Annotated in this window: 98 protein-coding genes and 2 pseudogenes (2 of these 100 running past the window's edge); 26 read left to right on the forward strand and 74 right to left on the reverse strand. The window is 55.6% G+C overall.

Annotated elements, in window-relative coordinates; genetic code table 11:
• Nucleotides 1-205 carry the final stretch of a carboxymuconolactone decarboxylase family protein gene (locus IB237_RS16405; protein WP_192489753.1) on the forward strand. It extends 344 nt beyond the left edge of the window, so 205 of the gene's 549 nt are visible here — the last part of the coding sequence; its start codon lies off the left edge, out of view; it ends in the stop codon at nucleotides 203-205.
• A gap of 60 nt (nucleotides 206-265) precedes the next feature.
• Nucleotides 266-829 (forward strand): redoxin family protein, encoded by a 564-nt coding sequence (locus IB237_RS16410; RefSeq protein WP_192489754.1) that lies wholly within the window; start codon nucleotides 266-268, stop codon nucleotides 827-829.
• A gap of 64 nt (nucleotides 830-893) precedes the next feature.
• Here the strand turns inward: IB237_RS16410 and IB237_RS16415 are convergent, their stop codons facing one another.
• From IB237_RS16415 to IB237_RS26565, 12 genes and pseudogenes are all read right to left on the reverse strand, one after another.
• Entirely contained in the window at nucleotides 894-1,676 is a 783-nt protein-coding gene (locus tag IB237_RS16415) for an SDR family NAD(P)-dependent oxidoreductase (RefSeq protein ID WP_192489755.1), read from the reverse strand.
• 46 nt (nucleotides 1,677-1,722) lie between these two features.
• Nucleotides 1,723-2,316: a 2-hydroxychromene-2-carboxylate isomerase gene (locus IB237_RS16420; RefSeq protein WP_192489756.1), complete on the reverse strand. Its 594-nt coding sequence runs from the start codon at nucleotides 2,314-2,316 to the stop codon at nucleotides 1,723-1,725.
• 24 nt (nucleotides 2,317-2,340) lie between these two features.
• A complete protein-coding gene (locus IB237_RS16425) occupies nucleotides 2,341-3,810 on the reverse strand; it encodes an NAD(P)-binding domain-containing protein (RefSeq protein ID WP_192489757.1) in 1,470 nt (489 codons plus the stop codon).
• A gap of 56 nt (nucleotides 3,811-3,866) precedes the next feature.
• Nucleotides 3,867-5,513 carry an ABC transporter ATP-binding protein gene (locus IB237_RS16430; protein ID WP_192489758.1) on the reverse strand — a complete coding sequence of 549 codons (1,647 nt, stop codon included), beginning with the start codon at nucleotides 5,511-5,513 and terminating at the stop codon, nucleotides 3,867-3,869.
• Nucleotides 5,510-6,373 carry an ABC transporter permease gene (locus IB237_RS16435; RefSeq protein WP_192489759.1) on the reverse strand — a complete coding sequence of 288 codons (864 nt, stop codon included), beginning with the start codon at nucleotides 6,371-6,373 and terminating at the stop codon, nucleotides 5,510-5,512. The genes IB237_RS16430 and IB237_RS16435 overlap by 4 nt, the downstream gene beginning before the upstream one ends.
• 1 nt (nucleotide 6,374) lies before the next feature.
• Nucleotides 6,375-7,322 carry an ABC transporter permease gene (locus IB237_RS16440; RefSeq protein ID WP_246787993.1) on the reverse strand — a complete coding sequence of 316 codons (948 nt, stop codon included), beginning with the start codon at nucleotides 7,320-7,322 and terminating at the stop codon, nucleotides 6,375-6,377.
• A 39-nt stretch (nucleotides 7,323-7,361) separates the two neighbouring features.
• Nucleotides 7,362-8,999 carry a TIGR04028 family ABC transporter substrate-binding protein gene (locus IB237_RS16445; RefSeq protein WP_192489924.1) on the reverse strand — a complete coding sequence of 546 codons (1,638 nt, stop codon included), beginning with the start codon at nucleotides 8,997-8,999 and terminating at the stop codon, nucleotides 7,362-7,364.
• A 342-nt stretch (nucleotides 9,000-9,341) separates the two neighbouring features.
• Complete coding sequence (locus IB237_RS16450) at nucleotides 9,342-10,280, reverse strand: LysR family transcriptional regulator (protein WP_192489760.1); 939 nt, start codon at nucleotides 10,278-10,280, stop codon at nucleotides 9,342-9,344.
• Between the two features lie 201 nt (nucleotides 10,281-10,481).
• The gene (locus IB237_RS16455; RefSeq protein WP_192489761.1) at nucleotides 10,482-12,161 is read right to left on the reverse strand and encodes an iron ABC transporter permease; all 1,680 of its coding nucleotides are present in this window, start codon (nucleotides 12,159-12,161) and stop codon (nucleotides 10,482-10,484) included.
• A 10-nt stretch (nucleotides 12,162-12,171) separates the two neighbouring features.
• Entirely contained in the window at nucleotides 12,172-13,131 is a 960-nt protein-coding gene (locus tag IB237_RS16460) for an ABC transporter substrate-binding protein (RefSeq protein WP_192489762.1), read from the reverse strand.
• A complete protein-coding gene (locus tag IB237_RS26560; protein WP_371815345.1) occupies nucleotides 13,125-13,682 on the reverse strand; it encodes a TOBE domain-containing protein in 558 nt (185 codons plus the stop codon). The genes IB237_RS16460 and IB237_RS26560 overlap by 7 nt, the downstream gene beginning before the upstream one ends.
• A 90-nt stretch (nucleotides 13,683-13,772) precedes the next feature.
• A pseudogene (locus tag IB237_RS26565) lies at nucleotides 13,773-14,129 on the reverse strand (ABC transporter ATP-binding protein); the annotation flags it as partial.
• A 423-nt stretch (nucleotides 14,130-14,552) separates the two neighbouring features.
• Here IB237_RS26565 and IB237_RS16470 point away from each other — a divergent pair.
• From IB237_RS16470 to IB237_RS16480, 3 genes are read left to right on the forward strand one after another with little or no spacing between them, the layout of a single operon-like run.
• Nucleotides 14,553-15,662, forward strand: coding sequence for a PspA/IM30 family protein (locus IB237_RS16470; RefSeq protein ID WP_192489764.1), 1,110 nt, complete (start codon nucleotides 14,553-14,555; stop codon nucleotides 15,660-15,662).
• On the forward strand, nucleotides 15,662-16,321 hold the full coding sequence (locus tag IB237_RS16475; RefSeq protein WP_192489765.1) for an OB-fold-containig protein: 660 nt from the start codon (nucleotides 15,662-15,664) through the stop codon (nucleotides 16,319-16,321). Before IB237_RS16470 ends, IB237_RS16475 begins: the two co-directional genes overlap by 1 nt.
• Before the next feature lie 6 nt (nucleotides 16,322-16,327).
• Nucleotides 16,328-18,019, forward strand: coding sequence for a flotillin family protein (locus tag IB237_RS16480; RefSeq protein ID WP_192489766.1), 1,692 nt, complete (start codon nucleotides 16,328-16,330; stop codon nucleotides 18,017-18,019).
• Between the two features lie 74 nt (nucleotides 18,020-18,093).
• On the opposite strand, the gene IB237_RS16485 is transcribed toward IB237_RS16480, so the two are convergent.
• The 12 genes from IB237_RS16485 to IB237_RS16540 form a co-directional block, all read right to left on the reverse strand.
• Nucleotides 18,094-19,371 (reverse strand): type III PLP-dependent enzyme, encoded by a 1,278-nt coding sequence (locus IB237_RS16485; RefSeq protein ID WP_192489767.1) that lies wholly within the window; start codon nucleotides 19,369-19,371, stop codon nucleotides 18,094-18,096.
• The gene (locus IB237_RS16490) at nucleotides 19,368-20,885 is read right to left on the reverse strand and encodes an AMP-binding protein (protein WP_192489925.1); all 1,518 of its coding nucleotides are present in this window, start codon (nucleotides 20,883-20,885) and stop codon (nucleotides 19,368-19,370) included. Before IB237_RS16490 ends, IB237_RS16485 begins: the two co-directional genes overlap by 4 nt.
• The gene (locus IB237_RS16495) at nucleotides 20,885-21,142 is read right to left on the reverse strand and encodes an acyl carrier protein (protein WP_192489768.1); all 258 of its coding nucleotides are present in this window, start codon (nucleotides 21,140-21,142) and stop codon (nucleotides 20,885-20,887) included. The genes IB237_RS16490 and IB237_RS16495 overlap by 1 nt, the downstream gene beginning before the upstream one ends.
• A gap of 29 nt (nucleotides 21,143-21,171) precedes the next feature.
• Nucleotides 21,172-22,017 (reverse strand): hypothetical protein, encoded by an 846-nt coding sequence (locus IB237_RS16500; protein WP_192489769.1) that lies wholly within the window; start codon nucleotides 22,015-22,017, stop codon nucleotides 21,172-21,174.
• A gap of 346 nt (nucleotides 22,018-22,363) precedes the next feature.
• Nucleotides 22,364-22,561: a hypothetical protein gene (locus IB237_RS16505; RefSeq protein ID WP_192489770.1), complete on the reverse strand. Its 198-nt coding sequence runs from the start codon at nucleotides 22,559-22,561 to the stop codon at nucleotides 22,364-22,366.
• Nucleotides 22,562-22,623: 62 nt separating this feature from the next.
• Complete coding sequence (locus tag IB237_RS16510; protein ID WP_192489771.1) at nucleotides 22,624-23,019, reverse strand: DUF1622 domain-containing protein; 396 nt, start codon at nucleotides 23,017-23,019, stop codon at nucleotides 22,624-22,626.
• A gap of 106 nt (nucleotides 23,020-23,125) precedes the next feature.
• The gene (locus IB237_RS16515) at nucleotides 23,126-24,724 is read right to left on the reverse strand and encodes an MFS transporter (RefSeq protein ID WP_192489772.1); all 1,599 of its coding nucleotides are present in this window, start codon (nucleotides 24,722-24,724) and stop codon (nucleotides 23,126-23,128) included.
• Nucleotides 24,721-25,164: a DoxX family protein gene (locus tag IB237_RS16520; RefSeq protein ID WP_192489773.1), complete on the reverse strand. Its 444-nt coding sequence runs from the start codon at nucleotides 25,162-25,164 to the stop codon at nucleotides 24,721-24,723. Before IB237_RS16520 ends, IB237_RS16515 begins: the two co-directional genes overlap by 4 nt.
• 169 nt (nucleotides 25,165-25,333) lie before the next feature.
• The gene (locus IB237_RS16525; RefSeq protein ID WP_192489774.1) at nucleotides 25,334-27,211 is read right to left on the reverse strand and encodes an amidohydrolase; all 1,878 of its coding nucleotides are present in this window, start codon (nucleotides 27,209-27,211) and stop codon (nucleotides 25,334-25,336) included.
• A 94-nt stretch (nucleotides 27,212-27,305) separates the two neighbouring features.
• Entirely contained in the window at nucleotides 27,306-27,593 is a 288-nt protein-coding gene (locus IB237_RS16530) for a XapX domain-containing protein (RefSeq protein ID WP_192489775.1), read from the reverse strand.
• 68 nt (nucleotides 27,594-27,661) lie between these two features.
• The gene (locus tag IB237_RS16535; RefSeq protein WP_192489776.1) at nucleotides 27,662-28,351 is read right to left on the reverse strand and encodes a hydrolase; all 690 of its coding nucleotides are present in this window, start codon (nucleotides 28,349-28,351) and stop codon (nucleotides 27,662-27,664) included.
• A gap of 141 nt (nucleotides 28,352-28,492) precedes the next feature.
• Nucleotides 28,493-29,425: a ring-cleaving dioxygenase gene (locus IB237_RS16540; protein WP_192489777.1), complete on the reverse strand. Its 933-nt coding sequence runs from the start codon at nucleotides 29,423-29,425 to the stop codon at nucleotides 28,493-28,495.
• Between the two features lie 120 nt (nucleotides 29,426-29,545).
• On the opposite strand from IB237_RS16540, the gene IB237_RS16545 reads away from it, so the two are divergent.
• The gene (locus IB237_RS16545; RefSeq protein ID WP_192489778.1) at nucleotides 29,546-30,445 is read left to right on the forward strand and encodes a LysR family transcriptional regulator; all 900 of its coding nucleotides are present in this window, start codon (nucleotides 29,546-29,548) and stop codon (nucleotides 30,443-30,445) included.
• Between the two features lie 38 nt (nucleotides 30,446-30,483).
• On the opposite strand, the gene IB237_RS16550 is transcribed toward IB237_RS16545, so the two are convergent.
• The 10 genes from IB237_RS16550 to IB237_RS16595 form a co-directional block, all read right to left on the reverse strand.
• On the reverse strand, nucleotides 30,484-31,212 hold the full coding sequence (locus tag IB237_RS16550) for a gamma-glutamylcyclotransferase (protein ID WP_192489779.1): 729 nt from the start codon (nucleotides 31,210-31,212) through the stop codon (nucleotides 30,484-30,486).
• Between the two features lie 68 nt (nucleotides 31,213-31,280).
• Nucleotides 31,281-31,739 carry a Rid family hydrolase gene (locus IB237_RS16555; protein WP_192489780.1) on the reverse strand — a complete coding sequence of 153 codons (459 nt, stop codon included), beginning with the start codon at nucleotides 31,737-31,739 and terminating at the stop codon, nucleotides 31,281-31,283.
• A gap of 102 nt (nucleotides 31,740-31,841) precedes the next feature.
• Nucleotides 31,842-32,678 (reverse strand): alpha/beta fold hydrolase, encoded by an 837-nt coding sequence (locus IB237_RS16560; RefSeq protein WP_305852556.1) that lies wholly within the window; start codon nucleotides 32,676-32,678, stop codon nucleotides 31,842-31,844.
• A 735-nt stretch (nucleotides 32,679-33,413) separates the two neighbouring features.
• Nucleotides 33,414-34,901 (reverse strand): NAD-dependent succinate-semialdehyde dehydrogenase, encoded by a 1,488-nt coding sequence (locus tag IB237_RS16565; RefSeq protein WP_192489782.1) that lies wholly within the window; start codon nucleotides 34,899-34,901, stop codon nucleotides 33,414-33,416.
• Between the two features lie 355 nt (nucleotides 34,902-35,256).
• A complete protein-coding gene (locus IB237_RS16570) occupies nucleotides 35,257-36,318 on the reverse strand; it encodes an ornithine cyclodeaminase (RefSeq protein ID WP_192489783.1) in 1,062 nt (353 codons plus the stop codon).
• 60 nt (nucleotides 36,319-36,378) lie between these two features.
• A complete protein-coding gene (locus IB237_RS16575) occupies nucleotides 36,379-38,070 on the reverse strand; it encodes a M20/M25/M40 family metallo-hydrolase (protein ID WP_192489784.1) in 1,692 nt (563 codons plus the stop codon).
• Between the two features lie 12 nt (nucleotides 38,071-38,082).
• The gene (locus IB237_RS16580; protein WP_305852557.1) at nucleotides 38,083-38,847 is read right to left on the reverse strand and encodes an amino acid ABC transporter ATP-binding protein; all 765 of its coding nucleotides are present in this window, start codon (nucleotides 38,845-38,847) and stop codon (nucleotides 38,083-38,085) included.
• A complete protein-coding gene (locus IB237_RS16585) occupies nucleotides 38,844-39,500 on the reverse strand; it encodes an amino acid ABC transporter permease (protein ID WP_192489785.1) in 657 nt (218 codons plus the stop codon). The genes IB237_RS16580 and IB237_RS16585 overlap by 4 nt, the downstream gene beginning before the upstream one ends.
• Nucleotides 39,497-40,159 (reverse strand): amino acid ABC transporter permease, encoded by a 663-nt coding sequence (locus IB237_RS16590; RefSeq protein WP_192489786.1) that lies wholly within the window; start codon nucleotides 40,157-40,159, stop codon nucleotides 39,497-39,499. The genes IB237_RS16585 and IB237_RS16590 overlap by 4 nt, the downstream gene beginning before the upstream one ends.
• 147 nt (nucleotides 40,160-40,306) lie before the next feature.
• Nucleotides 40,307-41,062, reverse strand: a complete 756-nt coding sequence (locus IB237_RS16595; protein WP_192489927.1) for a transporter substrate-binding domain-containing protein — start codon at nucleotides 41,060-41,062, stop codon at nucleotides 40,307-40,309.
• Nucleotides 41,063-41,323: 261 nt separating this feature from the next.
• Here IB237_RS16595 and IB237_RS16600 point away from each other — a divergent pair, with 261 nt between their 5' ends.
• On the forward strand, nucleotides 41,324-41,737 hold the full coding sequence (locus IB237_RS16600; protein ID WP_192489787.1) for an Lrp/AsnC family transcriptional regulator: 414 nt from the start codon (nucleotides 41,324-41,326) through the stop codon (nucleotides 41,735-41,737).
• 58 nt (nucleotides 41,738-41,795) lie between these two features.
• Here the strand turns inward: IB237_RS16600 and IB237_RS16605 are convergent, their stop codons facing one another.
• A complete protein-coding gene (locus IB237_RS16605) occupies nucleotides 41,796-43,214 on the reverse strand; it encodes an RtcB family protein (RefSeq protein ID WP_192489788.1) in 1,419 nt (472 codons plus the stop codon).
• Nucleotides 43,215-43,813: 599 nt separating this feature from the next.
• A complete protein-coding gene (locus IB237_RS16610; RefSeq protein WP_192489789.1) occupies nucleotides 43,814-45,367 on the reverse strand; it encodes an RNA-binding protein in 1,554 nt (517 codons plus the stop codon).
• Nucleotides 45,368-45,578: 211 nt separating this feature from the next.
• Between IB237_RS16610 and rtcR the strand changes: the two genes are divergently transcribed.
• The gene (gene rtcR, locus IB237_RS16615; protein ID WP_192489790.1) at nucleotides 45,579-47,195 is read left to right on the forward strand and encodes an RNA repair transcriptional activator RtcR; all 1,617 of its coding nucleotides are present in this window, start codon (nucleotides 45,579-45,581) and stop codon (nucleotides 47,193-47,195) included.
• Between the two features lie 47 nt (nucleotides 47,196-47,242).
• On the opposite strand, the gene IB237_RS16620 is transcribed toward rtcR, so the two are convergent.
• From IB237_RS16620 to IB237_RS16640, 6 genes are all read right to left on the reverse strand, one after another.
• Nucleotides 47,243-48,259 (reverse strand): substrate-binding domain-containing protein, encoded by a 1,017-nt coding sequence (locus tag IB237_RS16620; protein WP_192489791.1) that lies wholly within the window; start codon nucleotides 48,257-48,259, stop codon nucleotides 47,243-47,245.
• Nucleotides 48,256-48,870, reverse strand: coding sequence for a dual specificity protein phosphatase (locus tag IB237_RS26205; protein ID WP_210323983.1), 615 nt, complete (start codon nucleotides 48,868-48,870; stop codon nucleotides 48,256-48,258). Before IB237_RS26205 ends, IB237_RS16620 begins: the two co-directional genes overlap by 4 nt.
• On the reverse strand, nucleotides 48,867-49,688 hold the full coding sequence (locus IB237_RS26210; RefSeq protein ID WP_210323984.1) for an inositol monophosphatase family protein: 822 nt from the start codon (nucleotides 49,686-49,688) through the stop codon (nucleotides 48,867-48,869). Before IB237_RS26210 ends, IB237_RS26205 begins: the two co-directional genes overlap by 4 nt.
• 74 nt (nucleotides 49,689-49,762) lie before the next feature.
• Complete coding sequence (locus tag IB237_RS16630; RefSeq protein ID WP_192489792.1) at nucleotides 49,763-50,881, reverse strand: ABC transporter substrate-binding protein; 1,119 nt, start codon at nucleotides 50,879-50,881, stop codon at nucleotides 49,763-49,765.
• Between the two features lie 43 nt (nucleotides 50,882-50,924).
• Complete coding sequence (locus tag IB237_RS16635; protein WP_192489793.1) at nucleotides 50,925-52,067, reverse strand: ABC transporter ATP-binding protein; 1,143 nt, start codon at nucleotides 52,065-52,067, stop codon at nucleotides 50,925-50,927.
• A 1-nt stretch (nucleotide 52,068) separates the two neighbouring features.
• A complete protein-coding gene (locus IB237_RS16640) occupies nucleotides 52,069-53,910 on the reverse strand; it encodes an iron ABC transporter permease (RefSeq protein WP_192489794.1) in 1,842 nt (613 codons plus the stop codon).
• Nucleotides 53,911-54,290: 380 nt separating this feature from the next.
• On the opposite strand from IB237_RS16640, the gene IB237_RS16645 reads away from it, so the two are divergent.
• Entirely contained in the window at nucleotides 54,291-54,491 is a 201-nt protein-coding gene (locus tag IB237_RS16645) for a hypothetical protein (RefSeq protein ID WP_192489795.1), read from the forward strand.
• 255 nt (nucleotides 54,492-54,746) lie between these two features.
• Here the strand turns inward: IB237_RS16645 and IB237_RS16650 are convergent, their stop codons facing one another.
• Together IB237_RS16650 and IB237_RS16655 are read right to left on the reverse strand one after the other, a co-directional pair.
• Nucleotides 54,747-55,157: a hypothetical protein gene (locus IB237_RS16650; RefSeq protein WP_192489796.1), complete on the reverse strand. Its 411-nt coding sequence runs from the start codon at nucleotides 55,155-55,157 to the stop codon at nucleotides 54,747-54,749.
• Nucleotides 55,158-55,359: 202 nt separating this feature from the next.
• Complete coding sequence (locus tag IB237_RS16655) at nucleotides 55,360-56,394, reverse strand: helix-turn-helix domain-containing protein (protein WP_192489797.1); 1,035 nt, start codon at nucleotides 56,392-56,394, stop codon at nucleotides 55,360-55,362.
• 330 nt (nucleotides 56,395-56,724) lie between these two features.
• On the opposite strand from IB237_RS16655, the gene IB237_RS16660 reads away from it, so the two are divergent.
• The 5 genes from IB237_RS16660 to IB237_RS16680 all read left to right on the forward strand — a co-directional run bounded on the left by IB237_RS16660 (nucleotide 56,725) and on the right by IB237_RS16680 (nucleotide 61,911).
• On the forward strand, nucleotides 56,725-56,985 hold the full coding sequence (locus tag IB237_RS16660) for a hypothetical protein (protein WP_192489798.1): 261 nt from the start codon (nucleotides 56,725-56,727) through the stop codon (nucleotides 56,983-56,985).
• Between the two features lie 147 nt (nucleotides 56,986-57,132).
• Nucleotides 57,133-59,010, forward strand: a complete 1,878-nt coding sequence (locus IB237_RS16665; RefSeq protein ID WP_192489799.1) for an ABC transporter ATP-binding protein/permease — start codon at nucleotides 57,133-57,135, stop codon at nucleotides 59,008-59,010.
• 126 nt (nucleotides 59,011-59,136) lie between these two features.
• Complete coding sequence (locus tag IB237_RS16670) at nucleotides 59,137-60,093, forward strand: DUF808 domain-containing protein (RefSeq protein WP_192489800.1); 957 nt, start codon at nucleotides 59,137-59,139, stop codon at nucleotides 60,091-60,093.
• Between the two features lie 99 nt (nucleotides 60,094-60,192).
• Entirely contained in the window at nucleotides 60,193-61,098 is a 906-nt protein-coding gene (locus tag IB237_RS16675; RefSeq protein WP_192489801.1) for a Ku protein, read from the forward strand.
• Nucleotides 61,099-61,110: 12 nt separating this feature from the next.
• Nucleotides 61,111-61,911: a Ku protein gene (locus IB237_RS16680; protein WP_192489802.1), complete on the forward strand. Its 801-nt coding sequence runs from the start codon at nucleotides 61,111-61,113 to the stop codon at nucleotides 61,909-61,911.
• A 29-nt stretch (nucleotides 61,912-61,940) separates the two neighbouring features.
• On the opposite strand, the gene ligD is transcribed toward IB237_RS16680, so the two are convergent.
• Complete coding sequence (gene ligD / locus IB237_RS16685; RefSeq protein ID WP_192489803.1) at nucleotides 61,941-64,610, reverse strand: DNA ligase D; 2,670 nt, start codon at nucleotides 64,608-64,610, stop codon at nucleotides 61,941-61,943.
• 165 nt (nucleotides 64,611-64,775) lie between these two features.
• Between ligD and IB237_RS16690 the strand changes: the two are divergent.
• A pseudogene (locus IB237_RS16690) lies at nucleotides 64,776-64,985 on the forward strand (molybdopterin-binding protein).
• A 16-nt stretch (nucleotides 64,986-65,001) separates the two neighbouring features.
• On the opposite strand, the gene IB237_RS16695 reads toward IB237_RS16690, so the two are convergent.
• The 7 genes from IB237_RS16695 to IB237_RS16725 all read right to left on the reverse strand — a co-directional run bounded on the left by IB237_RS16695 (nucleotide 65,002) and on the right by IB237_RS16725 (nucleotide 73,622).
• The gene (locus IB237_RS16695; protein ID WP_192489804.1) at nucleotides 65,002-65,493 is read right to left on the reverse strand and encodes a GAF domain-containing protein; all 492 of its coding nucleotides are present in this window, start codon (nucleotides 65,491-65,493) and stop codon (nucleotides 65,002-65,004) included.
• Nucleotides 65,494-65,766: 273 nt separating this feature from the next.
• On the reverse strand, nucleotides 65,767-66,855 hold the full coding sequence (locus tag IB237_RS16700) for an ABC transporter ATP-binding protein (protein WP_192489805.1): 1,089 nt from the start codon (nucleotides 66,853-66,855) through the stop codon (nucleotides 65,767-65,769).
• 4 nt (nucleotides 66,856-66,859) lie between these two features.
• Entirely contained in the window at nucleotides 66,860-67,687 is an 828-nt protein-coding gene (locus IB237_RS16705; RefSeq protein ID WP_192489806.1) for a carbohydrate ABC transporter permease, read from the reverse strand.
• Nucleotides 67,684-68,571, reverse strand: a complete 888-nt coding sequence (locus IB237_RS16710) for a carbohydrate ABC transporter permease (protein ID WP_192489807.1) — start codon at nucleotides 68,569-68,571, stop codon at nucleotides 67,684-67,686. Before IB237_RS16710 ends, IB237_RS16705 begins: the two co-directional genes overlap by 4 nt.
• 65 nt (nucleotides 68,572-68,636) lie before the next feature.
• Nucleotides 68,637-69,920, reverse strand: coding sequence for an ABC transporter substrate-binding protein (locus tag IB237_RS16715; RefSeq protein WP_192489808.1), 1,284 nt, complete (start codon nucleotides 69,918-69,920; stop codon nucleotides 68,637-68,639).
• A gap of 40 nt (nucleotides 69,921-69,960) precedes the next feature.
• A complete protein-coding gene (locus IB237_RS16720; RefSeq protein ID WP_371815338.1) occupies nucleotides 69,961-71,253 on the reverse strand; it encodes an ABC transporter substrate-binding protein in 1,293 nt (430 codons plus the stop codon).
• 59 nt (nucleotides 71,254-71,312) lie between these two features.
• Nucleotides 71,313-73,622, reverse strand: a complete 2,310-nt coding sequence (locus tag IB237_RS16725) for a family 78 glycoside hydrolase catalytic domain (RefSeq protein ID WP_371815339.1) — start codon at nucleotides 73,620-73,622, stop codon at nucleotides 71,313-71,315.
• Nucleotides 73,623-73,836: 214 nt separating this feature from the next.
• Between IB237_RS16725 and IB237_RS16730 the strand changes: the two genes are divergently transcribed.
• The 4 genes from IB237_RS16730 (at nucleotide 73,837) to IB237_RS16745 (ending at nucleotide 81,229) form a co-directional block, all read left to right on the forward strand.
• Nucleotides 73,837-74,907, forward strand: coding sequence for a LacI family DNA-binding transcriptional regulator (locus IB237_RS16730; RefSeq protein WP_192489810.1), 1,071 nt, complete (start codon nucleotides 73,837-73,839; stop codon nucleotides 74,905-74,907).
• A gap of 373 nt (nucleotides 74,908-75,280) precedes the next feature.
• Complete coding sequence (locus IB237_RS16735; protein ID WP_192489811.1) at nucleotides 75,281-78,094, forward strand: autotransporter domain-containing protein; 2,814 nt, start codon at nucleotides 75,281-75,283, stop codon at nucleotides 78,092-78,094.
• A 213-nt stretch (nucleotides 78,095-78,307) separates the two neighbouring features.
• A complete protein-coding gene (locus IB237_RS16740) occupies nucleotides 78,308-80,368 on the forward strand; it encodes an ATP-binding protein (RefSeq protein ID WP_192489812.1) in 2,061 nt (686 codons plus the stop codon).
• Nucleotides 80,369-80,554: 186 nt separating this feature from the next.
• Nucleotides 80,555-81,229 carry a response regulator transcription factor gene (locus IB237_RS16745; protein WP_192489813.1) on the forward strand — a complete coding sequence of 225 codons (675 nt, stop codon included), beginning with the start codon at nucleotides 80,555-80,557 and terminating at the stop codon, nucleotides 81,227-81,229.
• 293 nt (nucleotides 81,230-81,522) lie between these two features.
• On the opposite strand, the gene IB237_RS16750 is transcribed toward IB237_RS16745, so the two are convergent.
• The 21 genes from IB237_RS16750 to IB237_RS16850 form a co-directional block, all read right to left on the reverse strand.
• Entirely contained in the window at nucleotides 81,523-82,692 is a 1,170-nt protein-coding gene (locus tag IB237_RS16750; RefSeq protein WP_192489814.1) for a Gfo/Idh/MocA family protein, read from the reverse strand.
• Between the two features lie 11 nt (nucleotides 82,693-82,703).
• Nucleotides 82,704-83,753: a sugar phosphate isomerase/epimerase gene (locus IB237_RS16755; protein ID WP_192489815.1), complete on the reverse strand. Its 1,050-nt coding sequence runs from the start codon at nucleotides 83,751-83,753 to the stop codon at nucleotides 82,704-82,706.
• 40 nt (nucleotides 83,754-83,793) lie between these two features.
• Nucleotides 83,794-84,816 (reverse strand): LacI family DNA-binding transcriptional regulator, encoded by a 1,023-nt coding sequence (locus tag IB237_RS16760; RefSeq protein ID WP_192489816.1) that lies wholly within the window; start codon nucleotides 84,814-84,816, stop codon nucleotides 83,794-83,796.
• Nucleotides 84,817-84,819: 3 nt separating this feature from the next.
• The gene (locus IB237_RS16765; RefSeq protein ID WP_192489817.1) at nucleotides 84,820-85,788 is read right to left on the reverse strand and encodes an ABC transporter permease; all 969 of its coding nucleotides are present in this window, start codon (nucleotides 85,786-85,788) and stop codon (nucleotides 84,820-84,822) included.
• Between the two features lies 1 nt (nucleotide 85,789).
• Entirely contained in the window at nucleotides 85,790-86,734 is a 945-nt protein-coding gene (locus IB237_RS16770) for an ABC transporter permease (protein ID WP_192489818.1), read from the reverse strand.
• Nucleotides 86,731-88,224, reverse strand: coding sequence for a sugar ABC transporter ATP-binding protein (locus IB237_RS16775; protein ID WP_192489819.1), 1,494 nt, complete (start codon nucleotides 88,222-88,224; stop codon nucleotides 86,731-86,733). Before IB237_RS16775 ends, IB237_RS16770 begins: the two co-directional genes overlap by 4 nt.
• Nucleotides 88,225-88,333: 109 nt before the next feature.
• Nucleotides 88,334-89,356: a substrate-binding domain-containing protein gene (locus IB237_RS16780; RefSeq protein ID WP_192489820.1), complete on the reverse strand. Its 1,023-nt coding sequence runs from the start codon at nucleotides 89,354-89,356 to the stop codon at nucleotides 88,334-88,336.
• Nucleotides 89,357-89,733: 377 nt separating this feature from the next.
• Complete coding sequence (locus IB237_RS16785) at nucleotides 89,734-90,423, reverse strand: GntR family transcriptional regulator (protein WP_192489821.1); 690 nt, start codon at nucleotides 90,421-90,423, stop codon at nucleotides 89,734-89,736.
• A gap of 123 nt (nucleotides 90,424-90,546) precedes the next feature.
• Nucleotides 90,547-90,936, reverse strand: a complete 390-nt coding sequence (locus tag IB237_RS16790) for a cupin domain-containing protein (RefSeq protein WP_192489822.1) — start codon at nucleotides 90,934-90,936, stop codon at nucleotides 90,547-90,549.
• A gap of 4 nt (nucleotides 90,937-90,940) precedes the next feature.
• Nucleotides 90,941-91,840: an NAD(P)-dependent oxidoreductase gene (locus IB237_RS16795; RefSeq protein ID WP_192489823.1), complete on the reverse strand. Its 900-nt coding sequence runs from the start codon at nucleotides 91,838-91,840 to the stop codon at nucleotides 90,941-90,943.
• 111 nt (nucleotides 91,841-91,951) lie between these two features.
• Complete coding sequence (locus IB237_RS16800) at nucleotides 91,952-92,377, reverse strand: carboxymuconolactone decarboxylase family protein (RefSeq protein ID WP_192489824.1); 426 nt, start codon at nucleotides 92,375-92,377, stop codon at nucleotides 91,952-91,954.
• Between the two features lie 60 nt (nucleotides 92,378-92,437).
• Complete coding sequence (locus IB237_RS16805; protein ID WP_192489825.1) at nucleotides 92,438-93,874, reverse strand: aldehyde dehydrogenase family protein; 1,437 nt, start codon at nucleotides 93,872-93,874, stop codon at nucleotides 92,438-92,440.
• Between the two features lie 9 nt (nucleotides 93,875-93,883).
• Nucleotides 93,884-94,759 (reverse strand): NAD(P)-dependent oxidoreductase, encoded by an 876-nt coding sequence (locus tag IB237_RS16810; RefSeq protein ID WP_192489826.1) that lies wholly within the window; start codon nucleotides 94,757-94,759, stop codon nucleotides 93,884-93,886.
• Between the two features lie 70 nt (nucleotides 94,760-94,829).
• On the reverse strand, nucleotides 94,830-95,156 hold the full coding sequence (locus IB237_RS16815) for an NIPSNAP family protein (RefSeq protein ID WP_192489827.1): 327 nt from the start codon (nucleotides 95,154-95,156) through the stop codon (nucleotides 94,830-94,832).
• 79 nt (nucleotides 95,157-95,235) lie between these two features.
• Nucleotides 95,236-96,036, reverse strand: a complete 801-nt coding sequence (locus tag IB237_RS16820) for an N-acyl homoserine lactonase family protein (RefSeq protein WP_192489828.1) — start codon at nucleotides 96,034-96,036, stop codon at nucleotides 95,236-95,238.
• A 110-nt stretch (nucleotides 96,037-96,146) separates the two neighbouring features.
• Entirely contained in the window at nucleotides 96,147-97,358 is a 1,212-nt protein-coding gene (locus IB237_RS16825; protein WP_192489829.1) for an ABC transporter substrate-binding protein, read from the reverse strand.
• 30 nt (nucleotides 97,359-97,388) lie between these two features.
• The gene (locus IB237_RS16830) at nucleotides 97,389-98,099 is read right to left on the reverse strand and encodes an ABC transporter ATP-binding protein (protein WP_192489830.1); all 711 of its coding nucleotides are present in this window, start codon (nucleotides 98,097-98,099) and stop codon (nucleotides 97,389-97,391) included.
• Nucleotides 98,092-99,858, reverse strand: coding sequence for an ATP-binding cassette domain-containing protein (locus IB237_RS16835; RefSeq protein WP_246787997.1), 1,767 nt, complete (start codon nucleotides 99,856-99,858; stop codon nucleotides 98,092-98,094). The genes IB237_RS16830 and IB237_RS16835 overlap by 8 nt, the downstream gene beginning before the upstream one ends.
• Complete coding sequence (locus tag IB237_RS16840; protein WP_192489831.1) at nucleotides 99,858-100,823, reverse strand: branched-chain amino acid ABC transporter permease; 966 nt, start codon at nucleotides 100,821-100,823, stop codon at nucleotides 99,858-99,860. Before IB237_RS16840 ends, IB237_RS16835 begins: the two co-directional genes overlap by 1 nt.
• A complete protein-coding gene (locus IB237_RS16845; protein ID WP_192489832.1) occupies nucleotides 100,820-102,190 on the reverse strand; it encodes an MmgE/PrpD family protein in 1,371 nt (456 codons plus the stop codon). Before IB237_RS16845 ends, IB237_RS16840 begins: the two co-directional genes overlap by 4 nt.
• 126 nt (nucleotides 102,191-102,316) lie before the next feature.
• Entirely contained in the window at nucleotides 102,317-103,063 is a 747-nt protein-coding gene (locus IB237_RS16850; protein WP_192489833.1) for an SDR family NAD(P)-dependent oxidoreductase, read from the reverse strand.
• 365 nt (nucleotides 103,064-103,428) lie between these two features.
• Between IB237_RS16850 and IB237_RS16855 the strand changes: the two genes are divergently transcribed.
• The 3 genes from IB237_RS16855 (at nucleotide 103,429) to IB237_RS16865 (ending at nucleotide 110,560) form a co-directional block, all read left to right on the forward strand.
• Nucleotides 103,429-105,636, forward strand: coding sequence for a methyl-accepting chemotaxis protein (locus IB237_RS16855; protein WP_192489834.1), 2,208 nt, complete (start codon nucleotides 103,429-103,431; stop codon nucleotides 105,634-105,636).
• A 158-nt stretch (nucleotides 105,637-105,794) separates the two neighbouring features.
• Nucleotides 105,795-107,066, forward strand: a complete 1,272-nt coding sequence (locus IB237_RS16860) for a DNA repair exonuclease (RefSeq protein ID WP_192489835.1) — start codon at nucleotides 105,795-105,797, stop codon at nucleotides 107,064-107,066.
• A complete protein-coding gene (locus IB237_RS16865) occupies nucleotides 107,066-110,560 on the forward strand; it encodes an AAA family ATPase (RefSeq protein WP_192489836.1) in 3,495 nt (1,164 codons plus the stop codon). Before IB237_RS16860 ends, IB237_RS16865 begins: the two co-directional genes overlap by 1 nt.
• 109 nt (nucleotides 110,561-110,669) lie before the next feature.
• Here the strand turns inward: IB237_RS16865 and IB237_RS16870 are convergent, their stop codons facing one another.
• Nucleotides 110,670-111,491: a bifunctional allantoicase/(S)-ureidoglycine aminohydrolase gene (locus IB237_RS16870; protein WP_192489837.1), complete on the reverse strand. Its 822-nt coding sequence runs from the start codon at nucleotides 111,489-111,491 to the stop codon at nucleotides 110,670-110,672.
• A 281-nt stretch (nucleotides 111,492-111,772) separates the two neighbouring features.
• Here IB237_RS16870 and IB237_RS16875 point away from each other — a divergent pair, with 281 nt between their 5' ends.
• From IB237_RS16875 to IB237_RS16890, 4 genes are all read left to right on the forward strand, one after another.
• Complete coding sequence (locus IB237_RS16875; protein ID WP_192489930.1) at nucleotides 111,773-113,365, forward strand: ABC transporter substrate-binding protein; 1,593 nt, start codon at nucleotides 111,773-111,775, stop codon at nucleotides 113,363-113,365.
• A gap of 79 nt (nucleotides 113,366-113,444) precedes the next feature.
• Nucleotides 113,445-114,398, forward strand: a complete 954-nt coding sequence (locus IB237_RS16880; protein WP_192489838.1) for an ABC transporter permease — start codon at nucleotides 113,445-113,447, stop codon at nucleotides 114,396-114,398.
• A gap of 3 nt (nucleotides 114,399-114,401) precedes the next feature.
• A complete protein-coding gene (locus IB237_RS16885; protein WP_192489839.1) occupies nucleotides 114,402-115,292 on the forward strand; it encodes an ABC transporter permease in 891 nt (296 codons plus the stop codon).
• Nucleotides 115,289-115,343, forward strand: partial view of an ABC transporter ATP-binding protein gene (locus IB237_RS16890; RefSeq protein ID WP_192489840.1) — the beginning only. Its footprint extends 998 nt past the window's final position; only the first 55 of its 1,053 coding nucleotides appear in the window; the start codon lies at nucleotides 115,289-115,291; the stop codon falls past the right edge of the window. Before IB237_RS16885 ends, IB237_RS16890 begins: the two co-directional genes overlap by 4 nt.

The following is a 115,343-nucleotide window of genomic DNA, read 5'->3' on the forward strand; positions in this document are numbered from 1 at the left end:
CGATTTCTCGATCAAGGTTGTTGAGAACCGGGCGGACATCACCGGGGACGATGTCGCAAGCCTTCGCAATGCTGGTTTCGATGATGAAGAAATTGTCGAAATCCTTGCACACATCGCACTCAATCTCTTCACCAACTACCTCAATGTGGCGCTGGATGTTCCGGTCGATTTCCCGGGTGTGAAGCTTACGCGAGCCGCCGCGTAATACCCATCCGGCGGGCGGGTCGTTCCCTCACGGCCCGCCTTCCCTGAAAGGATCAAACTTATGGCTACTTCCAATCTGATTTACGCCCCGGAACTGGCAATCAGCGAATGGTTCAACGTTTCCCATCCTCTGACATTGTCCGAATTGCGTGGGCGCCCGGTGCTGTTGCACAGCTTTCAGCTTCTTTGCCCTGGCTGCGTCAGCCAATCGATACCGCAGGTTCAGAAGATCGAACGTATCTTTGCCGATACCGATCTCCAGGTCATTGGTATCCACACCGTGTTCGAACACCATGCCGCGATGTCCCCGGTTACCCTGAAGGCATTTCTTCACGAATACCGCATCAAACACCCGGTCGGGGTAGACTTGCCCGACGAACGAACCGGTACGCCCATTACCATGCAGCGCTTTGGCCTGCGTGGCACGCCCTCCTCAATTCTGATCGGAAGAGATGGCGCCATCAAGCATCATATCTTTGGGGTTGAGGACGATATGGCTGTAGGCGCCCGAATTGCCATGGCGCTCGCGGAAAAAGTGCCTGCCCTGTCGCCAGTCTTCAAAGCAGATGACACTGTTGGCTGCGCCGAGGGGCGCTGTGAAACTCCTACGCAAATCGCATCCTGAGAGAGAGCCCTCTCAGGCTTTGTAAAGCTTTCGGCGGTAACGCCGAAAGCCGCTGCTTCAGCCGTCAGAAGACGCCCGGATAACCGGCACCATCGCTCAAGATGTGTTGGCCGGTCAGGAAGCCCGAATGCGCCGAACACAGGAACACGCAAAGGGACGCAAATTCCTCAGGCGTAGCAAACCGATTGGCTGAATTGGTTGAAGAACGCTCCGCCCATATCTGATCAAAACTCTTGCCCGCCGCTTCCGCCAGATCACGGCCGTGCTGAAACTGCGTTTCCGTGGCAATGATGCCCGGCAGGGCAGTGTTGAGGGTTACGTTATGAGCCGCATACTTCCGTGCAACTCCGGTGATAAACCCCGACAAGCCAAGCCGCGGGCTGGTCGATAGAGCCAACTCCGCACTGGGTTCTTTCACGAAGCGTGAGGTCACAGCAACAATCCGCCCAAACTTGCGCTCTGCCATGCCATCAATCACGCCGGTGATAAGTTCAATCGGCGACAGCATCATCAGGTCGAGTGCGCGCAGCCAGTCGTCATTGCTCCACTTGCGGAAATCGCGCTCGGTGCGCGGCCAGCCGCCATTGTGGATGAGAATATCAGGATCGCTGCAATAGGAGAGCACTTTGGCGCGCTCTTCCTTATGCCCGAGATCTGCCGCCACATAATCAACATTGACGGCATGAAGGTCTTTCAATGCCGCCGCTGCCCCTTCCAGCTTTTCTTCATTGCGCGCTACGAGAACCAAATTAACGCCTTCCGACGCGAGGAGTTTTGCAGCGGCATAGCCGATACCTTCACTTGCCCCACACACCAAAGCCTTCCGGCCGTTCAAACCAAGATCCATAGTCGCAATTCCCAAATGCTGTTTCGCTGTTGTCAGGCGGACTGTCTCAGTCTGCCGAGAGTGCCTCGTCGAGGAAGCTCAGGCGGTCCTGCCCCCAGTAAGGCACATCCTTGTAGAACCAGGTCGGCGTGCCGAATACACCACGCTCCTTGGCTTCGTTTTCACTTTCTTCCCACGCGGCAATGATCTCCGGGCTTTCTTCCATTGACTGTAGCAGCTTGCCATCAAGGCCGAGACTATTGGCCTTGGCGATACGCACTTCTGGATCCTTGACGTCGAGCTCTTCCGCCCAGACTGCGCTTAAAAGCGCGTGGCTAAGGTCAAGCGCCGGCAGGCCAAGGCTGTCAGCGGCCAGAACCATACGTGCGGAAAAATGCGGAATGGTCGGGTAATGTTTGGGTTTCAGCACCAGCGGCATGTTGAGACGTTTGCGCCAGCGGTCCAGCTCAATGGCGTGATAATCCTGACGGGCGACAGGGCGCGTACGAAGTGGAACGCCACCATTTTCCGGCACAACAGTCGTGGTGCGAACAACAACGTTCAGATCGTGTTTTTCGATCAATGCCTTGAACTGCGGCCAACCAAGATAGGCCCATGGGGAACTTAGCGAATGAAAATAATAAACGGTCTTCTTTGTCATGATAACTCCTGATGAATCTATTGATTATTTGATGGCGCGGCGGTGTTCGCTTGCGGGTTCATCCGCATCTGTCCATTCATCGCCAGTCAGTTCGCTTTTGTCGTAGCTGTGGAATTGCGCCAGCAGCTGCTCGCGATCCTCGACAAACAGCGACCGCGCAATACCGTTGGACAATGTGGTTGCACCCTCGTTGATCGACGGTATGCCGCTGTTGATCTTGCCGTGCGACAACAGAGACGGGAACGAGAAACAATAGGCGTGGCTGATCCAGCGGTCCTGCTCAGCATCGGATTTCGGCATGAACTGAAAAGCAGCGCCGAGATAAGGTGACGCAGCAAGGCCAGCATTTCCAAGTGCTTCCGGTGGCGTGTAAGCCTCTCCCCACAAAAGGGCATTGCTGGTAATGGCCTCAAATTCTGGCCGCTTGGCGTAATCGATACCAAAGCCGGTGGCAAAGATGATGAAATCCACACCATAACGGCCTTTCGGCGTGGTGATCTCAACGCCGGCAGCCGTTTCGACAATGTTGTCTATCGGGCTGGAAAGATGGAAATGCGCATTTGGCCATTTTGACACGCGCAAAACGCTGTGTTTGGGCGGCGGCGTTCCCACCTTGCTGGCCTCGTGCATGATCAGCCACTTGTCCGCATCAGGCAGGTCGAAATAGCCGTAGCGCGTACCCATGCCGGAAATTCCGGCGAAACGATCGACCTTGGCGAGACTGCTCTGGCGGGCAAACACATCAACCCGCGCCGCCCCTGCTTCGAGAGCGGCAGCTGCGTTGTCCATTGCGGAGGAACCGGACCCGATGACGGCAACAGTCTTGCCTTTCAGCATCGACATATTGATTATCGCGGCACCATGAGCCCGATATTTTTCCGGAACACGGTGCGCAACGGCGGGCAGGAAAGGTTCTCCCAAACCATCCAACCCGGTCGCGATGATCACCCGGCGGGCATATTCCACATGGTCGCCTTGTGGGTCGGCGTAGGCAATTTCGAACAGTCCGTCCGCACGCGGCGTGATGCCCTGCACACTCGCTTCATTGACGACATCCAGTTCAAGAACCCGGCGATACCAGATGAGATAATCCATCCACTGCGCCGTCGGGATCAATGACATTGCCTCGAATGCTTCGCGGCCAAATTGCGCCTCGTACCAAGCCCGGAAAGTCAACGCAGGCAGCCCCAGCGCCAGACCCGGAAGGACCTTTGACGTGCGCAACGTTTCCATGCGTGCATAGGTGATCCAGGGACCTTCCTGTCCGGCCGGTGCGCGGTCGAAGGCGCGCACATTCTCGACGCTATGGCCTTTCAGCGCCGCCATTGCGATGAGGCCACACAGACCGGCGCCAATCACCGCTACATCCAGAACTTTTTGACCCTGATGCTCGCGCGGCTTGACCCACGAAGACGCGGGACGGTTCAGCCAGAGAAGGTCTTCGGCAAGCCTCTCTTCAAGTTCTTCCAAGGTTTGGGGGCTAAGGCGGGTCATGAACATCCCTTGGAAAGGCGAGGACTGCTGCGAAAATGCACTTGTATCAACATTGCTCAGGCCGACTGGCGAAGCGTTGGGATACTTGCCACCAGTTCCTGCGTGTAAGCGTGCTGGGGATTGCCGAATACGGTCTCGACTGGCCCGTGTTCGACGTCCTGCCCGTTGCGCATCACCGACACCGTGTCGGCAATCTGGCGGACAACCGCGAGATCATGCGAGACGAAAATATACGTCAGGCCAAACTCTCGCTGAAGTTCAGATAACAGTGCAAGAATTCTGGCCTGTACGGTCACATCCAATGCCGAAACGGCTTCATCCAGCACCACGACCTCGGGCTGCAGGATCAGTGCGCGGGCAATGGCCACACGTTGCCGCTGGCCACCGGACAAGGTTGCGGGATGACGATCAAGTACATCCGCCGGCAAGCCAACGCGCGAGATCATATTCTGCACCCGTTTGGCACGCTCGTCGGGAGAAAGCGGTTCGAAATTTCGAAGCGGTTCATCCACGATCTGGGAAATCGTCTGGCGTGGATCCAGCGAACTGAACGGGTTTTGATAGACCAACTGGATCTTGCGTCGAAACTGGCGAAGTCTCTCGCCAGAGAGCTCAGCGAGGCTCTCACCACCAATCACGATACGGCCAGTCGTCGGCTTCTCAAAGCCGGTGACCATGCGGATCGTCGTGGTTTTCCCACTGCCGGATTCACCAACAATCGCATGCGTGGTACCACGGGCAACCCGAAATGACAGATCGTCCACGGCAAGCAATCCGTCCGACTTGCCCGGCAAAGAAAAGCGCTTGCTGAGACTTTCAACCACCACTACATCATCCGCCTGGGTGCTGGTACTATCCAGGTTGCGGACGCGGTTATTGTCCGCAAAGGACGGCGCATCGGAAAGCAGCCTTTGCGTGTAGGCCTCTTTGGGAGATAAAATGATCTCGGCAGTGGGTCCTTTCTCAACAATACGCCCTTGATGCATGACCACGATGGCATCGGCACGAGCCGCAACGCCCAGATCGTGAGTAATCAGCAGGATAGAGGCATTGGTTTCCCGCTTGAGCGTCTCGATCAGATCAAGGATACGTTTCTGGACGGTGACATCCAGCGCGCTTGTCGGCTCATCGGCGATGATCAGCTCCGGCTCAAGCATGATCGCCATGGCGATCAGCACGCGCTGCCGCATACCGCCGGACAGCTGATGGGGGTATTGGTCATAACGCAGCTCAGGGGACGACAAACCGACCTTGGCCAACAACTCCAAGACCTTGGCCTTGCCTGCAGCCTTGCTTAGCCGATGTCCATGGATCTGGAACATCTCAACCAATTGTGAGCCAATGGTGCGGATCGGGTTCAGAGAGCTGCCGGGGTCTTGCGGAATAAGACCAATGCGCGAACCGCGCAGGCTATCCAATCGCCGGTCAGACCATCCGGCAATGTCAGTGCCATTCAGCAGAACCTGACCGCCATCAATACGTCCCCCGGACAACAGGCCAATAATCGATTGCGCGGTGGTGGTTTTGCCGGAACCGGACTCACCGACAATTGCCAGGGTTTCACCACGATTGATCTTGAACGATATGCCGTGCACAGCCCTGTTTGCGCTGCGTCCAGCCCCGTAAGAGACACACAAATCGCGCACTTCCAGGATTGGCAGCGAAGCATCCACGCCATCAGGCGGCGTCGTTAGAACCGTCATCGTTGGCTCCTCATCGATTTGCTGATCTGGTTGGCGGCAAGCACCACGATAACCACGACAAGGCCGGGCGCGGCAGTCAGCCACCAAGCCGTTGCGACATAGTTGCGGCCTTCCGCGACCAGCAATCCCCACTCCGGCGTTGGCGGTGGTGCGCCATATCCCAGGAAGCTCAGCGTCGATAATTGCAGGATGGCCGAACCAAACTGCAGCGCGGAAAAAGCAACAACGGATGTCAATGCGTTGGGCAAAACATGCCGCCACAGAACCTTGGCCAGAGTGCCGCCACTGCCGATGGCCGCCTCGACATAATCGCTGGCACGAACTCGGATCACTTCGGAGCGCATCAAGCGCGCGAAGGCTGCGATAGCCGAAACACCAACTGCGATCGATGCATTCAGCGTGCCAAAACCAAGCAGGATGATAATGGTCAGCGCCAGAAGCAGCGCCGGGATGGACAGCAGAACATCGACAACGCGCATGATGATTTCATCGACAATACCACCCGCCGAACCGGACAGTAGACCGAGAGCGGTACCGACAACAAACCCGACAGCGGTTGCGATGAACGCACCGCTTAACGAATGCACGGAACCATGCACAACACGCGAAAACACATCACGGCCCAAGGCATCCGTGCCGAAGAAATGGATCAAGTTTGGTGCACGAAGCTGCTGGCCGGGCACGCTGGCAATAGGATCATAGCTGCTGAACAGTCCGGGGACGACTGCCCACAGCACAGCCAGGAGCAGAACCAGGTAGGCAAGAGCCGTTGCAATACTAATCGAGCCGAGCTTTTCTCGCAGTCCGGTAAATCTTTCCCGACTGTGCAGACCCGTGACCGGTTCTTCTACAGGAGACATCTCAGGCAGCCCTCATGCTCTTGCGCAGCCGTGGATCGAACACTGGATAGAACAGGTCCACGACAAGATTGATCGTAACGAAACATGCTGCTGACAGCAGGACGACGGCCTGCAGAACAGCCACATCGAGAGTGGCGACAGCGGCTTCGGTCAGTCGACCGATACCGTTCAGTCCAAAGACCGTTTCTGTGACAACCGCGCCGGCAAGCAGCTCACCGAACAACATGCCGCATATGGTCAATACCGGCAGCAGTGCATTGCCCAACACATGGCGCCAGAACGCAAAGCGCAACGAAGCGCCCTTGGCTCGGGCAACGGCAACGAACGGCCGTGTCATCACGTCATCGATATTGCGGATCAAAATCTGGGCAATCGGCGCACTGATCGGTACCGCAAGCGTTGCCACTGGCAAGATAAGCCCAACCCAGGGACCGGGATTGATGACGGGAACAAGCCCAAGCCTGAACGAAAAGATCTGGATCAGCATCATGCCCAGCCAGAAGGCGGGAATGGCGACAAACAGTGACGGCAGCGCGGTGATGAAGCGCCGCAACCACCAGAAAGGCGAGAAATAAGAGAGGAAGGCCAAGACGAAACTCAGCAGAACCGCACTAACAAAACCGAGGCCAGCCAGTCTGAAGGTTGGCAATACATTATCGGCAAGCAAAGCGCTGACAGGAACACCGGCATCAATCGAATACCCGAAGTCGCCGGACAGCGTGTTGACCAACGAACTGAAATAACGTTCGAGCGGTGGGTTGTCGGCGCCATAACTTTCACGAATATGCGCAAGCTGCTCCGGTGTCAGCACGAAGTCTGCCCCCATGAACTTGATGAAAACCGCATCACCCGGCATCATCTGCAACAGCAGGAATGACAGGGTAAATGCGGCCCACAGCACGATCACAGCTTGGCCAATGCGCGAGACGAGGTATCGGGAAAGAGACAATGCTTCAGACCACACTTGTTTCGATGTTGATGGCCTGATCTATCGATCAAGCCACACGCTATAAAAGACAGGCCGACCGACAGCCTCAAAAGCGACGTCCTTGACATAAGGCGCGCCCGCAAAGGACTGGGGTTCTTCAAACAGCGGAATGACGTAAGCCTGTTCGATCAAACGCTTCTGCGCAGCACCGGTATATTCAAGACGCGTGCTGGTATCCGGCTCCGACGCGATCTTGTCGAGAATGTCGTTCAAGTCGGTGTCGACAAACGTCGTGCCCTCGCCCTTGCCACCCTTCTGGCGCAATTGGTCGCGCGTTGTCGGGTAATATTGGCTCTTGAGAACTTCCGGATCAGCACGTTCGACTTTTGTCGGCACCAGCGGTGTCTTCAACGGATCGAGATCATCCTTGGTGCGGGTACCGGCTTCACCAGCCAGCAGTTTCAGTTCGACGCCAACGGCTTTCCATTGCTGGGCGAGCAGCTGTAACGTTTCCTTGCTACGGGCATAATTGAGCGATTCATAAACACCCAACGACAACCGCTGACCATCCTTTTCACGAATCCCGTCAGCACCCGGCTTCCAGCCCGCTTCATCCAGTAACGCGTTGGCGCGTGCAGCATCAAAGGTCAGGTCACTGCTGAGATCAACAAAACCGGCAGAAACCGACGACAACGGTGAGCGAGCCTTGGGATAGTTGTCGGAGAACAGCGTATCGATGATTTCCTGGCTGTTCGTGGCATGCAGAAGGGCCTGACGGACCTTCAGATCTGCAACCAACGGATTGCTTGGACGGAAGGCAACAGCGTGGGTCGTGCCACGGGTTTGTGCACCATAAACGGTATATCCAGCTGCTTTCACCTGCGCCTCATCATAGGCGTGAACCTGGCGGATGAAATCGCCCTGACCGGAGATCAGTGCACCGATGCGCACGCCATCTTCCGGCACCGTCAAAATGGTGATGCCATCAAGATTGGCACGACCCTGATGCTTCAGTTTCGCCGGACCCCAGGCGTAGTCGGTACGCGCTGTCAGCTGAATTTCAGTGCCTAGCTTTTCGCTCGCGACGACAAACGGGCCGGAACCGATGATGTTTGGCGCCTGACCGAGTTCATCCGACGACAATTTCAGCGTGGACAGTGCAACGAGGCCAGATGTCGGGGTTGCCGTTGCCTGAAGGAAACCGGGGGCTGGCGCCTTGAAGTGGAACTTGACGGTTTGAGCATCAACCACTTCCGAGCGCTCATAGTTGCTGATTGCTTCCGAAACTGTCTGCTTCAGAGCCTTGTTGCCAAGACCAAATGCGTCATAGTTGGCAGCAACAGCAGCGGCATCAAGCGGTGTGCCATCAGAGAAGGTTACGCCGTCACGCAGGCGGAATGTGTATTCCGTTGCATCAGCATTGACGTCCCAGCTTTCGGCAATCCACGGCTCGATCTCAAGCGTCTGCGGGTTCTGATAGGTCAGCTTGTCGGTGATCTGGTTGAGGAGGCCACCGTTCGGATAAAAACCAGCAGCTGGCGGATAAAGGCTCGTATGCGCCTGTTTTTCGAGATAAATCAGCGTGCCACCCGGCTTGCCCTCAGCCCATGAAGGCACTGCGAATGTTGTCGCAGCGACCAGCGCACCAACTGCGCACATGCTCTTTAAAATCCGGCGACGCGCAACAGAATAAAGCATCATAATTCCCTTCGTATAACCCTAGAATATACCGCTGCACGCGATGTCTGCGTGATCCGACCGATGTGCCCCAACTACGCCAGCGCAGATGCAAGCCTGCGCTTTAGAAAGTCGGTTAATCTATCTAAATGGTAGATATTCTATGCGTCCGACGTAAGGTCGATTTGTTTCAATTAAATTCTGAATATAGAAATATAAGCTATCAATTATGCGAAATTAGCAAGATGATACTCGCAAAACTTCGCGTACTCAAGAGCGTTCCAAGGAGACGCCGAATTCCAGAAAATAGTTTCGAATAAGGGGTGCACGTTGGAATCAGCCACAGCTGATCGCTCACACGCTTTATTGCAGAAGTAATTTGTCCGAGTGTTTGACAAACCCCGGAAGCGCCTTGGAACTCACCTCTATCGCTTCAATCAACGCGGTGATCGTCTGCCCCATCGGTCGGCCAGAGGCGGTAATGACACCCCAGTGGAACGGGATGCTGAAGGACAAGGGAATGGCTGTAACGTCAGTGACGGGAAGCCCGAAAATCGTTGCCGATTCCACCACGGCAATCCCGAGGCCGGAGCGTGCCATGGCAAGCGAAACATAGGTCGCGTTGCTGTCAATGATGCCGCCCGGTTGCACGCCATGCTTTTCAAGGGTCTGGTTGATACGCATGCGTAACCGGTACGGGTTGGCTGATACGATCAACCGCCGTCCCTGCAGGTCCTCAGGCGTTACGACGCTGTGTTTTGCCAATTCATCATCATTACTGACGACCGCCACGCAGGGGGACTCGCCAATCCAGTGCACATCAAGCCCCGAATTATCGAGCGGCAGGCTGGCGATACCAATATCTGACGTACGCGCCAACACAGCTTGCACGACATTTTCAGACGCCGTGCTTTTGACATGGATATGCGAGGGCAATGATGCACTCTCCAGCAACGCCAAAGCCGAAGGCAGAATGCTGGCGGCGAGAGCCGGGACGGAAGCGACCTCAATGGGCCGAGCGGCATCAACGGCAATCTTGCGCGCACCTTCGCTGATGGTACGCAAACCACTGAGAAACAGTTCCGCCTGAGCAAAAAAAGCCAGTCCCTGTTCGGTTGGTATAATACGCGGGCCATTGCGGTGAAGAACCGGAAACCCCAGTTCTTTTTCAAGGTCCTGGATCAGCCGTGTCATGACCGATTGGGATTTTCCGAGCGCTTTTGCAGCACCGGTCATGCTGCCAATAGATACCACTGCGACAAACGCTTCCAGCTGCCTGGTGTCGAGATAATCGGGTATCATACTGTGTTCAAAGCCAGTTTTGCCTTTTAAAATAAGCAGTTGCTACGCATTTGGTAATTTGCCGGTCAGCCCGACCACCGTTGCATAATCAGAATTCAGCAATTGGCGTCAAGAGGTAGCGAAAACAATGGCCCGGCCCTTACCGGTAAATCGCCTGCCGTTCGCGATGAACGGCAGGCGATTTGACGCGCAAGCTAAGTGTCAATCGACAACAAATCCTTTTTTCTTCAGGAGTTGCAAGAACAGCAACGGCAACAGTGTCGTCAGAATGATCGTAACAAAGGCCATGGCCATACCGATCCCGACTGAACCTTGTTCGAACTGACGCCAGATAAAGGTGGCAATCGTCTGCATGCCAACTGGGGCCACCACAACTGAGGCAACCAGTTCGCGAGAAGCAAGAGCAAAGACCAGCAGCATTGCCGAGGCAACACTGGGGAACACCAGCGGCAGCAGAATACGGCGAAAGGCAACAGGTCCGCTTGCGCCAAAGACCCGTGCTGCAGCCTCAAGATTGTCACCGAGCTGCACAAATGCAGCGGTTGCGTAACGCGCCGTCTGTGGCAGTAAAATACAGCAATAGGCCAGAAGAAGGATCAAGGCGGTATTATAGGGCGTGAATGGCAGGCCAGGCATGTTCCAGGCCATGATCAAACCAACGGCAACCACAATACCCGGAAGGGCATTGGGAATGACGGTCATGATATCGATCAGGACACGTCCGCGCATTCTGGTCTTTACAACTGTATAGGCCGAGACAACGCCGATGATACCGGTAATGATGGCAGTACCGACGCCAAGCGTCAGGCTGTTCACCAAGGCACCGAGCGCACCGGCGCTGTTGCTGAAAACGGCGGCAAAATTTGCCAGCGTGACATTGTCTATGGCAAGACCGCCTGAGATGGTACGCGATAGCGACGTAACGAGAATGGCAAGCATCGGCACGCCGGTTGCCAGAAATGCCACAACAGCAAATGCCGCCATGACAGGTACGGTGAAGGCACCAAGCTCGCGCTTGTCACTGTTTTGCGGTTTGCCCACCACGGTCTGATAGGAACGACGCGCCAGGATCCAGCGCTGGACGAGGAAAGCCAGCAGCGACAAAGTTACCAGCACCAATGACAGGATGGCAGCACCGGGCAAATCAATCGGCCAGTCGCTGACCCGTGTATCAATGCCGGTTACAAGAACCGGGAAACCGGCACGGCTGCCCAAAGCTGCCGGCGTGCCATATTCCTCGATGGCGGCGGCAAATACCAGAAGAAGACTTGCGGCAAGACCGGGCGCCGACAAAGGCAGTGTAATTCGCCAGAATGCCCGCGTTGGCGTTGCACCGAATACACGGCCGACATCCGCATAACGGGCACCAACCGCCTCGACCGTGCGCGACACAGCAAAATAAACGACCGGAAATGTGTTGAAGGTCATGACCAGTGTCATGCCGAACAGCGAAAACAGGAATTGCGAAAGATTGAAACCAAGAAGCTGTTGCAGATAACCGCGCGGCTGCAGTGTCATGATCCAGCCGAGTGTGGCGATGTAGGGAGGGATCATGAAGGGCACGAGCAACAGGATATCCCACACTCTTGCAAACGGAATGCGGTACAGTGCACGCGCAACACCAAGCGGCACCGCTAGAACGGCCGACGCCATCACCACACATAGCCCAAGAAGCAGCGTGTTGCGGGTCATGCCCAAAAGCTTGCTATCCCCAAGGGTTTGAGCAAGCCGCGAGAAGGGCTCCGAAAAGGAGCCCTGCCCGAGTTGAGGAAAGATCGCCTGGAGTACGATTGCGGCAAAGGGCACGACAACGACGATTACGAGGCCACAGGCAGCAAGCCAGGCAGCAGGCGCGGCGCCACCAATATCCTTTGCACGCATTCTTTTATACTCAGTTTGTTCCGAAGATATCGGAAACCTTCTTCAGGGTCTCTTCGCGCTTGCCGTAGATGGCCGACGCATCGTAGTCGAGCAGCTTCAGGTCGCTGATCAGCGGACGGTCAGCCGGGATGTCGGTACGTGCTGGCATCAGGTAGGTTGCAGCAACCATCTTCTGACCTTCGTCCGACAGCATGTAGTCGATGAACTTCTTGGCCTCATCCTGGTTCTTGGACAAGTTCAGGATCATGGCAGGACGCGGTGCGATAACCGTGCCGGAAGCAGGGAAGATAACGTCGATGCTTTCGCCCTTGGCCTTATTGCCATAGGTGATGTAGTCAACAGCGCCAAAAACAGCTGCCTTTGCACCCTGCAAAACAGGGTTAAGCGCTTCAGCATTGGCACCGGCAATGATCGCGCCATTTGCCTGCAGGTCCTTGAAGACCTTGAAGTCGTCATGAGCGCCAAGAACGCCGGTCAGTTCGAAAGCAGAACCAGACTGGGCAGGATCTGGAATGTTCACAAGGTCCTTGAACTCTGGCTTTGCCAGGTCAGCCCACTCTGCAGGCTTCGGTGTGCCGCTCTTGGTGTTCCATGCGATACCGAGAGCAGAAACGCCCTGTGCAACAGCGGTGTCGGACTTCAGGAAATCAGGAACCTTTTCAGCGTTAGGGCTTGTGTAGGACACCAGCCAGCCACGCTTTGCGAAGTCGGTTGCCGTATCCCAGGACGCGGAAATGACGATGTCAACGACAGGGTTTGCAGCTTCTGCCTCAATACGGGCCATGACCTTGCCGGTTGTTGCCTGGAAGACATTGACCTTGATACCGGACTGCGCGGTAAATCCGGCAGCCATCTTGTCGATGAGGTTTTGCGGGCCAGCGGTGTAGACGGTGATATCGGCATGGGCAGTACCGGCCATCAGCATGGCAGCCAATACGCCAAAAGCGGTGTGCTTGAGGGATTTCAACATGTTGCAACTCTCTCCTTTTGAGTGATCTGGTCATCGGCACCGAACCAGTGGATCTGATCGACATCGACGGAAATCGGAATTGTTTCGCCCGGTCTGAAACGGACCTGGCTGAGAAGCTGAAGCTCGACGGACGGCAGGCCGGGCGGCGAGACAACCGCCAGATGGCCATCACCACGGAACTGCGAACGCAGCACCACGCCCTGGAAACTGGCGCGACCTTCGTCGGCCGACACGGCACGTGTCGGAATGAGGATACGAGCGCGGTTACGGGATGGGTTTTGCATGTCGGCAATTTGATAGGTGCTGCCAGCCAGGAACCAGTTGCCGTTCTTCCATTCAATATCGGCCAGACCGCCAAGTCTGAGGAAGTCCGCGACTTCAGGCGTTGCCGGGCTGCCGATCAGGGAATCCGGCGAGGCCAGCTGCTCGATATGGCCGCTGCGCATAACCGCAACTTCATCGGCCAGCGTCAGCGCTTCGGCATGATCATGCGTGACATAAACGGCAGTCAGTTGCAGCGAGGCAATCAGTTCTGCCAGTTCACCAACCATGTTTTCGCGCAGTTCGCGATCAAGATTGGACAGAGGCTCGTCGAACAGGATCAACTGCGGTTCGGCCACAATGGCGCGGGCAATTGCCACGCGCTGCTGCTGGCCACCGGAAAGGTCGCTTGGGCGTCGATCCGCGAAAGCAGCCAGACCGACACGCTCAAGGGCGCGAATAGTGCGCTGGTGTCGTTCACTCTTGCCAATGCCGCGCATTTCCAGCGGGAAGGATACATTGCCTCCCACGGTCAAATGCGGCCACAGTGCATAATCCTGAAACACCATGCCGAGATTGCGTTTTTCAGGCGGTGCGAAAATCGAATTGCCCGCATCAGCCACGACCTTGCCCGCAATCGACACAGAACCAGCTGTCGGCTGCAACAGACCTGCAATCAGTCGCAACAATGTTGTCTTGCCGCAGCCGGAAGGCCCCAGAAGCGCCAAAGTGCGACCACGGATCAGTGAAAGGTCGATGTCCTTGAGGATTGCCGTCTGGGAATACTGGAAACTCAGGCCAGCAGTAGAAACCGCAGCCTGGGCTGCCTCGGAGGTGAATGTCATATGATCGCAGGGGTTGATTAAGATGCGATCTCACTATTCTGACGACATAACAGATATGTGACAAACTCTGTCACAGACCAAAATCCAGCGGTTTTCTTTTCAAGGTCAATTCTCCCTCAGCCGATCATCTGGGTTGGCGAGCGATGTAATCCGATACAGGCACTTCACCCAGAGGCTGCCAAGCACGCGTAATTGAGACGTCGCATGGCATCACGAAGAAGCTGCGTGTAAGCTCCGCAAGCACACGCAACCATAGCAAGAAATATTTTTACGCATGCATTGAAAGCACAAATGAAGTGCTTTATATGTTTAAGCATGATCACAAGGCTTCTTTCTCGCATCATTCTGGTGCTCGGACCGACAAAGCAGGATCTGTCTTCCCTGCGGGAGACCCTGTCTGCGTACCGGGATGCGATGAGTATTCTCGACCAGACAGAAGGCGCAAATCTGGTTGCGCTGCACACCGCAGCCTATGAAAACATCCGCGCCCGGACCGGCCTGCCCTCACGCATGGCGACACTGGCTTTGCGCGACCACAGCCATCACGACCCTGAGCAACCCGTCCAGAGCATTCCTCTCGATGCCAAACTGTTTTCCGTCAAAGGACCAGACACGGTCAGCATCGCCACGATCAACGGCCGTATCGTCGTGCCTTACGCGGTGCGGGGTTATCAGGAGGGCTGGACTGACTTTACTGAAGCACGCCTCATGTTTGAGGAAAACACAGTGACCATCCACGCCGGAATAAGGTCCGGCTTTCAACCGAACAAGGAGACTTCCATGAACAATGAAGGCATTCTTGCCCGGCTCGGGCGCGTCATCGCTGGTGTTGTCAACAACGCCGTAGACACAGCTGAGTCAAACAATCCGGTTGCCGTTGCTCAGCAGGCCGTCCGCGAAATTGGGAAAATCGCCGAGGAAGCCCGTGCAGCACTGGGCGTCGCGGTTGCAGCCGGTCATCGGTTGAAGGCCAAGGCCAAGGATCTGGATGACGAAATTCAGGACCTCGATGAAAAGATAAAGGTCGGGTTGGAAAATAATCGCGAAGATCTGGCGCGTGCCGCAACCGGCCTGCAGATCGATCTGGAGGCCCAGCGCGAAGCACTTGGCAGAGCCATCATGGAAAATGCTGCCGAGATCACCGAAGCAGAGGCCACATTGCGCAGTATCGCCTCAGCCAAGGCAGACGCCCATAAACGGGTTGAAGACGCACAGAAAGCAGCCAAAACTGCAGCACACGTGGATTCGACACCATCGCAGCGCAATGACCAGCGCCTTGCAGACGCACTGGATGCCATAGAGCGGGTTACTGGCACGCCAGCAAAACCCACGAACGGCGCCGCCGAAATTGAAGAGCTTGGCCGCTTACAGCGACAAAACGCCATTGATGCGCGTCTCAAGGCATTCCGTGAAGGGCAACGCTAATGGGAACAATCGTCCAACCAGGTACCGCCGCATTCTGGCTGGCATTGCTGGTCATTGCCGGGCTTGGCATTGTGGAACTTGTTTCAATGTTGCTCGGCGCATCCGTCTCCTCGCTTCTTGATGATGGTTTTAGCCCTCACACACCCGGAGAGTCGCATTCCGGCCTGCTTGGCAGCTGGATGTCCTGGCTCAATGCCGGCGGGGTGCCTGTCCTGGTGCTCGCCGTCATTCTTCTGGCGGCTTTTGCGGTGGCCGGCTTCGTCATACAGGCAATATCGTCGGCGACCATTATTGGCCCAATGCCGGATTATGCGGCGATAACCGGAGCACTGGCAGCAGCCATTCCAGTAACCCGCTGGGCCAGTCGTGGCCTGGCCAAGATCATCCCGCGTGATGAAACAAGTGTGCTGCACCAGTCTGACTTCATTGGACTGGTCGGAACAGTCACCCTCGGTCCGCTCGATCAGGGAAATCCTGGCACAGTCAGGGTCAAGGACCGATACGATAACATCCACTCCTTGCGCGCCAAAGCGGCAGTGGGATACACCATTGCAACCGGTGAGCACATTTTAATTGTCGACGGTTCCGAGGGGCTTTTTGAAGCCATCCCGGCACCGGCGGAACTTAACTTGTCCAACAATGGGCAAAATGGGGGTTAACACACGATGGATTTCTTTTCTCTAAGCCTTATTGCAGGGGTAATTATTGCCGCGATTGTCGTCATCGGCATTATCATGACATCGCTCTACACCCGTTCGACACGCGACAAAGCCTATGTCCGAACCGGTCTTGGCGGCAAAAAAGTCGTGTTGGACGGTGGTTCTATCATCCTGCCAATCTTCCACTCGTATTCCTGGGTATCGCTGAGCACATTGCGCCTTGAGGTGAAGAGATCGGAACATGAATCTCTGATCACCAAGGACCGTATGCGTGCCGATATCACCGCCGAATTTTACGTCCGCGTGAAGCCGGATGCGGAAAACATTGCGCTTGCCGCCCAGACCCTCGGTGACCGTACCAATGATGCCGATGCGCTGAAAGCACTGGTCGAAGCCAAGTTCGTTGACGGTCTGCGCTCCGTTGCAGCCACCATGTCGCTGCGCGACCTGCAGGAACAGCGTGCCGAATTCGTCAAATCGGTGCAGGCCGCCGTTGCCCATGACCTGCAGTCGAACGGTCTGGAACTTGAATCCGTATCGCTGACGCGTCTCGACCAGACCGACATCAAACACTTCAACCCGAACAACACCTTCGACGCCGAAGGTTTGACGGCGCTGACCAAGATCACCGAAGAGCGTAAGCGCGAGCGCAACCAGATTGTCCGTGACAATGAGGTTGAAATCGCCACCAAAGACCGTGAAGCCTCTCTGCGCAGATTGACCATTGAGCGCGAACAGCGTGACGCAGAATTGAACCAGGAACGCGACATCGCCAATAAGACGGCGGAAACACGCGCCGAAGCCGCGAAGATCGAACAGGCTGCCCGCCTCAGCGAAGAAACCGCCAAGCTGGATACTGAACGCGGTATCGCGGAACGTGACGCACAGGCCCGTCAGGCCCGTGAAACAGCACGTATCGAAGCTGAACGCGGCATTGCAGAACGTGAAGCCGAAGCCCGCAAGATTACCGAAACGGCCCGCATCGAAGCGGCGATTGCCGTTGCCGAAAAGGTAGAGGAAGAACAGGCAGCTCGTGCCAAGGCCGATGAAGCCAAGGCTGCCGCTATTACCGCCGAAGAACAGGTCGTGACCGCGCGTGAAGTGGAAATTGCTGAACGCGCCAAGCGCATTGCAGTTATCGATGCCCGCAAGGCCGCAGAACGGGATGCAACAGCCATCACGGTCAAGGCAGAAGCGGAACGTGCCGCAGCGGAAAACCTGGCTGCCGCAGCAAAGATCGCAGCAGAGGCTGAGGCTCAGGCCGCCAAGATCCGCGCAGAAGGTGTGATCGCACTCGGCGACGCTGAAGCCCAGGCCGAACGTGCCCGTAACGACGCCCGTAACGCCCTGTCCGGTGATATCATCGAGTACGAACTTGCCCGCGCGCGCATCGAAATCATCCCAGAGGCACTGGCAGAAGCCATGAAGCCAATCGAGAAGATTTCCGACATCCGCATTTTCAGCGCCGGTAATCTGGCCGGTGCGCTTGGCGGCAAGGGCGGCGAGGGTGGCAGTGCCATGAATGATCTCTCGGGCCAGTTACTCAGCTTCACTGCGCAGAAGCCGATCCTTGATGAAATCCTGTCTCAGGCTGGTTTCAAGGGTGAAGACCCAACCCAGGCACTGCTTGCCGGCAGCCTTGCTGGCGCTTCGAAAGGTGCAGCAACCAAAAAACTCGACAAGAGCGACGACGCCTGACAACAACTCTTAGACCAGAAAACAATGCGCGGCTTTCACGGGAAGCCGCGCATTATCATTTTTATCGTCTAACGCTAAGCAAGCACCCGAAGCTGCCCATCCTCTACAATGACCTCGGTAGGACGGTCATGCGATAGGAAGTTGATTGGGCTTGCCGTGATGCCATAGGCGCCTGATTGCAGGACGGCGACGATGTCACCGGCCTTCAGGTTCGGCATCTGGATATCGCGCGCTAGAATATCGAGTGGCGTGCAAAGTGGGCCGGCGATCGTCACCGGTGCCCAATTTGTTTCATTCATGCGGGCTGGCGCCACCACGGGGTAACTGCGTTTGATAACCTGCCCCAGATTCCCCGATGCCGCCAGATGGTGGTGCATGCCACCGTCAGTCACCACAAAACAAGTACCGCGCGAGTGTTTCACCGAGTTGACTTCGGCAACGTAAACGCCCGCAGGTCCAACAAGGAAACGGCCCGGCTCTACAATTGCCTTGGCGGATGACAGGAGTGGATCATCCTTCATCAACGCAATCAGCGACGGAACCGCAGCAGCGATGACATTAAGATCAAGGGACTTATCGCCGACGTGATAGGGAATGCCGAGCCCGCCGCCGAGATCGACCGTTTCAAGCGGTTTGCCCAGCTGCGCAGCAATCCGTGACGCAATGCCAATCGCATGACGCCATTGTTCCAGAAGTGCTGCTTCGTCCAGAATTTGCGTGCCGCCATAAACATGCACACCGACCAGGTCGATATTCTCAACGTTGGACACGGCATCCAAAGCAGCTTGTAGATTTTCCTCGTCAAATCCGAATGCTGTCGGCTTGCCACCCATACGCATGGCACCGGCCTGCACGGTCGGCACCGGGTTGATCCGGAGAGAACACCGCACCGGCTTACCGATCACATTAAGGCGCTCGATCTCTTCAAAACTCTCAATGTGAATTTCGCCGATACCGCCGACTAGGACCTCTTCCAGCTCCCGAACACGTTTGCCAGGGCCAGCAAACAGAATTTTTTCCGGCGCAACACCTGCCGCCAGCGCAGCACGATATTCGCCGACCGACGCAATCTCGACGCCAGCGCCCTCTTCAACAAAAACCTTGATAACCTGCGGATGGGGGTTGGCCTTCACCGAATAATGGATCGTGGCAAATCCCTCCAATGCGGCCGCTAGCTGTCGGTAGGTCCGGCGCATGAGAGCTGCATCATAAATATAGGCAGGAGTTGCAGTTTTTGCTGTTATCTCACGAACCGGCACGCCGCCAGCCAGCAGATCAGGGCCGTCTGTCTGGAAAAGGGACGCAGCAAGATCATAGCCATGCGACGGTTTGGGGCGCTCGGTTTCACTCACGACGCCACCCGCTCTTTCACCAGCCTCTGGTAATCAATCTTGCCATTGGGCGTGACCGGCAGCTCATCAACAACCTCAATCACTCGAGGCACCATGTAGGACGCAAGGCTCGCAGCCACAGACCGCAGGACGGTGGTCACATCGACATCATCGCCTCCCGCAACTGCTAGCGCATGAACCTTCTGCCCGGCCAGTTCATCCGGCAGTCCAATAACCGCGACCTGCCTGAAATGACCGGTTGCCATCACAGCCTCCTCCACCTCAGAGGGACTGATACGGTAGCCCGATGACTTGATCATTGCGTCATTGCGGCCAATGAAGCTGAAAAAGCCCTCATCATCCTGCACCGCCAGATCGCCGGAATAACAGACAATCTCGCCGCCGATCTCGGCATCGTGGAACGGATGTGGTTTTAGAACCTTCGCCGTGTCCTCGGGCCTGTTCCAATAACCAAGTGACACGGTTGGGCCACGATGGACAAGAATGCCCGGCTCACCCGGTGCAGCCCGCTGTCCCGATGGTGTTACGATGAAGACCTCACACTCTGGGATAGCCTTGCCAATCGACGTCGGACGGCGGTCAAGTTCCTCTGGCGGCAGAAAGGTCGAGCGGAAGGCTTCCGTCAAACCGTACATCAGGAAAACTTGTGTTTGCGGCAGCAGCTTGCGAAGTGCTGTAACCGTGCTGGTTGGCACCGAGCCGCCGGAATTGGTGATATAACGCAAATGCGGAAGTTCCGTCTTCGAAAGCAGCGGCGACGTTTTGGTCAGGATCGCCCATACGGTCGGCACACCCGCCAATCCAGTGATCTGGTGATCACGCAGCGCACGGGTGATGTCGTCACCAAATCGGAAGGTGAGAATAACGATGGTGGCAGCCTGTTCCACCGATGTCAGCAGCTGGTTGAGACCGTAATCGAAGCTGAATGGTAGAATCGACAGGATGCGATCTTCGCCAGTGATGCCGAGATAGGTGCGAACAATACGGGTCCCGGCCAGCAAATTGCGATGCGACAGCATCACGCCTTTGGGTTTGCCGGTGGAGCCAGATGTATACAGGATGGCGGCGAGATCTTCGCCAATATTGTGCGACGGCACCGTCAGAGGGTTGGCTTCGCAAATATCTTCAACAAACAAGACGGTAACATCGTCAATATCAGCCAGACATTCAGCGATCATATCGCCTGACACTTTGCTGGTGATCACAAAGCGAGCACCGCAATCGCTGACGATATGGGAAATCTGCTGACCGCGCAGCAACGGGTTCACAGGGACGAACACACCTGATGCCCGGCTGACCGCGAATATAGCGACGCTTTCCTCGATGCCGCGAGGCAAAAAGATTGCAACCCTGTCTCTCCGTTCCAGACCTTCCGCGACGAGCGCGCCAGCGTATCTGGCAACCAGATCGCCCATCTCCCGGTAAGTGATGCGGCGATCACCATTGATGATCGCAATCTTGTCACTAGAAATGTGAGGCGCAAGAAGGTCGTGCAGAAGTACAGGCTGCGAAATCACCGGGTCATTCGCTCCACGAAAGCTGTAATGCCGGCAGGTGTCGCCAACTCCATAAAGTCAAAATTCTCGTCATCGATCGATATGCCGAAACGTTCCGACAGGAACATGATCAGCTCCAGAAAGCCGAGAGAATCTATGGCGCCTTCCAGCAACGGCGTTGTTGCGCTCAACGGGACCAGATTGGGGAAGCGACCTTCCAGATAACCGAAGACCGCCTCTGAAACGTCCTGGTCGGCCTTCCTCTCACTTAACATTTGTACTCTCCTAAATTGATCGCTTGTCGTCAGGCGTTGAGAAACACGCGCTCCGAAAACATCTCGTTAATAACGTCGTCCTGCCACACGCCTTTTATCTGGTAGGCATGCGCCGGCCACGGATTGATGGCGTGTCTAACCTGAACATCTGCTGGAGTAACCATGCTCAAGAGCGGAACGCCGCGCTTGAGAAGGAAGCGTGAAAGCGGACGCAGATTATCAACGACAGTCTGGGCACTGGTTGCATAAAGCACCCTTGCCATCGGTATCCTGCGTTTGGAAATCACATCGAGAATAACCGGATGACAGGTGTCGTGCAGCTTGATTGCCAGCGCCATACAGCCGAGTTTCATATGCAGGTTGATGCCGTCCACCTGGCGCGCCGATAGCCCCCCTTCGGGAACCTGATCAATCGGAAGAACTGTGCCAGCATTCCGGCCAAACAGCGCAGTAAACGGCAGCGCAAACAACAGGTTTCTGGAGGCAAAGGTCCGAAAACCCAGTTGCTGGTTAAGCTTGATAGCATTTTCAGACGGAGAAAAGTCCGTGTAAACAAACGTGTCGTCCGCCATCGCTTCCTGCAGCATGCGTGGCGCAAACCAGCGATACCTGGCGTCGACATACCAGCTTGAAAGATTGAGAAGTTTTTGGCCCGTCGTCATATGATAGCCGGGTATTTTCAGCAACACGCCAACCGGCTCGTCTTTGGCAAGCAGTATGCTGCCGACCGATGCGAAATCATGGTCTCGGGCATAGGCATGCAGGCGGGAGACACCGCGAGCCCAAAAGCCTGCATCCCTTTCGGGAAAGCCTTTTGCAAGCAAGTCAGCGGCTGTCGTCAGCCTTTGCTCATCGATGGACACGATCCTAAGCATTTTCTCCCCGACTAAGGACGGTCACAACCTTTCCCCCGATACCAGCATCTGCGTTTTTTGCCTGTCAGTCGGCAATCATATCTCGGGTTTCAAACCCAGAACACGACAACCACCGATTTATTCACATATCTCATTTTCGAGGGATTTGCGCCCTCTAGGTTGAGTTTGAATATCCTGATACAGCAAAATCATTACCGCCCTCTTTCAATCGGCGGAGGTAACTTCACAAAAAGGTGAATTCTGCTGAGCTTTTACGCGTTTGACTAGAATATCTCAGACATTCCGGAAAGTAGAAAATGATTTCTACTGTTAACAATATCTACCGAGAAAAAAATAGAGTTGCGCATTATTCCCGGTTTGCCACAACCGCACGCAGACAGAGATTTTTTACTGATTTGAAAAGCCTGTCGCGGTCCTTTTTTGCGGGATCTGCGACCGCCTCGTCTACGGCTCCGTGCATGGCACTGAACAACATCACTGCCGTCATTTTTGAACCATCGACATCGAACATGCCATCCGTCGGCCGACCGACGATTGCCACCATGGATGGTTCCAACCACCCTTTGACGGATACGCCCTACAATGCGAGGGCGCAGTTTGTCGAGATCACCGACCTTCCGCACCACGCTGTGAATATCGCGACCATGGCCAATGGCCGTCAATTTCGGCTTCAAGCGAAAAGCTCAGGAATGTACGAATGAGCACGATCAGCCCAAGAAGACCGACACTTTCGAAGGTCAACGGCGATATAATCGTTGCAATGATGTCGGCACCGATCAGAATTTCGAGACCCAGCAGGATACCGCGCCCCAGATTGGCGCGGTAACGATCATAGGCATCCTGTTTGGCCGCCGATGTCAGGTCACGAAGATAGATGCCCGTTGCAACCGCAACGCCAACCAAAATCACACCAACCCCGAAAAATTCCAGGCCCAGTGCAAGCGGCTTGAGGATCGGCGCAATCAGACTTGTCAGGCCGTCGGCCTCACTACCAATGTCCATTTTCATAATCCTTTTTTGAAAAGAGATGGGGATTTGGCCCTGCGCCAGAAGCGTCACTTACTGAAAGAGGGGCGCGCAGCGCCCCTCTCATCATTATCGATCATAATCAGGCTTGGCCGGGCCGGTTGATCGTCAGGAAGTGCCTGACCACGGGTTTTTCCGGTCCTGTGTGGTAGGCCAGCACCTTGCTCTGCAGGTCGGCATCGGCCTGGGAAACCCGCTTATGTTGGCGCAGGTGTTCAGCCCAGGATTCAACCATGAACCATTCGACCATCTTCTCCGGATCGGCAGAGTCTTCCGTTACACCCCAGCCATAGGCACCATCGCGGCGGCGTTCCTGGGACAGCGTGTCGAGTGCCTTGAGGAAAGCCCGGCGGTGCTGCTTTTCAACATGATATTCGATCAGGATCAGAACAGGGCCACGGTCATGAGCAACAGGTTCTGCAACGAGTGGTTCTGGCCAGTGGTTCGAAGGCACCATGTCAGCATCGCCAGCAGGCAGTTTCAGGCGGTGCATGATCAACCCGACAATCAGCAATCCGGCTGCGCCAATCAACAAGGTGGCTTGAATACCAACAGCCGAACCAACCGCACCCCATCCAAGGCTACCCGCCGTCATTGCACCGTTAAACACGGTCAGGTAAACGGCAAGACCACGACCACGAACCCAGTTTGGCAACACTGACTGTGCAGCACCGTTCAGCGTCGTCAAGGCAGTGATCCATGCAGCACCAAGGAACAGCAGAACGATAATCGCGACAAACTTCGGTGGGGCGAGTGACAGCACAGCCATGACAATTGCCGTAATGATAGCCGCGCCGAGCAGTAATCCATCGGCACTTAAGCGGTCACGCAGTTTTGGCATAACCAAGGCACCACCGATCGCACCGGCACCAACTGCACCCAGCAGGATACCGTAGAAGCTTGCGTCGCCACCCAGCAACTGACGGGCAACCAGCGGAAGCAAAGCCCAGACCGCACTGGCAAAAGCAAAGAAGATAGCAGCACGCGCCAGAACGATATGCAGTGGACGGCTTGCCCGTGTGTAACGAAGACCAGCCCGGAACGCGCCGAAGAAGTTCTCCTGCAGGGCGTCGTTGGCATTCTTCGCACGCGGCCACCAGACCAGTGCGGCGATCACGAATATGTAACTCGCAACGTCGGCTCCGTACGTTATCCCGGCTCCAAACCCTGCCAGAAGCAGGCCGCCGGCAGCCGGACCAATCGAACGAGCGATATTGATGCCGAGCGAGTTGAGGGCAACGGCGCTTTTGACATCCTCGCGCTTTACCAGCTCCGGTACGATGGCTTGCCATGTCGGCCCCATTAACGCGGCACCGATACCACCAAGGAATGTCAGACCGATCAAAGCACTGACCGACAACATCCCGGTCTGCGCCAGAACCATCAGGCTGAGACTGACAGAAGCGAGCAAAAGCTGAATGGCGATTAGAAACTTGCGGCGATCCAGAATGTCGGTGAGCACACCGGCAGGAATGGCGAGAAGAAAGATCGGCAGAGTACCTGCCGCCTGCACCATGGCGACAGCAGCAGGAGATGCCGAGAGATCAGTCATCAGCCAGGAGCTGGCGACATCGCGCATGAAGCTGCCGGTATTGCCAAGAACCGTGGCAGCCCAGAGAACCGCGAAAACCGGTTGCGCGAGTGGGGCAAAGCTGCCGCCGGAGGATTTTGTGCTGCTCATTTGCCTTCTCCCTTTGTCAGATCCAGCGCCGCAACGATCACGAATGCGCCAGCAAGGCCGAGATGTTCAAAGAAGGCATTGGTCGCCATCATGCGATCCATGCCGGGCGCCATTTCCCAGAAACGCAGGGCAATGGCTGTTGCAAGAAGTGTGAAGCCTGACAGCGCCAATGCGCCAGCCCAACGAAGGCGACCGGACACCACCATGGCAGATGCCACCAGTTCAAAAATAATGACGGCAACTGCAAAGGCCGATGCAGGATGAAGACCGAAATGCTCCATCTCGGCAATCGCGCCGGAGAAGTCGAAAATCTTGGTCAGAGGTCCCTGAATATAAGCGGCACAAAGGGCAAGCAGTGCCACCGTTCGTGTAGCCGGAGCAGTTATCACGTCGACAAGACGTCCCTGCGGCCGGAGTGAAGAGGAGGAAAGAAGGTTCATGGCTTGCTCCAGCTGTTGTCACCGCGTTGCGGCGCTGTGTTCCTTTGATGGAGCGATAATGATCTCGAAATTCGCCAACAACAATTGCATCAATAATTCAGATTTAATTGTCAAATATGCAATAATAGAAATCGGGCGACCAACAGGTCACCCGATCAGTTTTAAAAGCTTATACAGCCCAGCAAGAGCATCCAAGCGCGCCGAAGAAGCCCTTGAGATCAGCAATCGGCAGTTTCGAGGTCCATGCACCGGCATGGTCATGACCATGAACACCGCAATCGCTGGCGCAGCCGCAGGTCGAGATAGCCGTACGGCGTAGCGAGCGGGCGCCCGCGCCTTCCGGTTCACCCCAGGCGGCATAACCACCAAACTTGCGCACAGGTGACCAGTCGGGCATCGCAGGCGGAACATCGTTCTCATCAAGCGTTTTGAAGTCACCAGTCCCGTAAACGATCTTGCCACCGACCATAGTCAGTTCCGAGGTGAGGAACGAAATCTCGTCCTCGGCGCAGGCAAAGAAGTCCTTGTCCGGCACGATCAGGTCGGCAAACTGCCCCTTCTCGATGCGGCCCTTCTTGCCCTCTTCATTGGAGAACCATGTGACCTTCTCGGTCCACATGCGCAACGCCGTCTCACGGTCCAGGCAATTGGCGCGTGGATAAAGCTGCATGCCACCCACCGTCTTGCCGGTGACCATCCATGACAGCGATACCCAAGGGTTATAGGACGCAACACGCGTGGCATCGGTACCTGCCGAGACATTCACACCTTTGTCGAGCATCTTCCTGATCGGTGGTGTGGCTTCGGCAACACCATGACCGTAGCGTTCAACGAAGTATTCGCCCTGATAGGCCATGCGATGCTGGGTGGCGATACCACCGCCAAGCGCTGCAATCCGGTCGATCGAACGGTCCGAGATGGTTTCGGCGTGGTCGAAGAACCAGTTGAGACCTTCGAGCGGAATGTCCTTGTTGACCTTCTCGAACACATCCAGTGCCCGGCTGATGGTCTCATCATAGGTAGCGTGCAGACGCCATGGCCAGCGGTTCTCGGCGAGAATCCGCACAACCTCTTCCAGTTCACCTTCCATTTCCGGAGCCATCTCCGGACGTGGTTGGCGGAAATCTTCGAAGTCGGCAGCGGAGAAGACCAGCATCTCACCCGCCCCATTATGGCGGAAATAGTCGTTGCCCTGTTTATATTTGACCGAGCTCGTCCAGTTGAGAAAGTCCTCTTTTTCCTGCTTCGGCTTTTGCGTGAACAGGTTATAGGCCAGCCGCACTGTCATCTGGTTGTTATCCGACAATTGCTGGATGACCTCATAGTCATCGGGGTAGTTCTGGAAACCACCCCCGGCATCGATCACGCCGGTAACGCCCAGCCGGTTCAGTTCCCGCATGAAGTGACGGGTCGAATTGACCTGATAGTCGAGCGGCAGTTTCGGGCCTTTGGCGAGTGTCGAATACAAAATGCCGGCATTGGGTTTGGCCAGCAGCATGCCGGTCGGGTTGCCATTGGCATCGCGGGTGATCTCGCCGCCGGGCGGGTTTGGTGTGTCCCTTGTATAACCGACAGCGCGCAGGGCTGCCCCATTCAAAAGTGCGCGGTCATAGAGATGCAGCAGGAACACCGGCGTATCCGGAGCAATGGCGTTGATCTCTTCGATGGTCGGTAGGCGCTTTTCTGCAAACTGGTGTTCGGTAAAGCCACCAACCACGCGCACCCATTGCGGGGCCGGAGTAATCGCCACCTGGCGCTTCAGCATATCCATGGCATCCGCCAGTGAGCGCACGCCATCCCAGCGCAGTTCCATGTTATAGTTCAGGCCACCGCGCACCACGTGGGTGTGGTTGTCGATCAGGCCCGGCAGCACCCGTTTGCCCTTCAGGTCGATGATTTTGGTTTCGGGGCCGGCAAGTGCCATGATGTCGGCATCCGTGCCAACGTCAAGAAATGTGCCGTCCTTGATCGCGACGGCCGTCGCATGCGGGTTTGAACGGTCGAGTGTCGTGATCTGCCCGTGGTGGAGGATCAGGTCGGGATACATGGGCGTAACTCCAGGCTTTATGATGGTGATGAAGATCAATGCAAAAATTGACGTTTGAAAGGAAACACCGGATGCCTGAGCGGCACCTGCTTCGTCAACCGTCGGATGGTGTCGAGTTGTTGCGAGCCGCGATCACTTTGGCGTCATCATCCCCCTTGGGCAAATGACCAAACATGTGCGGCTTGATCTGGTTGATCCAGGAAACCGCCGCAGGCTCCTTGTTGATCAGGGTCTTTGCGAAAGGAATGAGCTGTTCGCCGACGAGAATACCAAGAAGGCCGACAAGCGCAATGACCGGCGGAGCCGGTGAACGGACATTGAGCAGACTGTAGACGATACCGACTAGCAGCCCTGCGCCGAGGGAAAGAAGATAGATTTTCATGGAATGTACTCCTCTCTTGAATGAAAAACCGCTCCGACAGGGAATTATCGGAGCGGTTCGATCAGGCCTTACTTGGCTGGGTTAGGACCGATACGTTTGCCGTGCTTGACCCGCTCGGCACCGCCGTGAACGTGAGTGACTGCGTAGTCGATACCCATGCCGTAAGCACCGGAGTGCTCCTTCACCAGCGAGGTTACAGCGTCATAGGTTTCCTTACGGGCCCAATCGCGCTGCCATTCAAGCAGAACCTGCTGCCAGGTCACTGGAATGACACCGGCTTGAACCATGCGGTCCATGGCGTATTTGTGCGCATCACTTGAGGTACCACCGGACGCATCGGCCACCATGTAGATTTCATAGTCTGGAACATCGTGGAGAGCGGAAAGAGCGAAGGTCGTGTTGCACACTTCGGTCCACAGGCCGGAAACGACAATCTTTTTGGCGCCTTTGGCTGCGTTCTTTGCCAGGGCATCGCGCACATTCTGGTCGTCCCAAGAGTTCATCGATGTACGTTCAAGAATGTCATTTTCCGGATAAACTGCCAACAGTTCAGGGAACGTGTTGCCGGAGAAGCTTTCCGTCTCAACCGTGGTGATTGTTGTTGGGATGTTGAAGATCTTGGCTGCCTTGGCAAGACCAACCACGTTGTTCTTCAGTGTCTGGCGATCGATCGACTGAACACCAAACGCCATCTGCGGCTGCTGGTCGATGAAGATGAGCTGGCTGTTTGCAGGGGTAAGGACTTCGAGCTTAGACATGGTGGTTCTCCGTTTAAATTTGAGTGCCGATCAGCGGCGTTGAGTTTTGAGATACCTTCGGCTGTCGGCTGCCTGCCTCAGGCAGCCGTTTCGAAAGGCGGATAATGTTTTGGTCAGTGGATGGGGTTGAAAACCCCGGTCTTACGCCGCAATCGGAACCAGATTAGCCTCGATCTGATCGCGGAAGTTTTCATAGCGGCTTGGCAGTTTCAATGCTTCGCCGAGATGGGCAGTATCTTCGTCCCGGTCAAAACCGGGTTCGTTGGTGGCGATTTCGAACAGGATGCCGCCCGGCGTCCGGAAGTAGATCGCCCAGAAGTAGTCTCTATCGATCACCGGTGTGACCTGGTAACCCGTATCCATCAGTGCCTTGCGCACTTCGAGTTGCTTTTCGCGATTGTCGACTGCAAAAGCTATGTGGTGGACCGAGCCGGCGCCCTGACGGGCGAAAGGTGTCTTTGGAAGCGAGACAAGATCAATCGTGTCTGCACCATTGCCGCCGGGAATGACAAACCGAGTGACATCACCTTCAGCCTCTGTCCGCTCATACCCCATGAAGCCGAGAAGTTCTGCGGTGGCTGCAGTATCGTGCAGATTGAAACGCGCCCCGCTAAATCCGCGGATGGCAACATCGTCCGAGACACCCTCACCGACCCAGCCGGCGCGCTTGTCATCTGCGGTTTCGACCAGAGCGAAAGCATCGCCATCCGGGCCAATGAAGCGCAGGCGGTTGGCACCAAAAGCCCTGTCGGTTTCAACCCCACCGACACCCTGCGCCGTGAAGCGGTCTTTCCAGAAGGAAAGTGCGCCCTTAGGAACGGCAAACTGTGTTTCGCCGACTTCACCGACACCTGGCCGACCGAGCATCATGTTGGCGAAGGGAAAATATGTCATGACCGTACCGGGTGTCCCGTTCTCATCACCGTAATAGAGGTGGTAGACACTTGGGTCGTCGAAGTTGACTGTCTTCTTCACGCGGCGCAGACCGAGCGTATCGGTGAAGAACCTGTTGTTCTGCTGTGCATCAGATGCCATCGATGTGATGTGATGCAATCCCTTGATGTCCTTGATCATAATCTTTGCCTTTCTGCGCTGGCGTTGTCCGTTTCGTTGAGTAGAGTTTTAGCCGGGTTGATTACTGCGCGGAATTGCAATATTTCTTTCGAATGAATTGCGATTTTTGAAATAATAGAGATGAACGATTACAGAGCCCTGAAAACCTTCCTGCTGGCCGCGGAAAAGCGCAATTTCGCGCAGGTGGCCCGCGAATTGAACATGACACCTGCGGCCGTTACGCGCGCCATTGCCGCGCTGGAGGATGACCTCGGTGTCCAGCTATTTGTGCGCACAACGCGGCAGGTTTCGCTGACAACGGATGGCGCTGTTTTTGCAGCGCAAATCCAGCCTGCGGTCGAGGCACTCGAAAATGCCCGCAAAGATGTGAGAAATGCGAACAAGGCCGATGAAGGCCGCTTGCGCATCAGTTCGCCAACCTGGTTCGGTAAGGCGGTGTTGCCGCCGATCCTGTCAGGATTCAAGGAACGTTATCCAAAGATGAGCTTTGAGATTTCCTTGTCGGACGGTCTGGTGAACATCGTTGACGATGACTTTGATCTGGCAATCCGTATTTCATCGCAACCCTCGGACAAATTCACGATCTGGCGTAAAATCCGTGTCGTGCCGCGTATTCTGGTCGCAGCACCCGGAAGCCGGTTTGTCGATATGCAGCATCCAAACGAACTGACGCCTAACGATTGCCTAGCCTACAGTGGTGAAAGCCGAGCAGAGACCTGGGTTCTGTCGGATGGCGGGTCGAGTATATCAATCTCGGCGGGTCGTGCCTTCAGCGCCAACAGTGGCGAGGTCTTGGCGGATATGGCTGCAGATGGCTCCGGGGTGGCTCTTCTTCCAGGGTTCAATATTGCCGATCACATCAGGAGCGGTCGTCTTGTGCATGTCTTCAAGGGATGGGCACCGCCGGATCTGTGGCTGACACTCTACTATCCGCCGTATCAGGCGTTACCACCACGCATCGCGTCCTTCTCGAAGTTTTTTGAAGAACAGGTCGCATCCCACATGGTTATGTTGGATTGATAACCACACCAGCACATCCTCAAAGCCGGAATGCTGGCTCAAGTTGAGACGAACGGCGCACTTATTCTTAGCCTGTCTGCGACCAGTTTCTGGAGCTGCCACAGGTTTCGGTCTAAGATATTGCGATCCGCTAGGTCCAGAACCGTTCGATGCAAATATTCCGCACAGGATCCCGCCGGTCCGCACGCTTGCGCGATCAAGGTCGCGGCCTCTTCAAGAGGGATCTTCTGCGTGAGCTGAGATTGCTTCGGGCTCGCCCAGAATGTGAGTGCGCGGCGCATTCCTGTCGGTGTCTTGACCGAAACCCATCGGACCATATCACACACTTCGGCGTAGCGTATCTCCCGCGCCAGAAGCGTGCGCAGGTCCTGCGTCTTCGTTGCGCAAGGTAGCTTGAGGATTAAACCGGAACAGCTGCCACCTGGCTGAAGGGCCAACATAAGGCCCGGCGCATCGGAAGTGGCCCGCAGTCGCTCTATTCTCAGAGAGAACGCGCGGTGCCATCCGAATGCGACGGCATTTTCGCTGCCAGCCACTTGAAAACCTGGGTTCCACATCAGGGATCCGTAAGCGAATACCCAAATCTCCTCATCGTGGGCTTCCTGCTCAACGCGACTGACGAGGGCATCGAGCTGCCGAGACGAGATCGGGCTCCAGTTGGGCTCCGGCCCCTCTTCCTCGACGATCCTGAGCGTTCTTGCGACGAGTTCAGAAGTCAGTTGCATGGACGCTGAGAGAGTCGTCTTGGCTGTGGGTAGTCGCGGCATCTTAAAAACCATTCTAACGAGGTAACCGCAGGACCGTTGTCGCATCCGGCAGTTCATGGGGCATTACATCAAGACGTCGCACGGTCGATCACTGCGCGGAACGTAATCTCAACAATCTGCTCCGGAAATGCCAACGCAGTCACACCAATCAGGTTGCTGGTGCATTGCGGCATGTCGGTCCCATACATTTCCTTTCGGACCGCTGACCCGACCGCAAATGCGCTCGGAACGTCGAGAACGTAAAGTGTCTCTTCGACTACGTCATCAAGACTGGCGTCGAATTTGGCGAGGAGCTTCTTGGCGTTGACATAAGTCTGGCGGATTTGTTCTTCCATCTGCGAGAAGTCAGCAGGCCGACCCTTGGCATCTAGCTCCGCGGGTGCGACGAGCTTGCCGCCCGCATCGTGGCTCAACTGCCCTGAGATGTAGATCGTATCTTTTACCTGTACGGCCTGTTGGTATCCGAAGGCACGCTCCCAGGCGACACCGTGGTTTGCGACCTGCTTAGCGGAATTGTTATTTGTCATGGCAGTTTCCTTGGAGGAGCAGCGAGCGCGCCGAGCGCCTGCGGATCAAAGTGGCTCGAGAGGCGACGGATGCGTGAAAGGCCACATCCGCCGCCAGTGCGATCAAGCCTGGACGAAGGCCAACAGATCAGCGTTGAGAACATCGGCATTAACCGTCAACATACCATGAGAGAAACCAGGGTAGGTCTTGAGCATCCCGTTTTTGAGAAGTTTGATCGCCTTGTGGGCAGAATCTGCGATCGGTACGATCTGGTCGTCCTCGCCGTGCAGAACAAGCGTTGGAACGGTGATCGCCTTCAAGTCTTCTGTCTGGTCGGTTTCAGAGAAAGCCTTGATGCCATCATAATGGGCCTTTGCGCCACCCATCATGCCCTGACGCCACCAGTTCTGGATAACGCCTTCCTGGACCGTCTCACCATCACGGTTGAAACCGTAAAAAGGACCAGACGGTACATCACGGAAGAACTGGGCGCGGTTGGCAGCCAGTGCGGAACGGAAGCCGTCAAACACTTCGATCGGCAGACCCTCAGGGTTAGCGTCGGTTTTCAACATCAGTGGTGGCACCGCAGAAACCAGAACAGCCTTGGCAACACGACCGGCGGGCTGACCATGTTTTGCAACATAGCGGGCAACTTCACCGCCACCGGTTGAATGGCCGATATGAACGGCGTTCTTCAGATCGAGGGCTTCGACGACAGCAAATGCGTCGGCTGCATAATGGTCCATGTCGTGACCGTCCGCCACCTGTGCCGAGCGACCATGACCACGACGGTCATGCGCAACAACACGGTAGCCCTTCGACAGGAAGAACAGCATCTGGGCGTCCCAGTCATCCGACGACAGCGGCCAGCCGTGATGGAAAACGATTGGCTGCGCGTCCTTTGGACCCCAATCCTTGAAGAAGATTTCAACGCCGTCCTTGGTGTTAATAGTAGCCATTTGAGTATTTCCTTTTGTCGAAGTGGAGTTGGACGCAGCATCTGCTGCATATGTACGTCTTGGTGAAATCGCCAACGTGGCTGCGGCTGCACCTGCAGTGAGCAACGCACGACGGCGGGTAATAGAAGAAAAAATCTCGTTCATGTGATGCCCCGTACCTTGTATCCAGTTTCAGGCGACACCTGTTCGTCTGATGCGTTGATATTGCCGCCAATCAAGCGTCGTAACAATTGCACCAATTATTGATATTTTATTGCGTATTATGAAATAATGTTCATGGCAGGTTGATCAAGCCAGTTCAGGTTAGTGACACACAGTTACAGCCTGGCGACAGAGGCGGATAACGTATTTTAAGAGGTTGTCACGCCTGGCTTGCGTACCGCTGGCGAGGACGTCGTCAACCACCTGATACTGAACAGCACGACAGCCGTCAGTTCGATATCAAGCTCCGCTTCTAGACAGAGCAAAGTCGTGAAAAACCAGATCGTGAACTCGATCTTTGCAAGGTAAAACGATACGCAGACCGTCCTCCATTATTCAGAATGCTTGGCCCTCGTTAACCGGCGCTTTTCTCGGTTCTTGCCGGCTGCAAGAACCACTCATCGGTCTGGATATAAACGAGATCCCTCTAAGCATCTGGTCTAGGTTAACCTTTGCGTGGGAGTAGGTAACAATCTTCGTGGTAAGATGCGAACAGCGGCACGACGTGCCGCTGTCGTTTTGTTTTTGTCACTCTTAAACGCCGTCTACCTGAAGGCAGAGGTATTTTACCTCGACATAATCCTCGATGCCGTATTTCGAGCCTTCACGGCCCTGACCGGATTGTTTGATGCCGCCGAATGGCGCGACCTCGGTGGAGATCAGACCGGTATTGATACCGACCATGCCATATTCCAGCGCCTCGGCAACCCGGAAGACCCGTGACAAATCCTTGGCATAAAAATAGGAAGCAAGGCCAAACTCTGTGTCATTGGCCATTTCGATAACGTCACTTTCCGTCTCGAACCGGAACAGCGGCGCAACCGGCCCGAAGGTTTCTTCTTTCGCCACCTTCATCGCCGATGTGACGCCAGTCAGAATGGTCGGCTGGAAAAACAGTCCACCCCGTGCATCACGTTTGCCACCGACAGCAATGGCGCCACCTTTTTCCAGAGCATCGGCAATATGTTCCTCCACCTTCTCTACGGCTTTCTCGGTGATCAGTGGGCCTGCAACGACCCCTTCTTCAAATCCGTCGCCAACCTTCATGGCGGACACTTTGGCTGCCAGCTTCTCAGCGAAGGCATCATAGACCGCAGCTTGAACGTAAATCCGGTTAGCGCAGACACAGGTCTGGCCGTTGTTGCGATATTTCGAGATCATTGCGCCTTCAACGGCAGCATCCAAGTCTGCATCATCAAACACAATGAAGGGCGCATTGCCACCAAGCTCGAGGCCTAGCTTCATGATCTGTTCGGCACCTTGACGCATCAGGATCTTGCCAACACCCGTTGAGCCGGTGAAGGTCAACTTGCGAACCTTGTCATTTTCGGTGAATTCCAGACCGATATCTGCAGACTTTCTCGAGGTGACAACATTAAACACACCGGCCGGCAGACCGGCCCTTTCAGCCAGCACCGCAAGCGCAAGCGCTGACAGTGGCGTTTCAGCCGCAGGCTTCGACACCATCGCGCACCCCGCAGCAACAGCAGGCGCAAACTTACGCGCCAGCATGGCATTGGGGAAATTCCATGGAGTGATGGAGGCCACCACACCGATTGGCTGTTTCAACACGATGATACGCTTGTCTGGCTGGTGGCCGGGAATGGTGTCGCCATATACACGTTTGGCTTCCTCACCGAACCACTCGACATAAGCGGCGCCGTAAAGGATTTCACCCTTTGCCTCGGCCAGCGGCTTGCCCATTTCCATGGTCAGGATCGCCGCGAGGTCATCGGCATTGGCAACCATCAAGTCGTAAAGTTTGCGCAGGACTGCAGCGCGCTGCTTACCGGTCTTTTTTGCCCAGAGTTTCTGCGCCTTGTGGGCAGCATCAATGGCGCGTGCAGCATCGGCACGGGTCATATCGGGCAATGTGGCAATCACCTCACCGGTCGAAGGGTTGGTCACGACGAAACTCGCACCGCCCTCACCGCTCGCCTGCCATTGACCATCGATCAACGCCTTGTCGGTGGCCAGCGTGGGGTCTTTCAGTTTGGCAAGAAGTGTGTCGGACAGGGCCATGGCGGAAGTCTCCTTCAATGGCTGAAATCAGAGAGCTGAAATCAGGTGCAACGTTACGGAACCGAATTCACCGGACCCCGCACGAGGTGTCAAGAGAATGCTTATGTGTTGCGTCAGGTGCGAAACTCAACCAGGCCTGCTCCCCGCGCCTGATGCAGGAAACCGCATGGTGTTTGACCAACGCAAATTCGTAAAAATTTTGCTGAAATCGAACGCAATGCGCCGGAAGCGGCAGCATTAGCCTGCCGCGCTCACGTCGAGGCGGCATCTGCGATTGCCAAACAAATCCTCGGCAAAAGCTGACAGTCTGATTTTATTGATGCGGGCAATCCGCCCGCATCTTTCTTTGATATGTTCAGGCGGCCTGCAGTTTTGCCTCGCATCGCAACAGCATGCCGTAGAGATCGCGCGGCTCGTCCGGGTCCGCCAGCAGATCGAGGTCAACAAACAGGCCTGTTTCTTCAAGCTTGCTGCGCACGTAGCGAAGCGCTGAAAAGTCCTCGATTGCAAAACCAACGCTGTCAAACAGCGTGATGGCACGTTCGTTGTCACGACCCTGCTTTTTACCAGCAATCACTTCCCACAGCTCTTTGACAGGATAATTCGCGTCTAGCTGCTGAATTTCGCCTTCAATACGGGTCTGTGGCGGATATTCGACAAAAATGTCCGACCGCAACAGGATGTCCTTGTGCAGTTCTGTTTTGCCTGGGCAATCACCACCCACCGCATTGATGTGAATTCCCGGTCCAACCATGTTGTCGGAAAGGATCGTCGCATTCAACTTGTCTGCGGTGACCGTTGTTACGATATCGGCACCCTCCACGGCTTCCTGCGGCGACGCGCACTTGGTAATCGAGAAGCCCTTGGCGCTAAGGTTGCGGGCGCAACGCTCCGTCGCACTTGGGTCCAGATCATAAAGGCGCAACCGGTCGACACCGAGTATCGCCTTGAACGCTAAGGCCTGGAATTCACTCTGCGCGCCATTTCCGATGATCGCCATGGTCCGGGAGTTCGGACGTGCAAGATGTTTTGCAGCAACCGCCGACATCGCCGCCGTGCGCAACGCCGTCAGAATGGTCATCTCCGACAGCAGCATCGGATAACCATTACCAACATCGGAAAGCACACCGAACGCAGTGACCGTCTGGCGCCCCTCTTTAGTGTTTTTCGGGTGGCCATTCACATATTTGAACCCGTAGAGGGTACCATCGCTGGTTGGCATCAGTTCGATGACGCCCTCATCGGAATGAGACGCGACGCGTGGCGTCTTGTCGAACTGTTCCCAGCGTAGGAAATCTTCCTCGATCACGTCAGCAAGTTCGGTCAGGAAGGTTTCCGTTCCAACCTTCAGGACAAGGCGCATCATGTGGTCAACGCTGACAAACGGCACGACATTGAGGTTCTGATTGGCAGTCATATTCGATCTATCCTCACAATTGCTTGGTGGCTTTCGCTACCCATTGTTGGTCTGCCCTGATCAGGCTTCCGTGCTGTTGTCGCCCAGGAATGTGCGGGTAATGTCCATCACCAGACCCGGCAGAACTTCGAATGCATAGGGAGCATGGACGCGTTCAAGCTTCTGGTGGAATTCGCGTCCCCAAGGTCCGAGATTGACGGTTGGGAAGCTTTTGGCATTCGCTGGCGGTAAATCGATCAAACGCGAAATCGGCGTGTTTTCCGAAACGACGGTGCTTCCGCTTGCCGCAAGACCGAGGAAACTCATGTCGGAAATACCCTGGAAGTGGGGTTTCCACACGATGCTTCTCGATGGATCATTGCCAAGACCGGCACGTGCCTCTTCAATTGCCTGGAACAACAGGCGGTCATTGCGATCAGACATTCGCAGACGACTGGACGGATAGTGCAATCCTGCAAAGCCGATCACGATGGCCGGGCCCGAAACGCGGGCAATCGACACAAGCCATTCCGTCAGTTCACGGGTGAGAACCAGCGGGTTGTCGATATGCGCAAGCTCCTGTTCCTTTGTGCGGTATACGGCCTCAAAACCATCTCCAAACGCACGACCTGCAGCTGCCTTCAATTCCTTGAAAGTCACGATCCTTGGCCTGGCAGGTGTTGCACCAGCACTACGGCCAACAAGGCGGCTGTATTCTACGGATGCCGCAGAGAATTTTTCGACGGCTTCCGTCGCACCGATTATCACTTCCTGCGTAAAACGCGCGAAAAGCTCATCAGCGCTCATGGCGTGATAGAGCCAGTTGAAGGCGATCCAAAAACGCTCCGGTGTGGTTACCTCATAACCGCTGCGAAGATCCTTCGCCTCAAGGCAAATCGGCGGTGGAGAGACGTCGTTTTCATCCTTGTCGGCCAGTGAAGCATTGCCTTCAAGCCTTGCGAGAATACCTGCCCCCATTGCCTGGGCGCTGACACCTTCATAGGGGTAGCTGGCATGCGAGCTGCACCCAATGACCAAAGCAAACGGAAGCAGTTTTCCGATTGTGCCAGCATAAACGGCGCGACCTTCACTGCCGTCGCCCTGATCCGAGGTCACGTCGAGGTTGACGCCCGCTTCGATTTCGATGCCAAGATCATCAACAAGTGACGGGAACGCATCACGCATCGAACGCATACCGCGGCTTTCACGCTCTTCGTCGGGCGTCGAGACAAACATCAAGTTGCCCTTGCGATCAGCATCGGCGGCAAATTTCTCGATGCACGCAACCGCCACCGCAAGACCGCTTTTCATGTCAAGCAGACCACGACCGGGCAAAAAATCTCCGCTCAGTAGATCCTGAAGGGCGCGTTCTTCCTGTTCAGAGCGGTCGTCCCGGGCTGACAGGTCCTTGATCAGCGCATCTTTCAACGCCAGGCTCTCGCAGGAGAGGTCCTTGAGATCGTGATAGTTGTCGGTCGACACCGTGTCAAAGTGACCTGCAAGTGCCAGTGTTCTCTTGCCGGTTCCGCGAACCAGCGCGACGACATTGTGGGTCAACGGATCGCCATGGCTGGCGACAAGCCGCAAGTCATCGGGATTCTGCTGAAAATAAGGGATTTCCTGAAGCAACTCATAAAGGCGGTTTGCGAAGGTCGATTCACCGACTGTGCCTGTTTCGCTTCTCCAGGAGGTCATCCGTAAGGCAAACTCGCGCACGCGAGCACCATCGATCTCGCTTCCGACGCGGGAAGCAAAGTTTTGTTCGCTTGTCATGGCTTTTTCCGTTTAGTTCGAAAGATGTTTTCTGAGGAATGAGCGCGTGCGCTCTTCCACCGGGTTGGTTAGGACCTGATCTGGGGCGCCCTGCTCGACCACCACACCGCCGTCCATGAACATGACGTGGTCAGATACTTCGGCTGCAAAGCGCATTTCATGGGTAACGATCAACATGGTCATGTGCTCAGCCGCCAGCTGTTTCATGACCTGGTTCACTTCCTCAACGAGTTCGGGGTCCAGCGCGGACGTCGCCTCATCGAAAAGCATCACCTTTGGCTGCATTGCCAATGCACGGGCAATTGCCACGCGCTGCTTCTGTCCGCCCGACAAACGTGCCGGATAGGCATCGCCCTTCTCGGCCAGGCCAACCTTTGCCAGCAACGCGTCGGCGCGATCTCTCGCCTCGACCTTGCTCAACCCTTTCAGCCGCATCGGGCCAATCATTATGTTCTGCAGAACGGTCAGATGCGGAAACAGGTTAAACTGCTGGAAAACCATGCCCATTTCCTGACGGATATGGTTGATGTGTTTTTCGAAGGCACGGCCCTTCAAGGGACGATTGACCATCTGGCCATCGAGCCAGATTTCGCCAGAAGATGTTTCCTCCAGCATGTTGATCGACCGCAAAAGGGTACTTTTGCCCGAGCCGCTTGGGCCGATAATCGAAACGATCTTGCCGCGAGCAACCGTCAGGTCAATGCCTTTGAGCACTTCATGAGGCCCGTAGGATTTGCGGATCTGCCGCAGTTCGATCATGGGAGTTTGAGCTTTCATCGAATGGCTTCCACTTTGCGGGCCGCTATACGGAGCAGATATTCCATCACCAGATTGACGACGTAATAAAGCACAGCTGCGGTCAGATAGAACTCGAACGGACGATAGGTTTCGCTGATGGCGCGCTGCGCGTTGAGGACAAGTTCGGTTATCCCCAGCACCGACAACACCGCCGTATCCTTCAGCAGGATGATGCTGTTATTACCCACCTGCGGCAGTGCCGTCAGGAAAGACTGCGGAATGATGAAGTGCCGCAACGTGGCAAGGTGACCAAAGCCCAGGGAGCGCGCCGCTTCCGCCTGGCCCGGATCAACCGCCTTCAGCGATGCCCGGAAAATATCTGCGTTATAAGCTGCGTAGTGCAGGCCAAGCCCCAGAACCCCTGTCCAGAAAGCCGGTAACAGCACGCCCAACTGGGACAGGCCGTAATACATCAAGTACAGCTGCAGAAGCAGAGGCGTTCCCATAAACAGAAAGATAACGGCACGCACAGGCGCTGCAACAATGTGTGGGCCATAGAGTGTTGTCGTGGCAATGCCAATACCTAAGATGACGCTGACGGTTCCAGCGATGGCGGTAATCACAACCGTCCAGAGCAGGCCGATCAGAAGCATTTCCCAATAGGGCGGTACGACGCTGAAATCGAAACTCATGCTGGAACCTCCCCTTTGGAGGTAAACAGATATTCCACTCCACGTACGGTCAGCGAAATGACCGCAACAATGGCGAGGTAAGCAGCGCCCGCAACAGCAAACACCTCGAATGGCTTGTAGGTGGAGGTCACAAACCGTTGGGCGGAATAGGTCAGTTCAACCACGCCGATGGTAGAGACAAGGGCGGTACTTTTGGACAGGATGACCGTGTTCACACCCAGCGAACGGATCATCAGAGGTGCGGCCTGCGGCAGCACGAACAGACGCATCGTATCGAACCGGCCAAAACCGAGAGAGCGGGAGGCTTCGGATTGCCCCTTATCAACGGAGATAATGGCTCCCTTGATACCCTCTGACATGTAGGCGCCGATATTGAAGCCCATGGTCAGAACACCCGCCAGAAACGGCGTGAGTTCAAAACCAAGCTGCGGACCACCGAAAAAGACGATGAACAGCTGTACCAACAACGGCGTGCCACGCAAAATGCTGACATAGATGGTAGCGGCCCAACGGACAGCCGTTATTCTGGAAAACCGGCCGGTTACCACCACAGCCGCAACAACGAGACCAATCGCCAGCGAGCAGACCGTGAGTTGGATGGTCAGAAGCGAGGCTTCCAATACGAAGGGCGTTATCCGCCAGATTAATTGAAAGTCCATTGCGGCCTCTCGGACCTGGCAACCGAACATTTCGGAGCCCGATCTCTGTAAACGGATCGAATGACTGGGCGGAAGATTTCAGACAGTTTGCACTGCGATCCATTTCCCCCCCGCGAAACATCAGGCGTTAGCGCGTCAAACCGTCGATTAACGAACGTCCTGGCCGATCCACTTTTTCGAAATGGCCTCATAGGTGCCATCAGCCATCATGTCGTCCAGTGCCTTCTGCATGGCGGCAGCGAGTTCGGGATTGCCCTTACGGACAGCAATACCAACGTCGTAACGTGGCATGCGCTCATCCTTGACCTGTTCTACTGGCGTATTGTTCTTGGCAATGGCGACGAAAACCGGAACGTCATCAGCGATGATGGCGTCGACACGACCAGCCGTCAGGTCAAGAAGCATTTCCGGCAGTCCCTTGTATGTACGCACTTCAAACAAGTTCTGTTCGCGAGCCCATTTTTCTGCGGCTTCGCCGAGTGTCACGCCAACATTCTTGCCCTTCAGTTCATCGATATTGGCAACGCCAGCACCAGAGCGAACAAAGGCAGCAAGACCGGAGCGGTAATAAGGACCAACGAAGTCTACTGCCTTCTTGCGCTCTTCGGTCACGCTCATCGAACCGATGATGGTGTCGTAGCGGCCGGTGACCAGACCAGCGATAATACCATCCCAGGCAGTGGTAATGATTTCCGGTTCCACGTTCAGGCGCTTGGCAATTTCAGAACCGATCTCGACGTCAAATCCAACAACCTTGTTGCTTTCGTCAACGAAGCTGAACGGAGGGAAAACGCCCGACAGTGCAATCGAAAGCTTGCCGGCTTTCTGGACTTTTTCCAGATCGTCAGCATGTGCACTTGTGAAAGGCAAGCAGAGGGTCGCAGCAACAAAAAGGCCGTACATTGCGCGAGTAAGTTTCATGCAGGTCGTCTCCCAAAAAGATGTCCCGGCTCATAGCAGGACGTCGTGTGTATAGCTTCGATGTCTTCGAATTGCTGCTATCAACCGGCCCGCTCTTTTGGATTATCCCGCTTTTTTCGAGGGCCAGCTCTTGCTCAGCGATGACAATTGGTAATTCGAGAAACGAGAACAAAAAAGAATACAAAGCGCTCGAAAATTTCATATAATGACGAAATAGTAAGTCATTTGACGAAATGGTAAAAAATGGACGACCTTGATAGACGGCTGATTGCGGAGTTGCGGATCAATGGCCGGGCGTCGGTTCCACAGCTTGCGCAGATTCTCGGCGTCGCCCGCGCCACTGCTCAAAAGCGGCTCGATCGCCTGATTGAATCAGGCGACATCAAGGGTTTCACCGTCAGATTGAAAGACGACATCAGCCGCGATCTGATCCGAGCCTTTATCCTCGTTGAAGTTTCCGGCTCACCAAAGCACACAGTGTCGGCCATCAAACGCTTGCCGGGTGTGGCGTCTCTTTCCAATACAAATGGTGTCTGGGATGCTGTAGCCGAAATCGAGGTATCGACAATGTCCGAGTTGAACCAGCTGATTTCAACGGTGCGCGGCACCGAAGGCGTGTCAAAAAGCGAGACCTTCATCCTGCTTGGTCCGGCCTGACCGGCCCAGCTTAACGGGCGTGCTTGAACGAGGCGGCATCAGCCGCCTCGCCCTATATTCAGCGACGTTTCTTGCGCCATGGCGCATTCTTCTGCCAGTCACCAGCCATGATGCTTCCGAACGGGATCACCTCGTCGACCACTTCGGCAAGGCCGTAATGTTCGATCTGGGCACGCACATTGGCCGCCGACTTGTAGGCACCCGGCAGTTCGGACACGTCCGCCTCTCCCGAGAAGAAACGTACATCCAGTCCAGCCGTCTCGTTTGCCATGATGTCGGCAATGTTGTTCGGGCTCAGCCCACGGGAATCGGCGCCATATTCCGCCGCGAGACGCCGCAAATGAGCACTACGCGAAAAGTTACGGCCCGCGCCATGCGGTGAGAAGCCCAGACCATGAGCAGCATTGGAGCCACGCACGATCAGGATCGGCTCCGCCATGTTGAGCGGAATGATCGTCAGATCGGTCGCATCCTCAGCCCAGCCATCAAAGGCAGGCGTCGCCCCCTTACCGTGGTAGAACAGACCGTCTGACTTTCGGAACACAAAGTTATGTTCGTTCCAGAAGCGGTCCGACACCTTGGCAGACAGCTTTCCCGCCGTCATGTCATGCAGCACATAATGGTTTTCCTTCGTCCACTGGCGGATGGACTGCAGAGCCGACCAGTAAAGATCACCCTCCTCGGTATCCGCCGGAATCCAGGCATTGTCGCGGTGTGTTTCCGGTGACAATTGTTCACGGAATTTGTTTGCCACCTTCATTCCACGTTCATAGAGCCGGGCACCGGGCGCTCGCGATCCATGATGGGTAACCAGTGCCGTCTCGCCGGTCGACTTCATCGTTCCGACATAGGCAAAATGGTTGCCGTCACCCTGCGTTGCAAAGTGCTCGATACCAACATTCAAAACCGCGCCGCTCAGATACGGGTTCTGCTGGAAAGCCGCCAATGTTGCTTCGGACGGTTTGACACGCTGATCAACGGCACGACCACCAGGCCCGAAATGCGTCACGGAGTGGATCGCATCCAGCAACGACTTTGGATCAACGCCGGGGAAGATCGAGATTGCCATGGAGCAACAGATATCGGCCGAATGCATGCCAGGATGGATCGCCTCGGAAGCAACCACGCCACCAACAGGAATGGTTCCCACCGGTCCGGCTGGGCAGGCGTCCGGCATGATTGCCGCCGCGCGCACAACAGGCGTGCGGACAAGCGCCCGCATGGTAGCATTGACCTTCTCGACATTGTCTTGTTCGAACACGTTTTCGGCACGGATGTTGGAATAGATCTCGACATCGCCATCCGTTTTCAGCGGTACAGTCGGGGCTGGCCGGAATGCAAGTGCTGTCGCCATGGCGGCACTCATCGAACCGCCGTCATTCAAAACTTTATTGGCGGCATCCAGCGCCGGGCGAAACCACTTGCCCTGCGGCATGCCCGCGTCAATCAAATCCTGTCCGCTTACGATCTCAACCATCTTCTTTTCTGCGTTCGCAGTCCTTCTCATTCATTCATCATTGCCGGACAACGTTCCGTCTTCCGGCATTTTCAAAATTGAAAGGCAGCGGCGACGAGGTTGAACGAAACATGGGGGGCTCCGCTCGTGCCAGAGAGCGCTGCCGGGGATGGGAGTCGAACCCATCAAGCCACCCCTAACGTGGAGGCTGTAGTTCCGTTCGGCATTCGCCGCTGCATTTCGGTCGTGGCGACCAGAATGAGGAAACATTCCGCGTCCATACCTGTCGGCATTTGGCGGTGCGGAGTTCGAATCCGCTCCCCGTTAGGGTTTACCGATGTAGTTTCCCCGGCATTCGCCACGTCTTCCAGTGTTGCTCACGGCGACAAGAGGTTGAAAGAAACACTTTTCGATGTAGTTTCTTTCGGTATTCGCCATGCATTTCATTCTGTCCGTGACGACAAAAATTGCTGCAACGCCTGCTCTATCCGCTGAGCTACGGGGTCATAAATGGGGACCCCGGCGGGATTCGAACCCGCGACCTGGAGATTAACAGTCTGTAGTTCCAATCGGCATTCGTCACGGTATCCTGCGCCCTTCACTGGTGGCGCAGGACAATGTCAAAGATCGATCGCCTCGATCTGGCGCAGCCATTCCCCTGCACCGGACTTGCCCGCCGCGAAGTTGGCTATAGCGTCATAAACGGCGTCGGAAAAACCACCGATGTTCAAGACATCCGCGGCCTTGGCAGGCGTCTGGACGTAGGGCTGGATATCGAGACACACCAGCTTTGCAGCCGGGTTGCGTCGCTTGATCCGCGCCCATTCAGCCATCATGCCTGTCGCCTGGCCTTCACCGCGGTCATCGATCCAGGACTGGTTGTCCGAAACGAAGACCACGAGGTCGACCTTGGCCTTTTCCTTCACCAGCCGTTGCAGCGGTGCCGAGCAATTGGTTCCGCCGCCGCCGATGGCCGCAAGCTTTGCAGCATTGGTCATCACGCTATCGCGGCCGTTCAATTTTACGTCCACCACCCGGTTTTCAAACGGCAGTACCCGTGCACGCGGGTTACGCCGCAGGAACGAGGCTGCCACAAGAGCGGCCACATCAATGCAACGAACCTCTGACGTGGCCCCCTTGCGATAACCGGTCACTGGCGAACCCATCGAGCCGGATACGTCAGGGCAGACCACCACATTGCCTTTGAACACCGGCACGCTGGAAATTGCGGTTTCCATTGCGTCCTGCAATGCATCGGCAACTTCGCCGGGCACCGTCTGCCCAGCCATATGCCAGGCAACCAGCAACTGGTACGGAAACACCCGCGCCTTGCGAACCGTCTGCGGATCAGCAAGTTTGGCGGCCAGCTTTTCAGCCATACCCGGCACCTCAAACACGCCGTTGCGGGCAAATGTATTGAGGTTCTGGCGTACCATCTGCCAAGATCCGCTGAGTGCAACTTCCGCCCACTGCTCCTTTGTCAGCTTGAGCGAGGTCAGCATCTGGAACGGCACAGCTGGCAGAGCCCGGCTGGTATCCCGCTTGAATGCCTCGAAAGCCTTCACTTCGGCTGGCAGTGCAGCAAGATCGTATGGCTTGCCGATTGCCCATGCATACAATGCTGCACGTTCCGCATCTTTTGGCTTTGGATGCACCATACGGATAACATCCGGAAGCGAAGGATCATTGCCGACCATCGCCTGCAGGAATTGCGGCACCGTACGTCTATCAAGCCATGCCTGAACCATCTTTTTAGGACGTGTTCCAAGCGACTTGCGGCCCGCAGTTCCAGAACGCATGATCTGCACAAAACCGCGCAACATCTTGCCGCTTTTTACCACCCGCGGGAAAGCACGTGTAAAGGCATCGCTTTCAAGGCCTGACAACATTGCCAGCAACGTGACCGGCATGTCTTTCATATGGCCTTGTTCAGCCGCATAGATTGCCAGTTTCGCCAGAAATTCCGGCTCGACCTCTGAAGCAAGCTTCACCACCGCATCCAGCTGCTCACCGGCATTGGCGTAAAACGTGTCGTTGAACGTTCCCGTCACCGCATACTGAGCGAGTGCTTCACGCGGCGTCAGGGCATAGGCAGCGGCGCTCGCATGATTGACGGTATCCGTCTGTGGCAGCAGCTTGCCGAAATAAGATTTGAAGATCGCCGTGTTCACCATGGCCGCACCTTTTTGTTTGTTTCTGCCAGATACATTTCAAGTGGCGTGCCAGTTTGCTTTCGACGGCGCGAAAACATAGCGAAAGCGAATTCAAACCTTTGATTTTAATCATTTAAAAAATTCGAAAGCTTTTTCAACATCCAGAATTGCCAATCAACGGCAATCTCATTAAATTATCCAATAATATAAGATTTATCTTTCTGGATAATACATGAAGCGACGTGTTGCTATCAGCATTCTGGGGACGACACTGGATATGGGCGGACGCCAGGACAGATGGAGCCGCTGGCGGCCCAATGTCGCGCTGACTCAGCAACCCGGCATGTTTTTTGATCGTGTCGAGCTGATCCACGATACCCAGTTTGGCAGGCTGGCGGAAACCATCATTGGTGATATCGAGACCGTCTCGCCCGCGACCCAAGTTCGCCAGAACATCATCAATCTCACCGACCCCTGGGATTTCTCGGAGGTCTACACAAAGCTGCGTGATTTTGCCCGCGCGTATGATTTCGATCCAGACACCGAAGATTATCTCGTCAACATCACCACCGGCACGCATGTGGCGCAGATATGCTGGTTTCTTCTGACGGAAGCCCGCATCATTCCCGCCCGCTTGTTGCAGCTATCGCCGCCACGCGACCGTGAACTGCCAGGCGATTATGCTGGCAAGCACACCGTCATCGACCTTGACCTTTCCCGTTACGATGAAATCGCCACCCGCTTTGCCTCTGAGCGAGAGGAAGCAACCTCGTTTCTGAAGTCCGGGATTTCGACGCGCAACGCCGCCTTCAACCGCATGATTGACGAGATTGAACAGGTTGGGATGCGCTCGGTTGCACCTTTATTGCTGACCGGCCCGACGGGTGCAGGTAAATCCCAGCTGGCAAAGCGGATTTACGAGCTGAAAAAAGCAGAGCGAAAGGTGACTGGGCCATTCGTAGAGGTCAACTGCGCCACGTTACGCGGTGATCAGGCGATGTCGGCACTGTTCGGTCACGTCAAGGGCGCCTTCACCGGCGCCTCAGGTGAGCGGGCTGGCCTGTTGAAATCCGCAGACAAGGGCGTGCTTTTCCTCGACGAAATCGGCGAGCTTGGTCTGGATGAGCAGGCCATGTGTCTGCGGGCCATTGAGGAAAAGAGGTTTCTGCCTGTTGGTGCGGACAAGGAAACATCGGCCAATTTCCAGTTGCTGGCAGGGACCAATCGCGACCTGCGCGAAGAGGTGCAAAAAGGCCGGTTCCGTGAAGACCTGTTTGCCCGCCTCAACATCTGGACCTTCCAGCTGCCTGCACTGTGCGAACGCAAGGAAGATATTGAGCCTAACCTTGATTTCGAACTGCGCCGTTTTCTGGAAAAGGAAGGCCACAACGTGACCTTCAACAAGGAAGCGCGCGAACTTTATCTAACCTTCGCAACCTCCCTGGAAGCCGCATGGAGCGCCAATTTCCGTGATCTATCGGCATCGGTCACGCGCATGGCAACACTTGCGCCGCAAGGCAGAATAACCGTCGAGGTCGTTCGTCATGAGGCAGAACGCCTCAAGGCCGCCTGGGGAGGCGCCCCTTCAGCCCGCGCAGCAGAGCAAATCCTTGTTGATGTCCTCGGCCAGGAAGCCGTCGCAGCACTCGATCTTTTCGATGTCGCTCAACTCACCACTGTTTTGAAAACATGCTGCGAGCATGTGACAGCTAGCGCCGCAGGCCGTGCGTTGTTCGCCAACAGCCGCCTTAAGAAGAAAAGCAGCAATGACGCCGACCGGCTGAGCAAATATCTGGCAAGGTTCGGTTTGAAATTTGATGATGTCCGACGCCGCGCCACGGCGGTCTGATCGATACGATAGAACCGATCAACCGATGACTTCAATGATATTTGGCATCACGAACGCACGGTTTTGCGCCATACGGGAAACGCCCGGAAGGTCGTAACGTGACCGACCGGATTGTCCAGACGCTCTTCCGTCAGGCGCGTCACGATCGCCTCTGCCATTTCTTCGATCGGCTGACGAAACGTCGTGATTGCATACCCTTCCCAACTGGCCTGCTCGATATCGTCAAAACCGACAACACAGAGATCCCTGGGGATTTTCAGCTGAAAATCATTGCGCGCCACGTCGATAAAACCGCAGGCCAGAAGATCGGTCACGCAAAAAACTGCGTCCGGAGGTGTTGCGCCAGGAAGCAACCGCCGCGCCGCCTCTGCGCCGCTGCGATAACTGGTGGAGCCGGCCTTGATCACCTGCGGTGGCTCGAAGCCTGCCTTGGCGACCACGTCGCAGAAAAGTCGTTCGCGGGCCAGCAGGCTGGGAGACCCATTGGTGGAGGAAACAATCGCAAAGGACTTGCAGCCCGCGCGGGCCAGCATGTGCCACGCATCTTTCATCGCGGTCTCGTGATCGAGGCTAATATGGTCCGCCTCCTCGATCTGTCCCGCACGATTGATGAGAATGACATGCTGGCCGCTTTCGATACAGGTTCGCACCAGTGACACTGGCGGCGCGCCCGAAAGAACGATTGTGGCTGAGGCACGGTAGTTAAGTGTCTGGTGTAGCGCGGACTGAATATCGGCCTCATCACCCGCGGTATTGATGACCATCGCCGCCCGACCGACCGCCTGAATGCGCCGGGTGATGGCTTCCAGCAGCGCCGATTGATAGGGCGCGTGAAGATCGCCGCCCAGAATACAGATCGGCCGGCTTTTTTCCTGCGATAGACCACGTGCCAGATGGTTGACGTGATAATTCAGTTCCTCGGCCGCGGCGAGAACCTTGCGACGGGTCTCTTCAGAGACGCTCGCCCCTTCCGTGAAGGTACGCGAAACGGCGGAGCGCGAAACGCCTGCCTTCCGTGCCACTTCAGTGGCACTCGCAAAACTCTGTGGCGGCCGGTTGGTCATGCAATCGCCCTTCTTTTTCCTGCCTCGACAAGGCGGATCATATCAGCTGCCTGTTCCGCCGCTCGGATCAATTGCGGTTTTGGCGTTTCAAACCACTCATCGGTACGCAATTGCCTGTTGGTGCGGACATGGGTAATTGCAGCCGCCAGTGTTGGATAAGTCTTTGGCATTTCCAGATGCAGGAACAGCGACACCAAGGCCACAGAGCGGCTGCGACCGGCACGACAGTTGACGAGAACATTGCCCTTTTCCCGATGCGGGTAGGACGCCCGTTCCGGAAAGGTCTGGTCCAGTGCACCACGCAACAGGTAATAGCCCGACAGTAGCATCGTGTCGGAATTGCCAGCGCCATCCACAAGCCCAAGCTTGTAATAGCGCAACAAACCGGGACCAGACGCCAGAATACCATTCTCATCCGTCTGACCGCCGGAGACAAAATTGACGTCGAAATTCACCGCACAGTTGACGACGATCTTGATGTCATGTTCTGCCAGCAAGGCCGGATCACAGACGGCTTCGCGTCCACCAATGTAAAGATCGACATTCCAGCCTGGCAGGTTACTCTCGATCAGGCTAAGATGCGGGCGTTCATATCGCGGAGAGGCACTCATGCTGCCTCCCCCTTCCGGTCTTCTCCTGCAATTGCAATCCGCATCGCCTGCGAAAAATCAGCGGCGATACCGGGTGCCGCAGCAAAAATGGCGCCGCCCGTCAACAACTCGCCCTGCTCCGCCGGATAGGTTCCGGTCAAACCACCCGCCTCGCGCACCATCAAAAGACCGGCAAGGCAATCCCAGGCGTTCATGTAATATTCGGCGTAGCCATCCGTGCGGCCTTCGGCCACCCAGGCAATTGCCAGCGCACCCGATGCGCCACGGCGAATATTGGCGCCTTTTTCCAGCACACGTTGCTGCGCCGCCAGATAGTCTGCGCTCTCGACCCGAGGAGACCAGCCAATCTCCACCGATGCGTTGGTAATGGTGTCGGTTGTGGCGGCCGTAAGAGGCAAACCGTTTTTGCTCGCACCCTGCCCCTTGCGGGCAAAATAGAATTCATTGGATGCAGGATTATAGATCACGCCCAGCAGTGTTTCACCGTGTTCATGAAAGGCAATCGAAATGCAAAAATGCGGAATGCCACGCGCAAAATTGGCCGTTCCGTCAATCGGATCAATCACCCACAGCTTGTCGGACAGACCACCACCGGCTTCCTCACCCAAAATCCCATCCAAGGGAAATGCCTTTGTTATCAAATCTCGCACATGGCTTTCCACCATACCGTCTGCCTCGGTGAGAAAATCCTGCCGTCCCTTGAGCGTAAAATTGCCGGGCTTGCGGGCATGAAAGGCAGCAAGGGCAACAGCACCGGCAGAGGTGGCAACTTCGCGCAAAAGGGCTTCACGGAGGTTCAGTTCATCGACAGTCAGCATGATTTCTTTCGAACGAATGGTGCAGGCCTTGGCTAGAAACAAGGCCTGCCAGTATTGTCACAAATATTCGACAGTTACTTCTTGTAGTTCAAGGCCCAAAGATCCTGCCAATCCTGACGGGCTTCCCAGTCACCGGCGCCGGTAGAGGCGTCATAGGAAAGCAGCTGGTCACGAACCTTGCCAACGCCCGACGGCTCACTGTCTGGCAGGCTGATGGTGGTGTTGGTCGACATTTTGCCGTCCTTCGCCTGCGGCGCGATGCCTTCAGCTGTCATCATGTAACGCAGGAACAGCTTTGCTGCGTTCGGGCTTTTTGTGCCTGATGCAACCAGGCCAAGCGAAGGGTAAGTCCAGCCGGAGAAAGGAGACAGACCTGCACAAAGGCCAAGCTTCATGCCGTCCTTGTTATCACGGTACTTGGCCGTGCTGACCAGACCAACAAAGCTATCCTTGGTATCAGGAGCGCCAATCGATTCCGCAGCCGCACCGTCGGAATCGGTCAACAACGGGCTATTGGCGGCAAGCGCCTTGACCCAGGCAGCGGTAGCGCTGGTCTCGTCGGTTTCCAATGGTTTGCCATATTGCGCCTGATAGGCATCGGCAACAGCCTTGTCGGCGTGGGTGGCCAGCTGGTTAAACCAGTCGGTATAGGACGGCTTGCCAAGCGGATCCTGCATGGCAACCTTGCCCTTCCACTCGGCTTCTGTCAGCTGCCAGATGTTGGAGACAGGGCAGCTGTCATGCAAAGCGGTGTTGTAGGTCCACACATTCGGCGCAAGAACGATGGTCAGCGGGTCCTGGTAGATCGCCGGGATATCCTTTGCCAGATCTGTTGGCAGCCAGCTCTTTGCATAACCCTTGGCAACGATCTGAGACAGTGCCGCAGGCGCATCTGCCAGAATAACCACGTCAGCCTTGACGTTGTTTGCCTGGGCCTCGCGAATGACGATTTCAAGCGTTTCTGGTGCGCTGGATTTTACGCCAGTAGCCTGAACACCGTATTTTTCCGAAAAGGCCTTCGCCTGTTCGACAATTTTACCGGTCGAGTCGTAGACGGTAATAGGCGCCTCCTGTTTGGCGGCTTCAATCAGCTTGTCGAGATCGAAAGCCTCTTCGGCCCCGGCATTGGCCGCGCCACACAGAACAGCGGCAGACAGCATCAGCGAGGAGAGCAGAGTACGGGAATGTCTCATCGGTATTCCTTTGAGTGATTTGAACAAAGATGTTTTCGTGAAGTTATGCGAGTAGAAGGGCCGGACGCTCGGTTCCGGCTGGGTGTGCCGCGCTTGGGGCGCGGATTTCGGTCGTATCGAAACGCTGGCCAGCAGCGTCGAACAGGTAAAGACCCTCGCCGCGCGCAAAACAGCTGATCATGTCACCCGGCTTTGCGGTTGGCCTGCTATGCGTAGAGTGAAACAGTCGTTCTGAACCAAAGGACAGTTCGATGATCCAACTGCCACCGGTCGGCATGATGCTTTCAAGCCGCAACGCGCCGAGTGGCACGGCGTTTGACGTCTCTGACAGGGAAATTTCCTCAGGCCGCAGTCCGATCGATGCTGCGCCGGTCAAGTCAAGGCTCTCGGACAGGCGGGCGCCAAAGCCATCACCGTCTGGTGTTCCATCCAAACTGATCATGTTGATTGGCGGATTGCCGATAAACTCCGCAACGAACCGATTGACCGGACGTGAATAGATATCATCGGGCGCACCGACCTGCTGCAAACGCCCGCCATTCATCACGGCAATGGTGGTGGCAAGCGTCATCGCTTCCCACTGGTCATGGGTGACGAACACGATTGTTGTGCGAAACTCCTCGTGCAGACGACGCAATTCGGCGCGCATTTCCAGTCTGAGCGCAGCATCGAGATTGGAGAGAGGCTCATCGAGAAGAAGGATGCCGGGATTGACAGCCAGCATGCGCGCCAATGCCACGCGCTGCTGCTGACCGCCGGACAGCTGCGCGGGATAACGCGATGCGTAATCGCGGATGCGCAGCTTTTCCATCACATCATTGACCTTGGCGCGACGCTCCGCTTCCGGCAGTTTGCGCAGGCGCAGGCCGAAATCGATGTTCCGCTCCACGGTCATATGCGGCCAGAGCGCATAGCTCTGGAACACCAGACCGAGGCCGCGCTTTTCCGGCGGCACAAAGGCGGAGGCCGGAACACTGTCCACAAGCTTATCGCCAATGGCGATTTCGCCGTCGCTCAGATGTTCAAGGCCCGCAATCATGCGCAATGTCGTGGTCTTACCGCAACCGGATGGTCCCAGCAGGCACATGAACTCACCATCTGCGATGGTCAGATTCAGGCCTTCGACGGCGGCGTTGCCGTGGCCAGCATAATTCTTGGTGACATTGGTCAGGGTGATATCGGGCATGTCAGCTCTCCAGTCCCTTGGCAATGCCATTGCCGGTGAGACGGTTGATAAGAATGGTGCCAAACAGCGCCAAGAGCGCGATCATCAGCACCACGGCATTTGCTGCCTGGGTGTAGTTGTAATCAACGAGACGCAGCGAATAGGTGGTCAGGACATCGGTTGCCGGCACGGCCAGGATGATGAACAGGCTTACGCCCTTGATGCCGGAGATGAATGGCAGCAGGATTGCGCTGGCCAGCGCCCGTTTCTGGATCGGCATCACGATGCTGAGCATACGACGCCACCAACCGGCACCCGCGATGCGGGCCGCCTCTTCCGGCTCTTTGCCCAGCTGCGCCATGGCCGCAATGCCGGACCGCGAGGCAAATGGCATCTGATCGGCAATCAGTGCGAGAATAAGGATAATCGACGTACCGTATAGCGCTGGCAGCGGACCACGCGGCACCGCAAATAGCGTCAGGATGGCAGCTGCAAACGCAATTCCTGGCACCAGATATGGCAGGAACGTAATCTGGCGCAGGAAATTACCAAGTGCGGCAAAGGGGCTGCGAATGACTACATACCCGACCAGCAGGCCGAGAACACCGGATGCAAGTGAGGCCACGCCAATGATCACCAGGGTATTGAGGCCAGCGCTCCAGAATTGCGGCGTCATCAGAATGCCGTTTCTCAGGGCAACGGTGTCGAGGTTGGCGCCGATCCAGTAATCGAAGGTGAAATTTTCGGGCGAGAAACGACCCGGCACACGCATGATGGTCGACAGAAACAAGGTCAGCAGCGGGATCACCACACCGACGGTAAAAAATGCTAGCGTAAAAATAGTGGCAGGCATCTGCCAGCGCCCCAGCGGACGGCGGCGATCCATCGCCCCCTTGCCACCGATGATCGCAAACCGGCGCGCCTCACGCATCATTCTGGTATCGATGTAGAGCGTGACCACACCAATCGCCATGATGACTGCCGCCATGACTGCGGCCATGCCTGTCTGCCGCGTGGAGATTGCGCGGTAGAGCGAAGTCGAAAGCGTGTCGAAACCGACGGGAAGGCCAAGCACGTAAGGCACGGCAAATTCCCCGATACAATCGGCAAGGATCAGCAATCCGCAGGACAAAAGTGCGGGGCGCATCAACGGCAGCACGATCTGAAATGCCACACGGCGACGGCTGGCACCCAAAATACGTGCGGAATCTTCCAGCTGGGCATCAAGACGCTGCAGCGCGCTGCCGAGGATCAAAATGACGAAGGGCGCATAATGCAACGACAGGATAATGATCATCGGTAACCGACCATAAGCCAGCCAGTCCGGCGTTGAAAAACCAAGCGTCTCCAGCCAACCGGGCTGACCGCCAACCGTTCGGTTCTTGAAAATTGTGGTCCAGGCAAGCGCCAGCGTCCAGGTCGGCAGCATGAATGGAATGATCAGCGCCGTCGCAAACCAGCGACGTCCCGGCAGCTCTGTGCGGTTGACCAGCCAGGCCAGTACGCCGCCAACGGACATGGACAGAATAATAGAACCAATCGCAATCGAGGCGGTATTCAACATCGGCTGCCACAGCAAGATGCTCGACATGCGCGAGGCGAAAGCACGGGTGACATAATAGAGGGTGAATGCACCTTCCGGAGCGCGGGTGCGCGCAGCATCGCCAATCTGCACAATAGCCACATTAACGAGGATCGAAATGACTGGCGCGAGGATCAACAGCAGGAACACGACAGCCAAAGCAATGCCAATGAACATTACCGGCTCATGGCTTATGACCGTGAGATGATGTCGCAACCGCCTGTATGGCGAATTGCCCGATGCAACACGTGCATCTTTTTCTACGTGCCCTATGTCCACCATCTTGGCGCCCTCTCGTATTCACGGGGCGACCATAGGCAGATCACATGACAGCCAAATGACACCTTGCACATATGTGCATTGGAAAAATTGGCCGATAAACGTCTAATAATATTCGAAATGTAAAATGTTTAGCACGTAGGTGCACAGCATTTTTCGCGATATTTTCCACGTCAACAGCGCACAAAAACTCGTGATTCCTAGTGTTTTTCATCGCGTTGAGAGGCGCAAAACCTCTCTCGTCGGTCTACTGACTTGAACATTCGCGGCAAAAAATTGCGCGCACAGATTGCCAAACGGATAATCCTACTTTAGAATCATTCTAGAAAAAATGAGTATCAGTCTCATGTTTCGGCGGAATTTTACAAAGAAGGAAACTACACATGTCGAACAAAGCGTCCTGCAAAGCCTGCTCGTTCTATGAAGACCACGCCGCAAATGCTGGCACAGTTGCCGCAGACGCTGGCCTCTGTCGTTTCAACCCACCGGTTTCGCAGCCAGACGCCAATGCGCGTGGCCTGTGGCCGGTCGTAACCGGTAGCGACTGGTGCGGTCATTTCGACGGTAACAACAAGGCTGCTTAAGCAACCTGTTTGTTTTTGACGAAGACAGCCATTGGCTGTCTTCGTTGCATGCCTGACCAGACGATCAGCGCAACTTGCCTTCGTAAAGGCAAGCCATTCATACACATCGACGATATGTCGAGCCGGAATTTCCAGAGATTGTCTTTTGAGAGGCTACCAAGCTTACTCTGATGAGGGAGCGCTCATCACGCCAAGGCGTTGGCCGCAAATCCTCTTCGTGGCCTGACGAACACTCCCGCCTGACAAGACTTTATCTTACTGCCAAAACCAGTCGAAAAATCGTTCTGGATGGTGATTGGTTTGCCAGATGCCTTTATCCGCGGCCTCAGAAGCTGCTTCAGCCGGGTCATCGCAAAACCAGAGAAAATTCTGTTCCGTCTCAACCAGTTCCCGCTTGAAGGACCACACTGCGCGGTCGGCCTTTTCAAAATCGGCAAGCACGATAACCGGTGAAACTTCGCTGTGGAGGTGAAGCAATATTGGATCCTGATCTGATATCTGCATTCTTACGGCACATCCCCATTTCCGGTGCTTTTTCCCACCAAAAGCATCGTGAACTCTCATGTCTTTCCTTTGCAGGAAATGCTTGGTGTTGACAGCGGTTAAGCCGGTCCCCAAACACCAAGGTGCATAATGATTGTGGCCAGCATTAGGTTCCCACCACAATCGAGAAAAGGTCGTGCCTTCTGAGCCACCAAAAATAAAGCCGGTTTAACCGGGTTGGGACGATATCAGGGAAGATTGGGATATTATGTCGGCTGAGGCGATATCACGCCGACAATTCAAAGGCTTGCGACTGCAACCTGTGCGAACAGACCTGCCCCAAACGCCTATTTTTTATTGTACGCAACCGTGAGGGGGCCTCGGATTACTGGCGCATTTGCAACTTGTCGAGCCAGTTATGCATCCAATTATCGGCATCACCAGCCAACATATTTTTCAGCTGCGCAGCAGCGCCGATATCCCGAATGGCCTCGCTGGGGCGAATGCCGAAATACTGCTGAAACGCGCGGGAAAAGGTGTCCTCATTGGAAAAACCGCAGGAATAGGCAAGTTTCGCCACTGCTCCACGGCCGCTCCCAACCGATGCCAATTTCAATCTCGCCAGCTTGAGCCGACGCTCCCGGATATATTCACCAATTCCGCCAACCGGTTCAAACAGCCGGTAAAGCGCAGATCGCGACAAGCCGAACTGGTACATGATCATATCGGTCGACAGAGACAAGTTGGTCAGGTTGCGCTCGATGAATGTCTGGATCGTTTGCAGGTTTACACGCGTCAGCGTGTCGAACTGCGTGGTAACGGCACCGGTAAATGCACTGGACAACAAGGCAGATGTGGATTCCACCAGAAGCTGCCCCTCTGTCTGGCTTAATGTCGGCGCGCGCCGTGCGATAGACAGCATGTAATCGCTGAGAATGACCCCAAGTGTCGATGAACCTTCAACGCGCGCGCCGTGAAGATTATCAACAACTTTTGGCATCAACCGCATCATCTGACGTGGAATGACCAGGCTGATGATGTCCATATTGCTGGCGTAAGACTGCATCGGGCGGCTGAGATCAAAACAGACGATGTCGCCCGTTACGCCCTTACCGTAACCGCCATCTGCATTATACGCACACTCGCCCTTCACGTAGAGCTGCACCAGAAGGTGATCGACCGCAGTTGCGGATACCAGAGCACCGGAACGATGATACTGCTGCGGGCTTGCCGACGATTTGCCAATCAGGAACTGGCCGGGATTATAGGTCGCCAGATCGGCACTGAATGTATCGAAATCATTATCCGTGGGGGTGGCATCAAACAGGCTGGCAATGCCTGTTCGCCAATACTCGTAATTGTCCTCACGGCTCAGCTGCGATGAACGAATAATATGATGCGCAACATTCGCTGGGCTCAAGATTTCTTACTCTGCAAACTGCGGTTGACGTGCTCAACATGAATTTGAACGCTGGAAATGCTCGTGTCAAATTTGCCAAATATCGATATTTGCCCAATGCCGTCTCCAACAACAGTTACCGCTGACAATCGTATTTAGATTGAATTCTGACAGGTTCACCATTGCCTGATCTCACGCCATTTCTATTCAAACCTCCCTCAGGGAACCATGAGCGTGTCTGGTTGTTAAAGCAGAACAGGGAACAAACACATCCGGGCTGGGTCCTATCTCCACTCTCAAGATCAACAGCATGAACAACGAACTGTGGAATAGAAACCGGAGACATGAACCATGACGAAAGTTGCTAAACAAACCAGCCACGAACGTTTTGATGCCAGAGATCGTTTGATCATTGCGCTTTACGCCCAGTTGCGTGCCGAGCGGGAAACACGCGAGGCGATGGAGTGGGTCATCAGAAATGGTGGACTTTCACCGGAAGTGCTGGAGGCCATGGCTTCAGACCCCATTTCGGTTGTCACGGCCGATGACATAAAAACCGTCGAAAACTCTCTCAAACGTCTGCAACTGGACCATGGAAGCGTCCACCCATGACACGCGCCATCTCCCCAGTGCTAATGACGCAACAACCTTTCAGTAAAAATCAGCGGCAGCCATTTAACGGAAAACCGCCCTGAGACCGCCTGCCAAGCTCCTATCCGGCAATAACAACCTATTGTGCAAAGACTGAGCAGGCTAAGAATGAACACAAGTGCTGCATCAACACCTGATGCTCCAGTTCCCGAACCAGAACTCACAGCCGACGAAAAAGAGAAGGCCCGCCGCAAATATTTGTTATCTCGCTTCTGGGATAGCGCGCGTGGTTTCTGGAGCCGAAGCGGCGAAAAGCTTGCGTGGCCGTATTCGATCGTGCTGGTAGCGTTGCTGTGTACCAATGTCGTTTTTCAGTACGGCATCAACGTCTGGAACCGAAACCTCTTCGACGCCATCGAAAAACGCGACGCCAGTACCGTGTACTTTTTAAGTGCGGTGTTCATACCCTTGGTTTTTGGCAGCATGTCGCTTGTCGTCATCCAGGTGTTTTTCCGTATGAAGATACAGCGCCGTTGGCGTTCCTGGCTCACAAAAAAGACGATCGATCGCTGGCTGGCAAACGGTCGCTACTATCAGCTCAATCTGATTGGCGGTGACCACAAAAATCCAGAAGCACGCATGTCTGAAGATTTGCGGATTTCGACCGAGGCGCCGGTGGATTTTGTTGCAGGGGTCGTTTCCGCATTTCTGTCTGCATCGACTTTCATCGTCGTTCTCTGGACCATCGGCGGCGCACTGACGGTAACCATCGCAGGCCACACCGTCACTATACCCGGATTTCTCGTCATTACGGCGATCCTTTACGCCACCATCACCTCCACGTCCATGGTTGTGATCGCGGGAAATTTTGTGCGGATTTCGGAGGCCAAGAACCAGGCGGAGGCAGAGTTTCGCTATACGCTGACACGTATCCGTGAGAATGGTGAGAGCATCGCCTTGTTGGGCGGTGAAGACGAAGAACGCAGCGACCTCAACAAAACCTTCTCCCACGTCCTTCACCAATGGGCGCTTATCGCCCGTCAATATATGCGTACAACCCTGGTGTCGCAGGTTTCCAGCCTGTTTGCGCCTGTCGTGCCAATCCTGTTATGCGCGCCGAAATTTCTCGATGGAAGTATGTCGCTTGGACAGGTCATGCAGGCGGCATCGGCATTCGCCATCGTGCAGGGTGCATTTGGCTGGTTGGTCGACAACTACCCCCGTCTCGCAGACTGGAATGCCTGTGCACGCCGTGTGGCATCACTCATGGTGTCACTTGACGGACTGGAACACGCAGAAAAAAGCGACGCTATCGGGCGGGTTAGGCACGGCGACGCAGAGGGCGAGGCAATTCTCAGCCTCAATGATCTCTCTGTATCTCTGAACGACGGAACAGCCGTGGTCACGGAGACCAAGGTGCTGATCAATCAGGGAGAGCGGGTTCTGGTGTCGGGTGAATCCGGCTCCGGTAAAAGTACGCTGGTGCGCACTATAGCAGGCCTGTGGCCATGGGGTGAAGGGAGCGTCGACGTGCATCCCGGAAAACGGTTGTTCATGTTGCCACAACGTCCCTACATTCCCTCGGGCACACTTGGCCGTGCTGTTGCCTATCCCGGCGCGTCAGATGAATGGCCCCTCGAGGAGGTAAAATCGGCGCTCGAAAAGGTGGGACTAGGCCATCTGGAGGCAAAGATTGAAGAAGACGCCCCATGGGACCAGACCTTGTCCGGCGGCGAAAAACAGCGCCTGGCATTTGCGCGCCTGCTGCTTCACAAGCCGGATATCATCGTGCTTGACGAAGCAACCTCCGCGCTGGACGAAAAAAGCCAGGACAAGATGATGCAGACGCTTATTAATGAACTCCCTGACGCAACGATCCTCAGTGTAGCACATAGGGCTGAGTTGGAGGCTTTCCACAGCCGAAAGGTGGTCCTGGAACGACGTGAGGGTGGTGCGAAGCTGGTTAGCGATGTTGACCTTGGTCGCCACCATAAAAAACGCAACGTGTTCAAACGCTTGATCCCGAAGCCTCGGTTGCTTCGCTAGAGGGAAACATCTGACAGCCGGACGTCTGTTTATTGTTGCCCGAAACAGTCTGCCTCTCTACAACTGCCGGGGTCCACCACATAGCTTTGATTGTTTCAACCTCCCTCGCAAATATGGAGAATACCCGTGGCGACTGGCCTGATTGCTCTTCTTGATGATATCGCGGCAATAGCCAAGCTGGCGGCAACCTCTCTTGACGATGTCGCCGGCCAGACCGCGAAGGCAAGCGTCAAGGCCGCAGGCGTGGTCATTGACGATACGGCAGTTACACCAGCCTATGTCATCGGTCTTTCGCCAAGCCGCGAGCTGCCCATCATCGGGCGTATTGCCCTTGGTTCGCTGCGCAACAAGCTTCTGTTCTTGCTGCCGCTTTGCCTGCTTCTCGGATATTTTGCGCCATTCCTGATAACACCCCTATTGATGATCGGCGGCATGTATTTATGCTTTGAGGGGGCCGAAAAAATCTACGAAGCATTTTTTCCCCATGCCGCCCATGATATGGTTTCAGTTGACGCAGTCGTCGATCAGGCGACTCTGGAAGCACAAAAGGTGTCCGGTGCGATACGGACGGACTTTATCCTGTCGGCAGAAATCATGGCGCTGACGCTGGCAGAAGTTTCGACGTCTGATGTGTACACGCAAGCGGCCGTATTGGCGGGTGTCGGCATTCTCATTACCGTTGCCGTCTATGGCGTGGTCGCCGTCATCGTCAAAGCCGATGACATAGGACTTCATATGGCCAAGACCGGCCGCTCATTTGTGCGCTCGTTTGGCGAAGGCCTCGTCAAAGGCGTTCCGGTTTTTCTCAAGGTTCTGGCGCTGGTTGGCACGGCAGCTATGTTGTGGGTCGGCGGCAGTATTATTGTGCACGGCCTTGCCGGCCTCGGTTTTCACCTGCCGGAACACATCATCGAGCAGGCGACCCACGCCGTGCAAAACGGAACCCCTGTGCTTCCGGGTGTTCTTGGCTGGCTCACTGCCTCCGTATTGCAGGCAATTCTCGGCATCGTTCTGGGTGGTGTTGTGATTGCGATCCTCAGCTTCATCAATTCAGTCAGGAGCAAACCAAGTTCTGCTCATTAACCCATCTTATCTAATTCTGCAGATGATTGCGCTCGACAAGGAACGTTTATCCATGCTGCGCTGTTGAACCACATTGCCAAAGTCTGAAAGGACAAGCATATGGTTTCCCCGCGCGCGAACTGGAAAGGCTTCATCAAATTCGGCGAAGTGTCTTGTCCAGTAGCACTCTATACCGCCGCGTCGTCGGCAGACCGCATCAGCTTTAATGTGCTCAACCGGAAAACCGGAAACCGGGTACGTCGCGAATTTGTCGATGGTGAAACCGGGGATATTGTTGAGCGTGACGATCAGGTCAAAGGTTATGAAATTGATGACGGGCGTTATGTCGTCCTTGAGCCGGAGGAAGTGGCAGCAGCCATTCCCGATAGCGACAAAACGCTGACGATAGAGGCGTTCATACCTTGCTCGCAGATCGACAATGTATATTTCGACAAACCATATTACCTGGCACCCGAGAAAATGGGAGCTGAAGCGTTCGCATTGTTGCGTGAAGGCATGGAAAAAGAAAACGTCGCAGCCATCGCCCGCACCGTGCTGTTCCGTCGCCTGCGGACTGTCCTCATTCGTCCTCACCATGACGGTTTGATCGCCTCAACGCTCAATTTCGATTACGAAGTTCGCTCCCCGGAAGAGGCTTTTGAAGAATTGCCCGATCTGAAGATCGAAGGCGAGATGCTGGAGCTTGCCGAACACATCATCGGCACCAAGACAGGCAAATTTGACGTCAGCAAATTCGATGATCGTTACGAGGCGGCAGTAACCGAACTGGTTAAGGCCAAGATTGAAGGTCGGTCGCTACCAAAACGCAAAGCACCGGTCGCGTCAAAGCCAGGCGATCTGCTTAAGGCACTCCGTGAAAGTGCAGGTATGGGCGAAAGCAAAGTCACAAACAAACGGTCTGCGGCCAACGCCAACAGAGGAAAAAAAGCCGACACCGGAGAGAAAGCAGACAAGACTGCCTCGAAGCCCAAACGCACCGCCAGCAAAACACGGCGAGCAAGCTAAACGGAGATTGCTATGGCCATTCGCCCTTATTGGAAAGGTTATCTCAAGCTGTCACTGGTGACGTGTTCCGTGCAGATGGTGCCAGCGACATCTGAAAGCGACAAAGTCCGTTTTCACACTCTCAATCGACCCACCGGCAACCGCGTTGTCAGCCATTATGTTGATTCTGTAACCGGCAAAGCGGTGAAAGAGGAGGATGAGGTAAAAGGTTATCCCCGTGGTGAAGACGACTACGTCATGCTGGAGGATGACGAGTTGGAAAATGTCGCCCTAGACAGTACCCGGACGATAGACGTTTCTATGTTTACGCCACGAGACAGTATCGACTGGATTTGGCTGGACACGCCCTATTATCTGTCGCCAAACGAACCGGTTGGTCAGGAAGCTTTTTCAGTTATTCGTGATGCGATGGAAGCGCGAAAAATGGTCGGCGTGTCACAGCTGGTCATCTCCCGGCGCGAACGTGCTGTCATGCTGGAACCCCGAGGTAAAGGCATTGTGTTGTGGACCTTGCGCTATGGTGACGAGGTGCGCGATGAAAAAAGCTACTTTGATGGCATCGATAATGAAAAACCGGAGCCCGACACCCTGTCTCTCGTTCGGAAACTGATCAAAAAACAGACCCGTGACTGGGATGCAAAAATGATCATTGACCCCGTGCAGGATCGGTTGCTCGACATTATCGAAAGCCGCAAAAAAGCACTGAAAAAGACCTCAAAAACCAAAACAAAAAAACCAGCAGTGGAACCGCCCGACAACGTCATCAACATCATGGATGCACTGCGTAAATCGCTGGCAGGAGAAAAACGGTGACGAAAATAATGTACCGACCGATCCACATCTCACTCCGGAGATATGGCCTTGATCTTCGCCAGACGTTTTATGGCCTGTGCAAGTGAACGTTCGCTGTCACAATAATCCTGCCAGGCAGAGGTCTTCTGCAACAGGTCGGGCACTGTGCGGATGGTGAAACGTTTGGGATCCAGATCGGATTTTACCTGAGCCCATGTCAGAGGCATGGAAACCGTCGCTCCCGGCCTAGCGCGTGGAGATAGCGGTGCCACTGCTGTCGCCATGCGGTCATTGCGCAGGTAATCCAGAAAAATGCGGCCATCCCGTTGTTTTTTGGCCATCTTGGTCAGATATAGCTCCGGGCTATCGCTGGCCATTTGTTCGCAAAGATTACGGGCAAAGGCCTTGGCATCGTCCCAGTCCGGCCCAGAGCTTTTGGGCGCAGCAAGCGGCGTCACGACATGCAGGCCCTTGCCTCCGGTCGTCTTGCAAAAACCGATCAGCCCCACCTCCTCCATCCGATCGCGAATTTCTCTCGCCGCAGCAACGATTGCGGAAAATTCTACCCCCGGCCCAGGATCAAGGTCGAACACCAGTCGGCCGGGTACTTCGATACGACCAGGATCACAGTTCCACGGATGCAGTTCCGTGCCACCGATTTGCGCAATCGCAATCAGTCCCTCAACGCGGTCAATTTGCAGATAAGGCTGCTTGTCACCACTGATCGTGACAAGTTCCAGCAGATTGGATGTGCCGCGCATGGCATGGCGCTGGAAAAACTGCTCGTCACCAATACCATCAGGTGTCCGCAATATCGAACATGGGCGTCCCTTGAGATGGCCAATCATCCACGGACCGACAGACTGGTAATACTGCGCAAGCGCCAGTTTGTTTACCGGTTCGCCATCTCCCGCATCCAGCCACAGCGGTTTGTCTGGATGTGAGATCATCACACCCATGACCTCCGCCTTTTTACCTTTGACCACCCGGGCTGATTTGCCCTTTTGTGGTTCAGGCACATCGGATTTTTCCGGATTTGCAGGCATCTCGACCTCTACATCTGCCGCGGGTTTGTCTTCCCGCAGTCCCTTGAAGGCAGCCTGCCGCACCTGCCCGTCGGCAGTCCATCCGGCAAACTCGATTTCCGCGACAAGTTCTGGCTTTAGCCAAACGATATCAGCGCTTTGTTTCGGTGCGCCAACACCGGTAAAGGGCGACTTTGACGTCTCCATTTCCCGCAATTTCGGCAAAATTTCTTGCACAACCTTGGCGCTGTAACCCGTGCCCACCCGGCCGACATAAACAAAATGATCGCCACGATTGACACCGACCAGCAGGGAGCGGAATTTCCCATTGGTCTTGGCATAGGCGCCAATCACAACTTCATGGCCAGCACGGCATTTGGATTTCGCCCAACTGTTAGTCCGCCCGGAACGATAGGGAGCGTCGCTTTTTTTCGACACGATACCTTCAAGCGAAAGACGGCAGGCGGATCGCAGAACCGCATCGCCACCGGTTTCAAAATGCTCGACATAACGCAAGCGTGTGTCAGCATCGGCCTCATCAAGCAGAGTTTCCAACCGTTGTTTACGCTCGGTAAGTGGCAGGTTGCGAATGTCCTCCTTGCCGTCAAACAACAGATCAAACGCAAAGTAGACAAGAGCACCGGTCTGCTCGTCCGATAGTGCCGCCTGCAGCGCCGCGAAATCCGGTGCGCCGTGATCATCAAGGGCGCAGATTTCCCCATCGATGATACCGTCTGCAAGACCGGATGCGGCCTTGGCAATGGCACTAAACTTCTCTGTCCAGTTGAGACCCTTGCGGGTCTTCAAGATTACCTCACCATCTTCAATGCGCATTTGAATGCGGTAACCGTCGAACTTGATCTCGTGCAACCAGCCTTTGCCCGCCGGCGGCCGCGTCAGTGTCTGGCACAGTTGTGGCGGCACAAAAGCCGGGATTTTTGAATTCTGACGGCTCGACTCTTGATGGCCCGTTTTCTGAGAGCCAGCCTTTCGACCAACAGATGCTGACTTTCGTTTGTCTGCGGCAAGGCCGTTACTGCTGTCCCAGACAGCATCGGCTTCGATATCGCCACTCTTCATCATGAATGGTTTGGGTTTCCTGCCCTTGCCGGATGCGATTGTTTCCATGGAACGGCCGGAGGCGACCGAGGTCATGTTATTGTCGAGAACGGCGGCGCCGTCCTCCTCAACCGAAAAGTCATCATTGTGCTTGATAAGCAGCCAATTGGTGCGTTTGCCGCCGTTGCGATCATGACGCATGCGAACCAACACAAAACTGCCATGCAGACGGTCACCCTCCAGCGTGAATTTAAGGTCGCCCTTTTTCAAAGCCTCTTCGGCTGTCATATCGCCTTCCGGCTCCCAGTAGCCTCGATCCCACAACATGACAGTGCCGCCACCATATTGTTTTTTGGGAATGGTGCCCTCGAAGTCACCATAATCAAGGGGATGGTCCTCCACCTCGACCGCCAGACGCTTGTCATGCGGATCAAGCGAGGGACCTCTAGTGACCGCCCAGGATTTGAAAACCCCATCCAATTCCAGTCGCAGATCATAATGCAGCCGGGTCGCATCATGTTTCTGGATAACAAAACGCAGGCGATTGGACTTACCCAGCTGGCCTGACCCGCTCGGTTCCTTCGTTACCTTAAAATCGCGCTTCTGCTTATAGATAGAAAGCTTATCTCTGGTCATGGACGCACCCGCAACAATCCGCCCGAAGACATGCTTCAGACCGTGGGATCAACTGCTTTCACCGGGCGTTTGTTCCTGCGGCGAGACTGCTGTGTAAAAAACTCCGCTTCCGTTTCTCATTCCGCAACAGTTACGACTGGGTTCAGGTAAAGCAGGAGAAAATCCATGAAGATCAGCGCACGCAATACCATGAAGGGCAAAATCGTCGAAGTAACCAAGGGCGCGACGACCGCACATGTGCGCATTGATATCGGCAATGGCGTTGTTACGACATCATCCATCACAAATGTCGCTGTCGACGAATAGGGTCTGATGGTTGGCGGCGAAGCCTATGCCGTTGTAAAGGCATCAGACGTCATGGTCGCGGTAGATTGAAGCCAAAGCTGAAAGATCAGAAATCACTTGCCGCGACATAGAGTGCGGCAACTGTCTCAAAGCCTGCCTGATCCTCCAGGTCGAAGCGACCCGGCAGCGGACTATCAAGGTCAAGCACACCGAGAATGCGCCCATCCTTGACCAGCGGCACCACCAGTTCCGAACGCGAATTCGCATCGCACGCAATATGACCTGGAAAAGCATGGACGTCAGGCACAAGCTGTGTCTTGGCGTCGGCAACTGCGGTGCCGCAAACACCCTTGCCAACCGGAATACGCACGCAGGCAACCTTGCCCTGAAAGGGACCGAGAACCAGTTCGTCCTGCTGTTTCAGGAAATAGAACCCAGCCCAGTTCAGATCCGGTACGAGACCAAAAACTAGAGCTGAAACATTGGCTGCGTTGGCGATGAAATCGCGCTCGCCATGCAGAAGCCCTTCCAACTGACTGTTCAGATCCCGGTAGAACGACGCCTTGTCGGCGTTCTCAATCGTCTTGGTCGTAAACATCACATTTGTCCTGTCGGTAGTTTTCAAGCCTTCTGGCAATGGATGACATCACCAGTTTCGACGTCGCCTCTTTGCGCCGGCCCAATCGCCTTGAACAATGGTCTATCCGGTTTCAAATTGATAAATGGTGTTTCGTCAAGGCAAACGCTAGCTCTTCAGAATTGATCATGCCGATTGTGTCCTGATTGAACCTTACCCTCCCAAAAATAGAAACACCGGCATACAAGACCGGTGTTTCCTGATCTGGAGAACGCTACGCGAACTGCGATTCACCTAACCGACATCTGCCAGCAGCGACTTGCCAGCGCTATCAAAAACCACGGCCTTGGTCGGGTTAGCACTCAGCGCCAGGCTCTCCCCGCGATTGAGAGGCTGGTCGCCGTCCAGCACCGCTAGCCAGAGTGCACCAGACGGCAATTCCAGGCTGACGATCGTCTCATTGCCAAGCCGCTCAACCAGACCGATCCGGCCAACAATGGAACCGTCGGAGGCTGGAGCAAGGTCATGTGGACGAATGCCGAGCGTCAGCTGATCACCGGGCTTGACTGAGCGTGCGTCAGCTTCAACCGTCAGCTTGACGACGTCCTGTCCGCTGACCGTAACCCGGCTGCCCTCTACTTTGTCGACATGAACCGGCACGAAGTTCATCTTCGGTGAGCCAATGAAGCCGGCAACAAAGAGATTGGCGGGCCGCTGATAAAGTTCCATCGGCGATCCAACCTGCTGCACGACACCCGCGTCCAGCACGACGATCTTGTCAGCCAGTGTCATCGCCTCGACCTGATCGTGCGTGACATAGATCATGGTCGCGCCAAGCTCCTTGTGGAGCTTGGAAATTTCCATCCGCATATCGACACGCAGTGCCGCATCGAGGTTGGAAAGCGGCTCGTCGAACAGAAACACCTCCGGCTGGCGCACGATTGCACGACCAATCGCAACACGCTGGCGCTGGCCGCCTGACAGCTGGCCCGGTTTGCGATCCAGCAGGTGTTCCATCTTCAGGATGCGTGCAGCTTCACGGATTTTGCGGTCGCGCTCATCCTTGGGAGTTCTGGCCAGCTTGAGGCCGAAACCGACATTGTCATAGACACTCATATGCGGATAGAGCGCGTAGGACTGAAACACCATGGCAATTCCGCGGTCACGCGGTTCGACATCATTACATAGCTTGTCGCCGATATGCAGTTCGCCCGAGCTGATGTCTTCAAGACCGGCAATCATGCGCAACAGGGTGGATTTTCCGCAGCCGGACGGGCCAACGAAAACGACAAACTCACCATGCTTGATGGACAAGTCCACACCCTTGATGACGGGCAGTTCGCCGTAACGCTTGTGGATGGATTTGAGAGAAAGACCAGCCATGAAATTATCCTTTGACTGCGCCGGCGGTCATGCCTGCCACAATCTGACGGTTGAAAAACAGGAAGACGACCAAAGGCGGAATGGTAATCAGCGCGATGTTGGTGAAGAGGAGATTGTAGGACGTGTTGAACTGGCTCTGGAAATTGTAGAGCGTCAGCTGAACCGTCGCATTGGCGTTGCCCGGCAGGTAATAAAGCGGGTTGGTGAAGTCATTGAAGATACCAACCGACTGCACCACGATATTGGTCACCGTCACTGGCCATAACAGCGGCAGGATCACTCGGAAAAACACATCCAGCGGCCGCGCACCGTCAATGATCGCTGCCTCATCCAGATCGCGCGGAATGGTCGCAATGAAGGCGCGGTAGAGGATGATGGTGAAAGGCAGGTTATAGGCGACCTCAATCAGCACCATGCCATGCAGCGTACCGAATAGTTTCAAACCCTGCAGCAGCCAGATGGTTGGTACCACCGCAGGTGGGATCATCAATCCGGCAAGGATCAGGAACTCCACCAACGGGTTCCAGCGGGTTTTGCGACGCGCCAGGACGAAACCGACCATAGCGCCGAACACGACAAGCAGCGTCACGCTGGTAACGGTAAGGATGGTGGAGTTGATGAATGCGGTCACCAGCATCCAGTTTCGTGTGGTGATCACCGTGACCAGATTGTCCCAGAGGTGAAACCCTGATGGCCAGGAGAAATCCAGCATATTGGCCTGTCGCCTGTCCTTGAATGCCATCAGCACAATAAACGCAAATGGGATGACAAAAACGACGAAGGAGATGAGAAGAGCAGCAATGCCGCCAATGGTGGAAGCGCGGGATTTCACTGGTGTCCCTCCCTGCGATTGAGGAAGATTGTGATCGGAACAACAAGGATGGCAATCAGGATAAACAGCACCACATTGCCCGCCGTCGACAGCCCGAAAAAGCCTGACTGGTATTGTTTATAGATCACCGAGGCGATGGTATCGGAAGCAAAGCCCGGTCCGCCCTTTGTCATTGCCCAAATCAGATCGAACGTTCGAAGTCCGCCGATGAAGGACAGCGTGATGACGGTTGCCGTCGCGGGACGACTAAGCGGCAGGGTGATGTAGAAAAAGTTCTGCAGCTTGGTGCCGCCATCGATGCGCGCCGCCTCGTAGTAGTCTTTTGGAATGGCGACGATACCGGCAATATAGATCACAGTTGCAAGACCCACGCCCTTCCAGACATCAACAAGCGCAACTGAGAACAATGCCAGCTTGGGGTCTGTCAGCCAGCCAGGACCTTTTATTCCCAACAGCGCCAGACCTTCATTGATTGCCCCCTGCGTGGGGTGCATCAGAACAGTGAAGGTAATGCCGACACCGATGGTTGACACCAGCACGGGGAAAAACACCAGGGACCGCAACAGTCCACGCGCCATGATCTGGCTGGTCAGCATCACCGCCAGCAACATTCCGATGACAACCTTGAGACCTGAGGTGATCACCGCATAGATGATGGTGTTGACGAGGCCTTGAATGAGAAAGGGTTCACGGAAGAACTGAATGAAGTTTTCAAAACCGATAAAGCTCGAACTGAACAGGCTCCAGCGTGTCAGACTGAAGTAGAAAGATGCAAATGTCGGCAGAAGAAACAGCACGCCGTAGATGACCGCCGCCGGCAGGTAAAACCAGCCGGGATAGGACGACCGACGTGTGGTCAGGGTTGAAACAGCAGATGCGACCATGAGGGCTCCAGAGACAAAGGCGGTGGCCTCGGGCAAACCTGCCGAAGCCACCGGATTATCGGCATTTATCTGCCGGACAGACCAAGCTGCTGCGCTTGCTTGCGGACATCTTCATCATAAAGTGCTGCAGCATCGGCAGGCTGGCGAATACCGGTGCCAACTTCCACCGTCAGCTGCTCGAGGATCGGCCCCTTGATCGGCGAGAGAAACTCCAGCGCCGGGGCATTTTTGCCGTTTTCGAAATAGGGCAGAAGGTCGGTCACCGACTGCACGACATTGTCAGGCAGCGTGCATCCCTTGATCAGATAAGGGCCGTTGATCGCCACGGCCTTGCTTTGCGCTGCACATCCTTCCGGACTTGCAACGAAGGCGAGGAACTGCTTGGCAACATCGATATTGGCCGATGTCTTGGAAATGTAGAAACCAGCCGGCATCCACACGGTTAGGCCGGTATCTTCCGCCTTGGCGGCGGGCAATGCGAAAAAGCCAACATCATTGATCTGGTCAGGATAACCATCAGAAAGTGCCGGGATGGCAAAGGTGATCATGGGGTAGTGGGCGCCCTCGCCCTCGGCGATCATACGCAGACCGTCTTCGTAGCGCGCAGCGCCAAAATCTTCGTTGAAGAATCCGCCGTCGGAGACTTCCTTGAGATATTCGAAACCGCGCACGGCAGCAGGGGTGGAGGCAAATTTCGCCGTCCCTGCCGTATAGTGTTCGGCAAAGTCCGGCACCTGCTTCTGCACATTGTAAAAGTCAGCCAATAGCAACACCTGGCTTGTCCAGGGTTCACCATAGGTCTGGATAACGGCGGGGATACCCGCTTCCTTGATCTTCTGGTTGTTGCTCATGAATTCTGCCCAGCTCGTCGGAACCGACAGGCCAAGTTTTTCGTAGATCTTGCGGTTGTAGAATATGCCACCGGCTTCAGCGGGACGGGTTGGCACGCCGTAAACACCACTGCCTGCCGTCACCACCTGTTTGAAGCTGTCAGCGACATTATCCATGAACGGTTCGGCACTGAGATCGACAAGTGTCTGCTCCGGTGCCAATGCCTGCAGCAGCGAACCGGTATTGTACCAGAAAATGTCGGTCATCTGGCCGGTTGCCAGCCGGGTCTTTACGATGTTGTCGCCTTCCCCGCCACCGGGGCGCGCTTCGATGTCTATCGCGACATCAGGATTTTTCTCCTGAAAGGCCGTTGCCAAAGCTTCGGAAATGGCAATCGTATGCGAGGCATTATCCACCAGAATGGTCAGGTTGGTTTTTGCCAAGGCTGCGCTGGAAAGCGCAGTCAGGGTGAAAAGGCCAGCTGCAAAAGCCGCCAGGGCAGTTTTGCGTTTTGTCATGTCCTGCTTTCCATGTTGGACTGTATTTTATGGTATCGGCTCACCAGCCCGGAAGGCCCAGCTGCTGTGCCTGTTTGCGCGCATCTTCGTCATATCGAGCGGCGGCATCCGCTGGCTCGCGAATGCCTGAGCCGACCTCGACAGTGAGCTGTTCGAGGATCGGGCCTTTGACGGGGGAGAGGAATTCCAGTGCGGGTGCGTTCTGGCCGCCCTCGGCAAAATATGGCAGCAAGTCAGCAACTACTGGCGCCACCTTTTCCGGCAGCTCGCAACCCTTGATCAGGAAGGGACCGTTGATACCAACGGTATCTTCCAGAACCTTGCAGCCCTCGGTGCTGGCGACAAAGGCCATGAACTGTTTGGCAAGGTCAGGATTTGCGGATGTCTGGGGAATGTAGAATCCGCCCGGCATCCAGGTGGTCAAACCATTATTGGCTGCGTCATCGCCCGGCTGGGCAAAAAATCCCACCTTGTCGAGCAGTTCAGGGTAATTGTCTGAAAGGGCCGGGATGGCAAAGGTCAGCATCGGATAATGAGCGCCCTCGCCGTTGACCAGCATACGCAGGCCGTCATTGTAGGTCGCCGCACCAAAATCTTCGTTCATGATATCGGCATCATGAACCTGCTTCAGCCTGTCAAAGCTTTGTGTTGCTGCAGGTGTTTTGGCAAATTTGGCAACGCCTGCGGTAAATTGCGCTGCAAAATCGGGTACCGCCTTCTGCACGTTGAAAAAGTCAGCGAGAACAAAAAGCTGGCTGGTCCAAGGGTCACCATATGTCTGGATAAGCGCCGTCTTGCCAGCGGCCTTGATCTTCTCATTGTTGGCCATGAATTCGGCCCATGTTTTGGGCACATTAAGACCAAGTTCCGCGTAAATATCACGATTATAGAAAATACCCCCGGCTTCCGCCGGACTGATCGGCACGCCAAAGACAGCATCTCCAACACTTACAACCTGTTTGAAGCTGTCAGAAACGTTTTCCATAAACGGTTCCTGGCTCAAATCCATCAAGGTCTGCTGCGGGGCCAGCGCCTGTAGCAGCGATCCTGAGTTATAATAGAAAATATCCGTCATCTGCCCGGTCGCTAGCCGGGTCTTGACGATGTTGTCGCCTTCACCGCCACCGGGCCGCGTTTCGATATCAATGCTGATATCCGGGTTCTTCAGCTCAAATGCCTTCACCAATGCTTCCGCCAGAGCCACGGTATTCGGGCCGTTGTCGATGAGCATGGTCACCGTGCTCTTTGCCATGACGGGGCCGGACAGCACCGTCATGGTCAATAGACCGGCAGCAAAACCAATCAAGGCATGTCTTCTATGGGTCTTCAGCATTGGTTTCCTCCCTGTTGGCCCACCCCTCCGCAGGCCTGCTGACGCATTTGCCCTCCGCTTTACGGCGTACGGGCGTTAATCATGAAGTCCTCTTTGACCGCCCGCACCGGCGGAATGAATTTAAAGCTGATGGAATGTTTGCCCGGCCCCAGATCGCGACCGGTAAAGGTGGCGCCGTCAACGGTCACGTCGGTGTAATCATCGGCAAGTTTCAACACGCCGCGTGCACCCTGCGGCACTTCAACCTCATAAAGCGCAGTATTGCTGTTAACGGACCATCCGGCAGAGATCAGACCGCGTGGAGACTGGTGGCTTGCCTGAACCGGAGACAGGTCTGGAATGATGGTTGGTTCAAAGACAATGGTGGCAAACCCGGGCTCGGCCGCATCCGGGCGGAAGCCGGCAACAGCCTCAAACAACCACTGGCAAACAGCGCCGTAGGCATAGTGATTGTACGAGTTCATCTGCGGGTTATAGATCGTGCCATCCGCCTGGACCGCATCCCACCGCTCCCAGATCGTGGTTGCGCCCATCTTTACCTGATAGAGCCAACCTGGCACGTTTTCCTGCAGGAACACATCCGCAGCCAGTCCCACCTCGCCAATCTTCAGCAAAGCTGGCAACAGCGCAGGCGTGCCGATGAAACCTGTACCGATACGTCCCTCGGAACGAGCAATCGTCGCCTTGAAATAGCCCTTGGCCGCTTCCAGATGCTCGTCTGGAATAAGGTCATGAACGATCGCCAGCGCATAGGACGTCTGGTCATCATAGGCCAGTCGGCCGGAGGTGGTGATGAACTCGCGCTGGAAGGCAGTCTTGACCTGAGCTGCCATATCAGCGAGCCGTTGTGCCGCGGCAGCATCACCGGTTATGGACGCGATTTGCGACACCAGATTTGCTGTAATGTAGAGATAGAGCGTTGCTGCGGCGTCGTCGCCAATCGTTGGCAGCGGTTTTGCGGAAGGGCCGGATGGCTGTAGCCAGTCACCAAACGAAAAGCCCCGGGCACCCCACTGACGTGGCGGCGAAACAATCGGACCATCGCTGATTGACCAGACAAAATCGACCCAGCGGATCATCGCTGGCAATGCCTCGGCAAGAATGTCCTTGTCGCCATAATGGAGGTAGAGCTGCCACGGAATAACAGCAATGGCATCACCCCAGCCGGTTGAACCATAAAAGCCCGGATAAAACTCTGGCTGCTGGCGTGTCGGATCCGGCACCACATGCGGCACAGAACCGTCTTCACGCTGGTCCGCCATGATATCGCGTACATATTTGGCAAGGAAATCATGGGCATCCGCCAGATAGAGCGCAGTGCCTGCGAAGACCTGGGCATCCCCCGTCCAGCCGAGGCGTTCATCACGTTGTGGGCAATCAGTTGGCACTTCGATGAAGTTGCCACGCTGGCTCCACACAGTGTTGAGAACCAGCCTGTTCACCAGCGTATTGCCAGAGGTGAAGCTGGCCTTCTGCTCGGTAACCGAACTGATAGGAACAGAGTGAACGTCTGAGATCTTGGCATTACCGGTTGTCGTGATGCGGGCATAACGGAAACCGTGGAAGGTAAAGTGCGGCCGGTATTGTTCAGCGCCCTTGCCAGCCAGCGTGTAAATGGTGTGAGATTCCGCCGTGCGGTAGTTCACGTTGTAGAAATTGCCGTCCTTGTCCAGCACTTCTGCATGCTCGACACGTACACTTTCGCCCGCATCGCCGGTAACCGTATAGGCAACATAGCCGCCAACATTCTGGCCAAAATCATGGACGGTGCGACCTTCCGCATCCGTCCAACTTTTGAGCGGCGCAAGCGGCGCCATTTCACGCACCGGCGTGGTTTCATGTGCCACAAGGATTGATGGGTCGAACGCCACAACCTCGGAGCCAGATGTCACTTTCGGCTGAACGCGCGCATCAAATTCCTCGCCGAAATAGATACCCGATTTGACAACCGGCAAAGTGCCACTCTGCCAGGATGCATCAGTGGAAAGCAGCAGACCGGCATCACCCTCGCCAGCTCGCAACTCGGCAATCGCCGCGATCTGGCTACCCCAGGTGTTGGTCAAGCGATGTTTGCCCCACATCAGCGGCGAACGCAGCCAGCCATCTGCCAGCCAGATGGTGATGGTGTTTTCGCCAGCCACCAGCAGTTCGCTGACCTCATAGGTCTGGTAAGACAGACGCTTGTCGTAGGTTGTCCAACCCGGAGTCAGCAGGTCGTTGCCAACACGTTGACCATTGATGAAGGCCCGGTACAGCCCAAGGGCGCTGATGCGAAGAACCTCTTTCCCGGTCTTACTTTCCAAAACAAAACTCTTCTGCAGGAAGGAGGCAGGCGTTCCCTCTCCCTTATCCGCGAGTGGTCGCACCATTGGCGCTGTCCACGCGTAATTGGTGATTGAATTGTCTCTCCGGGCGTGCGTTGACACTTTGTCGTGCATGCCGTCCTCCCTCAAATTCAGCTGCAATCATTCATGTAGAATGTTCTACGTATATCGTTCTACACTTTTTTCCGTTTGGCAACCCAATTTGTTCCGATAGAGTGAAATGACATTGCCCCAGCCTGTTGAAAGGCTTTTATGAGGCATGCAGACGGCAGGATTGAAAGGTACATTTGTGGGTGAAAAAGGAACACGTGGCGGCCGGGTAACAATCCGGGAAGTCGCTGAAGACGCTGGTGTTTCTGTGGCCGCAGTTTCAAAAGTCCTGCGCGATGCCTATGGTGTATCCGACGCGTTGCGCGCCAATGTGCGGGCATCGATGAACAAGCTTGGATATCGGCCACTTGCAGCCGCACGCGGCATGCGTGGACAGACCTACACGATCGGTTTGCTGCTGCCCGATATCAGAAATCCGTTTTTTGCCGACATCATGACCGGCGTGAACACTGCACTTGAGCGCACGCAATATCGGGCGATGATCGGCATCAGCCATTCGTCGATCGAAACGGAACTGGCGATGGTGGAATCGATGATCGACCGCCAGATGGACGGCCTGTTGATGATCGGTTCGACTGAAGACCGGGAGAATCTGAACAATATCGCAATACGCAAGCCTCTCGTCGCCATCGGACATCATGACCCGGAGGCTCAGGGTTTTGACACTGTCAACAATCACGATCAGCAAGGTGCGATGATTGTCGTCAAGCATCTGGCCGCCAACGGTTATCGCAAGATCGCGATGCTCAGCCTTATTTCCAGCACCTCCACCATTCTGACACAACGAGAGGTTGGATACCGCCGCGGTATGATGGAAGCCGGCCTTGGAAAATATATCAACATCGTGCACTCCTCGCAGACGCTTCGCGACGTGCAACTGACCGCACGCCGCATGTTGACCGCTTCACAGCGCCCCGACGCCATCTTCTGTTGGACCGACCTCATCGCTTTGGGCGTCATCAGCGTCGCCAGAGAGCTTGGCCTGTCGATCCCTGAGGACCTTGCCGTGGTTGGTTATGATAACACGATGTTTTGTGACTTTGCTCAGAACAGACTGACCAGCATCGACCAATCAGGAGAACAGCTTGGCCTTCAGGCAACGCGACTGTTGATCGAACGCATCAACGGGCGGAATACAGCGGAGCACTTTGTTGTAACACCGCGTATCGTTGTACGGGAAAGTTCCACACCCTCCACCTCGCCCAAAGATACAGTTTGACAGTACTCTCAGATATCTGGAGCGCTTTCATCAGCGACGGCTTAACTCGCTTTTTTACCGCGCCAATACCGGCCTCATTTTTGCGATTGTCCCGTTGCGAATCATTGAGCGCACCGGCTTTATAAATCAGCTGGTGAAGCGCGGTTGCACCTCATTTACCGCCCTGCAGGCCAATATTAGAACATTCTCTGTGGCTGCGCCGACACGCTTTCTCTTGCGTATCGTTACATATCGTAACAATTGTCACGAATAAAAAAGTTATAGTTTTTCAGTGGCTTGTCTAGAATCTCATGCATAGCGCGAACATATCGCTCATTGGGGGCAAGGTGCCTTCAATGTCTATTCTGCGGGGGCAGACATGCATGAGAATTCAATGACGCCAGTCAACATAGGCCGGCGGTTTAATAAGGTAGCGAAAATCAGCCGCAACACGCTACTTGCATCGACAGTACTTTTCGCCGCGCCAAACTTTGCTTGGGCTGACGAAGCTTTCAATAGTGGAAATCACGCAATCACAGCAGACAAAGCTGTTACAGGTAGACTGTTTGTATCGAATAACGCGGATACACATCTGACAATTTCAAACGGCGCAACTGTAACCAGCGGTGATGGCCTCATCGCATTTGGCGCTGGGTATACAGGTATCGTGACCGTCACGGGAGATGGGACCAGATGGGAAACCACCGAGCCTCTCACCGTCGGCGTTAACGGAAATGGTGAACTCAACATCGAAAATGGCGCCGTCGTACAAAATCGACTGGGCTACATCGCTCAAAAGGCGACGACCACCGGCAAAGTCAACGTGTCAGGTACTGGATCAACTTGGATAAATACAGGTGCGCTGTTTGTTGGCAACGGAACGCTGAATATTAAAGACGGTGGATTGGTCGAAAGTACGACTAGTATGATCGGTTATCCTGCAGACACTGTCGGCGTCGTAAACGTCACCGGTAATGGTTCCAGATGGATTGATCACCACAATATCTACGTCGGATATACTACTGATGGCACACTCAATGTCAGCGACGGCGGCGTTGTGGAAAATATTACTGGTTTCATTGGAAATTCCGCCAATAGCACCGGCGATGTAACAGTAACCGGTTCGGAGTCTCTGTGGATAAACAGCAGTGGTTTGATTATTGGTTATCAAGGCAACGGCACGCTGACCATCAGTGACGAAGCTGTCGTCACCGTCGGCGCGCAGCAGCAAGATGGTAGCTATAACGGCACAACCTTTATTGCTTCAGCGCCCGGGTCAAAAGGCACTCTAAACATTGGTGCTGCCGAAACCGAATTCGCCGCTGCAGCTGGCACCTTGAAGACTGACTCAATTACATTTGGCTCAGGCACTTCAGGCTCGATCGTCTTCAATCACACCGATGCCAATTACACATTTTCCGCCGGAATCAAAGGAAACGGTGACATAAAGCACCTCTCTGGCGTCACGACACTCACCGGTAGCAGCGCCAACTTTTCCGGCGTGGCCAATGTCAATGGCGGCAGCTTGCTGGTTAGCAATGTGCTTGGTGGCACAGTCAAAGTGAACAATGGCGGCACGATCGGTGGCACAGGCACCATCGGCTCAACAACCGTCTCAGATGGTGGTATTCTTTCTCCAGGCGGCTTGAACACCATTATCTACAGCCGAATGGCGACTTTCGGAGCCCCTTTCCACAACCAGATCGGCACATTGACGATCGATGGGGACCTGACGCTGAAAGACGGATCCACATATGCTGTCGATTTAAGTCACGCATCGAGCGATTTGACAAAAGTTACTGGCACAGCTTCGATCTACGACGCAGCAAAGGTCAAAGTGACCTCGTTGGACGATGCAACGAGCTACCAGACTGGGCAAAAATACAAGATCATTGAGACCGATCACGGTTTGACCGGGCAGTTTTCGGACATCCTCAACACTACGTCCGCGTTTCTTGATATCACCACGTCTTACGACGACTACAATGCCTATTTGAATGTCTCGGTGAAGGGTTCCGGCAACTCTGGCACCAACCTGAACCCATTCAGCAAGGTTGCAAGAACTGGCAATCAGAAGTCGCTCGCAGGCGCACTCGACAGTCTGGATCAGACGCCAGGCAGCGCATCGCTTAGCCTTTACAACGACCTTTTGCCGTTGAGCGAAGACGACGCTCTGCAGGCTTACCAGCAGCTTTCCGGTGATGTTTATGCGACGGCACAAGGTGCCTTCACCCAGACGAACCGCGCCGTAAACACCGCCCTGAACAGCCGTGTTCGCGCCGTGACTGACGGTGTTGCGGCGCCTTCTTCGATGGCACTCGGTTATGCTGAAGAGAAGAAAGCAGCAAAGGACGAACGTTTTGCGGCTTTCGAGCCCAAGGAAGCCTTCGATACCGATCGTTTCGCCACTTGGGTCAACGGTTTTGGTTCCTGGGGTAAGGTCAGCGGCGTTGACGGCGGTTCCGATACGGATACGGCCAATGGCGGGGTGATCTTCGGTGGCGACATGATGGTCGGTAGCGACTGGCGCGTTGGTGTACTCGGCGGCTATAGCCGTTCATTCTTCGACACGGACAGCAGCAATGGTGCCAGCACCAACTATCACCTTGGCGGTTACGCTGGCACAAAGTGGGGTCCGGTCGCATTCCGCACAGGCCTGAATTACACCTGGCACAATGTCGACACGAGCCGTACCATTACGGCGCTTGGCCAGACATTGTCGGGTGACTATGACGGCAGCAGCTTCAATGCCTATGGCGAACTGGCCTACCGTCTAGACGTCGGCAAGTCCGCACTGGAGCCTTTTGCAGCCCTGGCGCATTCGCGCACCAGAACGGATGGCTTTACCGAAACAGGCGGCACAGCAGCCCTGACGGTTGACGATTCCTCGATGAACACGACCTTCACCACTGTGGGTCTGCGTGCATCAACAGATCTGGACATTGCCGGTGTAGCATCGGTGGCACGCGGCACCATCGGCTGGATGCATGCCTTTGGTGATGTCGACCCGGTATCCTCGGCTCGTTTTGCCACGGGTGACAGCTTCTCCGTGACCAGCACGCCAGTTGACCGCAATGCAGCTCTGCTCGAGGCAGGTGTGGACTTGACCATCACCCCGGCATCGACACTGAGCTTCACCTATAACGGGCAGATCGGCTCAAACGCATACGATCACGGTGCCAACGCAAAGCTGCGCGTGAAGTTCTGATATCCGAATACACCATTGAGAGCGGCGGTTTACGCCGCTCTCTTCATTCCCAAGACATCCACAGGCCTACCCTGCAAAAGTCGAGATTTTCTCACACCATCTCCTTCCTGAGCTTGACAACATCACCGTACCGGGCGACGCGAAAACATTCGCATTAGTGCCGTCACAGGCACCGATCGGACAGAACCATTAAATGAACAGGCCTTGCAGTTCGTGTCGATAACAAAGCTTCTCTTGTCCGCGCTGACAGCATTGATTATCAGCGCCAGCTCTCTGCTCGCGGGCGAGACCGCGGACGGCGTACGCATTCAGCAAGTTCCTGCCGACCTCTATGGTTCTGTGCCTTTGGATGGCTTTATTGATGTCGCACTCGTCAAGAACGAAAAACTGACGTTGCAGGATATGTTGCAACACCAGGCATTGTTTGCACCGATTGAAGGCCACGACGTCAATCTTGGCTTCGTGCGGACCTCCGCCTGGTTGCGATTTGCCGTGACACTGCCAGCAGGCGTGAAGCGACCGCAGGATATTCTTCTGTCGATCATGCCAAACTTTACCGATGAGTTGGAAGTTTATGTCGGCGTTGAAAAACCCGGAATGCAGGAGGCGGATTTCGACCGCTTCGAGATGGGCGATCATTCGCCACGCCTGAATGCCAACTTCAATACGTCGGCAAACGTCTTGCCTCTAGAGTTATTTCCAGACCAGACGCGGATCATTTACATCCGGGCGCACAACAAGGACGCCAGCCTCAACGTCTCGGCGGAACTGCTATCACCAAACTATTATGACTACAGATCAATCGTCCAGAACCTCATTCGTGGCATGTGGTTTGGTGGCATGGGCGTATTGCTGGTTATCCAACTGTTCTTTTTCTATTTCGACAGAAAGAAGTTTTACATTTTCCTGATGCTGGACATTCTGGCTGTCAGTTCGACCTATTTTGGCGCGCTCGGCATGGCGCGACTGCTGTTTTTCGACAGTGGTGGGCTCGGTAACGACTACCTGTCGAGTACATCCTCCTGGTTCGGCCTGACCGCTGGTGCCCTATCGATAAGAGCCATTCTGGACCTCGATCCACGTTACCCGAAGATCGATCTCTATTTCCGCTTTGCAGCCATTGTCGGCATTATCGGTGTTTTCTGCGTGCTTTTCGGGGTAAACCGCTTTTTCGTGCTTTTGGCTGGACCGGTCATCCTGGTTCTCACCACAATGGCCATGTCGGTCGCCCTTATCGATTTCCTTCGGCAACCCAATGCACAAACTGGCCTTAACTCCGCGGCGTTCGGCCTGCTTTGGGCAGGTTTGATTGCGACGAACAGCCAACGGTATGGCATTCTCTCACTCCCCAGCTGGGTGGCAGGCTCTTATGCCGCAACCAGCATAACCCACTTTACACTCTTAACCGGCTCGCTGGCGGTCCGGTTGCGCAACGCAGAAACAGCTGCTCGCAACGCCGATCGCCGTGCTTTGGAAGCAGCAAGTGCCGCCGAACAACATGCCAATGATCTTGTTCGCGAAAGAACGGGGGAGCTGGTGGAAGCAAAACGGGTGGCCGAACAGGCACTCTGCGCCGAACTGCAGGCACAGGAACAGCAAGTCCGGTTCATGGAAGTCATTTCCCACCAGTATCGTACGCCGCTCGGCGTGATCAGAACCAACCTGCAAAGCATTGGCCTGACCTTACCAAAAGACGATGAGGCCAATCGGCAGAGACTAGACCGCGCCCACACCGGCGTTGCGCGGCTGGTCGAGGTTTTGGAAGTCAATCTCACCAGAAGCAAACTGCAAGGCCCAGCCTTTCAGCCAGCACTGTCAGAGATCAGCGTCAGCAATGCCGCCATGAGCGCGGTCATAAGTGCGCGTGACTTGCTGCACGGCATAACCTTGAATGTTTCAATCGCCCCGGACGTCGAACAGGCAATCATTCGCGCCGATAGCGAAATGCTGAAGTTGGCAATTATCAACCTGCTCGAAAACGCATTCAAGTTTTCCGCCCCGGTTGGATCAACACAGGTTTGGCTGGACGTTTTCAGGGATAACGCGACTGTGCATTTCCGGGTTAGGGATAAAGGAATAGGTATCGAAGCAGAGGTCGTTGAAGACCTGATCGAGAACCACACACGAGGCACAAATTCTGCTCACATAGAGGGAACAGGCGTTGGCCTGTCACTTGTCAAACGTACCGCAGACGCCCATGCGGGACGCTTTTCACTTTCAAGCGGTAAAGACGGTGGCACTGAAGCGACCATTGTTTTGCCCGTTTTGGCGTGAATTATCAGTCAAATCAATATGCGTCCAATCCATCGGTTTCGATTGGAGCACTCGCCGCGTGATTATCACCACGCGCTCACCACAGCCCGTAATGCACAGTCAAAAGTCAGTTCAATGCCCCCAGTATCTACCCCACCAACTCATGCCACGCGTCAAAGCGGAAATGGGCCGGTCCGAGTCATACTCGTGGAAGACGACCTTGATCTGAAGCAGGGATTGACTGATTTTCTGCGGTTGAACACCTTTGCCGTCACAGCCGTGGGAAACGGCAAGGAATTTGACCTGGCATTGGGCACGGAGGATTTTGACGTCGCGATACTCGACGTCAATCTGCCGGATACCAGTGGATTTGAGATAGCGCAGCGCCTGAAGAAAACCACCAATATTGGCATCATCATGCTGACCGCCCGCACATTGCGGGACGATAAACTTCGCGGCTACTCCGAAGGCGCAAATCTCTATCTGACAAAACCTGTTGATGGTGAGGAGCTGGTGTTTGCCATCAAAAATCTGGCCGACCGGCTTCGCCAAAGCGACAAAAATGCACAACCTGCCCGGCCTACCGGCAAGTGGTCGATAGACCGGGTCGGCCAGCGGCTCACCTCTCCGCAGGGCACGGTCATCAAACTGTCTGGCCGTGAGGCGACATTGCTTTCAAAATTGGCAGAAGACAGTAAGCGGATCATTGGCCGCCACGAACTCGGTCTCGCCATGGGATATCAGACGCTTGCGGACACCCGCAGTCTGGACGCCGTCTTGCAGCGATTGCGCGTAAAAGTGCGCGAAAGCGGTGCCGAACTGCCCATCCATGTTATACATGGTGTCGGTTTTCAGCTCTCCGGCGAAATCACTCTCCGCTAAGAACCTCAGCTTCCACTGGTGCGGTTCATTCAGAGCCCGGCCAATCACCCGGGCTCTCCGCGTTATTGCAGTTCGCCGCGAGAGCATTCGGGCCATTAGGCAGCGCCGAACACCACACGGTCGCCGGATGTTGCGACGCAGTCTTCAGTCAGACTGGTGACGATCTGGTTGGCAAAACCGTCACCTCACCATCGACCATGCCGAGATGACGCATTCTGTTTTCGAGTCAAATAAGACCGCTCTCGACAACGTCCTCAAATGTGTTAGCTCGTCTGTTTCAGATAGAATGCGCGTTAGATGTCGATCCCGACCCAAGACGTTGTCTGGCTGGATCGCACTGCCGCATCAATGAACGCAAGCCCTGCTAGGCCGTCGTCAATACCGGGGAAGATCGCCTCCCCAGACGATGTATTCCCCTCCCTCTTTGCTATGATAGCATCTGCGGCTTCACGGTAGATCGTCGCAAACCCTTCCAGATATCCTTCCGGGTGGCCAGATGGCACGCGGCTGACGCGGTTGGCGGCAGGGCCTGCCCCGGCGCCATTGCGTGTAATCAGCCGCTTCGGTTCGCCATAGGGCGTGAACCACAATTCGTCTGGCACGCGGTGGTGCCATTCAAGCCCGCCCTTGTCGCCGTAGACACGCAGCGAAAGTGCATTTTCGTTGCCAACGGCAATCTGGCTGGCCCACAGCATACCCTTGGCACCACTGGCGTATCGCAACAGGATATTGGCGCTGTCATCCAGTTGCCGTCCGGGCACGAAGGATGTCAGATCAGCATAGATGCTCTCGGGAATTTCACCGGTGACGAATGCGGCAGCGTTAAAAGCATGTGTGCCAATATCGCCAATCGCGCCGCCCGCGCCAGAACGGCTGGGGTCCGTGCGCCATTCAGCACCCTTGACGCCAGTTGTTTCTACGGCCTCCGTCAACCAGTCCTGCGCATATTCCGCCTGAACGTGACGCAACTTGCCGATGGCGCCGTTGGCAATCATTTCTCGCATCTGACGCAACATGGCATAACCGGTGTAGTTATGCGTCAGAATAAACAAATTGTCGGACGCCTTGACGATTTCGGCCAGCTTCTTGGCTTCCTCGATCGTCGCAGTCACCGGCTTGTCGCAGATGACATGGACGCCCTTTTCCAGGAAAAGCTTGGAGGGGGCAAAATGCAGATGATTTGGTGTCACAATGGCGACGGCTTCGATACCATCGGCGCGCGCCGCTTCAGCCACAGCCATATCTTCAAACGAAGCATAGGAGCGATCTGCTTCAATACCGAGCATCACGGCCGAGGCGTTGGCGCGGGCAGGATCGGATGAGAGCGCCCCGGCCACCAGCTCATAACGGTCGTCAAGTCGCGCTGCGATACGGTGAACCGCGCCGATAAATGCACCTTGACCGCCGCCGACCATACCGAGACGAATACGACGGCTGTCGAATTTTTTTGTGCCTACTGACATGGGATTACCTTTCACAGACCAAGGATGCGACGGTTGGCGGCTTCATCCACCCCGCTTTTGGCAAAATCGTCAAATGCCCGCTCGGTCACGCGAATGATGTGGTTTTGAATGAAGTCTGCCCCTTCGCGCGCACCATCTTCCGGGTGCTTGAGGGCACACTCCCATTCCAGAACCGCCCATCCGTCGAAGTTATATTGGGTGAGCTTGGAAAACACTGCACCGAAATCGACATGCCCGTCGCCCAGCGAACGAAACCGGCCCGGGCGGTCAACCCAGCCCTGATAGCCGCCATAAACTCCGGATCGGCCGGTCGGATTGAACTCGGCATCCTTGACGTGGAAGGCGCGGATACGCTCGTGATAGATATCGATGAAATCCAGATAGTTCATCGCCTGAAGCACGAAGTGGGACGGATCGTAGAGGATGTTGGCCCGTGCGTGATTGCCTGTCGCTTCCAGAAAACGCTCGAAGGTCACGCCGTCATGCAGGTCTTCACCGGGATGCAGCTCATAGCAGAGATCAACGCCGTTCTCATCGAACGTATCGAGAATAGGTTTCCAGCGATTGGCAAGCTCGGCAAAGGCCATTTCAACGAGGCCAGTCGGACGTTGCGGCCATGGATATACAAACGGCCATGCCAGCGCACCGGAAAAGGTCGCATGGCTTGAAAGACCGAGATGCTGCGAGGCTTTCGCCGCATATTTCAACTGATTGACGGCCCATTCCTGCCGTGCCTGCGGTTTTCCGCGCAATTCAGCCGGCGCAAAACCATCAAACAACTCGTCATAGGCAGGATGAACCGCGACAAGCTGGCCCTGAATATGAGTGGAAAGCTCGGTGATTTCGACACCAAGTTCGGCAAGGCGACCTTTGACATCGTCGCAATAGGCCTTGGAAGCCGCAGCTTTTTCCAGATCGAAGAGTTTTGGATCTGTCGGCACCTGAATGCCCTTGTAGCCGAGCGAAGCTGCCCATTGGCCGAGATTGTCGAGCGTGTCGAAGGGGGCTTCGTCTCCAACAAATTGCGCGAGGAAAATCGCCGGGCCTTTGATCGTCTTCATATCCATACTCTCCTTGCATTCACAATTTCAGGTATCGCAGCTAAGGCTGCCGCGGTCGGCAGCGCGCCACCGAGCCGCGCACCACCAGTTCTGTGTCCATTACGATTGTCTCGGCTGTCCGTTTGCCGTTCAGCCGCTCAACCATCAGCGCCATGGCTTTGCGACCCATTTCCTGACGAGGTTGGCGCACCGTTGTCAGCGGTGGTTCGAACGCATTGGCGAAGATGATGTCGTCGAAACCGGTGACCGATACGTCACCCGGCACCGACAGGCCACGCGCCCGCAATTCGCTGATCGCACCAATCGCCATCTGGTCGCTCGATGCGAAGATGGCTGTGAAGTAAATACTGCGCTCCAGAAGGCCGGTAATTGCCTGACGGCCGCTTTCGATGCTGTAGTCACCGCTGACAAGCAAAGTCTCATCGTAATCGATCCCGGCCTCGGTGAGAGCATCGCGGTAGCCATCAAAACGCTCTTGCGCCAACGTCTCCGGGAACGGACCGGCAAGATGCACAATCTGCTTGTGCCCGGCTTCGATGAGGTGACGCATGGCATTTTTGGATGCAGCGCGGTTGTCGACCTTGACGGTTGGTAGCGCGATGCCGGCAACGGTTTCCGAGGCGATGACGATTGGCGGCAGGTTATCAACCTGATCCAAAAGCTCTCTCGGAAACTGGCCAGTCATCAGGATCAGCCCATCGGCATGTTTCTGCCGGACCATATCGATGTGATTTGCTACCCGGCTCACATCGTTGCGGGCATCACCCATCAGAACCTTGTATCCAGCTTCGCTGGCCGCTTCTTCCACACCCTTGTAGATTTCGAGATAAAACGGGTTGCCGATATCACGGACCAGGAGAATGACGGTGTTGTTGGATTGGCGCCGGAAACTGGCGGCCTGGGCATTGGGCACAAAGTTCGCTTGCCTCACGGCATCGAAAACCTTTTTCCGGGTTTCCGGGCGTACCTTGTCGGGTTGTTGCAGCGCGCGCGACACGGTCGCAATCGACACGCCCGCAATGGCTGCAACTTCCCGGATATTCGAACCTTGTTCTTTGCTCATCTGTTACACACGCAGCTGCTTTTGGCGGCCATAAAGCAGCATCAGCGCAAGTAACGTGACACCGAATATGATCTGCCGGGCCCATACATCTAAATTGAGTGTAATCAGTACGCTTTGCAGGATGGTTAGCGCAACAGCTCCGGCCATTGTTCCGACATATCCACCGGCGCCGCCCGCCAGTGATGTGCCGCCAATGACAACGGCGATGATCGATGGCAGGACATATTGATCGCCCACCGAAATGAAGGACGTGCCGGTGTAACCGATCACGCAGACCCCGGTCAGCCCTGCAAACAGACCGGACAGGCCGTAGAGCAGCGTGCGGATCAGGGAAACCGGCAGGCCGACCAAAGTCGCTGCGCGTTCGTTTGAACCGATAGCGTAAATGGCAAATCCAAACGCCGTTCTGCGCAGCATGAACAGCATGATCGCCGCAATGCCCAACCAGACGAAAAGCACGCCAGGAATGCCGAACATCAGCGGACGGTTGATGAAACCGGCCAGCAGCGGCGCTGCCGCACCCGATGGCACGCCCTGCGAATACACCACAAGTCCGCCCTGGATCACCGCCGTCATGCCAAGTGTCATGACCAGTGGAGGAATACGCACGAAGGTAATGCCGATGCCGTTGATGAGGCCGATCAGGAACGGAATGCCGCCAGCGACCAGAATGGCGAGCGGAATACCGGCATTCTGGCCGTTCATCATATTGCCAGCTAGGACAGCGCCCAGCGAGATCATGGCGCCGACTGAAAGGTCGATGCCCTCACGTCCGCCGAGGATAACGAGGTTCTGGCCTGCCGCGACGATGCCGAGAATGGCGGCAATGGTCAGCAAACGAACGATCTGCGAGCCCTGCGCGAATCCCGGCGACAAGAATTCGCCAACCAGCAAAAGGAAAACAGATGCGCCAATGGCAATGGTCAAGGGATCGGTGAGCAGAGTTTTGATTTGCAAGCCCGGATTGGTCATATCAACGCCTCGTCACCAGAACGCCACCGGCAAGCGCCGTCAGCACAATCAAACCCTGCACCAATGTCTGGTACTCGAAGGGCAGGCCCGCAAAGAAAATCACATTGCCGATCATGCCAAGCACCAGCGCGCCAGCAATCGACCCGGTCGAACTACCAAACCCGCCAGAAAGCGCCGTACCGCCCAAAACCACTGCCGAAATGGACGACAGCGCCAGACTTGCGCCCAGCAATGGGTCGCCTGATGCGGTTTCACCGGTCAGGCAGAGCGCCGCCAGCGCCGAAAACAGACCGGAGATCATGTAAGCACCGACGCGAATGCCGGAAAGACGAAGACCAGTCTGAAAGGCACCGGTGCGATTACCGCCGACCGCCAACAGATGCACATGAAACGGAATACGCGACACGATCAGTGTGAAGGCAATACCGGCAAACAGAACCCACACCACAAATGGCAAGCCGATGAAGCTGCCGGAATAGGTTTGCCAATAGGCTTCAGGGACGGGAAGACCAGCCTGTGGTAACACCCAGATAGCAAGTCCGGCAAAAATGATGCCCGTGGCAAAGGTCGTGACAATCGGCTGGAAGCGCAGACCGGAAATGAACAGGCCATTGACCAGTCCGCACATCAGACCAACGACGCAACCTGCCGCCATTCCTGCAAACACAGCACCGGCTGACCCGCCAAGCGCCGCAACCACGCTGACCGTAACAACATTGGCAAGTGCCACGATGCTACCCACCGACAAATCGATGTCGCCAGCCAGAATGACATAGGTCTGGCCGATGGCAACGAGGATGAGCGGAAGAAATGTCGTCAAGTTGGATTGCAACACCGACGGCTGAATGAAGGACGGCTGCAAAAACGTGTTGACCGCAACAAGAATAGCAAGAACGACAAGCGTTATAATCCAGGGTTGCTTGCGTAAGATACCGGACGAACTCATGCGGCGTCTCCATAGGCGGCGCGTGTCATGTTGATGGGGTTCATGTCTGCTCCGGTCAGTTCTGCCGAAATACGACCGCCGTTGAACACCAGAATACGGTCGGCATATTCGAGAATTTCTGCGTCCTCGGACGAGTAGAAAAGGATGGTCGCACCGGCATCGGCCTGCTGGCGCATCAAGGCAAAAAGGTCTGCCTTGGCGCCAAGATCGATGCCCTTGGTCGGATCATCCAGCAACAACAGCTTAGGTGCGGTGGCCAGCCAGCGGGAAATGAATATCTTCTGCTGATTGCCGCCGGAAAGCGTGCCGATCGGCATATCCATGCCGGCAAACTTCGTTTTCATATCGTCAGCAACTTTCTGCACACGCGGTTTCAGCGAGGCAGGGCGGATCAGCTTTTTCTTTTCGCGCACCATCAAAGCGGCGACGAGATTTTCAAAAATCGAACGCCCCTGAAGGGAGGCGTCACGGCCACGGTCTCCAGAGACATAGGCGAAACCGTTATGGACGGCCTGTGCCGGCTTGGCGATGGTCACCTTCTGGCCAGCAAACTGCACATCCCCGGATGTAAAGGGATTGGCACCGAACAGGCCTTTCAAGAGGGCCGATTGACCTTGCCCCTGCAGACCAGCCAGACCGAGGATTTCACCCGGATAGGCTTCAAGTGTGACACCACGCACGCCCGTGCTGGTAGCATCTTCGACCTTCAGGCTGGCTGGAGCGGCCAAACGTCCCTGCTGGCGAGCCGGTGCGGCGCGAACATCGCCGACCATGTCATGCACGACGGCCTCACGGGTGGTCGTGGAGGTATCGAGTTCAGAGATCGTCGCGCCGTTTCTCATCACGGTGATGCGGTCACAAACGGCAAATACTTCGTCAAGACGGTGGGAAATCATGATGGTGGAGACACCATCGACCTTCTTGGCCCTGAGAATTTCAAAGAAACGCTGTGACTGGCGGCCGTCAAGTGCTGCCGTTGCCTCATCCATGATCATCAGGCTGGCGTTCTGCGCAAAAACTTTAAGAATTTCGACAAGCTGGCGCTGATCCGGCGGTAAGTTGCCGACAATCGCATCCGGCTCAAGCCCTTCGCCGGCAACACCCTCAAACAGTGCAATCAACTTGCGCGCCTCGGCGATCAGGGCCTTGCGATCGACAAACACGCCGCGCTTCGGCTCTCGCCCGAGAAAGATGTTGTCGGCCACGGACAATTGCGGGATCAGGCTCAACTCCTGATAAAAAAGCGCAATTCCTGCATTTTCGGCGTCACGCGGGCTTTTGAAGTGTACTTCGCTGCCGTTGAACTTGATGGCACCACTGGTCGGGGCTACTGCACCCGCCACAATCTTGCATAGCGTGCTCTTGCCGCAACCATTAGCGCCGAGCAGCGCGTGGATTTCACCACGGCCGACCGTCAGCTTACCGGCTGTCAGGGCACGCACGGCACCAAAATTCTTCGTTATGCCGGCCGCTTCCAAAGCGTTCGCCATCGCATGTCTCCGAATTGTACTTGTCATTGGCGGACATGGGAAAACACACATGGTCCGCATTCGAATAGTGAAATTCGGGCTGGCGATAACCACCAGCCCGAAGGCCATTTTATTTGAAGAACTCGCCAGCCTGTTCAGGCGTCACGGTTGCAGTCACAGACCAGTAGCCTGGCTTGCCGTCTGCAGCCTTGATGTTGTCCGCCAGGTTTTCGTTGTTCACGAAGGGGATCGGAATGTAGATGGCGTTGCCATACGTACCGCCAAAAACACCGTCCTTGAATTCCTTGCCCTGCAGCTTCAGCACAGCAACGTTCAGTGCGCTGGCCATAACGCCGGGAGGGTTGACCGAAGCACCGGAATTGAACTTTTCGGCTTCCCAGCGGGTCATGAAGTCCTTGCGGATTTCACCCGTCGCAGCAATGTCCTTTGCCTTGCCGGCGGCTTCGATTGCGCGCCATGCACCATCAGCCATGCCGTCCTGAACCCAGACGCCGCTGATATCAGGGTAGGTTGCGAGAAGGTTCTGCATGGCCTGCTGGCCCTGCGCCTGGTCCCAGCTGGCATTGGCTTCATTCAGAACCTTGATGTCAGGATACTTGGCGAACACTTCGCGGTAACCGGCGACGCGGGCTTCGTTGGCAGGGTTGCCTGCAATGCCGTTGATCGCAACAACGCTGCCCTTGCCTTGCAATGTATCTGCAAGCCACTGCGCGGACTGTGCAGCCCATGCCTTCTGGTCGATACCGACATAGATGGCATCCTTGGAGGACACTTCCGCATCTGTCGCGATAACGAGGATGTTGCGTGCCTTGGCCTGCGCAAAGATCGGGTCAAAAGCAGTCGGACTACCCGGATTGATCAGGATCGCATCAACGCCCTGGTTCATGAAGTTCCTGATATGGCCAATCTGTCCCTGCACATCGACATTGCCGCTCTGGACAACAACCTCGACCTTGACGCCCTTATCGCCCCAAGCCTTTGCAGCAGCCTGAGCCTCTTCGATCATCTGCGTGCGCCACTCACTGCCGACAAACGAGTTGGAAAGACCGATCTTGAAGCTCTGCTCCTGAGCGTACACGGACGTACCGGCCGCAAGCACCATCGCAGCGGCAGCCATCAAATGTCTAAACATGAAATTTTGCTCCTCCAAGCACGGATATACACTATGAAACCGTTTACATCGATGAATGTAACCGGTTTCACGACCGAGTCAATCCTATTACGCCTGTTTTGTTGTCGCTGGGGCTAGAGGCTAAAAGATGAAATAAAGCAGCCTGTTCAGAGAATAGGCGCGGCAAATTTGATGTGCGTAGTTGTAGCGAGGCGTGATTTTACGGCAGCCATACGTTATGCGTAGGCGCGCAACATCCCGGCATTGAACCGTAGTGTCAGTGACTGACAATTCAGTAAAAGCGGAGTGTCCTTTCATTGCTGATACAGCATTGAAAGGACACTCCGATAACGATCCGTCGTGACGACGAGAAGACGATTGTATTGTTTGGGGACGCCTCAGCTGTCCACTAAGGCCGCCTGCTGCTGTTCACCCAGTAACTTCAGAGCAACAATGGACGCGTTCTTGACGTGTTGCGAGGCGTACTTCCGTGCGGCGTCGGCATCGCGTGACTGTAAAGCCTTCGTGAGTGCATCGATTTCTGCAAGGCTCTGGGAAATACGTTCGGGATGCATAAGAGACGTTGCGCGCAGAATATTGATGCGAGAAAACAGGCTCTGCAATACTTCGCGCACCAATGTGTTGCCACAGCGCCCGAGCATGATCGAATAAAGACGGCTTTTGGCTTCAAGCACCTCGGCCGTTTCGCCAGCAAGTGCGTGGCCGCGCAGAACCGCCGCTTCACGGCCAAAGGCATTCAAGTCTTCATCCGTGCCACGCGTTGCAAATTCCTGGGCAGCAAAACCTTCCAGCAATTCACGAAGCGCGTAAATTTCGCCGGCTTCTTCAAGCGAAATGCTGGCGACAACTGGCCCCTTGTGGGGGACGATTTCCACCAGCTTTTCGGCTTCGAGCTTGCGCAGTGCCTCCCGCAGAGAAGTCCGGCTGACGCCAAGCTCCTCGCACAATTCACGCTCAACGAGGCGGCTGCCCGGAGCATAACGACCCGAGGTGATACCGTCCCGTACGGCGTTTTCTATCTGCCGGCGGAGCGTATCCGCTTGCAAGGCAACCCCTCGCACAACCATCAGTAATCCCTATATTACATTATGACCATCCGACATTTACATGATCCGCAGGTCTGTAACAAGTTGTGTCCGCCGACGATAAAGACCCGTAGCCTACACGTGGAATGCCGTACCGGACGGTGATCAGGCGCCTGCAGATGCGAATTGCTCGGAGGTCACTTCTTCTTCCCACACGGTCTTGCCGATAGAAACGGCAGTGTGAAGGAGGTAGCTCGTGGCCGTTGCACCGTGCCAGTGACGCTCTCCCTCTGGAATCCAGACAATGTCTCCCACACGAATACGTTGAGCTTGTTCACCATCCACACATACCCAGCCTTCGCCGGCAACAACGGTCAGCACCTGCCCGGTCTCATGGGTGTGCCAGTAGGTGCGTGCACCGGGCGTGAAGAACACATTGTTGATTGTCACGCCATCGGTCGTCGGCATGATCGGGTCAGCATGAACCGTTCCCGTAAATGTCGAAGATCTAACTTCGGAAACCGCGCCAGTTTGGCGGCCATGGAAAATCTTCATCACATCAGTCCTTTTTGTTGTGCAGGCGAACGCCGCCCGAAATGTCACCGATTGCATCAACGACGCGATTGCTGATCACATCGCCATAACCAAGCGCAGTCGCAAGACCAAAGCTGGCCATGGGCCCGGCAGAATTGAGAGACGAAACGCCCAGTTCGTGTAACATGTCACAATAGAGCAAAACATCCTTGGTCATCAGCTTGCTGGTCAGGCCGCCTTCCAGATAATCACCGTCGACAATCTTAGGGAAGCGGTTCAGCGTTGCGAAGTTAACGCCGCTGCTAGCATTGAGCACATCCAGCAGCTTGTGCAGATCAAGACCGGCCTTCTTGCCCGCCACCATGACTTCCGCCGTCGCAGCAAGGCTGACGGCGTTGAGGAAATTGTTGAGAAGCTTGGCGGTGTGACCCGCGCCGCAGTCGCCCATGACGATCACCGTGCTGGCAATCAGCGAAAATACGGGCTGCAACCTTTCAATGGCACCGGGGTCGCCGCCCACCATTAGCGTCAGGGCGCCTTTTTCGGCAGCGGCAGCGCCACCGGAAATTCCGGCGTCAATCATGAACGCACCCTTTTCCGCAAAAAGGCGGGCAAGTCTTTTGGTCGAGGCGGCCGACGCCGTGCTCATATCCGCAACGACTTGTCCGGGGCGGATATGCTGGAGAACTCCATCCTCGCCCTCCACGACACGTTCGATCACGACGCTGTCAGGCAAAGAAAGCAGGACAATATCTGCGCCTTCCATCACCTCCCGAATGCTTTGGGACGGTGTCGCACCAAACCGTACTGCTGCCTGCGCATCCTTGTCGTAACCGAGGACTTCGACGCCGCCTGCCACGATGCAGCGCGTCATGCGTCCTCCCATATTGCCAAGTCCGATAAATCCCACTTGCGGATTAGACATCCTGCTTATCCTCGACACAGCACCCAATTCCTTTGCCAGAATGCTGGCATTGCGGGCGCGTTTTCCTCACTCACGCTCATCCATCGCCAATGGCACTGGCGCGCGGACAGTTCATTTGCCGCTTCCGTTCAAGGCTTCACCAGCCTTTGCCTGCTCTGCCTGCCACTCCTTTATGGCCGTGCTGGCAGTTCTGAATGCGGCAAGAGCCGCCGGAGCGCCGCAATAGACCATGGCCTGCAACAAAACTGCCTGGATTTGGTCTGGTGTCACGCCGTTGCGCAAGGCGCCGCGAACATGCACCGCCAGTTCGTGGTGCTGATTCATGGCCGTCAGCATGGCGAGATTGAGCATGCTACGGGTTTCAAACGGTAACCGTTCGTCGCCCCAGACCTCGCCCCAGCAATATTCGGTCACGAGCCTTTGAGCTGGCCGGTTGAAATCGTCAGCATTTTCCCACGACTTTTCGACGTGGGCTGCGCCCAGCACGCGTTTGCGGTTCTGGAACCCTTTGGCGAAGATTTCGCTTTCAGTTGGCATTCCGATGTGCCTCCCTCGTTATCACTGTTGTTGCTATCGGGCTGACCTGGATGACCGTGCTCATTCGCCGGCTCCGTATCCAATCATCGCCTTGGTTTCGAGATATTCGCGCAGTCCCGCCTCGCCCCATTCGCGGCCATTGCCCGAGCGGCCAAAACCACCGAATGGCGCACCGAAGTCAGCGGGCGGATAATTGATATGCACCTGACCACCATTGAGCCGCCGGGCAATAGTCCGCGCCCGCTCGCGGTCTGCCGACTGGACATAGGCGGCAAGGCCATAAAATGTGCCATTGGCAATGGCGACGGCTTCGTCTTCACTCCGATAGGGAATGATCGACAGAACCGGGCCGAAGATTTCTTCCTGCGCAATGGTCATGTCCGGCCCAACATCGCTGAAGACTGTCGGACGAACATAATAACCATCTGGTAGACTTTCGGGACGTTCAGCACCGCCAGCCACAAGTGTTGCTCCTTCTGCCACACCACTGTTGATGAGGCTCAGGACACGATCAAACTGGCTGCGATTGACGACCGGGCCGAGTTGGGTATCGGCGGCATCCGTCGGTCCAAGACGATAGGCATCTGCTGCGTCCGCTGCGATTTTGGACGCGCGATCCATCAGATGCGCGGGCACCAACATACGGGTGGGGATCGAGCAGGATTGGCCCGAATTGGTAAAGCAGGCCGCCACGCCTCGACGCACAGCATCTTCAAGATCAACGTCATCAAGCAGAATATTGGCCGACTTGCCGCCCAGTTCCTGCGCGACCCGTTTGACCGTCGGGGCCGCTGCCCGTGCCACCTCGATGCCAGCACGGGTCGAACCGGTAAAGGACACCATGGCAACGTCGTCATGCGCTGCAATGGCAGAGCCAACCGTTGGACCATCGCCGTTGACGAGATTGAAGACACCGGGAGGCACACCCGCCTCATGCAAGACTTCGGCAAACACAACCGTGCTGATGGCGGAGAATTCGCTGGGCTTCAGAACCATCGTGCAGCCGGCAGCAAGTGCTGGCCCTACCTTCACGATGACCTGATTGACCGGCCAATTCCAAGGCGTGATCAGACCACAGACGCCAATCGGCTGGTGTCGCAGGCGCGTGCCGCTAGCCATATCCTCTTCGAAACGAAAGTCTCTCAGGACCTTCAGCAGCGCCTCGATATGCAAAGGTCCACGCGCCGCCTGCCCCTTTGTTGCAAAGGTAATGGGCGAACCCATTTCCACACGCATCGCTTCGGCAAACTCATCATAACGACTGTTATAGGCAGCAAGGATCCGCTCAAGCAAAGCAATGCGTTCTTCGACGGTCGTGGCGGCGAAGGCAGGTGCTGCACGTTTGGCGGCCGCCACGGCTCTGTCGACATCCGCTTCATTGCCGAGCGACAGCCGACCGACAACCTTTTCGGTCGAGGGATCGATGAGATCCATGGTCCTGCCACCAACTGGCTCAACCCAGTCACCATCAATATAAAACTTGTCCAGGACGATCATGGCAAAACCTCAATCCTGTTCCTGCTCGAGCAGGCGGTACATTTCGGTGTGATCGGCAGTTGGGCCAACCTCGCTTGCCTGCTCATGCCAGAGGTCGATACCGTTTCGTCCGAATGTCAGCGGATAATCAACCGATTGCGCCAAGGCACGGGCAATGCCCAGATCCTTGTCCATGAGATGCAGTGAAAAACCGGACCCGAAGGTGCCCGACAACATAAATTGTTTGACCTTGTTTTCAGACGTATTGCTCTTGCCGGATGAGGCGTTGAGCACATCCGTCATCGCCTCAGGCGAAATGCCAAAGCGCTGTGCAACATGCAGCGCCTCAACCGTCACCATCAGCCCGCACGCTGACACGAAGTTGTTGAGCGCCTTGGCCGCATGGCCAGACCCGGCCGGACCGATAAACAGAATGGAGCCGCCCATTGCTTCAAGCACCGGCATGGTCTCGGCTTTCACTGTTTCCTTGCCACCCACGAGAATGGCAAGTGTGCCCTCTCGGGCTCGCTTGACGCCACCGGAAACCGGAGCATCAAGATATTCCAGCCCCTGCGCTTCGAGCGTTGCCGCCAGATCACGCGACCGCACCGGCTCGGACGAGCTCATGTCGACGACCAGCGAGCCCTTGCGCAGCGCTGCTGCCCAACCATTTTCCAGAAGAACCGTTTCAACGATCTTGGAATTCGGCAGCATGGTGATCAGAACATCAACCTCACCCGCCACATCTTTCGTCAGTGGCGATACGGATAGGTCATCACAGATCGCGCTGACACGCGCCGGATCTGCGTCCGCCACCAGAATGCGAAATCCTGCCTTAACCAGGCATGCACACATCGGCGCGCCCATCATTCCCAATCCAATGAAGCCTATTGTTTTTCCGGCCATCTGATTGTCCAACCTCACCTGTTTTCATCGCGCTCCGGCCCAATGCCGGAAGTGGTATTAAAACCTGCCGTTAACGCAGGGCGGAAAAATCCGTTGGAGCAAGGAAACTGTTTTCCACCCGTGCAACGATCGGGCGTTCGCGTTCAGTTTCCGCACGCGCAGCGATCCAGTCAGAGTCGGCCTGAAACGCGTTCCAGCGCTCTTCACGTTCCGCCATGCTGTTCCATTTGAGAATGTAACCGAGCGTGTGATTGTCACTGCCGATAAGCGTCGTCCAGAAACCCACCTGTTCGATGCCATATTTGTCGAAGAAGCCGAGCGTATGGTTGCGGAAACGGTCGAGAAGAGCTGGCAGTCTGGTGGGGGCGCAGTAGTAGACACGCATTTCAAGGATCATCGGATTTTCCTCCCGGATCATCAATCAAGTTTACGTTACATTGCAGTAATACAATATGTCAATAATACAAAATTACCGATCAGATTGTTAATTTGTCGACATCCAGTTTGGCAACCATGCCTTCGGTCTGATTGCTGTAAGCCGGATATCGTTTGAGCACCTCCGGATCGTGCCCGGGAACAATCAGGCGCTTCTCACCGGCCAGCTGCATCAGCCGTCCGTAGCCGGCGATCGTCTCTGAAACGCTGTCGCAGGTCGGGAAAACTCGACCGGAATTCATATGAGCGTAATGGTGGGTCGCGTCAGAGGCGAGCACGACGGCGCCCCGCGCCGTGTTGACACGCACGCATTGCAGGCCGCGCGAATGGCCACCGATATGATGTACGGAAACGCCGGGAAAAAGCTGGTCGTCCCCATTTGCAAAAGCGACCTTGCCTGCGTAAACGCGGCGCACCATGCCCGTCACATCCTCGGCCTCATAGGGGTGGTTGAGCGTGTGGTGGCACATGCAGGGACCGGTCGCGTATTGCATCTCGCTTTCCTGCATATGGAAGCAGGCATTGGGGAACATGTCGTTGTTGCCGGCATGGTCGTAATGCATATGGGTAATGATGACATGCTGTACGCTGGCGCAATCCACACCCACGGCCGAAAGGGCCTGATTGACGGGAGTGGTCAGTTCGCGCGCTCGGCGATTGCCGCTGTCCGGATTAAAGCCGGTATCGACAATGATGGTGCGCTTGTCATTGCGGATCACCCACACAAAATAGTCGAGTGGCATCGGCCGGTCATGTTCATCACCACCGATGAAATTCTGCGAAGATTGCCGCCCGTTATGGGCATATTTCACGGCAAGAACTTCATATGTCTCGTCAGCCATTCCATCCTCTTTACGCTTGCAGCCGCGCGGCGCAGTATCCAGAGCCGGGGCGGGTTGAACCGCCCCGGTTATGACGTCATCACCCGGACACGATGTCCGGGCTAGCTTCATCATTTCGGCCAGATCGGCTTGGCAAGCGCCAGATCATCAGGGTAAACGGTAACCGGAATACCCTTCTGCCATTGGATGATCGTCAGGCTAGCACCTTCGCGATGACCCTTGTCGTCAAAGCTCAGCGTACCACCGGGGAAATATTTGGCCGGTCCGGCATTCAGCGTTCTCAACGCTTCGCCAAGAGCCGCACGGTCTCGGCTGCAGCTCTTGTCCAGTGCATCCTTGAACAACCAGATATCGCCATAGGTCGAGATGGCATTCTGCGTCATCCATGGCTCGCCATACTTTTCGTTCAGACGCTTGATCAGGTCTTCCTGACCTTTGGTGCCCCAGTTCGCCACCGCTGACATCACGCCTTCAAGCAAGTCGGCCTGCATGGTGTTGAGTACTTCCGGTTCGGCAATAGCAATACCAAAGGAAACCACAGGTGTGTTGACCCGGAACTCCTTCATCTTCTCAAGGATCAGCTTGCTGTCGGAGATAACCGTCGGCAGGAAAAACAGCAGATCCGGCTTTTGCTGCCGCACTTGCTGCACAAGCGAGGTCGCGTCCGCCAGCGGCGGCGTGAACACCTGTTCGAAGGACAGGTCAAGGCCAACATCCTTCAGAAGACCCTTCTTCATGCGATCAACAGAGGCGAGCGATGCAGCCGTGTTATCGGTGATGATTGCCACGGTCTTTGGACGTGTGCCGGTTTGCTGCTCGGCAAGATCAAGGATGATCGGCAATGCGATTTGTGCCTGCACACCCGCGGTCGCAGAAGTCTGGAAGATGTTCTTGAAACCGCGGCTGGTGATGAGGTCGGAATAAGACAAAGTCAGAAGCGGCAGATTGGCACGTTCCGTCACTTCGCTGACCGCAAGCGTGAACGAGCTCAGATAAGCGCCGGTCGCACCGACAAGGCCCGGAAAGTCCGCAACCATGCGCTGGGCAGAGTTGGTGGCTTTTTCAACGGAATCGCCTGAATCGATAGTTACAAGCTGTAGAGGCGCGCCGCCGAGGCAAGCGATGCCGCCGGCCTTATTGACGTCCTCGATTGCCATTTCAGCGCCCATTTTCATGACCTGACCCGGACGGGCATAAATGCCCGATGTCGGCGCGATCAAACCAATCTGGATTGGTTCTGCCGTCTGGGCCTGCGCCAAACCGGCATTCAGCACTGTTGATGCCAGTGCTGCTGTCAGAAAGAATTTTGCATTGCTTTTCATGTGTTCACTCCTCCACACATTATTGCTTTGTTACATTCCAAGATATGCCTGACGGACGCGGTCGTCGGCCTTCAACGCCTCTCCGTCTCCCTCGAGCACAATTCGCCCCGTTTCCAGAACGTATCCGCGATCTGCAAATTGCAGGGCCTCGGCGACCCGCTGCTCCACCAGCAGGATCGAAAGACCTATGTCACGCCTGATCTCCATCATCTTGTCGAACACAAGATCGGCGGTGGATGGAGCAAGTCCCATGGATGGCTCATCAAGCATCAAAAGCTTCGGAGATGATGCCAAACCGCGGCCTATGGCCAGCATCTGCTGCTGACCGCCCGACAATGTGCCAGCATACTGACCAGCACGCTCCTTCAGCACCGGGAACCAGGTGTATATGCGCTCAAGATTTTCTTTCCATTCGCGGCGGCCCTTTTCGGTCGCGGCACCCATTTCCAGGTTTTCAAGCACCGTCATCGACGGAAACACCTGCCGTCCCTCTGGCACATGGGCGATGCCCAGATGTGGTCGACTGGATGGCTCAAGGTTGGAAATATCCTGTCCCTCGCAGAGAATGCGACCACCGCGTAATGGAACGATCCCAGAAATTGCCTTGAACAACGTGGTCTTGCCCGCACCATTTGGACCGACAACCGAGATGAACTGGCCCTGGCCGATCGTGAGTGACACGCCGTGCAGAACCGCGATGGATGATGAATAGCCGGCGGTGATGTCTTCGATCTCAAGCATTTGCCACCCATTTCTTTCCAAGATAGGCCTCGATAACCCGTGAATCCCGGGTAACTTCCTGCGGCAGTCCTTCGGTAATGACCTGCCCGTGATCGAGCACAAGGAAGCGATCAACCAGCTGAACCATGGCATGCATCGTGTGCTCGATAATCACGACCGTGACACCTGACGCTGACAGCCGACGGATAACGGCAACCACTTCGACCGCCTCTTCCTTGCCAAGCCCTGCCAATGTCTCATCCAGCAACAGGATGTGTGGTTTTCCGGCCAAAGCGCGGGCAAGTTCCATCAGGCGCAGGTCCTTGGTCGAGAGACCCCCAGCAAGCTGGTGCGCGATATGCAACAATCCGACCTGACGAAGTGCATCGTCAGCAATGGTTTCTGCCTCTTCCTCGCTTTTTGCGGTGACGTAAGAGCCGACCTTCACGTTGTCACGCACACTCATGCGGGTGAACGGACGCATGATCTGGAACGTGCGGCCGACACCGGCCTGACACAGTTCATGCGGTTTGCGACGCGCCATGTTGACGCCGTCAACCATCACCTCGCCCTCGCTTGGCAACTGAAAGCCGTTGAGCAGATTGAACAGCGTGGTCTTGCCGGCACCGTTCGGGCCGATAATGCCGAGGATCATGCCCTTGTTGACCTGGAAGCTGACATTCTGCACGGCTTTCAGACCACCGAAGTTCTTCGACATATTGCGCACGTCGAGGACGATTTCGGGGTTGAGTCCACGGGTTTCCCGGGCAGGAAGCGGTGTGACATTGGCAGCCACCGGCTGATCGGCGATCACAGGTGACGTTTCTTCCTTGCGGCTACGCAAACGGTCACGAATTTTCCAGAACATGCCCTCCGGTGCCGCAGTGATCAGAACCACGATGGCAACACCGTAAACCACGCCCTGAATACCGGGCAGGAAGTTGCCGAGTTCCGCGTGCAGGACTTCGGCAATCGGGATCAGGAAGGACGCACCGATAATCGGTCCCCACAAGGTACCCGCACCACCGAACATCGTCACAGTCAGCGCCTGCGCAGAGACTAGCATGCCAAATACCGACTGCGGTGTGATGACGAGAATGACGACGGCATAGAGCGACCCGGCCATGGCGGCAATGGCACCGCTCAGCGCGATAGCTTTGAGTTTCCATCGCAAGGTATCGATACCTGCGGCTTCAGCGGCTGCCTCGTTCTGTTTGATGGCGATAAGCGCCATGCCGAAACGAGAGGCTTCGATTGCCCGCGACAGCACGACAACGGCGCAGAGGAAGACCATGGCAATCAGCGTGTAGACCCGACCATCCGTGAACTGCATGTAAGCGGCAGGATTGTCGTGGACCCGTGGAATGCTGACTTCAGGAAAACCAAGCCATTGGAAGACGTACATCAGTGCCAGCGGATAGGCGAGCATACTGAGCGCGAAGTAGTGGCCGCGCAGCTTGAAGGTTGGAAAACCAATCAGAACACCGGCAACCGCGCCGATGATACCCGACACAAAGAACATCAGCCAGGGCGACAGACCCCAGTAGATTTGTGCAAGCACGGTGGCAAAGGCGCCTATGCCGAAAAAGCTGGCATGGCCGAAGGACACAAGCCCGGTATAACCGCTGAAGATGTTCCAGCTCAGGCCAAAAATGGCCCAGATCAGCACCAGCGTCAAAATGAGCTGGTAGTAGGAATTGGTCACAAAGATCGCAAGCACCATGTAACCAAGCGCCAATGCGAAGAAGATCCTGATAGATTTGAGAACAGACATATTCATCAGGTTCTCTCCACGTTGCGGCCGAACAGGCCTTGGGGTCGCAGCATGACAACCAGCAGGAAGCACACGAAGATTGTCGCATTCTGCAACTGGGTGGGCAGGACGAGCGTCGAGAACTGCTGGATGAGACCAATCAGCATGCCGCCCCAGAAGGCACCGATGACGCTGCCGATGCCGCCGAGAACGACGCCCGCATACATGATGATGACGTATTCGAGACCGACGAACGGGCTGAACGGATAGTTGGTGGCAAGCAAACCCCCGGCCATCGCCGTAACCGCAGTACCAATGGCGAAGGCCACACGGTGCGACTTGTCGACATTGATGCCCATATAGGTCGCAGCTTCAGCATTGTCGGCCGCAGCACGCAGTGACTTGCCAAGGAAGGTGCGTTGTATCAGCAGCCACAGGCCGATGATGGCGACGGCCGAAAACAGCGCCGTCAGCACACGCGACTTGTTGAAGAACAGCAGGATCGGCATGCTTTCACCAAACGGTTCAAGTGCCCATGCATCGCTTGAAAGCGGTGTGCGGATCGACACGAGATCGGCACCAAACAGGATCATCGCGCCGTTCTGCAGGATAAGGGCAATACCAAGTGTCAGGATGAGCTGTGCGTAGTGGCCCTCGGCCTCCATGCCCACAGTCCGTGTTCCTGTCACCCGACGGATCATCAAACGGTGGATGATCCAGCCGAACAGGAACATCGCAGGCGCTGCTGCCATGACGGCAACATAGGCGCCAAGTTCAGCACCGAAAAAGGCCTGAATGCCAAAAGCGCCGAACGCGAAATAAGTCGCGTACATGCCGAGCATCATAAAATCGCCTTGGGCGAAGTTAATCACGCGCATGATGCCGAAGATCATAGCCAGACCCACGCACATCATCCCGTAAAGCGCACCAACCAGCACACCTGTAATCAGGAGCTGCAAGATGCTCTCAATCAATATCTGAAAGTCGCTCATACGGCTCTTTCTCCTCCTCCAGTTCGGCATAATTTTTCCAGCGCCGCTACAGCGCGTGCGCTGGCCCCGCTCTTCGTCAGGTTTTCAATGGCAAGCCCGATTTGCTGCGCCTGTTCTTTCCCCAGGCGAGTTGCCGCGGCATCGGCCAATCTCTGGCGAACCAGTTCTGGCGACGCTGAACGCACATCATCAAGGAGTTCAACGATCACCTCACCCCGCTTCGTCTCCACCCGGAGTTCCGCGCCCTGACGGGCCGGAAAGGCTCCATCCAGCCTATCGGAAACCGTGATGGTCGTGCGGTCGATCAGGTCGGTGATCGCTGCATCATTGAGCAGCGCATAATTGGCCTCAGCAATCTCGCCACGGGCAATCGTCGCGGCCATGCCAAAGAAAATACTCATCTTTGCCTGCAACGGCGTCTCGAATGGACCTCGATAGTTGCAGCCGGGATAATTCAGGGCAGCGTTGTAGGTCGACAGATGGATCTTCTCGACGCTATCGCCATCTCCCACCCGGTTGATGGCCGCCAAAGCCACCTGACAAGGTGACTGTGCAAAATTGCAGGCCGGCACTTCCTTGTTGAACACCGCCATGATTTCAAACGTGCCATTTGGATAAAGCGAGATGCGCTCAGTCGGTAGCGGAATGCCAAAGGCAGAAAACAGGCCGGCAACACCATCAAGCGCGCTGTCTGACCCTTTGGCACCGAGTGCGGCAAGTTTTACAGCGGTCAGTGCATTGCGAGCCGCAAAACCCGGGTGAAAATACATGTCGTCAGCGCCGCTATGCGGCCATTCGTTGAGACCACCAAAGGCATTTGCGGCAAGCGCCAGCGCGTTGAGTGTCTTTTCCTGATCGAGATCAAGCAGTATTGCGCCAGCCAGTGCGCCTGAAAGTGGGCCTATCAGGCCAGTGGGACGAAAGCGACGCGCCATATCTGGCGTTATCAGAGCCCGTCCGACCCGGCCACCGATTTCATAACCCGCAATGGCTGCTTCCAGTGGATCTGCCACAAGGTCAGGGTTTTCGGCAACGAGCGCCAGAACAACAGGCCAGACCACAACACCCATGTGGCTGATACTGCCGGCATGCATGTCTTCACGCACGAGGCCGTGGCCACGAACGCCATTGGCGAAGGCTGCATCCAATGCGCCAACAGTCGCGGCCTCACCAATCACCGCGCACGGGCCATTGCCGCCAGCCGCGACAGCCAGTGCCTGCCTGCTCCACGGTAGATCGGCAGCCTCGATTGCGCAGGAGATGAAGTCGGCAAGGCAGGTGGCTGCCTTTGCCCGGACCTCGTCCGGGAAGCCGCCTTCAGGTTTTGCCTGAGCGACAAGTTCGCGCAATAGCGCATTGCTTCTCATTGAACTCTCTCCCTCTTGGCCCTTGGTCAACCCGCCTGAACGCAGGCATGAGCAAGGCTTCGGGCGCCCGGAAAGGGACAGCCCGCCTCCATTCATGCAAATTGGCAAACGCGTCGCGGCCGCGCTTCAAGCGCCCGCGATTGACATTCCACAATCGATTTTCAGAGATACGCCGGTAATGCAGCGCGCATCATCCGAAGCCAGAAACACCACAGCATTGGCAACATCTTCCGCCTCAGGCAAACGGCCGAGCAGCGACTTCGCCTCCCGTTGCGCCCAGCCAGCATCCGTAATGACTGCGCTGGCTCCGGGCGTGCGCACCGAGCCGGGCGCAACAGCATTCACCCGCACACCCTTGGCGCCCAGTTCAGCAGCCTGTTGGCGCGTGAAAGCATCGATTGCGCCCTTGATCGTCGTGTAAACCGAGGTGCGGCCAACAGCCATCGAAACAGCAATGGATGAGAGGTTGATGATGCTGCCGTTTGTGCTCTTCTCGATGAACGGCGTCGCCGCCTGCGTTGCCCAGAGAAAACCCTTGATGCCAACATCCAGCATCCGGTGCACTTCATGTTCGGGAAATTCTGCCAGTGGCGAATAATGGAAAACAACGGCATTGTTGACGAGAATATCGAGACCGCCATCTGCGGCAAATGTACCAATCGCCTTATGAACGGCCTGACGGTCGCTGACATCGCAGGCTAGAGCGACAAGATCCACATCCGCATTTTCGGAGATCACAACGTCCAAACGTCCGGCATCATTGTCGAGGACGCCAACTGTGGCCCCAGCTTTCGCAAGACCCACTGCGATAGCAAGACCGATACCGTTCGCGCCTCCGGTGACAACAGCACGCAATCCCTCCACTGCCGGCATGCAAACCTCCCCTTTTGCGTTACCTAATCCTTAAAATGGGTAATATCACAAAATGACATTAATACAATCATAAAATTTACACCACTTGACCAACCCCGTCCCTCAGAGTGCACGGCAGGCGACTGTCTTCCCGTATTGGCAATATGATGAGGCAAAACCACCACCGCTTGCCCGGGCCTAAAATCGTGAAAAGCCTTATTTCGCACCGTCTTTCAGGCGATGCCATACAACGCATTATTAATAACAGATATATAATATACATACATTTGGAGCGATCCTCACCGATCACCGGCACCGAGGGTTGTCCGCTCCAAGTCACGGCAACTTCGAGGAGGAGTATTCCGTGACTTCACATGGGGAGCGTCATGATTTTCCGATCTGCCACAAGTCGCAATATTTTCTCTGTTGCAGCAGCTGGGGTGCTGACAACAGCGGCTGCGGCTGGAATTCTATTCTCGATCACCTACAGCGACATGCGAGAAGCCAGCATCACTCGCATGAAGCAGATCACGGAATCGGGTGCCGCCGGGATAGCCAAAGATATGAGCAACGCCGTTCAGGTGGCCAGTGGCATTCGCTCCAGCCTGACCGCGATGCAAACGGCACAAAAGGCCGATCGTACAACGGCTGATGCCATGTTGACCGCAACCCTTCGCGACAACCCCGCACTTCTGGCCACATGGACAGCTTGGGAGCCGAACGCTTTCGACGGCCATGACGGCGATAACACCGGGCAGACGGGGCATGATGCGACAGGACGTTACGTTCCTTACATGTCGCGTAGCGGCGACAAGATCGCACACGATCCACTTGTGGATTACACCGTACCTGGCGCTGGCGACTATTACCTTCTGGCCCGCGAAAGCCAGAAAACGGTTGTCATTGAACCCTATGAATACCCGGTTGATGGCAAGACCGTGTTGATCACATCCGTTGCCATGCCGATTATTGAAAATGGCAAATCTGTTGGCGTTGCAGGCATCGACATCTCGCTTGCCGCCGCCAACGAGACGATTTCAAAAATCCATCCGATGGACACCGGTTTTCTGGCGCTGGTAACTGCCAAGGGCAATATTATCAGCCACCCGGACAAGGCACTGGTCGGAAAATCCATATCCAATGCAGGCGATGCTGTTGCAGGTTGGACCAATATCATCGCCAATTCCGGCACCGAAGAGGAGATGACGGCGCCGGATGGCACCACCTATTTCTCGATTGCTGCTCCGGTCAAACTCACACCCGAGATGAATTGGTATGCAATTGCCTTTATCCCGAAAGACACGGTCTTTGCCGGTCTCTATAGCATGATGTGGAGTGCAGCCTTCATCACCGCCGGCGCGATTGCACTGCTTGGTCTTTCCGGTTGGCTGATTGCCCGTCGCTTCGTTGGCCGCATTGCCAATGTGATCGGTGAAACCAACGAAATTGCCAGCGGCAATCTGAATGTCGATCTTCGTGACCGTGAAAAACAGGACGAGATTGGTGACCTGTCACGTTCTCTTGAAATCTTGCTTCAGAACAACCGCCGCCGTGTGGAACTTGAAGCGGAAGCCGAGGCAGGACGCGCAGCGCAAGAGGCAGAACGTCTTGAACGTGAGCGGATCAATTCCGCGCAGGAAGAAGAAGTCCGATTTGCTGTAACCCGACTGGCTGGTGGACTGGAGCGGCTGTCTGAAGGTGACATGACCGTGCGCCTTGAAGAATCCTTCTGCCAGGCGCTCGACGGAATTCGCGGCAACTTCAACCATTCCGTGGAGAAATTGCAGGCGGCAATGTTGTCGTTCCGCGACAACGCCTCAACAATCCAATCCGGTTCGGAAGAAATTCGCAACGCCGCCGACAATCTTGCCCGCCGCACCGAACAGCAGGCCGCATCGGTTGAACAGACAGCTGCAGCATTGGAGCAGATCACCACATCGGTGAGAGATTCGACTGCCCGCGCTGAAGAAGCTGGCAACCTCGTCACCCGCACGCGGCTTGGGGCTGAGAAATCCGGCGATGTGATGCGCGAAGCCGTCAATGCGATGAGTGAGATCGAAAACTCGTCGCAATCCATCTCCAACATCATCAGCGTCATTGATGAAATCGCCTTCCAGACTAACCTGCTCGCCCTCAACGCCGGCGTTGAGGCCGCCCGTGCCGGTGAGGCAGGTAAGGGTTTTGCCGTAGTCGCTCAGGAAGTTCGTGAACTTGCCCAACGCTCGGCGCAGGCCGCAAAGGAAATCAAGAGCCTGATTTCCTCATCCGGGGATCATGTAAAACGCGGTGTCTCATTGGTTGGACAGACCGGCACAGCGCTTCAGGCGATCGTCGTGGAAGTGCAGCAGATCAACCAGAATGTCCTGGCGATTGTGCAATCCGCGCGCGAACAATCAACTGGTCTGCAAGAGATCAATGCTGCGGTGAACCAGATGGATCAGTCCACCCAGCAGAACGCGGCAATGGTCGAGGAATCCAACGCCGCCTCCCATACGTTGGTAACGGAGGTCTCTGCCCTCTCCAACCGCCTTGGCCAGTTCCGGCTGACCCAAACGCACACTGTTTCTCCGATGCAGTATCGGGGCGCAGCGTAAGTCTTTCTACCAACTATCCATGCCCACCAATCCGGCCGTGTCCTGCACGGCCGGAATTTTTATGGCCGCTGACAGGACCAACAGTTATCTTGTTGTTGCGCGACCACTGACGACATTCGTCGCTTTACTTTGCCGGTGAATTCCTCGAAAAATGCCGCATGCCGTTCAGGTTCATTCATACAGCCGACCTTCATCTTGATTCTCCACTCCGCTCTCTGGCATTGCGAAACAGCGATCTTGCCGAGTTGATTGGTGACGCCACCCGACAAGCTTTTGCAGCCATCGTCGATCTGTGTATCGATGAGCAGGTCAACGCGCTGGTTATTGCCGGCGATCTCTATGACGGTGACCAGACCTCGATGAAAACTGCGCGTTTTCTGGCAAGCCAGATGCGTCGGCTGCATGAAGCAGCCATCGCGACCTTTGTCATCCGTGGCAACCACGATGCGCTGTCACGCATCACCCAGGAATTGATCATGCCGCCTTCCGTCACCGTATTTGGCGGACGGCCTCAGACCATTGATTTTGCCCATGGGGACCTCACGCTCGCCATTCATGGCCTGAGCTTTGCCAAACCGCATGCGCCGGAAAGCCTTCTCGAAAAATATCATCGCCCCACACCGGACGCGGTCAATATCGGCATCATGCATACAAGTTTGGCCGGAGCGCCCGGTCATGACCTTTACGCGCCATGCAAGGTGTCAGACCTGCACGACTGGAATTTCGACTATTGGGCTCTTGGACACGTCCATGCCCGCACACAGCATAAGGGTGAGCGCACCGTCATCATGCCGGGCATGCCGCAGGGCCGCGACATCAATGAAAACGGCGAAAAGACCGTCACCCTCGTGACAGTCAACGATGACCGCAGCCTTACCATCGAAGAGCGCGCAACCAGCATCGCACAGTTTGAACGCATCCCGGTCGATCTGTCTTCTGCCGCAACCTGGCGTGAAACCGCAGATCTGATTGAGGCGGCCATGGGCAACGCCCGGGACCAAGCAAATTCGACGCATCTGGTTGGACGCCTGCGACTGACAGGGGCCACACCGCTGTCCTTTCAGCTGCGTCGTGATCGGGACCTGCTATTGGCAGAAACCGAACAACGTGCCGAAAGCCTCGGACGGACCTGGATTGAGAAGATCGAAGTGGCGACGATAGCCCCAACAAGTGTCGCGAGTGGAGATACCGCCGCCGATCCGGTGCTCGAGCTTGGCGAGTTGATGCGTAACGACATCATCAAACAGCATGGCATTCGTGAAGCAGTAAGGGATTTGGTCAAGGAATTGCGCGATGATCTGCCACCGGAGGCACGAGCATTCAGTGGTGATAATGAAGCGGCATTTGAAACCTTGATTGACCAGCTTCTCGCGGAAGGCAGTGATGACATCCTCGCCCGGTTAAAACCGGAAGCATCGGAGATCAACTGATGCGTCTGCGCAGGCTCGATCTCACTCGTTATGGAAAATTTACCGATTATTCGATCGACTTTGGCGAGCACAAAGTCGGCACGCCGGACCTGCACATTATCTACGGCCTGAACGAGGCAGGAAAATCGACCTCCCTGAATGCCTATCTCGATCTGCTGTTTGGCATCGAAGAACGCACGCGATACGGTTTCCTGCATCAAGGCAAGGCGATGGAAATTGGTGCCTGCCTCGAATTCGACGGTCAGGCCCATGAATTCAAACGTATCAAGCAGCGCAACAACTCACTGTTGAACGAACAGGGCCAACCGCTCAATGAGGGGGCGCTCAGTGTTCCGCTTGCCGGTCTGAGCCGTGATGCTTATCGCATGATGTTTTCACTCGACGACCAGACGCTGGAAGATGGCGGCAACGCCATTCTGGAAAGCAAGGGCGATCTGGGCGAATTGCTGTTTTCGGCAAGTGCCGGCCTGGCAGGTGTCAGCTCCATTCTTGAAGCGGCCACCAGTGAAGCCGATGGGATTTTCCGCAAGCGCGCAAGCTCGACAAAAATTGCCAGCCTCAAGCGACAGATTGCAGACCTTAAATCGCAGCGCGACGAAATCGATACGCAGGCTTCTGCCTATCGGGCCCTGACGGCGGAACTGGAACAGGCCGAGGCGGCCTATGACGCCGTGATGAAGGACATTAGTGCCGCAAAAACACGGCAGGATGAGATTGCACGCGTTCTGCGCACCCATCCACTTGTGGGTGAATACAGCCGCGGCAAAGAGCAGCTTTCGAACTATGATGATTTGCCAAGGCCACCAGACGAATGGGCAACGGCACTCCCCAATCTTGTTGTCGAAGAGGCGCGCTTTCAGACACGGTTGGCCGGCCTTGACCAACGCGAACAAACACATCGCTCCGAATTGACCCAACTGGTTACCGATGAGCATCTATTGGCCACTGCCGAGCGGATCGATCAACTGGCCGATGCTGCAGCACGTTATGCCACGGCAGAGGAGGATTTGCCGAAAAGAAAAGAGGCATTGTCGCAGGCAACCCGCAAGCTCGACATGATCCTGGCATCCTTGGGGCAGACCGACGTTAAGGACCCAAAAGTACTGCTGATACAGGCGGCTACGATAGGAATGCTACGCGATCTGATCAGCGAAAAATCAGGTATTGATGTTGCTCTGCTTGCTGCTGAAAAAGAACACGTCGCGGCACAACAAGCTCTGGAGAACGAGCAACGCGCCCGTAAAACTCTGGATGTCGCCGACGTTGCGCTCAACGCCAGCCGATTGGCACAGCTTCAATCGACGCTGAACCGAGTGCGAAACGGTAATTTGTCTGCGGAATTGCGTCTTGCGGAACGCAGTCTGACCACCAAACGTCAGGCTTTCGACGATGCCGTCGCCAGACTTTTCCCATGGTCGGGTGATGGAGATGCCCTCAGACGCATATTCTTACCTTCCGCTGATCGCCGTGAGACATGGAAATTGCGGCTTTCCGCGATCGAGCAACGTCGCGCCCAGATCATCGAACGGCAAAGAGAGCTTACGACCCGCCAGGACGAGGAAACCGCGAGGATTGCAGCCTTGCGCGCGTCAGCCAGCATTCTGGATGATGAACAGACTAAGCTCACCCTTACCGAACGGGATGAAATCTGGAAGCAGCATCTGGCCGCACTTGATCAGGAAACCGCCGCACTTTTTGAAAAACAGATGCGAAAAACCGACGAGGTTGTCACCGCCCGTCTCGACAAAGCCAAGGAGTTGGAAGAACTGCGGTCTCTGACGGCAGCACTCGCTGTAACCACGGCCAATAATGAGCGGCAGCGTCAATTGCTTGTGGAAACGGATGGCGACCTGGCGACGCTGCGCCGCGAAATCCAATCTGAGATGCCCTCTGAAATCGAACTTCCACTAGACGCCTCCCTTGCGAGTTGGCTGACGAAAACAAGCCAATTGGCAGAGGGCCACACCGCCGGATTGGCCGCCTGGGACGATTTACGCCAGACCTTGCAGAGCGTCGAACAGGCAAGAGCCGCACTTGCAACGGAACAGGACGGCCTTGCGAAGGCCTTAAGTGCCAGTGGCGTTGAGGTGGATGCACTTGATCTCGCCGCCATGACACAGGCGGCGGAGAACCTGCTCGCCGACCACACGGCATTGCAAGCCAAACGAATGGCTGCCGACAAACGCATCGCGGAACTCGAAACGGCTGTTTCTCAGCGCAAGACAACACGTGATGAAGCCGCGAAAGCCTCTGAGGAGTGGCAGCGCGGCTGGTCAAATACGCTCATGACGACGTGGTTTGAAGACAGGCAACACAGCATTGGCGCGGTCAGAGAACTTCTTGACGTTGTCGTTGCCCTGCCGGAAGCCTTGCGTGAACAGGCCGACCTGCACCACCGCATCGTATCGATGGAGGCCAACCAGAAATCCTTTGTCGATACTGTCGCGCAAATCTATGAGGTTCTCGGCGACACATGTGACGACGGCGATCCCCTCGCCGCAGCCAGAACCTTGATCACGCGTCTTGACGAAGCCAGACACGTCGCGACGAAACGGCAGGAACGGGATCAGTCCCTCGCTGGTCTGGCGCTTGAGCGTGAGAAGCTGGACAGCGAGATCGCACTTCACGCCGCACATAAAACCCAGATGACCGAGTTTTTTGGAGTCGAGACACTGGCAGAGGTGCGGCAGGCATTGGACCAGTCGGGCAACAGAGACAAATTGGTCGCCCAGTTGCACAAGCTGGAACAGCAGATTTTCAGCGAGATGCAGATGCCGTCGCTGGATATTGCCATGGACAGTGCATCCGATGTCGATTTGAGCGAATTACAGCGCGAGCAAGCCGAACTTGTGGCACGCATTGACGCTTTCGATGAACGCTCAAAGACCCTGTTTGCCAACAAGGCACGTGCGGCCGAGCGCCTGTCGGCGATTGGTGGCGATGATGCCGTCGCACGTCTTGAAGCCCAGCGCCGCACATTGCTGTTGGAGGTCGAAGACCTTGCGCTGCGTTATCTGCGGCTGCGCAGCGGCAATCTGATCGCCGAACATGGCATTCGTGCCTATCGCGACAAACATCGCAGCGCGATGATGAACCGGGCATCAGAGGCGTTTCGCCTTATCACACGCGGAGAATATAACGGCCTTGCAACGCGACCAGACAAAGACAAGGAAGTCCTGATCGGCCTGCCGCGAAACGGCGGCTCCAAGGTTGCCGTAGAAATGTCCAAGGGAACGCAATTTCAGCTGTATCTGGCACTGCGTCTGGCCGGATATGAAGAATTCGCCATGGCTCGCCCGTCCGTGCCGTTTATCGCCGACGACATTATGGAGACCTTCGACGAACCGCGCTCAGAAGAGGTATTCCGGCTATTCGGGCGGATGGCTGAGGTCGGACAGGTCATCTACCTGACCCACCACCGGCATTTGTGCGACATCGCGACCGAAAAACTCCCCTTCGCAAAGGTTCATGAAATTTCCTCTGTATCGGGCTGATCAATCGCTCCAGCACATGCAATCGTTGCACAAGAACAAAAACGCGTGCTGCCAAAACAAATCTGCCTTGATGCAACACGCGTTTCTTAGGGAATCCCGCTTGCTTAGACTACCAGAGCGAGGTGTGGCGGTTCACATCCTTGTAGAGCAGGTACCGGAAGCGGCCCGGTCCACCGGCATAACACGCTTGCGGGCAGAAAGAGCGCAGCCACATGAAGTCACCGGCCTCGACCTCGACCCAGTCCTGATTGAGGCGGTAAACGGCTTTGCCTTCAAGCACATAAAGACCGTGTTCCATGACATGAGTTTCCATGAATGGAATGGTCGCGCCGGGTTCAAAGGTCACGATGTTGAGGTGCATGTCATAACGCACATCATCGGGATCGATGAAACGGGTTGTTGCCCAGCGGCCATCCGTTCCGGGCATGGCCGAGAGTGATCGCTCATCTTCATGCGCGAAAATCGCTGGCGGAAGTTCCAGTCCTTCAACTTCCTGGAAGACCTTGCGAACCCAGTGAAACTTAACAGCCTCAGTGCCGGGATTGTGCAATTTCCACGATGAACTCGCAGGGATATAGGCAAACGAGCCGGTCCGAAGCGTATGTTCCACGCCATCGTGCTCGATCACCATGCCACCCTCGACGACAAAGATTGCCGCCTGTGCACGTTTGTCAGGCTCCGGGCGATCACTACCGCCACCTGGCTGCACTTCCATTATATATTGCGAAAAGGTTTCGGAAAAACCCGTCAGTGGTCTGGAGAGAATCCAGGCGCGCGTCGCTTTCCAGTGCGGCAGCACGCTGGTGACGATGTCAGTGAGCACACTACGCGGAATAACGGCATAGGCGGTCGTAAAAACAGCCTTGCTCGACAGAAGTTCTGTCTGGCCCGGCAAGCCGCCAAACTGTGAGTGATATCGTTTCGTATCCATGGTTCATCTCCGCGGCGCACAATTGTGCATCTTCATTAGAAGCAGCACGAGTTTTAAGCAAACAACAAGTGGCGTCAGATTGCCACAACTCTTTCCAATTGCAACCCAAACAATTGTAAAATAACATGAAACTATATTTTCATATAAACTGGCATGAAAACTGCTTCTCATAAAACGACTGGACAGAGGTTCAGCATAAACAACAAGAGGGAAACAGCATGATGCAAATTGCGAGGCAGATACAGACCAAACCAACCATTCTGCGCGGATTGAAAAACTCCATGCTGGTCGGCGCCACTGCTTTGGCCCTGATCACCACAAATGCAGGCATTTCGCTGGCCGCTGGCACTTTGCGTATTGGCATGACCGCCTCGGACATTCCACTGACCACAGGGCAAACCGATCAGGGCGGCGAAGGTCAGCGTTTCATGGGTTACACCGTTTATGACTCGCTTGTTGAATGGGATCTGTCGAGCGCCGACAAACCATCGGTCCTCACCCCCGGCCTCGCACTGTCCTGGAATGTTGATCCGGCTGACAACTCAAAATGGATATTCAAGCTGCGTGAAAACGTCAAATTCCACGATGGCAGCACATTTGATGCCGAGGCTGTAGTCTGGAACCTCGACAAATTGCTGAAGACCGACGCACCGCAGTTCGATCAACGGCAGTCCGCACAGGGAAAGTCACGTATTCCCGCGGTTGCAAGCTACCGGGTCATCGACCCGACTACCGTCGAGATCACTACCAAAACACCTGATGCGACCTTGCCTTACCAGTTGAGCTGGATTCTGCTGTCGTCTCCTGCGAACTGGGAAGCTCAGGGCAAAAGCTGGGAGGCGGTAGCGCAAAAACCGTCCGGCACCGGCCCATGGAAACTTGAAAATGGCTTTACGCCACGTGAGCGGGCCGAGCTGACGCCAAACACCGAATACTGGGACAAAAACCGCGTTCCAAAGCTCGATAAACTCGTCCTGATCCCGTTGCCAGAAGCCAACACCCGCATCGCAGCCCTTCGCTCTGGTGAAGTGGACTGGATCGAGGCGCCGGCACCGGATTCCGCCCAGTCGGTCAAGGATGCCGGTTTCAACATTGTCACGAATGCCTATCCGCATAACTGGACCTGGCACCTTTCGCGTGTCGAAGGTTCACCTTGGAACGACATCAGGGTCCGCAAGGCCGCAAACCTCGCCGTTGATCGTGACGGCCTGAACGAGTTGCTGGGTGGTTTTTCCGTGCCAGCCCAGGGATATCTGCCTCCTGGCCACCAGTGGTTCGGCAAGCCGGATTTCAAACTGGAATATAATGTCGAGGCCGCCGCCAAGCTGATGGAAGAAGCCGGTTACGGCCCCGACAAACGCTTGAAGACCAAGGTTATCATTTCCTCGTCCGGTTCCGGCCAGATGCTCCCATTGGCGATGAACGAATATATTCAGCAGACGCTGGCCGAAATCGGCATCGACGTCGAATACGAAGTGGCAGACTGGAACACCGTCATCAACATCTGGCGTGCAGGGGCAAAGGATGCCAGCTCGAAGGGCGGCACCGCAGTCAACTACAGCTACTTCATCCAGGATCCGTTCAGCGCGATGATCCGTCAGTCACAGTGCAATCTCGCCCCGCCAACCGGCACCAACTGGGGATTCTATTGTGATCCGGAAATGGATGCCCTGTTCGACAAGGTACGCAATGCCTTTGACCCGGCAGAACAGGACAAGGTCCTGCAGCAGGTTCACGAAAAATACGTCAACGATGCCCTGTTCCTGATGGTCACCCATGACGTTAACACACGCGCCATGTCCGCCAAGGTCAAAGGCTTCGTGCAGGCACAGAACTGGTTCCAAGATTTTTCGCAGATCACCATCGAACCCTGATCCATCGCAATGAAAAGGATATGCCGGATACCCGGCATATCCCAGCTGCCCGATCCAACCCATTTCCAAGCGAGGACCAATGCTGGCGTATGGTTTGAAACGACTTCTGCATGTCATACCGGTCGCCATAGGCGTCAGTATCGTATGCTTCCTGCTGATCCACATTGCCCCGGGCGATCCGCTCGCCGCCGTATTGCCTTCCGATGCCTCGGCTGAACTCCAGGCACAGATGCGTAGCTTCTACGGCCTCGACCAGCCTTTACCCATACAATATCTGATGTGGATGTGGCGCGCCCTGCAAGGTGATCTTGGCATGTCGATTGCGACAGGTCGTCCGGTCCTCGGCGAGATCGTCTCCGCTTCGATTAATTCCATCATTCTGGCTGTGGCTGCAACGCTCATCGGCTTCACGCTGGGAACCGTTCTTGGTTTTATGGCAGGTGTGTTTCGTGGCACATGGATTGACCGCGTTGCATCGGCCATTTCCATGCTCGGCGTCAGCATTCCGCATTACTGGCTGGGCATGGTGCTGGTCATCATCTTTTCGGTGACGCTCGGCTGGCTTCCCGCCATGGGCGGCGGACCCGGTGGTTCGGACGGTCGCACCATTGGCTGGGATTATATCCGCTACTTGATCCTGCCAGCCGTCACCATGTCGGTGATACCGATGGGCATTATCGCCCGGACGATCCGCTCACTGGTTGCCGATATTTTGGCGCAGGATTTCACGCAGGCGCTGGCCGCCAAGGGGTTGATGACCCGGCAGGTTCTGCGGCACGTGGTGCGCAACGTCGCGCCGACAGCTATTTCTGTCATGGGCCTACAACTTGGTTATCTGCTCGGTGGCTCGATCATTATCGAAACCGTGTTCTCCTACCCCGGCACGGGTTTCCTGCTGAATGGCGCCATTTTTACTCGCGACCTGCCGGTGCTGCAGGGCACGATACTGGTGCTTGCGATCTTCTTCGTCCTCGTCAATCTGATCGTCGATGTGCTGCAAAGCGCTATCGATCCGCGCATTCAAAGGAGCTGAGGCATGGCCGTCATTACCGCAGATCCCCTTACCGACGCTCCGCGCGTCATCCGCTCTCCCGGTTTCTGGCATGGCGTCGTCCAACGCATCTGTCGCGATCCGGTGGCATTGATAGCGCTTTCCATCATCGTGCTGCTCGTCGCTGTCACCATTTTTGCACCCTACCTGGCACCTCACGACCCGACCAAAGCCAATGTCATTCGTCGGCTGCGGCCAATCGGAACACCCGGCCATTGGCTGGGCACCGATGAGCTTGGCCGCGACATGCTCTCTCGGTTGATCTACGGCACACGACTATCGCTGATCATGGGCGTTATCCCGGTCCCGATCGCATTTGTCATCGGTTCAACAATCGGCATCATCGCCGGTTATGCTGGCGGCCTCACCAACACGCTGATCATGCGCACCGTTGATGTCTTTTATGCCTTTCCTTCAGTGCTGCTGGCTGTTGCACTGTCGGGTGCGCTCGGGTCCGGCCTTGCCAATGCCATGGTCTCGCTGACAGTTGTCTTTATACCCCAGATCGCTCGTATCGCAGAAAGTGTGACAACACAGGTCAGAGGGCTGGATTATGTCGATGCAGCCCGCGCCTCCGGCGCGCGTGCGCCAACTATCATCAGCGTGCATATTCTGGGCAATGTCCTCGGCCCGATCTTCGTTTTTGCCACCAGCCTGATTTCAGTATCCATGATCCTCGCATCCGGCCTTTCATTCCTCGGTCTCGGTGCCCGCCCACCGGATGCCGAATGGGGACTGATGCTCAACACATTGCGCACTGCGATCTACGTCAATCCACTGGTCGCAGCGCTGCCGGGAGTGATGATTTTCATCACATCGATCAGCTTTAATCTTTTCTCTGACGGGCTGCGCTCAGCCATGGATGTGAAGTCATGATAGACCTTGCACATGATAAGGAAGATCCGCGTGATCGCGGTGGACCGGCGC

This window comes from Agrobacterium sp. AGB01 (assembly GCF_014851585.1).
Classification (GTDB): domain Bacteria; phylum Pseudomonadota; class Alphaproteobacteria; order Rhizobiales; family Rhizobiaceae; genus Agrobacterium.

What these genes read in the sequence shown, in the direction of transcription:
- IB237_RS16410 (WP_192489754.1), top strand. Translation starts at nt 266, where the DNA reads ATGGCTACTTCCAATCTGATTTACGCCCCGGAACTGGCAATCAGCGAA.
- IB237_RS16415 (WP_192489755.1), bottom strand. Translation starts at nt 1,676, where the DNA reads ATGGATCTTGGTTTGAACGGCCGGAAGGCTTTGGTGTGTGGGGCAAGT.
- IB237_RS16420 (WP_192489756.1), bottom strand. Translation starts at nt 2,316, where the DNA reads ATGACAAAGAAGACCGTTTATTATTTTCATTCGCTAAGTTCCCCATGG.
- IB237_RS16425 (WP_192489757.1), bottom strand. Translation starts at nt 3,810, where the DNA reads ATGACCCGCCTTAGCCCCCAAACCTTGGAAGAACTTGAAGAGAGGCTT.
- IB237_RS16430 (WP_192489758.1), bottom strand. Translation starts at nt 5,513, where the DNA reads ATGACGGTTCTAACGACGCCGCCTGATGGCGTGGATGCTTCGCTGCCA.
- IB237_RS16435 (WP_192489759.1), bottom strand. Translation starts at nt 6,373, where the DNA reads ATGTCTCCTGTAGAAGAACCGGTCACGGGTCTGCACAGTCGGGAAAGA.
- IB237_RS16445 (WP_192489924.1), bottom strand. Translation starts at nt 8,999, where the DNA reads ATGCTTTATTCTGTTGCGCGTCGCCGGATTTTAAAGAGCATGTGCGCA.
- IB237_RS16450 (WP_192489760.1), bottom strand. Translation starts at nt 10,280, where the DNA reads ATGATACCCGATTATCTCGACACCAGGCAGCTGGAAGCGTTTGTCGCA.
- IB237_RS16455 (WP_192489761.1), bottom strand. Translation starts at nt 12,161, where the DNA reads ATGCGTGCAAAGGATATTGGTGGCGCCGCGCCTGCTGCCTGGCTTGCT.
- IB237_RS16460 (WP_192489762.1), bottom strand. Translation starts at nt 13,131, where the DNA reads ATGTTGAAATCCCTCAAGCACACCGCTTTTGGCGTATTGGCTGCCATG.
- IB237_RS26560 (WP_371815345.1), bottom strand. Translation starts at nt 13,682, where the DNA reads ATGGTTGGTGAACTGGCAGAACTGATTGCCTCGCTGCAACTGACTGCC.
- IB237_RS16470 (WP_192489764.1), top strand. Translation starts at nt 14,553, where the DNA reads ATGATCACAAGGCTTCTTTCTCGCATCATTCTGGTGCTCGGACCGACA.
- IB237_RS16475 (WP_192489765.1), top strand. Translation starts at nt 15,662, where the DNA reads ATGGGAACAATCGTCCAACCAGGTACCGCCGCATTCTGGCTGGCATTG.
- IB237_RS16480 (WP_192489766.1), top strand. Translation starts at nt 16,328, where the DNA reads ATGGATTTCTTTTCTCTAAGCCTTATTGCAGGGGTAATTATTGCCGCG.
- IB237_RS16495 (WP_192489768.1), bottom strand. Translation starts at nt 21,142, where the DNA reads ATGTTAAGTGAGAGGAAGGCCGACCAGGACGTTTCAGAGGCGGTCTTC.
- IB237_RS16500 (WP_192489769.1), bottom strand. Translation starts at nt 22,017, where the DNA reads ATGCTTAGGATCGTGTCCATCGATGAGCAAAGGCTGACGACAGCCGCT.
- IB237_RS16505 (WP_192489770.1), bottom strand. Translation starts at nt 22,561, where the DNA reads ATGGTGGCAATCGTCGGTCGGCCGACGGATGGCATGTTCGATGTCGAT.
- IB237_RS16510 (WP_192489771.1), bottom strand. Translation starts at nt 23,019, where the DNA reads ATGGACATTGGTAGTGAGGCCGACGGCCTGACAAGTCTGATTGCGCCG.
- IB237_RS16515 (WP_192489772.1), bottom strand. Translation starts at nt 24,724, where the DNA reads ATGAGCAGCACAAAATCCTCCGGCGGCAGCTTTGCCCCACTCGCGCAA.
- IB237_RS16520 (WP_192489773.1), bottom strand. Translation starts at nt 25,164, where the DNA reads ATGAACCTTCTTTCCTCCTCTTCACTCCGGCCGCAGGGACGTCTTGTC.
- IB237_RS16525 (WP_192489774.1), bottom strand. Translation starts at nt 27,211, where the DNA reads ATGTATCCCGACCTGATCCTCCACCACGGGCAGATCACGACACTCGAC.
- IB237_RS16530 (WP_192489775.1), bottom strand. Translation starts at nt 27,593, where the DNA reads ATGAAAATCTATCTTCTTTCCCTCGGCGCAGGGCTGCTAGTCGGTATC.
- IB237_RS16535 (WP_192489776.1), bottom strand. Translation starts at nt 28,351, where the DNA reads ATGTCTAAGCTCGAAGTCCTTACCCCTGCAAACAGCCAGCTCATCTTC.
- IB237_RS16540 (WP_192489777.1), bottom strand. Translation starts at nt 29,425, where the DNA reads ATGATCAAGGACATCAAGGGATTGCATCACATCACATCGATGGCATCT.
- IB237_RS16545 (WP_192489778.1), top strand. Translation starts at nt 29,546, where the DNA reads ATGAACGATTACAGAGCCCTGAAAACCTTCCTGCTGGCCGCGGAAAAG.
- IB237_RS16550 (WP_192489779.1), bottom strand. Translation starts at nt 31,212, where the DNA reads ATGCCGCGACTACCCACAGCCAAGACGACTCTCTCAGCGTCCATGCAA.
- IB237_RS16555 (WP_192489780.1), bottom strand. Translation starts at nt 31,739, where the DNA reads ATGACAAATAACAATTCCGCTAAGCAGGTCGCAAACCACGGTGTCGCC.
- IB237_RS16560 (WP_305852556.1), bottom strand. Translation starts at nt 32,678, where the DNA reads ATGGCTACTATTAACACCAAGGACGGCGTTGAAATCTTCTTCAAGGAT.
- IB237_RS16565 (WP_192489782.1), bottom strand. Translation starts at nt 34,901, where the DNA reads ATGGCCCTGTCCGACACACTTCTTGCCAAACTGAAAGACCCCACGCTG.
- IB237_RS16570 (WP_192489783.1), bottom strand. Translation starts at nt 36,318, where the DNA reads ATGACTGCCAATCAGAACCTCAATGTCGTGCCGTTTGTCAGCGTTGAC.
- IB237_RS16575 (WP_192489784.1), bottom strand. Translation starts at nt 38,070, where the DNA reads ATGACAAGCGAACAAAACTTTGCTTCCCGCGTCGGAAGCGAGATCGAT.
- IB237_RS16580 (WP_305852557.1), bottom strand. Translation starts at nt 38,847, where the DNA reads ATGAAAGCTCAAACTCCCATGATCGAACTGCGGCAGATCCGCAAATCC.
- IB237_RS16585 (WP_192489785.1), bottom strand. Translation starts at nt 39,500, where the DNA reads ATGAGTTTCGATTTCAGCGTCGTACCGCCCTATTGGGAAATGCTTCTG.
- IB237_RS16590 (WP_192489786.1), bottom strand. Translation starts at nt 40,159, where the DNA reads ATGGACTTTCAATTAATCTGGCGGATAACGCCCTTCGTATTGGAAGCC.
- IB237_RS16595 (WP_192489927.1), bottom strand. Translation starts at nt 41,062, where the DNA reads ATGTACGGCCTTTTTGTTGCTGCGACCCTCTGCTTGCCTTTCACAAGT.
- IB237_RS16600 (WP_192489787.1), top strand. Translation starts at nt 41,324, where the DNA reads ATGGACGACCTTGATAGACGGCTGATTGCGGAGTTGCGGATCAATGGC.
- IB237_RS16605 (WP_192489788.1), bottom strand. Translation starts at nt 43,214, where the DNA reads ATGGTTGAGATCGTAAGCGGACAGGATTTGATTGACGCGGGCATGCCG.
- IB237_RS16610 (WP_192489789.1), bottom strand. Translation starts at nt 45,367, where the DNA reads ATGGTGAACACGGCGATCTTCAAATCTTATTTCGGCAAGCTGCTGCCA.
- rtcR (WP_192489790.1), top strand. Translation starts at nt 45,579, where the DNA reads ATGAAGCGACGTGTTGCTATCAGCATTCTGGGGACGACACTGGATATG.
- IB237_RS16620 (WP_192489791.1), bottom strand. Translation starts at nt 48,259, where the DNA reads ATGACCAACCGGCCGCCACAGAGTTTTGCGAGTGCCACTGAAGTGGCA.
- IB237_RS26205 (WP_210323983.1), bottom strand. Translation starts at nt 48,870, where the DNA reads ATGAGTGCCTCTCCGCGATATGAACGCCCGCATCTTAGCCTGATCGAG.
- IB237_RS26210 (WP_210323984.1), bottom strand. Translation starts at nt 49,688, where the DNA reads ATGCTGACTGTCGATGAACTGAACCTCCGTGAAGCCCTTTTGCGCGAA.
- IB237_RS16630 (WP_192489792.1), bottom strand. Translation starts at nt 50,881, where the DNA reads ATGAGACATTCCCGTACTCTGCTCTCCTCGCTGATGCTGTCTGCCGCT.
- IB237_RS16635 (WP_192489793.1), bottom strand. Translation starts at nt 52,067, where the DNA reads ATGCCCGATATCACCCTGACCAATGTCACCAAGAATTATGCTGGCCAC.
- IB237_RS16640 (WP_192489794.1), bottom strand. Translation starts at nt 53,910, where the DNA reads ATGGTGGACATAGGGCACGTAGAAAAAGATGCACGTGTTGCATCGGGC.
- IB237_RS16645 (WP_192489795.1), top strand. Translation starts at nt 54,291, where the DNA reads ATGTCGAACAAAGCGTCCTGCAAAGCCTGCTCGTTCTATGAAGACCAC.
- IB237_RS16660 (WP_192489798.1), top strand. Translation starts at nt 56,725, where the DNA reads ATGACGAAAGTTGCTAAACAAACCAGCCACGAACGTTTTGATGCCAGA.
- IB237_RS16665 (WP_192489799.1), top strand. Translation starts at nt 57,133, where the DNA reads ATGAACACAAGTGCTGCATCAACACCTGATGCTCCAGTTCCCGAACCA.
- IB237_RS16675 (WP_192489801.1), top strand. Translation starts at nt 60,193, where the DNA reads ATGGTTTCCCCGCGCGCGAACTGGAAAGGCTTCATCAAATTCGGCGAA.
- IB237_RS16680 (WP_192489802.1), top strand. Translation starts at nt 61,111, where the DNA reads ATGGCCATTCGCCCTTATTGGAAAGGTTATCTCAAGCTGTCACTGGTG.
- ligD (WP_192489803.1), bottom strand. Translation starts at nt 64,610, where the DNA reads ATGACCAGAGATAAGCTTTCTATCTATAAGCAGAAGCGCGATTTTAAG.
- IB237_RS16695 (WP_192489804.1), bottom strand. Translation starts at nt 65,493, where the DNA reads ATGTTTACGACCAAGACGATTGAGAACGCCGACAAGGCGTCGTTCTAC.
- IB237_RS16700 (WP_192489805.1), bottom strand. Translation starts at nt 66,855, where the DNA reads ATGGCTGGTCTTTCTCTCAAATCCATCCACAAGCGTTACGGCGAACTG.
- IB237_RS16710 (WP_192489807.1), bottom strand. Translation starts at nt 68,571, where the DNA reads ATGGTCGCATCTGCTGTTTCAACCCTGACCACACGTCGGTCGTCCTAT.
- IB237_RS16715 (WP_192489808.1), bottom strand. Translation starts at nt 69,920, where the DNA reads ATGACAAAACGCAAAACTGCCCTGGCGGCTTTTGCAGCTGGCCTTTTC.
- IB237_RS16720 (WP_371815338.1), bottom strand. Translation starts at nt 71,253, where the DNA reads ATGCTGAAGACCCATAGAAGACATGCCTTGATTGGTTTTGCTGCCGGT.
- IB237_RS16725 (WP_371815339.1), bottom strand. Translation starts at nt 73,622, where the DNA reads ATGGTGCGACCACTCGCGGATAAGGGAGAGGGAACGCCTGCCTCCTTC.
- IB237_RS16730 (WP_192489810.1), top strand. Translation starts at nt 73,837, where the DNA reads ATGCAGACGGCAGGATTGAAAGGTACATTTGTGGGTGAAAAAGGAACA.
- IB237_RS16735 (WP_192489811.1), top strand. Translation starts at nt 75,281, where the DNA reads ATGACGCCAGTCAACATAGGCCGGCGGTTTAATAAGGTAGCGAAAATC.
- IB237_RS16750 (WP_192489814.1), bottom strand. Translation starts at nt 82,692, where the DNA reads ATGTCAGTAGGCACAAAAAAATTCGACAGCCGTCGTATTCGTCTCGGT.
- IB237_RS16755 (WP_192489815.1), bottom strand. Translation starts at nt 83,753, where the DNA reads ATGAAGACGATCAAAGGCCCGGCGATTTTCCTCGCGCAATTTGTTGGA.
- IB237_RS16760 (WP_192489816.1), bottom strand. Translation starts at nt 84,816, where the DNA reads ATGAGCAAAGAACAAGGTTCGAATATCCGGGAAGTTGCAGCCATTGCG.
- IB237_RS16765 (WP_192489817.1), bottom strand. Translation starts at nt 85,788, where the DNA reads ATGACCAATCCGGGCTTGCAAATCAAAACTCTGCTCACCGATCCCTTG.
- IB237_RS16770 (WP_192489818.1), bottom strand. Translation starts at nt 86,734, where the DNA reads ATGAGTTCGTCCGGTATCTTACGCAAGCAACCCTGGATTATAACGCTT.
- IB237_RS16775 (WP_192489819.1), bottom strand. Translation starts at nt 88,224, where the DNA reads ATGGCGAACGCTTTGGAAGCGGCCGGCATAACGAAGAATTTTGGTGCC.
- IB237_RS16780 (WP_192489820.1), bottom strand. Translation starts at nt 89,356, where the DNA reads ATGTTTAGACATTTGATGGCTGCCGCTGCGATGGTGCTTGCGGCCGGT.
- IB237_RS16785 (WP_192489821.1), bottom strand. Translation starts at nt 90,423, where the DNA reads ATGGTTGTGCGAGGGGTTGCCTTGCAAGCGGATACGCTCCGCCGGCAG.
- IB237_RS16790 (WP_192489822.1), bottom strand. Translation starts at nt 90,936, where the DNA reads ATGAAGATTTTCCATGGCCGCCAAACTGGCGCGGTTTCCGAAGTTAGA.
- IB237_RS16795 (WP_192489823.1), bottom strand. Translation starts at nt 91,840, where the DNA reads ATGTCTAATCCGCAAGTGGGATTTATCGGACTTGGCAATATGGGAGGA.
- IB237_RS16800 (WP_192489824.1), bottom strand. Translation starts at nt 92,377, where the DNA reads ATGCCAACTGAAAGCGAAATCTTCGCCAAAGGGTTCCAGAACCGCAAA.
- IB237_RS16805 (WP_192489825.1), bottom strand. Translation starts at nt 93,874, where the DNA reads ATGATCGTCCTGGACAAGTTTTATATTGATGGTGACTGGGTTGAGCCA.
- IB237_RS16810 (WP_192489826.1), bottom strand. Translation starts at nt 94,759, where the DNA reads ATGGCCGGAAAAACAATAGGCTTCATTGGATTGGGAATGATGGGCGCG.
- IB237_RS16815 (WP_192489827.1), bottom strand. Translation starts at nt 95,156, where the DNA reads ATGATCCTTGAAATGCGTGTCTACTACTGCGCCCCCACCAGACTGCCA.
- IB237_RS16820 (WP_192489828.1), bottom strand. Translation starts at nt 96,036, where the DNA reads ATGGCTGACGAGACATATGAAGTTCTTGCCGTGAAATATGCCCATAAC.
- IB237_RS16825 (WP_192489829.1), bottom strand. Translation starts at nt 97,358, where the DNA reads ATGAAAAGCAATGCAAAATTCTTTCTGACAGCAGCACTGGCATCAACA.
- IB237_RS16830 (WP_192489830.1), bottom strand. Translation starts at nt 98,099, where the DNA reads ATGCTTGAGATCGAAGACATCACCGCCGGCTATTCATCATCCATCGCG.
- IB237_RS16835 (WP_246787997.1), bottom strand. Translation starts at nt 99,858, where the DNA reads ATGAATATGTCTGTTCTCAAATCTATCAGGATCTTCTTCGCATTGGCG.
- IB237_RS16840 (WP_192489831.1), bottom strand. Translation starts at nt 100,823, where the DNA reads ATGAGCGACTTTCAGATATTGATTGAGAGCATCTTGCAGCTCCTGATT.
- IB237_RS16845 (WP_192489832.1), bottom strand. Translation starts at nt 102,190, where the DNA reads ATGAGAAGCAATGCGCTATTGCGCGAACTTGTCGCTCAGGCAAAACCT.
- IB237_RS16850 (WP_192489833.1), bottom strand. Translation starts at nt 103,063, where the DNA reads ATGCCGGCAGTGGAGGGATTGCGTGCTGTTGTCACCGGAGGCGCGAAC.
- IB237_RS16855 (WP_192489834.1), top strand. Translation starts at nt 103,429, where the DNA reads ATGATTTTCCGATCTGCCACAAGTCGCAATATTTTCTCTGTTGCAGCA.
- IB237_RS16860 (WP_192489835.1), top strand. Translation starts at nt 105,795, where the DNA reads ATGCCGTTCAGGTTCATTCATACAGCCGACCTTCATCTTGATTCTCCA.
- IB237_RS16865 (WP_192489836.1), top strand. Translation starts at nt 107,066, where the DNA reads ATGCGTCTGCGCAGGCTCGATCTCACTCGTTATGGAAAATTTACCGAT.
- IB237_RS16870 (WP_192489837.1), bottom strand. Translation starts at nt 111,491, where the DNA reads ATGGATACGAAACGATATCACTCACAGTTTGGCGGCTTGCCGGGCCAG.
- IB237_RS16875 (WP_192489930.1), top strand. Translation starts at nt 111,773, where the DNA reads ATGCTGGTCGGCGCCACTGCTTTGGCCCTGATCACCACAAATGCAGGC.
- IB237_RS16880 (WP_192489838.1), top strand. Translation starts at nt 113,445, where the DNA reads ATGCTGGCGTATGGTTTGAAACGACTTCTGCATGTCATACCGGTCGCC.
- IB237_RS16885 (WP_192489839.1), top strand. Translation starts at nt 114,402, where the DNA reads ATGGCCGTCATTACCGCAGATCCCCTTACCGACGCTCCGCGCGTCATC.